General features: G+C 43.9%; 103 protein-coding genes, 1 tRNA gene and 1 pseudogene (2 of these 105 cut by a window edge). 65 read left to right on the plus strand and 40 right to left on the minus strand.

What is annotated here, in order from left to right; genetic code table 11:
• Together NFR61_RS00235 and NFR61_RS00240 are read left to right on the plus strand one after the other, a co-directional pair.
• Positions 1-2,099, plus strand: partial view of an SLBB domain-containing protein gene (locus tag NFR61_RS00235; protein ID WP_251619733.1) — the 3' portion only. It extends 469 nt beyond the left edge of the window; 2,099 of the gene's 2,568 nt are visible here — the last part of the coding sequence; its start codon lies off the left edge, out of view; it ends in the stop codon at positions 2,097-2,099.
• 18 nt (positions 2,100-2,117) lie between these two features.
• Complete coding sequence (locus NFR61_RS00240) at positions 2,118-3,263, plus strand: Wzz/FepE/Etk N-terminal domain-containing protein (RefSeq protein WP_251619734.1); 1,146 nt, start codon at positions 2,118-2,120, stop codon at positions 3,261-3,263.
• Here the strand turns inward: NFR61_RS00240 and NFR61_RS00245 are convergent, their stop codons facing one another.
• From NFR61_RS00245 to NFR61_RS00280, 8 genes are all read right to left on the minus strand, one after another.
• Positions 3,264-4,340, minus strand: a complete 1,077-nt coding sequence (locus NFR61_RS00245) for a GDP-L-fucose synthase family protein (RefSeq protein ID WP_251619735.1) — start codon at positions 4,338-4,340, stop codon at positions 3,264-3,266.
• Positions 4,341-4,363: 23 nt separating this feature from the next.
• On the minus strand, positions 4,364-5,437 hold the full coding sequence (gene gmd / locus NFR61_RS00250) for a GDP-mannose 4,6-dehydratase (RefSeq protein ID WP_251619736.1): 1,074 nt from the start codon (positions 5,435-5,437) through the stop codon (positions 4,364-4,366).
• Positions 5,438-5,602: 165 nt separating this feature from the next.
• Positions 5,603-5,797, minus strand: coding sequence for a hypothetical protein (locus NFR61_RS00255; protein WP_251619737.1), 195 nt, complete (start codon positions 5,795-5,797; stop codon positions 5,603-5,605).
• The gene (locus NFR61_RS00260) at positions 5,794-6,426 is read right to left on the minus strand and encodes a DUF6266 family protein (RefSeq protein ID WP_251619738.1); all 633 of its coding nucleotides are present in this window, start codon (positions 6,424-6,426) and stop codon (positions 5,794-5,796) included. Before NFR61_RS00260 ends, NFR61_RS00255 begins: the two co-directional genes overlap by 4 nt.
• A gap of 112 nt (positions 6,427-6,538) precedes the next feature.
• A complete protein-coding gene (locus NFR61_RS00265) occupies positions 6,539-7,183 on the minus strand; it encodes a hypothetical protein (RefSeq protein WP_251619739.1) in 645 nt (214 codons plus the stop codon).
• Between the two features lie 154 nt (positions 7,184-7,337).
• Entirely contained in the window at positions 7,338-7,964 is a 627-nt protein-coding gene (locus NFR61_RS00270) for an N-acetylmuramoyl-L-alanine amidase (protein WP_251619740.1), read from the minus strand.
• Positions 7,965-8,000: 36 nt separating this feature from the next.
• On the minus strand, positions 8,001-8,363 hold the full coding sequence (locus NFR61_RS00275) for a 3TM-type holin (protein ID WP_251619741.1): 363 nt from the start codon (positions 8,361-8,363) through the stop codon (positions 8,001-8,003).
• 195 nt (positions 8,364-8,558) lie between these two features.
• Positions 8,559-9,239: a hypothetical protein gene (locus NFR61_RS00280; protein WP_251619742.1), complete on the minus strand. Its 681-nt coding sequence runs from the start codon at positions 9,237-9,239 to the stop codon at positions 8,559-8,561.
• A gap of 176 nt (positions 9,240-9,415) precedes the next feature.
• On the opposite strand from NFR61_RS00280, the gene NFR61_RS00285 reads away from it, so the two are divergent.
• The 26 genes from NFR61_RS00285 to NFR61_RS00410 all read left to right on the plus strand — a co-directional run bounded on the left by NFR61_RS00285 (position 9,416) and on the right by NFR61_RS00410 (position 37,833).
• Positions 9,416-9,646 (plus strand): hypothetical protein, encoded by a 231-nt coding sequence (locus NFR61_RS00285; protein WP_251619743.1) that lies wholly within the window; start codon positions 9,416-9,418, stop codon positions 9,644-9,646.
• Positions 9,640-9,969 (plus strand): type II toxin-antitoxin system RelE/ParE family toxin, encoded by a 330-nt coding sequence (locus tag NFR61_RS00290; RefSeq protein WP_251619744.1) that lies wholly within the window; start codon positions 9,640-9,642, stop codon positions 9,967-9,969. Before NFR61_RS00285 ends, NFR61_RS00290 begins: the two co-directional genes overlap by 7 nt.
• Positions 9,970-10,370: 401 nt before the next feature.
• Positions 10,371-11,900: a lipopolysaccharide biosynthesis protein gene (locus NFR61_RS00295; protein WP_251619745.1), complete on the plus strand. Its 1,530-nt coding sequence runs from the start codon at positions 10,371-10,373 to the stop codon at positions 11,898-11,900.
• A complete protein-coding gene (locus NFR61_RS00300; protein WP_251619746.1) occupies positions 11,893-12,774 on the plus strand; it encodes a hypothetical protein in 882 nt (293 codons plus the stop codon). The genes NFR61_RS00295 and NFR61_RS00300 overlap by 8 nt, the downstream gene beginning before the upstream one ends.
• A gap of 8 nt (positions 12,775-12,782) precedes the next feature.
• Positions 12,783-13,895, plus strand: coding sequence for a radical SAM family protein (locus tag NFR61_RS00305; protein WP_251619747.1), 1,113 nt, complete (start codon positions 12,783-12,785; stop codon positions 13,893-13,895).
• Positions 13,892-14,854 carry a polysaccharide pyruvyl transferase family protein gene (locus NFR61_RS00310; RefSeq protein WP_251619748.1) on the plus strand — a complete coding sequence of 321 codons (963 nt, stop codon included), beginning with the start codon at positions 13,892-13,894 and terminating at the stop codon, positions 14,852-14,854. Before NFR61_RS00305 ends, NFR61_RS00310 begins: the two co-directional genes overlap by 4 nt.
• On the plus strand, positions 14,847-15,848 hold the full coding sequence (locus tag NFR61_RS00315; protein WP_251619749.1) for a glycosyltransferase family 2 protein: 1,002 nt from the start codon (positions 14,847-14,849) through the stop codon (positions 15,846-15,848). Before NFR61_RS00310 ends, NFR61_RS00315 begins: the two co-directional genes overlap by 8 nt.
• Positions 15,849-15,887: 39 nt before the next feature.
• A complete protein-coding gene (locus tag NFR61_RS00320; protein WP_251619750.1) occupies positions 15,888-16,910 on the plus strand; it encodes a glycosyltransferase family 2 protein in 1,023 nt (340 codons plus the stop codon).
• Between the two features lie 112 nt (positions 16,911-17,022).
• Entirely contained in the window at positions 17,023-18,312 is a 1,290-nt protein-coding gene (locus NFR61_RS00325) for a hypothetical protein (protein ID WP_251619751.1), read from the plus strand.
• A 48-nt stretch (positions 18,313-18,360) separates the two neighbouring features.
• Positions 18,361-19,455, plus strand: coding sequence for a glycosyltransferase family 4 protein (locus NFR61_RS00330; protein ID WP_251619752.1), 1,095 nt, complete (start codon positions 18,361-18,363; stop codon positions 19,453-19,455).
• Between the two features lie 6 nt (positions 19,456-19,461).
• Positions 19,462-20,838 carry a bifunctional cytidylyltransferase/SDR family oxidoreductase gene (locus NFR61_RS00335; RefSeq protein ID WP_251619753.1) on the plus strand — a complete coding sequence of 459 codons (1,377 nt, stop codon included), beginning with the start codon at positions 19,462-19,464 and terminating at the stop codon, positions 20,836-20,838.
• A complete protein-coding gene (locus NFR61_RS00340) occupies positions 20,838-22,097 on the plus strand; it encodes a CDP-glycerol glycerophosphotransferase family protein (RefSeq protein WP_251619754.1) in 1,260 nt (419 codons plus the stop codon). The genes NFR61_RS00335 and NFR61_RS00340 overlap by 1 nt, the downstream gene beginning before the upstream one ends.
• Before the next feature lie 3 nt (positions 22,098-22,100).
• Positions 22,101-23,087, plus strand: a complete 987-nt coding sequence (locus NFR61_RS00345) for a glycosyltransferase family 2 protein (RefSeq protein ID WP_251619755.1) — start codon at positions 22,101-22,103, stop codon at positions 23,085-23,087.
• Positions 23,088-23,298: 211 nt separating this feature from the next.
• Complete coding sequence (locus NFR61_RS00350; protein ID WP_251619756.1) at positions 23,299-23,508, plus strand: hypothetical protein; 210 nt, start codon at positions 23,299-23,301, stop codon at positions 23,506-23,508.
• 189 nt (positions 23,509-23,697) lie between these two features.
• The gene (locus tag NFR61_RS00355; RefSeq protein WP_251619757.1) at positions 23,698-24,897 is read left to right on the plus strand and encodes a DegT/DnrJ/EryC1/StrS family aminotransferase; all 1,200 of its coding nucleotides are present in this window, start codon (positions 23,698-23,700) and stop codon (positions 24,895-24,897) included.
• 7 nt (positions 24,898-24,904) lie between these two features.
• On the plus strand, positions 24,905-25,495 hold the full coding sequence (locus tag NFR61_RS00360) for a sugar transferase (protein WP_251619758.1): 591 nt from the start codon (positions 24,905-24,907) through the stop codon (positions 25,493-25,495).
• A 224-nt stretch (positions 25,496-25,719) separates the two neighbouring features.
• Positions 25,720-26,613 carry a glucose-1-phosphate thymidylyltransferase RfbA gene (gene rfbA, locus NFR61_RS00365; RefSeq protein ID WP_251619759.1) on the plus strand — a complete coding sequence of 298 codons (894 nt, stop codon included), beginning with the start codon at positions 25,720-25,722 and terminating at the stop codon, positions 26,611-26,613.
• Positions 26,614-26,619: 6 nt separating this feature from the next.
• The gene (gene rfbC, locus NFR61_RS00370; RefSeq protein ID WP_251619760.1) at positions 26,620-27,177 is read left to right on the plus strand and encodes a dTDP-4-dehydrorhamnose 3,5-epimerase; all 558 of its coding nucleotides are present in this window, start codon (positions 26,620-26,622) and stop codon (positions 27,175-27,177) included.
• A gap of 10 nt (positions 27,178-27,187) precedes the next feature.
• Positions 27,188-28,048 (plus strand): dTDP-4-dehydrorhamnose reductase, encoded by an 861-nt coding sequence (gene rfbD, locus NFR61_RS00375; RefSeq protein ID WP_251619761.1) that lies wholly within the window; start codon positions 27,188-27,190, stop codon positions 28,046-28,048.
• A gap of 17 nt (positions 28,049-28,065) precedes the next feature.
• Positions 28,066-29,124, plus strand: coding sequence for a dTDP-glucose 4,6-dehydratase (rfbB, locus tag NFR61_RS00380; protein ID WP_251619762.1), 1,059 nt, complete (start codon positions 28,066-28,068; stop codon positions 29,122-29,124).
• A gap of 158 nt (positions 29,125-29,282) precedes the next feature.
• Complete coding sequence (locus NFR61_RS00385) at positions 29,283-30,896, plus strand: ABC-F family ATP-binding cassette domain-containing protein (RefSeq protein WP_251619763.1); 1,614 nt, start codon at positions 29,283-29,285, stop codon at positions 30,894-30,896.
• Positions 30,897-30,944: 48 nt separating this feature from the next.
• Entirely contained in the window at positions 30,945-34,640 is a 3,696-nt protein-coding gene (gene purL, locus NFR61_RS00390) for a phosphoribosylformylglycinamidine synthase (RefSeq protein ID WP_251619764.1), read from the plus strand.
• Positions 34,641-34,689: 49 nt separating this feature from the next.
• A complete protein-coding gene (locus NFR61_RS00395) occupies positions 34,690-35,712 on the plus strand; it encodes a YeiH family protein (RefSeq protein WP_251619977.1) in 1,023 nt (340 codons plus the stop codon).
• A gap of 34 nt (positions 35,713-35,746) precedes the next feature.
• Positions 35,747-36,442 carry an SIMPL domain-containing protein gene (locus NFR61_RS00400; RefSeq protein WP_251619765.1) on the plus strand — a complete coding sequence of 232 codons (696 nt, stop codon included), beginning with the start codon at positions 35,747-35,749 and terminating at the stop codon, positions 36,440-36,442.
• Positions 36,443-36,605: 163 nt separating this feature from the next.
• Complete coding sequence (locus tag NFR61_RS00405) at positions 36,606-37,520, plus strand: DnaJ C-terminal domain-containing protein (protein WP_251619766.1); 915 nt, start codon at positions 36,606-36,608, stop codon at positions 37,518-37,520.
• A 13-nt stretch (positions 37,521-37,533) separates the two neighbouring features.
• On the plus strand, positions 37,534-37,833 hold the full coding sequence (locus tag NFR61_RS00410; RefSeq protein WP_251619767.1) for a chaperone modulator CbpM: 300 nt from the start codon (positions 37,534-37,536) through the stop codon (positions 37,831-37,833).
• Between the two features lie 43 nt (positions 37,834-37,876).
• Here NFR61_RS00410 and NFR61_RS00415 read toward each other — a convergent pair whose 3' ends face one another.
• The 6 genes from NFR61_RS00415 to NFR61_RS00440 form a co-directional block, all read right to left on the minus strand.
• Positions 37,877-39,343: a hypothetical protein gene (locus NFR61_RS00415; protein ID WP_251619768.1), complete on the minus strand. Its 1,467-nt coding sequence runs from the start codon at positions 39,341-39,343 to the stop codon at positions 37,877-37,879.
• A 6-nt stretch (positions 39,344-39,349) separates the two neighbouring features.
• Positions 39,350-39,982, minus strand: coding sequence for a hypothetical protein (locus NFR61_RS00420; RefSeq protein ID WP_251619769.1), 633 nt, complete (start codon positions 39,980-39,982; stop codon positions 39,350-39,352).
• Between the two features lie 40 nt (positions 39,983-40,022).
• The gene (locus NFR61_RS00425) at positions 40,023-40,889 is read right to left on the minus strand and encodes a DUF4384 domain-containing protein (protein ID WP_251619770.1); all 867 of its coding nucleotides are present in this window, start codon (positions 40,887-40,889) and stop codon (positions 40,023-40,025) included.
• Between the two features lie 21 nt (positions 40,890-40,910).
• Positions 40,911-43,505, minus strand: a complete 2,595-nt coding sequence (locus tag NFR61_RS00430; protein ID WP_251619771.1) for a caspase family protein — start codon at positions 43,503-43,505, stop codon at positions 40,911-40,913.
• Between the two features lie 11 nt (positions 43,506-43,516).
• On the minus strand, positions 43,517-45,598 hold the full coding sequence (locus NFR61_RS00435) for a WD40 repeat domain-containing protein (RefSeq protein WP_251619772.1): 2,082 nt from the start codon (positions 45,596-45,598) through the stop codon (positions 43,517-43,519).
• A gap of 248 nt (positions 45,599-45,846) precedes the next feature.
• The gene (locus NFR61_RS00440; RefSeq protein WP_251619773.1) at positions 45,847-46,518 is read right to left on the minus strand and encodes a hypothetical protein; all 672 of its coding nucleotides are present in this window, start codon (positions 46,516-46,518) and stop codon (positions 45,847-45,849) included.
• 326 nt (positions 46,519-46,844) lie between these two features.
• On the opposite strand from NFR61_RS00440, the gene NFR61_RS00445 reads away from it, so the two are divergent.
• The 3 genes from NFR61_RS00445 to NFR61_RS00455 all read left to right on the plus strand — a co-directional run bounded on the left by NFR61_RS00445 (position 46,845) and on the right by NFR61_RS00455 (position 51,148).
• Positions 46,845-48,488 (plus strand): pseudouridine synthase, encoded by a 1,644-nt coding sequence (locus tag NFR61_RS00445; RefSeq protein ID WP_251619774.1) that lies wholly within the window; start codon positions 46,845-46,847, stop codon positions 48,486-48,488.
• 338 nt (positions 48,489-48,826) lie between these two features.
• Positions 48,827-49,459 carry a DUF6266 family protein gene (locus NFR61_RS00450; protein ID WP_251619775.1) on the plus strand — a complete coding sequence of 211 codons (633 nt, stop codon included), beginning with the start codon at positions 48,827-48,829 and terminating at the stop codon, positions 49,457-49,459.
• Positions 49,460-49,561: 102 nt separating this feature from the next.
• Positions 49,562-51,148, plus strand: a complete 1,587-nt coding sequence (locus NFR61_RS00455) for an alkaline phosphatase family protein (RefSeq protein WP_251619776.1) — start codon at positions 49,562-49,564, stop codon at positions 51,146-51,148.
• On the opposite strand, the gene gldD is transcribed toward NFR61_RS00455, so the two are convergent.
• The 3 genes from gldD to NFR61_RS00470 are packed head-to-tail and all read right to left on the minus strand — an operon-like array spanning position 51,145 to position 53,466.
• Positions 51,145-51,720 (minus strand): gliding motility lipoprotein GldD, encoded by a 576-nt coding sequence (gene gldD, locus NFR61_RS00460; protein WP_251619777.1) that lies wholly within the window; start codon positions 51,718-51,720, stop codon positions 51,145-51,147. The two genes, NFR61_RS00455 and gldD, sit on opposite strands and share 4 nt — an antisense overlap.
• 3 nt (positions 51,721-51,723) lie before the next feature.
• Positions 51,724-52,992 (minus strand): gliding motility-associated protein GldE, encoded by a 1,269-nt coding sequence (gldE, locus tag NFR61_RS00465; RefSeq protein WP_251619778.1) that lies wholly within the window; start codon positions 52,990-52,992, stop codon positions 51,724-51,726.
• A gap of 39 nt (positions 52,993-53,031) precedes the next feature.
• Positions 53,032-53,466, minus strand: coding sequence for a single-stranded DNA-binding protein (locus NFR61_RS00470; RefSeq protein WP_251619779.1), 435 nt, complete (start codon positions 53,464-53,466; stop codon positions 53,032-53,034).
• A gap of 264 nt (positions 53,467-53,730) precedes the next feature.
• On the opposite strand from NFR61_RS00470, the gene NFR61_RS00475 reads away from it, so the two are divergent.
• The 5 genes from NFR61_RS00475 (at position 53,731) to ychF (ending at position 59,644) form a co-directional block, all read left to right on the plus strand.
• The gene (locus NFR61_RS00475) at positions 53,731-54,018 is read left to right on the plus strand and encodes an HU family DNA-binding protein (protein ID WP_251619780.1); all 288 of its coding nucleotides are present in this window, start codon (positions 53,731-53,733) and stop codon (positions 54,016-54,018) included.
• A gap of 186 nt (positions 54,019-54,204) precedes the next feature.
• Positions 54,205-55,749, plus strand: coding sequence for an Rne/Rng family ribonuclease (locus NFR61_RS00480; RefSeq protein ID WP_251619781.1), 1,545 nt, complete (start codon positions 54,205-54,207; stop codon positions 55,747-55,749).
• Positions 55,750-55,852: 103 nt separating this feature from the next.
• On the plus strand, positions 55,853-57,868 hold the full coding sequence (locus NFR61_RS00485) for a protein-disulfide reductase DsbD family protein (RefSeq protein ID WP_251619782.1): 2,016 nt from the start codon (positions 55,853-55,855) through the stop codon (positions 57,866-57,868).
• A 20-nt stretch (positions 57,869-57,888) separates the two neighbouring features.
• On the plus strand, positions 57,889-58,509 hold the full coding sequence (locus tag NFR61_RS00490; protein ID WP_251619783.1) for a DUF5715 family protein: 621 nt from the start codon (positions 57,889-57,891) through the stop codon (positions 58,507-58,509).
• Positions 58,510-58,543: 34 nt separating this feature from the next.
• A complete protein-coding gene (gene ychF, locus NFR61_RS00495; protein WP_251619784.1) occupies positions 58,544-59,644 on the plus strand; it encodes a redox-regulated ATPase YchF in 1,101 nt (366 codons plus the stop codon).
• Between the two features lie 27 nt (positions 59,645-59,671).
• Here the strand turns inward: ychF and ndk are convergent, their stop codons facing one another.
• Both ndk and NFR61_RS00505 read right to left on the minus strand, forming a co-directional pair.
• Positions 59,672-60,136 (minus strand): nucleoside-diphosphate kinase, encoded by a 465-nt coding sequence (ndk, locus tag NFR61_RS00500; RefSeq protein WP_251619785.1) that lies wholly within the window; start codon positions 60,134-60,136, stop codon positions 59,672-59,674.
• 133 nt (positions 60,137-60,269) lie between these two features.
• Complete coding sequence (locus NFR61_RS00505) at positions 60,270-61,547, minus strand: bifunctional folylpolyglutamate synthase/dihydrofolate synthase (RefSeq protein WP_251619786.1); 1,278 nt, start codon at positions 61,545-61,547, stop codon at positions 60,270-60,272.
• Between the two features lie 120 nt (positions 61,548-61,667).
• On the opposite strand from NFR61_RS00505, the gene NFR61_RS00510 reads away from it, so the two are divergent.
• The 8 genes and pseudogenes from NFR61_RS00510 (at position 61,668) to NFR61_RS00545 (ending at position 68,619) form a co-directional block, all read left to right on the plus strand.
• Complete coding sequence (locus NFR61_RS00510) at positions 61,668-62,300, plus strand: redox-sensing transcriptional repressor Rex (RefSeq protein ID WP_251619787.1); 633 nt, start codon at positions 61,668-61,670, stop codon at positions 62,298-62,300.
• An 85-nt stretch (positions 62,301-62,385) separates the two neighbouring features.
• A complete protein-coding gene (gene thrS / locus NFR61_RS00515; RefSeq protein WP_251619788.1) occupies positions 62,386-64,338 on the plus strand; it encodes a threonine--tRNA ligase in 1,953 nt (650 codons plus the stop codon).
• Between the two features lie 42 nt (positions 64,339-64,380).
• A pseudogene (infC, locus tag NFR61_RS00520) lies at positions 64,381-64,917 on the plus strand (translation initiation factor IF-3); the annotation flags it as partial.
• 62 nt (positions 64,918-64,979) lie between these two features.
• Positions 64,980-65,174 (plus strand): 50S ribosomal protein L35, encoded by a 195-nt coding sequence (rpmI, locus tag NFR61_RS00525; RefSeq protein WP_251619790.1) that lies wholly within the window; start codon positions 64,980-64,982, stop codon positions 65,172-65,174.
• Positions 65,175-65,252: 78 nt separating this feature from the next.
• The gene (gene rplT / locus NFR61_RS00530; protein ID WP_251619791.1) at positions 65,253-65,609 is read left to right on the plus strand and encodes a 50S ribosomal protein L20; all 357 of its coding nucleotides are present in this window, start codon (positions 65,253-65,255) and stop codon (positions 65,607-65,609) included.
• A 116-nt stretch (positions 65,610-65,725) separates the two neighbouring features.
• The gene (dapB, locus tag NFR61_RS00535; RefSeq protein WP_251619792.1) at positions 65,726-66,448 is read left to right on the plus strand and encodes a 4-hydroxy-tetrahydrodipicolinate reductase; all 723 of its coding nucleotides are present in this window, start codon (positions 65,726-65,728) and stop codon (positions 66,446-66,448) included.
• A gap of 28 nt (positions 66,449-66,476) precedes the next feature.
• The gene (locus NFR61_RS00540; protein WP_251619793.1) at positions 66,477-67,868 is read left to right on the plus strand and encodes a S26 family signal peptidase; all 1,392 of its coding nucleotides are present in this window, start codon (positions 66,477-66,479) and stop codon (positions 67,866-67,868) included.
• Between the two features lie 22 nt (positions 67,869-67,890).
• On the plus strand, positions 67,891-68,619 hold the full coding sequence (locus NFR61_RS00545) for a hypothetical protein (protein WP_251619794.1): 729 nt from the start codon (positions 67,891-67,893) through the stop codon (positions 68,617-68,619).
• Positions 68,620-68,623: 4 nt separating this feature from the next.
• Here NFR61_RS00545 and glsB read toward each other — a convergent pair whose 3' ends face one another.
• Both glsB and glsA read right to left on the minus strand, forming a co-directional pair.
• Positions 68,624-69,586, minus strand: coding sequence for a glycine N(alpha)-acyltransferase GlsB (glsB, locus tag NFR61_RS00550; RefSeq protein WP_251619795.1), 963 nt, complete (start codon positions 69,584-69,586; stop codon positions 68,624-68,626).
• A 75-nt stretch (positions 69,587-69,661) separates the two neighbouring features.
• On the minus strand, positions 69,662-70,489 hold the full coding sequence (glsA, locus tag NFR61_RS00555) for a lyso-glycine lipid O-acyltransferase GlsA (protein WP_251619796.1): 828 nt from the start codon (positions 70,487-70,489) through the stop codon (positions 69,662-69,664).
• Positions 70,490-70,612: 123 nt separating this feature from the next.
• On the opposite strand from glsA, the gene NFR61_RS00560 reads away from it, so the two are divergent.
• Entirely contained in the window at positions 70,613-72,283 is a 1,671-nt protein-coding gene (locus NFR61_RS00560; protein WP_251619797.1) for a tetratricopeptide repeat protein, read from the plus strand.
• A 244-nt stretch (positions 72,284-72,527) separates the two neighbouring features.
• Here the strand turns inward: NFR61_RS00560 and ruvC are convergent, their stop codons facing one another.
• From ruvC to rplU, 6 genes are all read right to left on the minus strand, one after another.
• Complete coding sequence (gene ruvC, locus NFR61_RS00565) at positions 72,528-73,082, minus strand: crossover junction endodeoxyribonuclease RuvC (RefSeq protein ID WP_251619798.1); 555 nt, start codon at positions 73,080-73,082, stop codon at positions 72,528-72,530.
• Between the two features lie 10 nt (positions 73,083-73,092).
• On the minus strand, positions 73,093-73,395 hold the full coding sequence (locus NFR61_RS00570; RefSeq protein ID WP_251619799.1) for a DUF4286 family protein: 303 nt from the start codon (positions 73,393-73,395) through the stop codon (positions 73,093-73,095).
• 6 nt (positions 73,396-73,401) lie between these two features.
• On the minus strand, positions 73,402-75,213 hold the full coding sequence (locus NFR61_RS00575; protein ID WP_251619800.1) for a tetratricopeptide repeat protein: 1,812 nt from the start codon (positions 75,211-75,213) through the stop codon (positions 73,402-73,404).
• A 12-nt stretch (positions 75,214-75,225) separates the two neighbouring features.
• Complete coding sequence (serS, locus tag NFR61_RS00580; protein ID WP_251619801.1) at positions 75,226-76,500, minus strand: serine--tRNA ligase; 1,275 nt, start codon at positions 76,498-76,500, stop codon at positions 75,226-75,228.
• Between the two features lie 87 nt (positions 76,501-76,587).
• Positions 76,588-76,866, minus strand: coding sequence for a 50S ribosomal protein L27 (gene rpmA, locus NFR61_RS00585; RefSeq protein ID WP_251619802.1), 279 nt, complete (start codon positions 76,864-76,866; stop codon positions 76,588-76,590).
• A 30-nt stretch (positions 76,867-76,896) separates the two neighbouring features.
• Positions 76,897-77,208 (minus strand): 50S ribosomal protein L21, encoded by a 312-nt coding sequence (gene rplU / locus NFR61_RS00590; protein ID WP_251619803.1) that lies wholly within the window; start codon positions 77,206-77,208, stop codon positions 76,897-76,899.
• A gap of 152 nt (positions 77,209-77,360) precedes the next feature.
• On the opposite strand from rplU, the gene NFR61_RS00595 reads away from it, so the two are divergent.
• Genes NFR61_RS00595 through NFR61_RS00605 form a run of 3 tightly spaced genes read left to right on the plus strand, consistent with a single transcriptional unit; the run spans position 77,361 to position 81,360 of the window.
• A complete protein-coding gene (locus tag NFR61_RS00595; RefSeq protein WP_251619804.1) occupies positions 77,361-79,955 on the plus strand; it encodes a DUF5686 and carboxypeptidase regulatory-like domain-containing protein in 2,595 nt (864 codons plus the stop codon).
• A gap of 34 nt (positions 79,956-79,989) precedes the next feature.
• Positions 79,990-80,538: a 1-acyl-sn-glycerol-3-phosphate acyltransferase gene (locus tag NFR61_RS00600; RefSeq protein ID WP_251619805.1), complete on the plus strand. Its 549-nt coding sequence runs from the start codon at positions 79,990-79,992 to the stop codon at positions 80,536-80,538.
• A gap of 9 nt (positions 80,539-80,547) precedes the next feature.
• On the plus strand, positions 80,548-81,360 hold the full coding sequence (locus NFR61_RS00605) for an amidohydrolase (RefSeq protein WP_251619806.1): 813 nt from the start codon (positions 80,548-80,550) through the stop codon (positions 81,358-81,360).
• A 3-nt stretch (positions 81,361-81,363) separates the two neighbouring features.
• Here the strand turns inward: NFR61_RS00605 and NFR61_RS00610 are convergent, their stop codons facing one another.
• Entirely contained in the window at positions 81,364-81,777 is a 414-nt protein-coding gene (locus tag NFR61_RS00610; protein ID WP_251619807.1) for a hypothetical protein, read from the minus strand.
• Positions 81,778-82,172: 395 nt separating this feature from the next.
• On the opposite strand from NFR61_RS00610, the gene NFR61_RS00615 reads away from it, so the two are divergent.
• The 5 genes from NFR61_RS00615 (at position 82,173) to NFR61_RS00635 (ending at position 87,775) form a co-directional block, all read left to right on the plus strand.
• Positions 82,173-82,700: a nitroreductase gene (locus tag NFR61_RS00615; protein ID WP_251619978.1), complete on the plus strand. Its 528-nt coding sequence runs from the start codon at positions 82,173-82,175 to the stop codon at positions 82,698-82,700.
• A 16-nt stretch (positions 82,701-82,716) separates the two neighbouring features.
• The gene (locus NFR61_RS00620; protein ID WP_251619808.1) at positions 82,717-84,834 is read left to right on the plus strand and encodes a S9 family peptidase; all 2,118 of its coding nucleotides are present in this window, start codon (positions 82,717-82,719) and stop codon (positions 84,832-84,834) included.
• Positions 84,835-84,844: 10 nt separating this feature from the next.
• Positions 84,845-85,519, plus strand: coding sequence for a tRNA (guanosine(37)-N1)-methyltransferase TrmD (gene trmD / locus NFR61_RS00625; RefSeq protein WP_251619809.1), 675 nt, complete (start codon positions 84,845-84,847; stop codon positions 85,517-85,519).
• 176 nt (positions 85,520-85,695) lie between these two features.
• Complete coding sequence (locus tag NFR61_RS00630; protein ID WP_251619810.1) at positions 85,696-86,949, plus strand: ATP-binding protein; 1,254 nt, start codon at positions 85,696-85,698, stop codon at positions 86,947-86,949.
• A 277-nt stretch (positions 86,950-87,226) separates the two neighbouring features.
• A complete protein-coding gene (locus NFR61_RS00635) occupies positions 87,227-87,775 on the plus strand; it encodes a DJ-1 family glyoxalase III (protein WP_251619811.1) in 549 nt (182 codons plus the stop codon).
• Positions 87,776-87,822: 47 nt separating this feature from the next.
• On the opposite strand, the gene NFR61_RS00640 is transcribed toward NFR61_RS00635, so the two are convergent.
• Entirely contained in the window at positions 87,823-88,524 is a 702-nt protein-coding gene (locus NFR61_RS00640; protein WP_251619812.1) for a peroxiredoxin, read from the minus strand.
• A 144-nt stretch (positions 88,525-88,668) separates the two neighbouring features.
• Here NFR61_RS00640 and upp point away from each other — a divergent pair, with 144 nt between their 5' ends.
• The 4 genes from upp to NFR61_RS00660 all read left to right on the plus strand — a co-directional run bounded on the left by upp (position 88,669) and on the right by NFR61_RS00660 (position 96,544).
• Entirely contained in the window at positions 88,669-89,325 is a 657-nt protein-coding gene (gene upp / locus NFR61_RS00645; RefSeq protein WP_251619813.1) for a uracil phosphoribosyltransferase, read from the plus strand.
• A gap of 146 nt (positions 89,326-89,471) precedes the next feature.
• A complete protein-coding gene (secA, locus tag NFR61_RS00650) occupies positions 89,472-92,759 on the plus strand; it encodes a preprotein translocase subunit SecA (RefSeq protein WP_251619814.1) in 3,288 nt (1,095 codons plus the stop codon).
• A 14-nt stretch (positions 92,760-92,773) separates the two neighbouring features.
• Entirely contained in the window at positions 92,774-93,610 is an 837-nt protein-coding gene (gene lgt / locus NFR61_RS00655) for a prolipoprotein diacylglyceryl transferase (protein WP_251619815.1), read from the plus strand.
• Positions 93,611-93,637: 27 nt separating this feature from the next.
• Positions 93,638-96,544 carry a M16 family metallopeptidase gene (locus tag NFR61_RS00660; protein ID WP_251619816.1) on the plus strand — a complete coding sequence of 969 codons (2,907 nt, stop codon included), beginning with the start codon at positions 93,638-93,640 and terminating at the stop codon, positions 96,542-96,544.
• A gap of 78 nt (positions 96,545-96,622) precedes the next feature.
• Here the strand turns inward: NFR61_RS00660 and NFR61_RS00665 are convergent, their stop codons facing one another.
• From NFR61_RS00665 to rsfS, 6 genes are all read right to left on the minus strand, one after another.
• On the minus strand, positions 96,623-97,315 hold the full coding sequence (locus NFR61_RS00665; protein ID WP_251619979.1) for an RluA family pseudouridine synthase: 693 nt from the start codon (positions 97,313-97,315) through the stop codon (positions 96,623-96,625).
• A gap of 10 nt (positions 97,316-97,325) precedes the next feature.
• Positions 97,326-98,141, minus strand: coding sequence for a 3-methyl-2-oxobutanoate hydroxymethyltransferase (gene panB, locus NFR61_RS00670; protein WP_251619817.1), 816 nt, complete (start codon positions 98,139-98,141; stop codon positions 97,326-97,328).
• A gap of 39 nt (positions 98,142-98,180) precedes the next feature.
• Complete coding sequence (locus tag NFR61_RS00675; protein WP_251619818.1) at positions 98,181-98,837, minus strand: phosphatidylserine decarboxylase family protein; 657 nt, start codon at positions 98,835-98,837, stop codon at positions 98,181-98,183.
• Positions 98,838-98,909: 72 nt separating this feature from the next.
• A complete protein-coding gene (locus NFR61_RS00680; RefSeq protein ID WP_251619819.1) occupies positions 98,910-99,719 on the minus strand; it encodes a phosphatidate cytidylyltransferase in 810 nt (269 codons plus the stop codon).
• A complete protein-coding gene (gene ftsH / locus NFR61_RS00685) occupies positions 99,716-101,716 on the minus strand; it encodes an ATP-dependent zinc metalloprotease FtsH (RefSeq protein WP_251619820.1) in 2,001 nt (666 codons plus the stop codon). The genes NFR61_RS00680 and ftsH overlap by 4 nt, the downstream gene beginning before the upstream one ends.
• Before the next feature lie 4 nt (positions 101,717-101,720).
• A complete protein-coding gene (rsfS, locus tag NFR61_RS00690) occupies positions 101,721-102,071 on the minus strand; it encodes a ribosome silencing factor (RefSeq protein ID WP_251619821.1) in 351 nt (116 codons plus the stop codon).
• 105 nt (positions 102,072-102,176) lie between these two features.
• Here rsfS and NFR61_RS00695 point away from each other — a divergent pair, with 105 nt between their 5' ends.
• Genes NFR61_RS00695 through miaA form a run of 5 tightly spaced genes read left to right on the plus strand, consistent with a single transcriptional unit; the run spans position 102,177 to position 105,460 of the window.
• Complete coding sequence (locus tag NFR61_RS00695; RefSeq protein WP_251619822.1) at positions 102,177-103,262, plus strand: pyridoxal-phosphate-dependent aminotransferase family protein; 1,086 nt, start codon at positions 102,177-102,179, stop codon at positions 103,260-103,262.
• A 39-nt stretch (positions 103,263-103,301) separates the two neighbouring features.
• The gene (locus tag NFR61_RS00700; protein WP_251619980.1) at positions 103,302-103,580 is read left to right on the plus strand and encodes a DUF2752 domain-containing protein; all 279 of its coding nucleotides are present in this window, start codon (positions 103,302-103,304) and stop codon (positions 103,578-103,580) included.
• A gap of 27 nt (positions 103,581-103,607) precedes the next feature.
• The gene (locus NFR61_RS00705) at positions 103,608-103,919 is read left to right on the plus strand and encodes a CCC motif membrane protein (RefSeq protein ID WP_251619823.1); all 312 of its coding nucleotides are present in this window, start codon (positions 103,608-103,610) and stop codon (positions 103,917-103,919) included.
• Between the two features lie 16 nt (positions 103,920-103,935).
• Entirely contained in the window at positions 103,936-104,532 is a 597-nt protein-coding gene (locus NFR61_RS00710) for an IS1096 element passenger TnpR family protein (protein ID WP_251619824.1), read from the plus strand.
• Between the two features lie 25 nt (positions 104,533-104,557).
• Complete coding sequence (gene miaA, locus NFR61_RS00715) at positions 104,558-105,460, plus strand: tRNA (adenosine(37)-N6)-dimethylallyltransferase MiaA (protein ID WP_251619825.1); 903 nt, start codon at positions 104,558-104,560, stop codon at positions 105,458-105,460.
• Between the two features lie 51 nt (positions 105,461-105,511).
• Here miaA and NFR61_RS00720 read toward each other — a convergent pair whose 3' ends face one another.
• Positions 105,512-107,122 carry a fumarate hydratase gene (locus NFR61_RS00720; RefSeq protein WP_251619826.1) on the minus strand — a complete coding sequence of 537 codons (1,611 nt, stop codon included), beginning with the start codon at positions 107,120-107,122 and terminating at the stop codon, positions 105,512-105,514.
• Positions 107,123-107,313: 191 nt separating this feature from the next.
• Entirely contained in the window at positions 107,314-108,510 is a 1,197-nt protein-coding gene (locus NFR61_RS00725; RefSeq protein WP_251619827.1) for an OmpA family protein, read from the minus strand.
• A 251-nt stretch (positions 108,511-108,761) separates the two neighbouring features.
• Between NFR61_RS00725 and NFR61_RS00730 the strand changes: the two genes are divergently transcribed.
• Positions 108,762-110,948, plus strand: coding sequence for a patatin-like phospholipase family protein (locus NFR61_RS00730; protein WP_251619828.1), 2,187 nt, complete (start codon positions 108,762-108,764; stop codon positions 110,946-110,948).
• A 162-nt stretch (positions 110,949-111,110) separates the two neighbouring features.
• Here the strand turns inward: NFR61_RS00730 and NFR61_RS00735 are convergent, their stop codons facing one another.
• Positions 111,111-112,040, minus strand: coding sequence for a helix-turn-helix transcriptional regulator (locus NFR61_RS00735; protein WP_251619829.1), 930 nt, complete (start codon positions 112,038-112,040; stop codon positions 111,111-111,113).
• A gap of 106 nt (positions 112,041-112,146) precedes the next feature.
• On the opposite strand from NFR61_RS00735, the gene NFR61_RS00740 reads away from it, so the two are divergent.
• On the plus strand, positions 112,147-112,812 hold the full coding sequence (locus tag NFR61_RS00740; protein WP_251619830.1) for a DUF6266 family protein: 666 nt from the start codon (positions 112,147-112,149) through the stop codon (positions 112,810-112,812).
• Positions 112,799-113,431 (plus strand): DUF6266 family protein, encoded by a 633-nt coding sequence (locus tag NFR61_RS00745; protein ID WP_251619831.1) that lies wholly within the window; start codon positions 112,799-112,801, stop codon positions 113,429-113,431. The genes NFR61_RS00740 and NFR61_RS00745 overlap by 14 nt, the downstream gene beginning before the upstream one ends.
• Before the next feature lie 52 nt (positions 113,432-113,483).
• Here the strand turns inward: NFR61_RS00745 and NFR61_RS00750 are convergent.
• Positions 113,484-113,557 (minus strand) — tRNA-Asp (locus tag NFR61_RS00750).
• Between the two features lie 91 nt (positions 113,558-113,648).
• Positions 113,649-115,343: the 3' portion of a dipeptidyl-peptidase Dpp5 gene (gene dpp5 / locus NFR61_RS00755; RefSeq protein ID WP_251619832.1), read on the minus strand. Its footprint extends 384 nt past the window's final position; only the last 1,695 of its 2,079 coding nucleotides appear in the window; the start codon falls outside the window, past its right edge — the gene reads right to left on this strand; the stop codon is at positions 113,649-113,651.

Genomic DNA, 115,343 nt, shown 5'->3' on the forward strand with positions numbered 1-115,343 from the left:
AAGTAAATGAACGTTTGTTGAAACTGTTGAAACAACGGGAAAACCAAATCTTCGGCCGGGATGTATTCAATAATAATTTATTGACCTTTGAACCGCAACTGAATATTGCAACTCCCGACAACTATGTATTGGGACCGGGAGACGAAGTTATCATTGATGTATGGGGAGCCTCTCAAAATAACATACGTCAGGTCATTTCACCGGACGGAAACATCATCATAGAGGAATACGGTCCCCTTCATCTGGCAGGATTGACAGCTAAAGCAGCCAATGCACGCGTAAAAAACGAACTGAGCAAAATATACTCCGGAATATCTTCCGGAAACACGGAGATAGCATTGACCTTGGGAAATATCAGAAGCATACAGGTAAACGTCATGGGAGAGGTATTAATGCCCGGAACCTATACCTTGCCTTCTTTGGCATCGGCATTTCATGCCTTGTATAGTGCAGGAGGAGTAAACCCGATAGGATCGCTCCGCAGCATGAAAATATACCGGAATGGACAGGAAGTGGCGGACGGAGATATATACAGCTACTTATTGAAAGGCCGGACAGAGGTAAACATGATGTTGCAGGATGGGGATGTAATCGTCGTAGAACCTTACCAAAACCAAGTGAAAATAGAAGGGAAAGTAAAACGTCCGATGATTTATGAATTGAAAGATGACGAAAAGATAAGTGACTTATTGAATTATTCCGGAGGATTTACCGGAGATGCTTATAAAAGAAACATCCGGATTATTCGTAAAAGCGGACGGGAAAGACAAGTATATAATGTGGACGCAAAAAAATACGATACCTTTATCTTAACCGACGGAGACTTGGTAACAGTAGATTCTGTATTGGAGCGTTTTGAAAACAAAGTGGAAGTGAGGGGGTCTGTATACCGGGAAGGACTTTATGCACTGGATGAGGAACTCTCCACAGTTGCGGACTTGATAGACAAAGCGGATGGTTTACGGGGCGACGCATTCCCGAATAGAGCGGTAATCTATCGGGAAAAACCGGACTTTTCCATGGAAGTAATTCCCGTAGATATGGCGGGAATTATGGCAGGAACCACAAATGTTGAATTGAAAAAGAATGACGTTGTTTATATCCCTTCCATCTTTGAATTACAGGAAGAATATACAATCTCGGTAAAAGGGGAAGTAGGATATCCCGGCGTATATAAATACGTAGACAACATGACTCTGGAAGATTTGGTCATACAGAGCGGGGGATTATTGGAATCAGCTTCAACCGTAAGAGTGGATGTCGCCCGAAGGATAAAAGACCCGAAAAGTTTGCAAATGGGAGACCAGCGGGCGGAAACTTATACCTTCACACTAAAAGACGGTTTAATCGTCGGAGGCCCCTCCGATTTTACCTTGAAACCATTCGACGAAGTATATATCCGGCGTTCTCCGGGCTACCAGGAACAACAGAATATATCTGTAGAAGGGGAAATCATGTTTGCCGGAGAATATGCGTTGGCTAAAAAAGGGGAACGTCTGTCGGATATGATAAAAAGGGCGGGAGGACTTACACCGGAGGCCTACCCCGAAGGAGCCCGCCTGATGCGTAAAATGACGGACGAAGAAAAAAATCTGATACAGCAGACATTGAAAAAACTGGCGCAGCAACAGGCAGGAAATGATACCATTAACGTATCGATGATGGAATTGGATGAATTCTATTCCGTAGGTATAGAATTGGATAACGCCTTGAAAAAGCCCGGTTCGGATTATGATATTATCCTGAAAGAGGGAGACCGTCTGATAGTACCGGAATACAACGGAACAGTACGGATAAGCGGTGGCGTCATGTACCCGAATACGGTCGTATATAAACCTAAAGTTAAAAGTTCATATTACATTTCCCAGGCAGGTGGATATGCGCAACGTGCACGAAAAAGCAGGGCCTTTATCATATATATGAACGGCACCGTTGCTGTCGCCCGGAGAGGGAAACTGGACGTAAAACCCGGGAGCGAAATAATCGTGCCCATGAAACAACAGCGTAGAGGTTTCGGATTAGCGGAAATATTAAGTTTGGCAACCTCTACAACCTCAATGGCGGCAATGGTAACCTCCATAATAAATTCGTCTAAATAAAGCTAAAGACCGGGAACAATGAGTATGGAACAAAATCAGTACACCAATACACCTCAGGATAGTCAGGAAACGGAAATCGATTTGATAGAAGTTATCCGTAAATTATGGAAAAACCGTAAACTTATATTGCGGGTAACATTGGTATTTATATTTCTTGGTCTATTAGTTGCCATATTTAGTGCGAAAGAATATACGGCAGGCTGCACTATGGTACCCCAATCCTCGGAAAAGAAAATGAGTGGAGGATTGAGCGGATTGGCAGCCATGGCAGGTATTAATCTGGGAGACCTCGGAGGAGGAGAAATCATGTCTCCTAAAATGTATCCCAAAATATTGGAAAGCATACCGTTTCAGAAAGAATTAATGAAAACGGTACTTAAATTTGAAGAATACGACCAACCGGTTCAGCTATACGACTACTATACCGATGAGAAATATCGTAAACACAGTATAGGAGGAGTCATATTGAAATACACCATCGGATTGCCGGGAGTTATCCTGAAAGCCATACGGGGAGAACAGCCCGATACGGTCATGGGGGATGCACTTGCCGGGGGATTGCAGACACTCACGGAAAAAGAAAAAAGGTGCATGGATGCACTGAAAAAAAATGTAAATCTGAATATAAATGAAAAAGACGGGTATGTGCAATTGACCGTTAATATGCCCGAACCATTGGCTGCGGCACAACTGGCGGAAAAAGTACAAATCATGCTGCAGCGCTATATTACAGAATTTAAGATAGAAAAAGTCCAATCCAATTTAGACTTTGTACAGGAACGCTACGACGAAGCCAAACGCAGTTTTGAGCAAATACAGCAGGAAAGAGCCATCTTTTTGGATGCCAACAAAAACATCAAATCCGCACGGGCACAGACAGAAAGTGAAATGCTGGAGACACGCTACAACTTGGCGTTAAGCGTCTATTCCGAACTGGCAAAACAATTGGAACAGGCAAAAATACAAGTCAAAGAAACCACCCCGATACTAACAATCATAGACCCGGTCACAATACCCTGGGAACGCTCCAAACCGAAAAGGGGATTAATACTTGTCTTATTTACCTTTTTAGGCGGATTTGCAGGAATCGGACTCGTATTGGCACTGCCCTTTATTGCCGATATATTCGACAACGAGAAACTTCGGAAAATGGTAATAGAATAATCAGCGGTTTGTCGCCTTATACCAGTCAACAATTTTTCTCACACCCTCTTCAATCTCAATATGGTGATGCCAGCCTAATTGATGTATCTTGGTGACATCTGTTAATTTGCGCATCGTACCATCGGGCTTCGTCGGATTAAAACGGATATTACCTTGATAACCGATCTCTTTGGCTATTAAATCAGCTAAGTGGGCAATACTTAACTCTTTGCCTGTACCGATATTGATATGACAATTTCGGACCTCATTCTCATTGCTTCTTAAATCTGTAAAATTTATTCGCTCCATAATATATACGCAAGCATCTGCCATTTCCTCACTCCATAAAAATTCTCGCAATGGTTTGCCACTTCCCCACAACTCCACACCTTCCTGCGTAATGCCATATTGGGCTAATACCTCTAAAATCTTTTCTTGCGAAGCTTTGCCGTCAACACTTTCTACTGGCCGCTTATCCAAATCTCGTCTCACTTCATTCCATGCCTTTTCCTGCAAACATTTGCTTATATAAATTTTACGTAGCATAGCCGGTAAAACATGGCTGCGTTCCAAATCAAAATTATCATTGGGACCATAGAGGTTAGTCGGCATAACAGCAATATAATTTGTACCGTATTGCAAATTAAAACTCTCACACATTTTTAATCCGGCAATCTTGGCAATGGCATAAGGTTCATTTGTATATTCCAAAGGAGAGGTAAGGAGGGCATCCTCCTTCATTGGTTGTTCGGCATCTCTGGGATAAATGCAAGTACTGCCGAGAAACAATAACTTCTTGATATGGTGTCGGAAACTTTCCCCTATAATATTTTGTTGTATTTGTAAATTATTGAAAATAAAATCTGCTCGGTAAATACTGTTGGCCATAATTCCACCGACAAAAGCGGCGGCTAAAAACACATATTCAGGTTGCTCCTTATCGAAAAAATTCCGGACGGCGATACCATCCAGTAAATCCAATTCCTGATGACTCTTTCCGATTAAATGGGTATACCCCTTTGCTTGTAAATTTTTCCAGATGGCGGACCCAACCAACCCCCGGTGTCCAGCCACGTATATTTTGCTGTCTTTCTCCATAATACCGTTTCTTCGGTGTCTTATTATTCATTTCTGTGGTACAACTTTTTTACGAAACGCATGTCATGCTCTACCATAATCTTAACCAACTGCTCAAAAGACGTCTTGGTAGGATTCCAGCCCAACAAAGTCTTAGCCTTAGTAGGGTCACCCAGTAATTGTTCCACTTCTGTCGGACGGAAATATTTGGCGTCTACTTCAACCAACACTTTTCCGCTATTCCTGTCAATACCTTTTTCCGTAATTCCCTTTCCTTGCCATGCTAACTCAATGCCTACTTCACGGAAAGCCAATGTGCAAAACTCCCGTACGGTGTGCATTTGTCCGGTGGCAATGACAAAATCCTCCGGCGTCTCATGTTGCAGCATAAGCCACATACATTCCACATAATCCTTCGCGTATCCCCAGTCGCGTAAAGCATCTAGATTACCCATATAAAGTTTATCCTGAAAACCTTGGACAATACGGCTTACCGCTAAAGTAATTTTTCTGGTAACGAAATTTTCTCCCCTTCGCTCACTTTCATGATTAAATAAAATGCCGTTCACGGCAAACATATCGTAAGCCTCTCGGTAATTTTTAGTAATCCAGAATCCGTACTGTTTAGCCACACCGTATGGACTGCGAGGATAGAAAGGGGTCGTTTCTCTTTGCGGCACTTCCTGTACTAATCCAAACAATTCGGACGTCGAAGCCTGATAAATGCGAGTCTTTTTCTCTAGTCCTAAAATCCGTACCGCCTCCAGCAACCGTAACGTACCTACGGCATCCGTTTCTGCGGTATATTCCGGAACATCAAAGCTGACTTTTACGTGGCTTTGGGCAGCCAGATTATATATCTCATCGGGATGTACCTGCTGAATAATCCGCATCAGCGAACTTGAATCTGTCATGTCACCGTAATGCAAATTAATCAACCGTTGTTGTTTCATATCTCGCACCCATTCATCTAGATAGAGATGCTCAATTCGTCCCGTATTGAACGAAGATGAACGTCTCATAATACCGTGAATCTCGTAGCCTTTTTCAATTAAAAATTCTGCCAGAAACGAGCCGTCCTGTCCTGTAATACCTGTAATCAGTGCAGTCTTCTTCATATATAATGTAGACTTTTATTTAGTACTTTCAAATAATTGAATCTGTAGACAAAAGTAACGATTAAACATCTAACCTACAAATGCCTGTTTATTAAAACATACACTCCTTTTTCATATAAAAAATCCCCCGCTATTTTCTTAGCGGGGGAAAAGAAACCGGATTATTTAAACTCCGGCAGAAGGTGGTAATCGGTTATCCCAACGGCGTTTGAGACGGGCAATGACAATCGTACTAAGAATACCGCCTGCAAGGCTTAACAATTGCCGTATCAGAATATTGCCGAGGTCCGAAGGAAACAGAGAATGACTGAAAATAAAAGTCATCAGCGTTCCTGTTGAAAAATCGAACAATCGGTTCATGACAACTCTATGCAATAGGAGGATGAAGCATTCCGTTTCGATTTACTGACAGCGAAAGCATAAATACAAAGATTTTCTTTGCTCCAGCGTTTCGGTAACTTGACTTGCTTCGTCATATCATTCTTCCGTTCGCCCAATTCGGCCAAAATAGATTCGCGCCGTTCTTTTTCAAACAAACCGACATATACATTATCATCTTTGGCGGATAATCCGGTTACCTCTTCTGCTGCATGGGTAAGCACCACTTCTTCGGCTTCGCTATCCCATGTTACCGACACCTCCGGTTCTCTCAAAACCCCTTGTGAACACAACATCTGTTCCGGAGCCAATGTAGCGTTAAAATCCTCGTCTACAGCCACAAGAGAGTCATTCGTCTGTACAAAGGCATTGTATACGGATTGTTTGGTCGCCAAGGGCTTGAAACCGACCTTAATCACAGGCGCCATCCTGCGGGACAAATCCGATAGCAGACTCATCTTGGCACGTTGAGCTAATTGTTCCGGCGTCTTGGGATTACGTATCTTCCCGGGATTGGAACGCATGATACCTTGCGAATTGAGCCGGTACATCACCGTATTTGCCAGTTTTTGTCTAACATTGTCAAAAATAGTCGATCTGAAAATTGCCATAAAATTTAATTTTAAGTAAAACATAAGATAATTGATAAATGGGTATTCCTGCAAAGGAAACCGGTTGATACAACGGTGGTTATTTCTGTCGTTGTCTCTGTAAAATAGGGATTTATTCTATTGCCGGCAGATAAAAATACCTGTTCGGAGAAAACTGATTCTCTTCCTTATTGGAGAAATAAACGTATAGATGCACCTCCTTGCTCCCGGCTTCAGGCAGAGGCAATACAGCCTCCTCGTCCCTGCGCTGAACCTCGGGAAAAGAGAGTACATGCAGGGAAAAATTCCCCTTACCGTCAAGCCAGACGGCATGCAGGCGGTCAGACATGTGTAATGAAGTGGGAGGGAGAATATTTTTCCATTTCAAGTAAACTTTTCCATAGCCATAGTTTTCCAATCGTAAGGATTGTGGAAACTCCAGCCGTCCCCGGCTTATCTGTAATTGACTGTAGTCATTGATTCGGAAACTTGTGTCAAAAACGGACATGTTACAGCGCAGAAAAAGATTGTAACCGCTCATAATCTTATCTCGGGCAGCAGCTCTCCAAATGTGTGGAAGAGTACTTTCATTATTTGCTCTGTAAAAAGCAACGGCTGTTCGCAAGCGGGCTTGTTGCAGTTGTTGTGCAGGGGTTTGAGGAATTGTATTAGACATACTGTTAGCTCGCATTCGGACCTGCCCTCTGGCTTCGTATAAAATCAAATTGCCGATTTTACCTTTCAGTTTGTTGAAAAAGGATGAAAAAACAATAGCCATAGTAAGAATTTATTTGTGTTTAAAATCTGTTTCGTACAATCTTTTTACAAAGGTGAAAACTCTCTAGAACGAATCTTTTCCCGTTCTGCGCTGTTCTGGAACGGAGGTGAAACGGAGATGATTCGGACTTGAAACGGCAAAATACCCTGGAATTTCATCCTCCGAACGGAGTTTGATGCGGCGTATGATGCAGCAAAAGCTGGTGCCGGAATTTCTCCATCGGGAAGGCGGGACCCGGATCAATTTTCCGGCTACTGATATCCGAATGTCCCACGATGTGTTGTATCGGATAGTTAAGTAGCAGCAGCTTGCATACGGCAAAGACGGATTGGATTTGCGCCAGTGTGTAATTGTGCCAGTATGTAGCCTGTCCGTTTTCACAGTGGGTATAGACTTCATCGGGCATATATTCACGCTTAAACCATGAATAAAAGCGGTCACCCCGGCGGTGCAGTTGGCCGGCATTGTCCATTTCGATGCCGATGGAATAGCGGTTGAGGTTGGTGCGCCCCTCATATTCGCTTTTACCCGCATGCCAGGCTATCGTGTTGAAGGGCAAAAGTTGAATAATGCCACCGTCGCGTGCAATGACTATATGGGCGGAAGCATCCGTATCGGGGCGGGCAAGATGGTGGGCGGATGAAATGGCATCCGCTCCGCCTGTGTAGTGGAGAACAATGGTATCGGGACGTAAAAGACGTCCGCAGTGTTTGTCGCAATGCAGGTGATGGGCGGTTCGTCCGCTGTATTTTCCTGCGAGAAGGTGATTTTTCAGATACATGATAGAGTTTAATAAATGGTTAGATAATGGAAATACTTAAATCTTCCGGATTTTTCCGGTTACTTTTTCAATGCTGCGTCCGATGACATAACCGCCGAGACCGATTTCCAGCAGATTCCAGAATTCAGAGGTATTCTCGAGTAGAGGAATCGGAATGAAAGCGCCGAGGAGGACAATAAGGGTAAACGCTAACATAACAATGGGGCGCCACGATTTTTGCAGCCAGTTTCCCTGTGCTTCGGTACGGATAATTGTCGCTTGCTCTTTTTCCAGTTCCGAAGCATAATGATAAAGGGTATCGACGATGGTCGAACGGATTTGTTTTTTCTCGCTTGCCGAGAGGGAAAGGTTGTCGATGATTCCACCGACTTCACTTACCAGATTGGTTATTTTTTTCATAAGCCTGTTGGATTAAATTGCAAGGCAAAACTAATCTGAGGGCAAAAGGGGGATTGGCTACTAACCTGTTTTTTAGATAATTATTTTTTATAAATTATCAAAAAAGTGTGGGAATCAATATGTTATAAAATGAAATAAAATTACGGGTGTAAAAAAACAGGCTATATGTGTTTGTAAAACCTGTATAAATTGTTGTTAGTGAGAGGATAATATGTCAAGATAACACTTCTTCAGTTTGGAAAGAAAACGCACGGGATTTTCTCGGTTATTCAATTTATATAAAGTTTGTTCGATATGATTCGGTTCCGATAAATGTAAAAAGCGGAATAGGCTGTTATACCAATGTTGCTTATTAATATACTTGTTCATGGGAGCGACTTCCCGGCAAATCCAAAGGGCATTGCCTAATTCCATCAGGTCTGTCATTTTTCCTGTCCAAAGGCAAGGAGAATTGATAATCAGAGGGGATTGCGGATTATGTAATATATTGCTGGCACGTAGAATACTCTCATATTGACAGAGAATAAAATCCGAGAAAATATTTTCTGCTTCCGATTGATTGGGAAAAGGAATCAGCTCGCCTACGGAATTTCTGGCATGAAAATTCCGATGGGTTATTTTCCCGTTTTCTTCAACGGTAAAACACTGCTTGGCCTGCTCGGAATAGGATGAATAGATATTCTCCGAAATACGGTCATTATTGGAAGCAAAATATGCTCTATATTCCAGAATACAGTTAAGCTCTTTATTCAATAAAGAATCCTTCCAATGATAATAGTCTGTGGAATTATTGTAATGGCATGGACTTCCTGCAAAATCATTGTATATAACTTCAGCTTTCTGAATCTCTTCTAAATAGCATTTAAAGTGCTTCAAATAATTATAAATTAATAATTTTTCAATATTAACAAATATTTTCAATTTATGCAAAATTAATTGTGCATTTACAATATAAATTATAGAGTTGTCATAAAACTGTATAGGTGGATGTCACAAATTGAGATATTGAAGATTGTAAGAAAAATTGTATCTTTGTAAAAAGTCATAATACAATGAGTGAAGAGGAAAAAATTTATTTTCAGTTGGATCAGAATTCTCAAGAATTAGAAGAAGCTGCGATGATGTATGAAACGTCTTGTCATAATCCGGAACATCTTATTGCGGAGATTCCTTCAGAATTGTTTCAGCATATGTCACAAGCTGCTCTTAGGGACTATGCAAAAGGACGGAGTATGACACCAGAGCAATTGGACTCATGGGTTAAAGAACGAATGGCATGGTGATTGTTTGGTCAGATTTAGCACGTTTTCAACTTATTTCTATTATTGAATATATTGAAAATCTTTATGGAAAGACGACAGCACAGCATGTTTATATAAAAATTGTGGAACATGTAAATTTATTAGAAATATTTCCAAGAATGGGAGTGCGGGATTTTCGAATTGCTATTGATGAATTTGAGATACGTTATCTTATAAATACTCCTAATATTATTCATTATCTTATTCAGGAAAATAAAATTCATATTATTTCCATACTTGATTCAAGGCAAGCGCCGGAGGTAGCGTGTAGAGTTATCTCAAATTTTTTGCAGCAACATAAATAATTTTTATTTATGTTTTCATGTTGTTCTTCTTCTTTTTTGTATGTATTTCTTCTTTTTAAAGAGTCTGTTATTTCCTCGAAAAAATAAAAATATATTTGCTGTTTCCTGTTTTATTGAGTAGATTTGTGGCATAGTTGTTGGTAAAAACAATTAAGCATATTTAATTCGATTTTCTATTCTGTCCCATATATAAACATGTGACTTACCGGGCGGAGCTGTAAATGTTGTAAGTGTTTGATTCGTAATTTAATATAATAGATTTACATTCGTTTGTAAGAAAGTAAATTTGAATCTCTATTAGTTTTGAACAAAAAGAGCCTCTTTTTAAAAACGTTTTTTGCTGTTTTTCATAATAGCCTAAAAGGTTAGGTGGTATTTTCGAGTTTTTTATTCTGTCTTTTATGTTATCAGAGAATACGCGCCGGATAGCGAAGAATACGGGGATGTTGTATATCCGCATGCTTTTGATTATGGGGGTGACGTTGTATACGTCGCGGGTGGTGCTGGAGGTATTGGGTGTGGAGGATTACGGTATTTACAATGTGGTGGGGGGAATTGTGGTGATGTTTTCGTTTTTGAACGGGGCGATGTCCCAATCGACGCAGCGTTTCCTGGCTTATGAGATAGGGAAGAACGATTTTCAGCAGTTGAGAAAGGTTTTCAGTCTTTCGTTGATGATTCATGCGGGGATTGCTTTGCTTGTATTGATGATTGCGGAGACTGTGGGATTATGGTTTCTGAATACCCAGATGACGATTCCGGAGGGACGCATGGAGGCGGCACGGTGGGTGTATCAGTTTTCGATATTCTCATTTATGGTATCGGTGCTGCAGGTGCCTTATAATGCGGCAATCATTGCACGAGAGCGTATGCATGTGTATGCCTATGTCAGTATTGCGGAGGTTGTATTGAAACTGGCAGTCGTTTTTCTATTGCAGTGGGTGGCGTTTGATAAATTGAAGTTATACGGAGGGTTGGTGTTTGTTGTAACGGTCGCTGTTGCCCTATTTTACCGTTTATATTGTAAACGAAGTTTTCAGGAGTGCCGCTTTTGTTTTGTTTGGGACAGACGATTGTATCGGACGCTTACAGGCTTCGCCGGTTGGAGTATGTTTGGGACGGTGGCCTGGATGTGTAAGTCGCAGGGTTTGAATCTGATTTTGAATGTTTTTTGGGGTCCCTTGCTTAATGCTGCGTATGGAATCGGACATCAGGTGAATACGGCTATCAATAGTTTTGTTCAGAATTTTACGACAGCATTGAATCCTCAGATTGTGAAGTCGTATGCAATCGGAGAGAGGCATTATATGGAGGGATTGATTTTTCGGGGGACGAAGTTTTCTTATTGCCTGCTGTTGGTTTTTGCGCTTCCTCTTTTGATGGAGACGGAATTTGTCTTGAGTGTCTGGCTAAAGGAGGTCCCGGAATATGCGGTGGTTTTTACGCGTTTGATGATTGTAAATTCATTGCTGGAGTCGTTTACGTACGTCATGGGGACTTCCATTCAGGCAACGGGAAAGATTAGATGGTATCAGATTATCGTGGGTTGTACGATATTGTTGAATTTGCCTTTGGCGTGGTTGCTGCTTAAGCTGGGTTTGGAGCCTTTTTTTATTTTGTTTGTGTGTGTAGGGCTTTCGTGTGTGACCTTGTTGGAACGTTTGGTGATTATGCGCTGTTTGTTGGGGATTTCGCTGTGGCAATTCGTAAGGCAGGTTTTTGGAAAGGCAGCAGAAGTAACGTTGTTGGCAAGTGTCGTGCCTGTCGTATTGCATATGTGCCTGCCGGACGGTTGGATTAAATTTTCCGGTGTGATTTTTTGTAGTGTAGTAAGCGTGTTAGCCACCGTTTGGGGGATTGGTTTGACATTGGGGGAACGGGATTATTGTCGTCAGTTGGTCAGAAATTATTTGAAGCGGGGGAATGAATAAAGTCAGAATTGCTTTGTTGGCAGTGGGGGTATTTGTTTGTTGGACATGGTTAGCGGAATATCAGAATGTACCTCCTTTGTCGAATTCAGCCCATAAAGTTGTGCATGTGAGCTTTGATGATGTGGTGTCGGTTTTCAAAGATTTGAAGAAGGATTCGCTTTCTTATGGCAGTGTGTTTGAGCACGCTTTTCTGAAAGAATTGAAGGAATTGCATGACAAATACGGGGCTTGTTTTAGTTTGTACGTTTTTGAAAGGGACGGTGATTTTCATATTTCAGAAGTTCCGATACGATTTCGGGAGGAATTTAAAGGGAATGCGGATTGGTTGAAGTTCGGTTTTCATTGGACTGGACCCGTTTTTGAATCTGATATAAGATTGAAAGATTTTGCAGATTCTTATCGAAGTGTAAATGAGTCTATTATGAGATGGGGAGATACCTCTTGCCTGTGTCCGGTTATTCGTCTCCATTATTTCTATGGGACGGATTCTCTTGTGGGAGTTATTAATGAATCGGGAAGAGTAAACGGCCTTCTGTGTGCGGATGATGAACGGGATAGTTATGATTTGTCGTTTGCTGAGAATGAAATCTTACGCCAGAATAGGTTTTATGAGAAGGGAGGAATGAAGTATTTCAAGACGGATTTGAGGTATGAGAATTGTGGTTTTATTTATCCGGCTCTTGCACGACTTCAAAATAGGGACACGTTGGTTGTGTTTACACATGAATGGGCGTGGAGACCTCAAAGTTTGAGGCAGTGGGGAAGTGGGTTGTTGCGAGGACGCTTGGCGATGAATTGGTGGAATAGGTATAAGTTGAGAGCGAGTGTGAAATGGTTTCATGAACACGGTTATAAGTTTGGATTTTTAGAATGAGGAATGGTATGGATAAGATAAAACGGTTTATTGATTGCTATGTACCAATTACGACTTGTACATTAAGATGTCATTATTGTTATATTACTCAACATGGATTGTTTGCACAGAAAATTCCTAAGTTGAAATATTCAGTTGAAACTGTGAGAAAGGCTTTGTCGAAAGAACGGTTAGGAGGAACGTGTTTGATTAATTTTTGTGCGGCAGGGGAAACACTTCTTTTGAAAGAGTTGTTGGATTATGTTCGAGCCCTTTTAGAGGAAGGACATTATGTTATGATTGTAACTAATGCAACAGTTTCGAGCCGTTTTGATGAAGTGGTAAAGTTTCCGCCAACTCTCTTACGAAGATTGTTTTTCAAGTTTTCTTACCATTATTTGGAATTGAAACAGAAAAATCTATTGGAGAAGTTTTTTAAGAATATTCAAAAAGTGCGGGATGCTGGTTGTTCTTTTACTTTGGAAGTGACACCTTCTGATGAGTTGATTCCTTTTATTGATGAGATGAATCAAAAAGCAGTAGAAGAATTAGGAGCCATTCCCCATGTGACAGTTGCGAGGGATGAAAGAGATCCTGAAAAATTACCGATTCTGACCGAGATGTCAAAGGAAGAGTATAAGGAGGTATGGGGAAAATTCCATTCTGCGCTTTTTGATTATAAAATGGAGCTGTTTGAGGTAAGAAGAACCGAATTCTGTTACGCAGGAGAATGGTCTTTTTATTTGAATTTGGGGACAGGTATGATGTCTCAATGTTATAAGTCATTGAAAGAACAAAATATTTTTGAGCATCCGGAACAGCCGATTGTATTTTGTCCGATTGGAAATAATTGCTTGGAACATCATTGTTATAATGGGCATGTTTGGATTGCATTGGGTGATATACCTGAATTACTTGCTCCCACTTATGCAGAGTTGCGAAATAGGGTATGTGAAGATGGTTCAGAGTGGATAAATCCTGAAATGAAAAGTTTTATGGGCTCGAAGTTATTTGAGTCTAATAAATCCTATACATCAGAAGAAAAGGCAGTTGTGAATAAAAAATTGCATAGATTAATTGTAAGACGGCATTTAAAACATCGCGTAGCCAATTTATTAAAAGTAGTAAGGAGGGAAAAATGATTTATCGGGAAAAGACAGATGTATTGAAGAATGAAATCATAAACTCTTTAAAAGTATTTACCGGAAGAAAATGTGTGTTGTGGGATGTTCCTTATTATTCTAATATCGGAGATACGTTGATTTGGGAAGGTGAATTAAACTTCTTAAAGAATTGCGGATGCAAATGTTTGGAAATGGCCTCTAAAGAAACTTGCTGTTTCCCTTCTTTATCTAAAGATACAATCATTTTCCTTCAGGGTGGAGGAAATTTTGGTGATTTATGGCGTGAACATCAAGAATTTCGTTTGGAAGTCATTAGAAGATACCCAAAGCATCGTATCGTTATGTTTCCTCAATCGGTATATTATGAAAGTGCAGAACAGATGCGTCGTGATGCAGAGGAAATGGCTATGCACCCGAATTTAATTCTTTGTGCCCGTGATAATGTTTCTTACGCATTATTAAAAAAAGAATTCAAGAACCAGGTTCTGTTGGTTCCGGATATGGCTTTTTGTATTTCGTTAGATTATTTAGAGAAACTCCGAAGTAAAGAAAAAGATAGGATTTTATTTGTAAAGCGGACAGACAAAGAGTTAGCCGACATAACGTTTAAGAGAGAAAATGCTGATGTTCGGGATTGGCCCTCTATGGAAAACAGGATATGGTGTCTGTATCTATTGGAAAAGGGAGTAGGATTTTCACAGAAATTAAAGAAATGCGGTTGGAAAAATTTTGCAGGAAGAATTAATAAGATATTAAATCTGTATGGCAAATACATAGTAAGACCCTGCCTTACGAAAATAGGAGTGAAATTCGTAAGTAGCTATAAATATGTTTATACGACCCGGTTGCATGTAATGATTTTGTCTGTATTATTAGGAAAGAGTTGTGAATTTTTCGATAACTCATACGGAAAAAATTCTGCATTCTATGAAACGTGGCTAAAGGATTTAGCGGAAATAAAAAAGGCAAATGGCTGATAGTTTCAAGGTTAAGGTTTCGATTATAATACCTGTTTATAAAGTAGAACGGTATATTGAGCGCTGTTTGCGTTCTGTTATTTCACAGACGTATCAAGGGGAGCTGGAATGTATTTTGGTTGATGACGCGACTCCAGACCAAAGTATGGAGATTGTTGGAAATATTCTTTTAACGTATTGCGGGAATATATCCTTTAAGATTATTCGACACGAACAAAATAAGGGATTGTCGGCCGCCAGAAATACGGGCATAAAAAATGCTTCAGGGGAGTATTTATATTTTCTGGATAGTGATGATGAGATTACGCCGGATGCGATAGAAAAGTTAGGAGCATTGGCTGAAAAATATGCAGGCGTGGATATGGTTTGCGGGAATTTGTATGTTTCCGAGTTAATGACATGGCTTTTTATACCTCGTTCTTTTTCGGAATATCTAACCAATGCGCGGCAAATAAGAAAAGCTATGCTAAAACGGCAATTGCCTATAACAGTATGGAACAAACTTATTAGACGAGATTTTTTGATTGGGTATAACTTATGGTTTGTCGAAGGTATTGTGCATGAAGATGAAGTATGGAATTTTTTTGTTGCGAAAAATATAAATTCTTTGGCGATATGTCGTGCTGCTACTTATATTTATTATCAAAGTGACAGTTCAATTACGACAACGGTTTCTTTTCATCGGATAAAAAGTTTTATAGAAATAACGGATATTTTTATTCATAATATTGATGCTGTTTTATCTCGTTTGCAGCGTAAGAGTATTTTCTTTAGTGGTTATGCAGCTTTATTGCTGATGGCAGAAATCAGTGATAAAGATGCTGTAATGAATATAGCAAATACATTGAAAGCGACTATTAAGCCGTTATTGAAACAAACTGTTCGTCATTTTAGGATTATAGAATTATTACTTCTGCTGCCTTTTTATTTATCGCCTGTTTTTTTTAAAGCAATTAATCGCCATTTTTATAGATGCCTTCGTCATTTGATGTAAAGGCTAACTGTTCTCAATGATTCTATTTGTTTTTGTGTTATGAGACGACCTAAAATATCTGTTATTATTCCTGTTTATAGAGCAGAGAAGTTTCTATACCGTTGTTTGAACAGTATTTTGACACAGACTTTTACTGATTTTGAGGTGTTGTTGATTGATGATGGAAGTCCGGATCGGAGCGGTGAAATTTGTGAGGAGTATGCCAAGAAAGATGCTCGCATTAGAGTATTTCATAAAGAAAATGGCGGAGTAAGTTCCGCAAGAAATGTGGGGCTTCGTGAAGTAAAAGGAGATTGGATAATGTTTGTTGATAGCGATGACACTGTTGATGCTGATTATATAGAACATTACTATTTATCTGTAAAAGATGATGTTCAATTGGTGTTAGGTCGTATTGATATACCCCAAAAAGAAATTATACATCAAGAGGAGTCTGTAATTAGCAATTCAGAATTGGTGCATTTTGTAATAGAGCATAAAGTCTTGAATTTCTCCGCTCCTTTTTGTAAAATATTCAATAGGCAGATTATTGTTGATAATGATATATTGTTTCCTATTGGGGTGCATATGGGGGAAGATGGTATATTTTTTACGAGGTATTTAAATAATATAAATATATTAAAGGTCATTGATTATTGTGGCTATAATTACAATCGACATACAGATTCTTTATCTCAGAGGTATTATGCATTCAAAGAAGAATGGGAATGTTATGTATTATGGAGGGCTGAGGTAGAACGGTTTGTTCATGATTATTTGGATGATAATCCAAGTATAAATAAAATGAAATGTGTATGGAGTTTACGTATAGGTGAAACTTTTCATAGATGTTTACAAGCAATATATAGATATACAGAAGACAATCTGTCAATAAGAGAACAGGTGCAATTATTGAAATCTATTCCTGATAAGGATGCCAAAGAGTATGGTTTATATTTTAAGCCTTTAAATTGTTATAACTCTATGTATAAGTGGCTGTTTATGCATAAGTTTTTTATTCCTTATGTTATTATGGGTAGAATAGATAAGATTGTAAGAAAGTTTTATAAAAAAGAAGTATAAGGGCATAGATGAGAGATTTAGTGAATAGGTTGGGGAGCTTAAATATGTATAATTATTTTGAACTCTTTTTTTTCAAATATAAAGATGACATATCCATTGTAATGTTACTTTAATGCAAAAGTTCCTAATAATAGTGCTGACTTTTATATGTTTGTATAGTGTACATATAAAAGGGCTTCCATTTGCTTTAAATGTACTTGTGGGTGTAGTGGGAGGAGGAAAGTTATTTTATGATCGAGTTATTACTTGTTCTCGAGATTCTATATTTAAAATACCCAGATCACTTGTTTGTATACTGTTGGCATCGTTTTTAATTATAATTGTAAGTGGTGTCTCTATTCTTTTTAATTATACGCAAGATGCTTATTTCATAAAGTTGGTAATAATTAATTTCTCAAAATTGTTTGCAATATATCTTTTAGCAAAATTAATAGAGTCTGTGTATGGTTGTGTTACGTTTTCATTGGTGGTAAAATATGTTGTGATAGCGGCTGTAATTCAAATGGTTCTTTCTGTTATGATGTATTTAAATCCGACTTTTTATGAATTGACAACAAATTTATTACAATATACCGAATTAGCTAGTGATAAAATGAATGAGTTGGTTGGTACTCGTATATTGGGATTTAGCACAATGTTTTTTGAATCAGGTATTATTCATGGATTTGTTTTGATATTAATAGTTGCTGCATTGCAATTTGGTGAATATTCGGGGAAACAATATTTGGCATATATTTTTTCGTTTATACTGATTTTCGTGGGAGGGATGATGTTGGCAAGAACGACCTTAATAGGTTTTGGTTTGGCATTGTTATTAGTGCTGTACAATAATCGGATTTTCAGATTAAGAATAACTTCAAAAATGTGTAAGAGCATAGGAGCGTTAGTTTGTATTGTTTTATGTTCAGCTATTTTAATATATTCATTGTCGGAAGAGGTTAGAGTAAAAATGGGATTGATGGTGGATTTTGCGTTTGAAATGTTTAAGAATTATTTTAATTCTGGGAGTATCGAGACAAAATCTACAAATAAGATGTTGACAATGTATGTTTTTCCACATTCTTTTAAAACTTGGCTGATTGGAGATGGTTTATGGAGTGTTTCTGATGGGTATGGATATTACATGTCTACGGATATTGGATATTGTAGAATGCTATTCTATTTCGGTTTATTGGGGACGTTTATGTTTTTTCTATATCAGTATGTAATAATTTGGGCAGTTTCTAAAAAGAATATGAACGTGGGCAGAATTGTGTTTGTATTGCTTTATCTCTATTGTCTTATATTGAATTTGAAAGGGGCTGCTGATTTATTTGGTATTGTGACCTTGTTTTATTTTTCTAAAAATAGTAATGATGTAAAAATAGGGGCTCAAAAGAGAAAAGGTTTGTCAATATCTTGATTCATGATTTAGTAATTAAGCATCTACGTATTTTAAATGAATATACTATTGATTACACATGCATTTTTGCCAGATATAGATGGTGGAGTGATAGTTGCTTATGATTATGCCAATTTATTGGTTAAGCAAGGACATAAGGTTACGGTTTTATCAAAAAAATATCGGAATCCGCTTACAAATACGTTATTTAAATATGTGCAAGTACCTAATCGATATGGAAGTTATTTTTGGAAATATAATTTTGGATGTTTCTTGCATAAAATGAATATAGAGGAGTATGATTTTATTATATTGAATCAATCGCCAACTCCCATTATTGCAGGAGCCTATTTCCCTGAAAAGGTATTAAAGAAGACAATACCTATCATCCAAGGGCTTGAAGTAGAATATATATACCGTAATAGAAAATTCTTAAGTAACTTGTTTCATATTTTTCTGCGTTTTAAACCTCTTCATAAAAAGTGTTTATTAGCTTGCAAAAAGGTGATCTCTGTAAGCGAATTCCATAAACAGAAAGTGATTGAGGCTGCAAAGTTAGAATCAATATCAAGTAAATTCCAAGTAGTTTATACGGGAATTGATAAAGATATATTCAAACCGATATTGTCTGATTTCAGAGATAAATTTGGTGTATATCATAAAGAAATATTGATTACGGTTGCTCGCATTGAAAAGATGAAAGGATTTTCTGAGATGCTGGGAATTTTTCAACGTTTGACGGCAATTAGTAAAGATTATCTGTGGGTGATTATAGGTGATGGATCTTATATGCTTGAGTTGAAAGAAGAGATTCGCCAAAATAATCTTGATAATTCTGTTATGCTATTGGGAAGAAAAAAACGAGAGGAGTTGGGGTATTATTATTCGGCTGCGAATTGTTTTTGGTTATTGTCGAATTATGATGAGTGTTTGCCACTTGTTTATTTAGAGGCTCAATCCTGCGGAATTCCGGCAGTAGGAAGGAACAAGGGAGGTACAAAGGAAACTATTTTGCATAATAAAACAGGTTTTTTGATAGATAGTGAAGAAGAATGTTTGGATATTTTATTGAACCAGAGGTATAAACAGATAAAATCGAGTGATTTGAAAATATTTTCTGATAGATTTGATAAGACAGAGGCAGTTAAACAATTGATTTCTTAGTTGATAATGAAAAATATTGCGATAATATTGGCTGGGGGAACCGGTCAACGTTTAGGGGATTCTATGCCCAAACAGTTTCTTAAAGTGGCGGGGAAAAAAGTGATAGAACATACATTGGATGTATTTCAAAATCATCCACAAATAGATGAAATTGCCATTGTTTCCAATCCTAACTTTATAAATGAGGTGGAGACTATTGCGATTAAGAATAGTTATACGAAATTGAAAAAGATATTGCAGGGGGGCAAGGAACGTTATCATTCCAGTCTCTCTGCAATTAATGCTTATGATGGTCAAGAGGAGGTGAATTTGATTTTTCATGATGCTGTGCGTCCTTTGGTAAATGATAGAATTATATCGGATTGTATTAAGGCGTTGGATAAATATAATGCAGTGGATGTTGCTATAAAAACAACTGACACAATTATTCAAATTAAACAAAATGATTATATATCAGGTATTCCTGATCGGGAATATTTGCGTAATGGTCAAACTCCACAAGCATTTAAATTATCAACAATAAAAAAGGCTTATGAACTGGCATTGCAAGATCCTGATTTTAAGACCACAGATGATTGTGGCGTAGTATATAAATATTTACCGGATGAATCCGTTTATGTGGTAAAGGGCGAGCAGTTTAATATGAAACTTACTTATAAAGAGGATTTATTTCTTTTAGATAAGCTTTTTCAATTGAAGTCTATTACACAACAAAATGAAACAGTAATTTCTGAAGCCAAGCGGCTTTTACCTTCTTCGGTTATTGTTGTTTTGGGTGGCAGTTACGGGATAGGATTAGATATTGTAAATATTTGCAGAAGTTATGGTGGGCATGTTTACTCTTTTAGCCGATCGGAGAATGGAGTGGATGTTTCTAATCACATCTTGGTCGCAAATGCTTTAAAAGAAGTTTATGAAAAAGAAGGACGTATTGATGCAGTGATAAATACTGCCGGTGTTCTTGATAAGATACCTTTAGTTAATATGTCATATGAAGAGATAAGCAAGAGTATAAATATTAATTATATCGGTGCGATTATTGTGGCTAAAGAATCTTATCCTTATTTGAAAGATAGTAAAGGTTCTTTGTTGTTATTTACTTCCAGTTCTTATACACGTGGTCGCTCTTTGTATAGTTTGTATTCTTCTTCTAAAGCAGCGATTGTAAATTTGGTACAGGCATTAAGTGAAGAGTGGTATGAACATGGTATCAGGATAAATTGTATTAATCCAGAGCGAACTAAAACACCAATGCGAATAAAAAACTTTGGCGTAGAACCAGAAGATAGTTTATTAAAGTCATATGTTGTTGCAACAGCTTCTATAAATTGTCTTTTTTCTTTGATGACCGGGGAAGTTGTTGATGTGAAAATAAAAAAATAATGGTAAGGCAAGGAAATGTTTTTGCATTTGTCTTTTCGATGATTAAAAGAAGAGGTATAAAAGAGGTGGTTCTAAAAAATGTTGAAATCCTTTTAGGATATCCGCTTTATTTCTTTTCTTTTTTATGTATTCGGAACAATAATAAGTGGGTTATCGGAAGTGAAAATGGTTTTGTCGGGAATTGCAAATTTTTCCTGTTGGATGATTCAATAAAAAATTCCGAAAAGTCTATTTATTGGATTTCGTTATCAAGAAAAGATGTTAAAAAGGTAAGGAATATATTCCCTCAAGCTTATTATAAATGGAGTTTAAAAGGCATATATCATTCATTGACTGCCAAAGTATATATTTATTCGCATTATACCATTGATATTAATTTTTGGACATCAGGAGGGGCAAAGAAAGTTAATTTATGGCATGGTGTTGGGATTAAGAATATTGAATTTAAAACGCATGTAGGTAATGCAGGTAAGATTTATCGTGAAAAAAATATATTAGCGAGAATCTATATGCCTCATTTATTTAAAAGACCCGATTTAATGTTGTCTACGTCTCCTATGATGACGAAACATTTTTCTGAATGTTTCAGAATTACGGAACAAATATGTGTGGAAGATATGTATCCACGGTGTAAACCTTTTTTTTGGAAACGGGAGAAATTAAAAGAATTTATTTATAAGAATGAATCTTTTGCTGTAAGAGAGCTGTACGAAAAAATGTTGAAGTATAATCAAATTTATCTGTATATGCCTACTTGGCGGGAAGATAGAAGTGATTTTATTAAAATATCCGGTATTGATTTTGAAGTTTTAAATTCGAGTTTACGGAAAAAACAGGCACTATTTTTATTAAAACTACATCCTGCAACTAATTTAAATGTAGATATTTCTAAATATTCTAATGTTTTAATGGTAGATAAAAATATTGATATCTATCCTTTATTACCAGTTACGGATATTCTTATTACAGATTATTCATCAATCTATTATGATTATATATTGATGAAAGAAAAACATATCTTGCTTTTCCCGTTTGATTATTCAGATTATATATCAAAAGATCGAGATTTAGCGTTTGATTTTGATAAATATACTCCGGGTGTTAGAGCTTATACATTTAGAGAATTATTAGATTATATTGAAAATCAGATTCCTATTATTAATGATGATAAGGAATGGATTATAAATCAATTTTGGGGAAATGTGCTGACTTTGGATAATAAGAATATTTTGCTTGAACGCATCAATTTACTTACATAAATCATGAAAGAATATAGTGTTGCTGTAATTATTCCGACATTGAATGAAGAACGTTTTATTAAGCAATGTTTGGAATCTGTAGTTGCTCAGACTTTTCCATTTTCAGAGATGGATGTGATGGTAATAGATGGTGGGAGCCAAGATAGAACGAGAGAGATTGTGTCAGAAATGCAAAGTCGATATTTTAATATTAGATTTATCCATAATTCTAAGAGGATACAATCGGCTGCTTTTAACATAGGAGTAAAAGAGTCAGATGCTCTATATATTATCCGTCTTGATGCGCATGCTATATACAATTCTCGATATATAGAATTGTGTGTGAAACATCTTTCAGAACATGATGATTATGGAAATGTTGGGGGAACTTGGAATATTCAATCTCAAAATTCAAGTATTCAAGCAGAGGCGAACGCTATTCTTAACAAATTGTCTTTTGGAATAGGAGGAGCATCATTTAGAGTCGGAACAAAGGCGGGATTTGTTGATACTGTCCCTTTTGGGGCTTTTCATAGAAGAATTATAGAAGAAATAGGAGAAATGCGTGAAGATCTTGCACGTGGTGAAGATAATGAGTATAATGCTCGAATTCGTAGGTATGGTTATAAGATTTATTTAGATCCTAATATTGTATGTACCTATTTTGCACGGGGAACAATAAAGGGAAGTATGCAGCAAATGTATGCAAATGGAGTGTCTATCGGGAAGTTACTACATATTAGTCCTCGTTCTATAGGTTTTCGACATTTAGTTCCATTGTGTTTTGTGGTATCGCTTGTTGGTATGAGTATATTGTCAATATTTTTTCCTATACTAAAGTGGATTGTTGTCGCAATACTTGTTTTTTATCTATTTGCTGCAATTGGAGCTACATTTTTTGCTTGTAGAAAGTATGGATATAAATATTTTCTGATACTTCCTATTTCATTTTTTTGTATTCATTGTTCTTATGGTTTGGGAACTATTAGTGGAATTATAAAGAATAAATAACTTCTTTTTATGAAAGATACCTTTTTCTTTACCTGGCATTGATGCAGAGGTGATTGCAGAAATGCAGGGAACTTAAGGCGAATGTCAGTTTGCAGGAGTATCTTTTTAGGTATAGACGAGGTAAGAATTTAAGGAGATTAAATTAATTCAAAGAAGCTAAAATAGAGAAGTTGGTTTATTGGAATTTTTTGTAGAAAACAAAGGAGTTGGCATGACACAGTTAATAGTAACTATAGAAAATTTGGAGTTGTTACCTGAATTGCAATGGGCGATTAAGATGCTGCGGGGTGTGAAAGATATTACTGTGTGCAGAACGACGGATATTCCTAATGAAACTACGAAGCAAGCTATAAAAGAATGGCAGGAGGGAAAGACTGTTAAATGCCGGGATTTTGAGGAATATCTGATGAAAGTAAGATGATGACTTATTCGATAGAATTTACTCATTAGTATTTAAAGGATTGTGACGTTGGTTCGTACCGGAACCCATTCGGATTTGTTTTAATGCTCTTATTTCGCTTTTTAATTGATATTATCTATTTATAGACTGAGAATGTTCTGTATTTCTCAGGTAATTTCAGTTTTATAGTATTACATTAATCAAGTATTTATGAGAAATGTTCCATTTTCTCCCCCCGATATAACGGAGGCGGAGATTGCGGAGGTATGCGATGCCTTGCGGTCCGGATGGATTACAACCGGTCCCCGGACTAAAGAGTTTGAGAGGTTGATTGCGATGTGTTGCCAGACACGTACTGCGGTGTGTCTAAATTCGGCGACAGCTTGTATGGAGCTTATTTTACGGGTGTTGGGGGTGGGACCCGGTGATGAAGTGATTACTTCTGCTTATACATATACTGCGACGGCGAGTGTTACTTGTCATGTGGGCGCTAAGGTGGTGTTGGTGGATACTGCACCCGGTTCGTTTGAGATGGATTACGATAAGTTGGCGGATGCTATTACAGAACGAACGAAAGTGATTATTCCTGTGGATTTGGGCGGTGTGGTTTGTAACTATGGCAAGGTGTTTGCTGCCGTGGAAAATAAGCGTTCCCTGTTTCGCCCGGCTAATGAGATACAGAAGGCTTTTGGGCGGGTGATTGTTCTGGCGGATGCGGCCCATGCGTTTGGAGCGCAGTGGCATGGAAAGATGTGTGGGGAGATTGCGGATTTTACTTCTTTTTCATTTCATGCGGTGAAGAACCTGACGACAGCAGAGGGGGGAGCTTTGACCTGGCTTCCTATTCCGGGGATAGAGGATGAATGGTTGTATAAGCAGTTTCAATTGTTGTCGCTTCATGGGCAGAATAAGGATGCATTGGCGAAAACGAAGCTCGGAGCGTGGGAGTATGATATTGTGGCGCCTAATTTTAAGTGTAATATGACTGATCTTATGGCAGGACTCGGTTTGGCGCAATTGAAACGCTATCCGGAGTTGTTGTGGCGTCGCAGGCAGATTATCGGGCGGTATAATGAGGCGCTGAAAGATTGCCATGTGCAGGTGCTTGACCATTACGGTGACGATCATTCTTCCAGCGGGCATTTGTATTTGGTGCGATTGCTGGGGAAAGATGTGCGGGAACGCAATGCTGTGATAGAAGAAATGGCGGCACGGGGTATTGCCTGCAATGTACATTACAAGCCTCTGCCGATGATGACGGCCTACAAGGCTCTCGGTTTCGATATTGCGGATTTCCCGAATGCTTATGATCAATACCGCAATGAGGTTACTCTTCCTTTGCATACCTGCCTGAGTGATGACGATGTGAATTATGTCATCTCTAATTTTGTAGATATTATCTCAAAGTAATTTTTTCTTGAAACGTGTTTTCGATGTATTGGCGAGCGGTCTGGGACTGCTTGCTCTCAGTCCTGTATTCCTGATATTGGGCATTTGGATTAAGTCGGATTCCAGAGGACCGGTGTTCTACCGTCAGGTACGGGTGGGACGTTATAACCGGGATTTCCGGTTGTTTAAATTCCGTTCGATGCGTGTGGGATCTGATAAAAAGGGACTTATTACGGTCGGAGGACGGGACCCGCGGGTGACACGTTCGGGGTATTTTATCCGGAAATACAAACTGGATGAGTTGCCTCAACTGATTAATGTGTTCCGGGGGGATATGAGTTTGGTGGGACCGCGTCCGGAAGTGCGGAAATATGTGGAGATGTATACTTCGGAACAGTTGCATGTATTGGACGTCCGTCCGGGGATAACGGATATGGCTTCAATACGTTATCGGAATGAGAATGAATTGCTGGCGGAGGCGGAAGATCCGGAGGCATTTTATGTGAATGTTGTTATGCCGGATAAGTTGAAGATTAATCTGGAGTATGTTGCCAAGCATTCGTTCGGGTTTGATATGAGGCTGATTTTTAAGACGATTATGGAAGTTATTTTGAAATGAGCGTGAGGAAAGTATTGCGGGCGATAGGGAAGGTGTTGCTGTTCCTGTTGGTGCCCCGGTGGTGTTTGTGGGAGTGAGCCGGCAAGGACTCGGTCGGTACAGGGGACGATGATTTTTTATAATCATCGTCCCCTTTTTGGGTTTTATCGGGAGAAAAATGGGGGCGGGTTGAAAAAGTAACGGAGAATGTGTACATTTGCAAGAATTTATAAGTGTTGCAGAAAATGAAAGGTATCGTTTTGGCCGGAGGTACGGGAACGCGCTTGTTTCCCATGACGAAGGGGGTTTCCAAGCAATTGCTGCCGGTGTATGACAAGCCGATGATTTATTATCCGGTTTCCGTCCTGATGTTGGCGGGAATCCGGGAGATACTGATAATTTCTACGCCGCAGGATTTGCCGGGGTTCCGGCGCTTGCTGGGGGACGGGGCGGATTACGGCGTGCGTTTCGAGTATGCGGAGCAGCCCCGGCCGGAAGGACTGGCACAGGCTTTTTTGATAGGGAAGTCGTTTATCGGAGAGGAGGATGTCTGTTTGGTGCTGGGGGATAATGTTTTTTACGGACAGTCGTTTACGTCGATGCTGGAAAAGGCAGTGAAGACGGTGGAGGAAGAGCGGAAGGCGTCTGTGTTCGGCTATTGGGTGCGCGATCCGGAGCGTTACGGCGTGGCGGAGTTTGATGAGGCGGGGAATGTGTTGAGTATCGAGGAGAAGCCGTTGCAGCCGAAGTCCAATTATGCGGTGGTGGGGCTTTATTTCTACCCGAATGCGGTGGTGAAAGCGGCGGAAGGGGTGCGGCCTTCGGAACGCGGCGAGCTGGAGATTACAAGCGTGAACCGCTATTTTCTGGAGAAGGGATGGCTGAAGGTGCAGGTGCTGGGGCGCGGTTTTGCGTGGTTGGATACGGGGACGCACGATTCGTTGTCGGAGGCTTCTACTTTTGTGGAGGTGATAGAGAAAAGACAGGGACTGAAGATCGCCTGTCTGGAGGAGATCGCTTTGCGGAAGGGCTGGATCGGTCCGGCGAAGATGCGGGAGCTGGCGCAGCCGATGCTGGGCAATCAGTACGGGCGTTATTTGGTGGACCTGGCGGCGGAATTTGAAAAGAAAAGGAATTGAGCGGATATGAGTACGGGTGTTTTGGAGACGGAAATAGCGGGGGTTTTTGTTGTGGAGCCCCGGGTTTTCGAGGACAGCAGAGGCTATTTTTTCGAGAGTTTTTCCCAGCGGCGTTTCGAGGAGACGGTCGGGAAAACGGTTTTCGTGCAGGATAACGAGTCCAGATCGTCTTACGGAGTCGTCCGCGGGCTGCATTATCAGTTGCCGCCGTATGCCCAGGCGAAGCTGGTCCGGGCTGTCAGGGGGCGGATATGGGATGTGGCGGTGGATTTACGCAGGGGGTCGGCTACTTTCGGCAGGTATGTCGGCGTGGAGCTGACGGAGGAGAATAAGCGGCAGTTCTTCATACCCCGGGGATTTGCCCACGGGTTCGCAGTGTTGAGCGGGGAGGCCATTGTGCAGTACAAGTGCGACGCTTATTATGAGCCGCAGGCGGAGGGGGGGATCCGTTTCGATGATCCGGAGCTGGCTATCGACTGGAGAATTCCGCGGGAGGAAATGGTTTTGTCGCCGAAGGATCTGAACCGTCCCGGTCTGCGGGATGCGTATGTATTCGATGTGTAATTTGTGAGTTATGAATATATTGGTTACCGGAGCCGGCGGACAGTTGGGAAGCGAGTTGAGGAAGATCGGGTTTTCCCCGTTGGACGAGGTGTTTTTTACGGATGTGGCGGAGCTGGATATTACGGACAGGAAGGCGGTGGAAAACTATGTAAGCCGGAATGAGATAGACACGATTGTGAATTGTGCCGCTTATACGGCGGTGGACAAGGCGGAGGAGGAACCGGAGAAGGCGGAGCTGGTCAATGTGAAGGCGGTGGAGAATCTGGCGGAGGTGGCGGAGAAGGAGGGGTGTCTGCTGGTGCATGTCTCGACGGATTATGTTTTTGACGGGACGGCTTCGGAGCCTTATACGGAGAAGAGTCCGGTGAATCCGCAGACGGTGTACGGACGTACGAAGCTGGCAGGGGAGCGGGCGATCAGGAAGTCGGGATGTCTGGCGATAATCGTGCGCACCGCCTGGCTGTATTCGGAATTCGGCGGTAATTTTATGAAAACGATGCTGCGTCTGGCGGGGGAGAAGGGAGAGCTGCATGTCGTGTGCGATCAGGTGGGGACTCCCACTTATGCAGCGGATTTGGCGGCAGCGATCGTGCATATGCTGGCGGATGAGAGCGTGGCGGACAAGACGGGGATTTATCATTTTTCCAATGAGGGAATTTGTTCGTGGTGCGATTTTGCCCGGGAGATCATGCGGTTGAGCGGGAATAAATGTACCGTGAACGGGATAACGACGGCGGAGTATCCGGCGAAGGCGCACCGCCCTGCTTATTCGGTGCTGGACAAGACGAAGATTAAGCAGACTTTCGGGGTGGCGGTGCCGGAATGGAGGGAGGCGCTGGAGAGGATGATGAGGACGAGGGATGAGGTGTAAATGCAATTTCAGGAGATATGAAGAATATATTGGTTACCGGAGGGGCGGGGTTTATCGGCTCCCATTTGGTCCGCCTGCTGGTGAATAAGTATCCGGAGTACCGGATTGTGAATCTGGACAAGCTGACGTATGCGGGGAACCTGGTGAATCTGCGGGATGTGGAAGGGTGTCCGAATTATGTGTTCGTGAAGGCGGATATCTGTGATTTTCCGGCGGTGCAGCGGATTTTTGAGGAGTATGAGGTGGACGGGGTGATACATCTGGCGGCGGAGACGCATGTGGATCGTTCTATCAGGGATCCGTTCGCTTTTGCCCGGACGAATGTGATGGGTACGCTGACGCTGTTGCAGGCGGCGAAGTCGATATGGGAGGGAAATTATGACGGTAAACTGTTTTACCATGTCTCTACAGACGAGGTGTATGGGTCGCTGTCTGTGGACGGGGGCTTTTTTACGGAGAGGAGCAAGTACGACCCCCATTCTCCCTATTCGGCTTCCAAGGCTTCGTCCGACCATTTCGTGCGGGCTTACCATGATACGTACGGTCTGCCTGTGAAAATCTCCAACTGTTCGAATAATTACGGGGCGTATCAGTTCCCGGAGAAGCTGATCCCGTTGTTTGTCAACAATATCCGTCATAACAGGCCGTTGCCGGTGTACGGGAAGGGCGAGAATGTGCGGGACTGGCTTTATGTGGAGGACCATGCCCGGGCGATCGATTTGATTTTCCATAAGGGAAAGGTCGGAGAGACGTATAATATCGGCGGTTTCAACGAGTGGAGAAACATCGATCTGGTCAAAGTCGTTGTTCGGGTTACCGACCGTTTACTGGGACGTCCGGAGGGGGCTTCATTGTCGCTGATTACGTATGTTACGGACCGGGCTGGTCACGATGTGCGCTATGCCATAGATTCCACGAAGCTGAAGGAGGAGCTGGGATGGGAACCTTCGTTGCAGTTCGAGGAGGGAATCGAGAAAACCGTGAAGTGGTATCTGGAGAATCAGGAGTGGCTGGACGGCGTGACGAGCGGGGAGTATGAGAAGTATTACGAGAATATGTATGGGGGGAGAAGTTGAAAAGGGTAAAAAAGTTGAAGGGTAAAAAAGTTGAAAGGGTTGAAAAGGTTGAAAAGGTTGAAGGGTTGAAAAGGGATTGACTTTTTTGGTTATCTTTGCAGGTGTTTGGGGGAGTGAAGGGAAAGTTATCGGTTATTAGTAAAAAAGAAGATATAAGAATGATTACAGTTTCGAATTTGGAGATTCAGTTTGGCAAGCGAGTTTTGTTTCAGGATGTGAATTTGAAGTTTACGCCGGGCAATTGTTATGGCGTGATTGGTGCGAACGGTGCCGGAAAGTCTACGTTGTTGCGGATATTGAGCGGAGAGTTGGAGCCGACGAGGGGGAGCGTGCAGTTCGGACCGGGCGAGCGTTTGTCGGTGTTGAAGCAGAATCACTATGCGTATGACGAGTGCACGGTGCTGGATACGGTGCTACAGGGGCATCTGGATTTGTGGAATGTGATGAAGGAGAAGGATGCGTTGTATGCCAAGCCGGATTTTTCGGATGCTGACGGCGTGAGGGCTGCGGAGCTGGAGGAGAAGTTCGCCGAGATGGACGGCTGGAATGCCGAGAGCGATGCGGCGGCTTTGCTGAGCGGACTGGGAATCCCGGAGGAGCTGCATTATTCTTTGATGAAGGATCTGAGCGGTAAGCAGAAGGTGCGGGTGCTGCTGGCGCAGGCCTTGTTCGGTAAACCGGACAACCTGTTGCTGGACGAGCCGACGAACGACCTGGATATCGAGACGGTGATGTGGCTGGAGAATTATTTGTCGAATTACGAGAATACGGTGTTGGTGGTATCGCACGACCGGCACTTCCTGGATGCGGTGAGTACGCACACGGTGGATATAGATTTCGGCAAGGTGCAGCTGTTCGCCGGTAATTACAGTTTCTGGTATGAGTCCAGTCAGCTGGCTTTGCGGCAGGCGCAGGCGAAGAACAAGAAGGCGGAGGAGAAGAAGAAGGAGCTGATGGAGTTTATCCGGCGTTTCAGTGCGAATGTGGCGAAGTCGAAGCAGACGACCAGTCGCAAGAAGATGCTGGAGAAGTTGAATGTGGAGGAGATTATGCCTTCTACGCGCAAGTATCCGGGGATTATTTTTACTCCGGAGCGGGAAGTGGGCGATAAGATTCTCGATGTGAAGAATCTGAGCAAGCAGATCGAAGGGAAGTGGCTGTTCCGGGATGTGGAGTTTACGGTGGAGAAGGGGGACAAGATCGTGTTCTGGTCGAAGGATCCGCGGGCCATGACGGTGTTGCTGGAGATTATCACCGACAATATGAAAGCGGATTCGGGTACGTACAATTGGGGCGTGACGGTGACGAGCGCTTACCTGCCGATGGACAATTCCGCTTATTTCGATACGGATATGAAGCTGATAGACTGGCTGGGGCAGTTTTCGACGGATACCAGCGAGACGTTTCTGCGGGGCTTTCTGGGTAAGATGCTGTTTTCCGGAGAGGATATATACAAGAATGTGAAGGTGTTGTCGGGAGGGGAGAAGATGCGTTGTATGATTGCCCGGATGATGCTGAAGAATGCCAATGTGCTGGTGCTGGATTCGCCTGCCAATCACCTGGATCTGGAGTCTATCCAGGCGTTCAACAATATGCTGATGTCGTTCAAGGGGATCGTGCTGATGAATTCGCACGACCATGAGTTTATACAGACGGTGTGCAACCGGATCATCGAGCTGACTCCGCAGGGGGTGATTGACAAGCGGATGGATTTCGACGATTATATCACCAGCGAGTCTATCCGCGAGCAGGCAGCGAAGATGTATGAGTAATCTTGTCTTTGTTACATTGATGAAGTGAAATAAAATTTAATATAAAATATGAGTATAGTTTTCTATCGGAAAGATACTGCGGTGTATGCCGTGCAGTATGCTGAGGCTGAAAATTCACTGGATGTCAGTAAGCTGGAATGGCTGTTCGGCGGAGCCAAAAGGTCGAAGGATGAGTCGCTGGCGGGTTATTTTGTGGGACCGCGCCGCGAGATGATTACTCCCTGGAGTACGAATGCCGTTGAAATCACACAGAATATGGGAATCAGCGGCATTCTGCGTATTGAGGAGTTTATCGGGACCGATAATGAGAGGGAGCCGTTCGATCCGATGCTGAAGGCGTTTTACAAGGGGCTGGACCAGCATGTCTTCACGATAGACAAGAAGCCGGATGCGGTGGTGTATATCGAGAATATCCGGGAATACAACCAGCAGGAGGGACTGGCTCTGAATGGGGAGGAGATTGCTTATCTTGAGGGGTTGGCGAAGAAGCTGGGGCGGCCGTTGACGGATTCGGAGGTGTTCGGATTCTCGCAGGTGAATTCGGAGCATTGCCGGCATAAGATATTTAACGGTACGTTCATTATCGACGGGGAGGAGAAGAGCAGCACCCTTTTCAAGCTGATCAAGAAGACTTCGCAGGAGAATCCGAACCGGATTGTATCGGCTTATAAAGATAACTGTGCCTTTATCGAAGGCCCGGAAGCGGTGCAGTTTGCTCCGCATTCGCAGGATAAACCGGATTTTTACGAGACGAAGGAAATAGATACGGTTATTTCCCTGAAGGCGGAGACGCATAATTTCCCGACTACGGTGGAGCCTTTTAACGGGGCTGCGACAGGTACGGGAGGGGAAATCCGCGACCGTATTGCCGGCGGGCAGGCGGCATTGCCGATTGCCGGGACGGCGGTTTATATGACGTCTTATCCCCGGCTGGATGCTTCCCGTTTGTGGGAGCAGAAGATCGATCCGCGGAAGTGGCTGTATCAGACTCCGGAGGATATTCTGATCAAGGCTTCGAACGGGGCATCCGATTTCGGCAATAAGTTCGGACAGCCGCTGATCTGCGGTTCTTTGCTTACTTTCGAGCATGAGGAGGATGGACAGACTTACGGCTATGACAAGGTGATCATGCAGGCCGGCGGCGTTGGATTCGGAAACCGGGAGCAGGCTATGAAGCATACGCCGGAGGTGGGGGATAAAGTGGTGCTGCTGGGAGGTGACAATTACCGTATCGGAATGGGCGGCGGCGCCGTGTCTTCGGTGGATACGGGCGTGTATGCCGGGGCGATAGAGCTGAATGCCGTGCAGCGTTCCAATCCGGAGATGCAGAAGCGTGTCTGCAATGCTATCCGTGCCATGGCGGAGAGCGAGGCGAATCCGATTGTTTCGATTCATGACCACGGAGCCGGAGGGCATCTGAACTGTTTGTCGGAACTGGTGGAGGAGACCGGAGGAAAGATTCACATGGAGAAGCTGCCTGTCGGTGATCCCACGCTGTCTGCCAAGGAGATTGTGGGGAATGAGTCGCAGGAGCGCATGGGACTGGTGATGAAGGAGAAGGATGTGGCTGTCCTGCAGAAGATTGCGGACCGTGAGCGGGCTCCGATGTATGTGATAGGAGAGACTACGGGGGATATGAGGTTTACGTTTGAGAATGCGAAGACGGGAGAGAAACCGATCGATCTGGAGTTGAAAGATATGTTCGGCAATCCCCCAAAAACGATAATGGAAGATAAGACTATCCCTGAAAAATATAGTGATCTGGAGTATTCCGCCGATAAGCTGGAGGAGTATCTGGAGCAGGTGCTGCAGATAGAGGCTGTGGCGTGCAAGGATTGGCTGACGAATAAGGTGGACCGTTCGGTGACGGGGCGTGTTGTCCGTCAGCAGTGCGTGGGACCGTTGCATCTGCCGTTGAGCGATGTGGCGGCGGTGGCTTTGGATTACAGCGGCCATCGGGGGATTGCCACTTCGATAGGACACGCTCCCGTATCGGCGATGGCGGATGCGGCAGCGGGTTCGCGTCTGGCGATTGCCGAGGCTCTGACGAATTTGGTGTGGGCGCCGATCGAGAAGGGGCTGAAGGGTGTGTCTCTGTCCGCCAACTGGATGTGGCCTTGCCGCAAACCGGGGGAGGATGCCCGTTTGTATCGGGCTGTGGAGGCTGCGAGCGAGTTTGCCATCGCTCTGGGTGTGAATATTCCGACGGGAAAGGATTCGCTTTCCATGACGCAGAAGTATGGTGACAAGAAGGTGTATGCTCCCGGAACGGTGATTATTTCCACGGTCGGAGAGGTGAATGATTTCCGGAAGATCGTGGTTCCCGTGTTGAAGAATGACCCGGCCACCGAATTGGTATATATCGATTTTTCATTCGACAGGCTGAAGCTGGGAGGTTCCAGTTTTGCACAGATATTGAACAGGGTGGGCAAGGAAGTGCCCGATGTGAAGGACAGCGACTATTTTGCGAGTGCTTTCGCCGCCGTTCAGGAGTTGGTGGACGGGGGACTGGTATTGGCAGGGCATGATATTTCGGCGGGAGGTATGGTGACGGCGTTGCTGGAGATGTGTTTCGCGGATAACCGGGCGGGGCTGGATGTGGATTTGTCCTGCCTGTCCGAGAAGGATGTCGTCCGGATTCTGTTTGCGGAGAATCCAGGTGTACTGGTGCAGATTGCGGATAAGGATGCCGGGATGGTGTCTGCCGTGCTGGACCGGGCGGGAGTCGTTTACGGATTTATCGGCAAGCCGGGTAAAGCCGGTTGCCTGAGTATCAGGAAGGATGCCGCTTCCTGGGCGCTGGATATCGCTTCTTTGCGTGATTTGTGGTTCAAGACTTCCTATCTGCTTGACCGCAAGCAGAGCGGCGAGGAAAAAGCCCTGGAAAGATATAAGAGTTATAAGCACAGCGAACTGAAATACAAGTTCCCGAAAGGATTTACCGGGAAGCTGGCGGATCTGGGCCTGGATTTGCACCGCAAGGCGAAATCGGGCGTTCGGGCTGCCGTAATCCGGGAGAAGGGATGCCAGTGTGAGCGCGAGACGGCCTGGGCTTTGCATCTGGCCGGCTTTGACGTGAAGGACGTCCACATGACCGATTTGATTAGCGGTCGGGAAACCTTGGAGGATGTGAATATGGTTGTTTTTGTCGGCGGTTTTTCCAATTCGGATGTGCTGGGTTCGGCGAAAGGCTGGGCGGGTGCGTTCAAGTATAATGAGAAAGCCCGTCAGGCACTGGAAAGTTTCTATAAGCGCACCGATACGCTGAGTCTGGGTATCTGCAACGGCTGTCAGCTGATGGTGGAATTGGGGCTGATTTATCCGGATCACAAGGAGATGCCGAAGATGTTGCACAACGATTCCCATAAATTTGAGTCCGGCTTTGTCAGTGTGACGATAGAACCGAACCATTCAGTGATGCTGGAATCCTTGGCGGGCAGCCGTTTGGGTATTTGGATCGCCCACGGTGAAGGGAAGTTCGGTTTGCCGTATGCGGAAAGCGAATATTGTATTCCGTTGAAGTACAGTTATGACGTTTATCCGGCTAATCCGAACGGTTCACCGTTTGCGACGGCGGCTATTTGCAGTAAGGACGGCAGGCATCTGGCGATGATGCCGCATCTGGAGCGTTCGATTGCTCCGTGGAACTGGGCTTATTATGCCGAGGGCCGTGAGGGGGATGAGGTTACGCCCTGGATCGAGGCATTCATCAATGCCCGCCGCTGGATAGAAGCGCATAAATAGTTTTGTCAGACAGTCAGAAAGTATGAAATTGAGTGAGAAAAGAAGCAATATGCTTCACGGCGTTTTGTTGATAGCCCTGTTTTCATGTGCAGCTTTTTATATCGGGGATACGGCTCTTATGCGGGAGCTTTCTTTCAGTCCTCTGATTATCGGGATTATACTGGGCATGCTGTATGCCAACAGTCTGCGTAACCGGCTGCCGGAGACATGGGTTCCCGGTATACTGTTCAGTTCGAAACAGCTGTTGCGTCTGGGAATTATCCTGTACGGGTTTCGGCTTACTTTCCAGAATATCGTGGATGTGGGATTGTCGGCGATTATTATCGATGCGGTGGTGGTCGTGGTTACGATTGCAGGGGGCGTGTTCATCGGTCGGTTGTTGAGGATGGACAAGGAGGTCGCGCTTCTGACTTCTGTCGGAAGCGGCATATGCGGGGCGGCAGCGGTGCTGGGTGCGGAGGCTACGATTAAGAGCAAGCCGTACAAAACGGCGGTGGCTGTCTCTACGGTGGTGATTTTCGGTACGATTTCGATGTTTGTGTATCCGGTGCTTTACCGGAACGGCGTGCTGGAGGTGTCTGCCAATCAGATGGGGGTGTATACGGGAGCGACTTTGCATGAGGTGGCTCATGTCGTGGGTGCTGGCAATGCGATGGGCAAGGAGATTTCCGATGTCGCCATTATCGTGAAGATGCTTCGGGTGATTATGCTGGTGCCCGTGTTGCTGGTTCTCGGCTATTGGGCGTCCTGGGCGAAGAGGAAGCTGCAGGCTGTTTCCGGGACGGATCACGAAGCGTCCGGTAAATTGACGATTCCGTGGTTCGCTCTTGGATTTCTTGCCGTTATCGGCTTTAATTCTTTCGGTCTGCTGCCGGCGGGGGTGATCGATTTTATCAATGCACTGGATACTTTCCTGTTGACGATGGCTATGACAGCGCTGGGTGCGGAAACGAATATCGAAAAATTCAAAAAAGCGGGGGCGAAGCCTTTCGTTTTGGCATTGATATTGTATGGATGGTTGATGATAGGGGGCTATGTGCTGGTGAAGTATGCCGCTCCGTATCTGATGTGAAACAGGAACGATTAATTCTAAAAACGGAAAAATTATGAAACTGACGACACTTTTTTTATGCTTCTTTTTAAGTTGCGGAACCGGCTGGGCGCAGTCCGGTGAAAAGAATTTTATAGACCAGAATTATATAGAGGTGACCGGTACGGCGGAAATGGAGGTCGTGCCCGATGAGATTTATCTCAAGATCGTGCTGAGCGAGAAGGATAAAGGCAAGAAATCGCTGGAGGCTATGGAGAAGGAGATGGTGGCGGTTTTGAAGCAGTTGGGGATAGATGTGCGGAAAGACCTGCTTATCAAAGATTTGTCCAGTGATTTTAAATCGTATTTCCTGAGGCGGACAGCCATACAGACGGAGAAGGAGTATCAGCTTTGCCTGCACGGGGCGGATAAAGTGGGGACTTTGCTCGTGGAATTGGAGAAAGCGGGTATTTCCAATATTTCCGTAGACCGGGTGGATCATTCCCGTTTGGAAAGTTTCCGCCGGGAGGTCAAGATCAATGCCGTCAAGGCGGCGAAGGAAAAAGCGGAGGCTTTCGCAGAGGCTTTGGGCCAGCAGGCGGGCAGGGCATTGTATATCAGTGAAAGCGGCAGCGGTTATTATCCCCGTGCGAATGGTATCGCCAATGTGTCGTTCAAAGCTGCTTCGATGATGGATGAAGCGGCTCCCGTCTTGGATTTTGAGAAGATATTCTTAAAACATTCCGTGTTGGTGCGTTTCGAGTTGAAATAACCGGGGAACCGGTTATCAGGCCGGTTTGCCGGATAAGGTATTTGATATTCAGAAGCTCTTGGAAACAGGGGCTTCTGAATTTTTATGCGCCTATTGAAAATCTTTTTGGAGTTTTGGCCGTAGAATTGAGGTGTGACAGAGGAAGTTTTTTAGACGCAAGGCTATGGCATATATCGATTATTACAAGGTACTCGGAGTTGAGAGGAACGCTTCTCAGGAGGATATACGCAAGGCTTTCAAGAAGCTGGCGAGGAAACATCATCCCGATCTGAATCCGAATGATCCGGATTCCAAACGGCGGTTTCAGGAGATCAATGAGGCGAATGAAGTGCTGGGCGATCCGGAGAAGCGGAAGAAGTACGACCAGTACGGCGAGCATTGGCAGCATGCGGACCAATTCGAGGCTCAGCAGCAGCAATACCGCCGGCAATATGGCGGAACGGGTGGAAGTGACGGTGCTTATTGGTCGGCGGGAGGCGGTTTTTCAGGCGATGACGGGGAGTTTTCCGATTTTTTCGAATCGCTGTTCGGTTCGCGTGGCGGGCATCGCGGCGGACGTTCTGCCGGATTCCGGGGGCAGGATTATAATGCGGAGTTGCAGCTTTCGTTGCAGGAGGCCGCCCGGACGCACAAGCGGGTGCTGACTGTCAATGGGAAAAAAATCCGGATAACGATTCCTGCCGGCGTCGAGAATGGTCAGACAATCAAGTTGGGAGGCCAGGGGGCTTCCGGAATGAACGGCGGTCCTGCTGGCGATCTGTATATTACGTTCGTTATTCCGGATGGCCCTGTTTTTAAGCGTTTGGGGAACGATCTGTATGTGGATGTGCCGCTGAATCTTTATACGGCGGTATTGGGGGGAGAACAGCTGATAGATACGCTGGATGGGAAGGTGAGGCTGAACGTGAAACCGGAGACACAGAACGGCACCAAAGTGCGTTTGAAGGGGAAAGGTTTTCCCGTTTATAAGCAGGAAGGGGTGTACGGGGATTTGATTGTAACGTGGCGGGTGGAGATTCCGACCCGGCTAACGGAGAGGCAAAAGGAACTGTTCCGGGAATTGCAGCGAATCGGTTAAAAAGGAGGATGGTATGGAAACGGATTTGATTATTGTCAGCGAGTATTGCCGGAAGAGTCATGTGGATCCCTCTTTTATTGCTCTTCTGGAAACCGAGGGATTGATCGAGGTTCGGATGATAGAGGGCATACGCTATCTGCCTCTTGCGCAGTTGTGCGATGTGGAGCGCTATATCCGGATGTATTACGATCTTTCTATCAATATCGAGGGAATCGACGCGATACGGCATTTGCTGAGGCGGATGGAAGATTTGCAGAATGAACTGAATTCCTTGCGGAACCGCCTTCGGCTTTACGAAGATTCATTATTATAAAAACCTCCGTATTGTAGCAATACGGAGGCTGATAAATAATTTATTAAGGGGCATATATGTAGTCAATTTCCGGTGCTATTGTTTTGTATTGCGGCATGCACATACCTGATGAAGCACCAATATATGTCGGATCGGAAATATAAAATCTTTTCCCTTCATACTCGTAGGAGTCGCCTTTGATAAAGTCGTCAAGGTTTACAGAAACGCTCTCATGACCGGGAAAACTGAGTAATTGATTTTCTACGCCCAACACATTCCATAGTAGATAAGTGTAAAATATAGAGCGGTCTTCACAATCGCAGGTAGGATAGTATAGCGTCTCCTCAAAGAAATAGGGTTTTTCAAAACCATGGGAAACACTGTCGGTAGCATATTCAAAAGCTTCCTGTACAAAATGCAAAAGCGTATTCACGGCTTCAAGTTGCGGTTGATCTTCAAGTTGTTTCTTGAGTTGCTCCACAATTTCCTTGCGGGTTTGATTGAGAATATTGGAACGTGCATATTCGCCCATCGGCATTTGTGGATAACGATAAAGGAGCTTGAGAATATTGCCGTTTAGTTCACCGGTGACTTCCAGACCTGCACCTGAAAGTTTATAAGGCTGCGGGGTATATGGAAGTGTCAGGCTATCAATCCGCAGGTTAAATCTACTACCGGGATTGGTATTTGCCGGAAGTTCGCAAGTAGACAGCTTCATGGATGCCGGCTTGTTTGTAGATGCCTGTTTGTTCTGGAATGTGAAATAGTTTTGTCCGTTAATTTGGAGATAAGTCCGTCCGTATACCATATCTTGTTCAAACGGTAAGAGCAACACAGCTTCACCGTATTCATTGACACCGATTCTCGCATCATAATTCATATTGGCAAGTATATAGTGCAACAGCGACATGGAAGCATTTCCATGAAGTTCTGCCACATTTTCTATATAAGAGGAAGCAAGTTCATACTTGAGGTAATCGTTTAGAGAAAACTCTTTGGCTTTGGCTTCCAATGCGGGAATCAGTACTGATTTTACATCCGATTCGTCCATAGAGCGCCATGCGGCGGCATAATCAGCAGGTTCCTTGAAAGAATCTGGCATAGCGACAGACATTTCGGGCAGGGAAACAGTCATTCCGTAAAAATCGAACTCTGTAGGAGTGTAGAAGATTGATTGAGGTTTCACAGGTTTGAATACAGGTGCTTGAGAACTCTCTGGTCGTTGTTTTTGGAGTTCTGGAATAGGAGAGGGTAGGGCAACCGGCAGGGGTTGCTGTGTTGACAAACTAGGCACCACAGGAGGAACGGCAGGTTTGGGAACACTATCAGGTTCAAGAGCTTTAAACTGGTCATACTCTTTCCACACGCCTTCGAGAAACTTAGCGTAATTTTCAAGAACATCGGAGCGAAAATCTGAATAGCGTTTTTTTAGCTCTTCTCTGAACTTCTTAAAATCCTGTACTTGAGATTGAGCACTGGCAGAAACAATAACTGCCAGTGCTGCAATACATAATATAAATCGTTTACTCATGTATAATTAGTTTTCAAAACCGGCACGTACAAACGATGCAATTTTTTCAGCATGTTTTTGGGCAACTTCGCTTTCTTTCATTGCATTCTCAAGAGCCCGGATACGTGCTTTGGATGCGGCGCTTTCGCTTACGATGAAATAGCTTTGAACTTCAAAACTACCGTCTCCGTTATCACGGATGATGGAATAACTTTCTGTCATTTCACCTTTTATTTCTTTTTCAACCAGACGCTCGTAAGCACCGTAGAAATGGTCAAATTCTGCCTCGGTTGTGGTACCGTCACCTGCCATATCGCTGACAACACGACCTTTCAGAGAGCTACCTGCCTGTTGAGAATAAGTTATACAAGCATTGTTAATAGCCATTTGGTGACCTACGTTCTTTGATTTACATTTAGGAGCAATACCTACGATTTCCTTACCGTCTTCTCCGAGAGCTTCAAGTTTATCATAGTGAGAAAGAAGGGCAACTTCAAGAGAACGGGAGCTTCCGAGAAGTTTCCAGTTTTCTCTTTCATATTCTTTCATTTTCTCTTTCTTCTCTTTCTTCATGGCTTTCAATAAAGCCTTGTTTTGAGCAAAAGTTTCGGGAGCCGCTATAAAACAGAATACAGCGAGAACCATTAAAATTTTCTTCATAATTAAATAGAAATTAAAGTGTTAAACGATTTATTATTTATTACTGATTTATTTCGATATGCATCACTTTTACCCCCATTTTGCTGTCACGGCGGCGAGAATCGGTTAGCCACCGTGAAAATTCATCGCCCGAAAGCTGCGGAGGCAATTGGGCATCCTGGCGGCTATCGGCCCGGATAGAAAACTTGACAGGGGAAAATACCACATAAACACGGTTACGTTCTACTGGTTGAGAAGCTGTAAAACTAAATTCATCAACGGCAATAGAAGGAAAATAGTTCTGTGAAGCGTCAAAAAATACGTACTCCTTTCCGTGACGCACTTTCACTTCCCCTTGGGCATCTTCGCTGTATGGGAGCAAGCGGTAAGCCATACGGTCTTCTCCGATTAGGTATACCGCAAGATAACCGTCTATCGGACTTTTGAAATAGAGATACATATCATCGCCGTCGCGGAAACGCGTATCTGCAAAACGTACCTCCTTCCCGTTTCGTAATATCCGGGAATCAAAATCAGCCGCTTCATTAGAAATAGCACGGGCTTTGCCCTTTACTGTACATTTTACGATAATATGCCCATCGTCGTCCATAGAAGTTTCGTATACGGGTTCTCCGTCGTCGCCCAGCCATTCACCTTTCACCTCGGTAGCGTTGAGGGAGGAGAAATAAAGCGACTCTCCGTTTTGTGTAACGGTTTCCTGCTGGTAAATATCTTGTGTTACTACGGTTCCGAACTCTTTCGCCAGAGCTTGAAGACGTGCGCCTTCAAGAGCCAGACGCCGGCATTCTGCGGGGGAATGAGAGCCGTCTCCGTAAAACGTATATTCGCCGGAAACAGTCTTGACATTCGTAGGTAATGCTGCCAGGGAGATAAAAGTTATTAATGTGATAAGTGTAACAAGTCGCATATTCCAAATAAGATTATAACATTAGTTGCGTAACTTTTTCTTCTGCCACATTTCGGACATATTGCCCGAAGTAGACACCTGCGGTGTTTGAGGCTTATTGTTGATAAGCGTTGATTGGCGCCGTACATTACGGGTCACATCCTCGCTAAGCTCCTTTAGCGTTACATCTCCTTTGCTTTCCTGTAATTTTTTCAGCAAATAATAGGTAAAGAGACCGTGATTTTTATCCCGATACGGTAACGCTGTTTCCTGACCGGAAGTAGCGCTTAGCACGAACATATTGCCGTGCGGGTTACTCTCCTTCGGTTTCATTACCACCCCGCGGGCTTCCGAAAGCATGCCGCCGTCACGTTTTGCACCACTGAAACAAGCATCAAGAAACACCATGACCGATCCATTGCTGACAGCCCCTAAATCATCGTAAAAACGATTCAGGGAAAAACAACTCTCCGATGTAAGCGGGTCTCCGTCCACCGGCAGCAGGTAAGCATCTTTTGTTTTTTCGTCCGGCATACCGTGGCCGGCGTAATATACAATCAGGTCACATTCGCCGTCGAATGCTTTGGCTGTATTCTTAACTTGTGTTATAGCACTGAGCATAGAGCCGAGAGTGGCATCATTAAAATGGCGGATATTCTCTTTGGGAATACCGAGAGCTTGATGGCAATATTTTGCGAAAGTCTCTCCGTCGTGTAAAGCCGATTCTACTTTTGATACATTTGAATAATTCTCATTGGCTATAATGAGAGCTATTGTACGTTTCGATGCTTTTGTGGCAACCGGTATATTTTCATCCACATCGGAGAGGCGGGTAATCTTCACCTCATTGCGTGAAGCAGAGGGAGCATTATCAGCATAATCACTGTTAGCCGCGTGAAGTATGGCTTCAAAATCCACATTCACCTGTTGGAGCTCATAAGCCAGTTTATCGGTCGTATTATAAACATAAGTCTTTCCGTATGGAGCGACAAAAGTAATCGAAGCAACACGTACTTCATCATTTGCGATGTAATACTGAGGAGATTTAAAGTGAATACCCGCCCAATTTGCCTTAAAAAGCTCGGCTTCATTATCCTTCAAAGGAACTTTAAGATATATCGGACCATAAGATGATTCGATAAGATACACCTCATTTCCTGCATCATAAGGTTTTAGCGTCAAATCATTAAGTCGTAGCTTGGAAGCATACTGCTTCAGATATTCCTCCTGAGCCTCCCGGCAGGCCTTATTGTATTCCGAGCGAATCGTCATATCATTGACACGTGCCGTATAATCATCCAGTTTCTCAAACTCACCTTTGCGGGTCCACTCTGCCAACTTCTTCTCCACATACTCTTTGGCATATACCGAATAGGAGGGAGCCTCATTACCCGCAGCACTTTGTACGGCATTTCCCGAACGTTGATAATTGACCGTGTTCGATTCATTATATGACATAAGGGGAGGCATATTGAATGATGAAACCGGTTCTTTTCCCAAAGCGGAAATCCGGGCATTGAGTTCCTCGAATTTCTCTTGCTCATCCAGACAGCCGTAAGAAACAGCGAGAGCCTTGAGATATTTTTCCGACATCGGGTCATTGGCAACAACTTCCTCCAATTTTTCCGTTGCGGACGAAAAATAATCGTTTGATTGCCGCTTAAGTCTCTTGGCTGCTTTTGTATCAGCCTCCATAATGGCACTATTGAAATAACTTACGCCGAGATTGTAATAGCACAAAGCGGTATGTTGAGCAACACTCAACGTATTGGGTTTCATCTCGTCCAGTTTGCGGTATATCTCCAACGCCTTTAGATACTCCTGTTCATCCTCATAAAGTTTGGCCTGGATATGGAGCAACTGCTCATCCTCTGGTTTCATGGCAAGTGCCAGGTCGAGAAACTCCTGCAAATGCTCGGCATGGCCTCCGTCAATACAGGCCTTAATACCGAAAGATATTAAATGATAATTATCCGGATACTGCTTTATAGCATTAAACATCGTATTGATAGCCAAAGCGTAATTATCCGTTTTCAGACAAGCCTGCCCCATATACATATACACCTTTTCGCGCAGATTCTCGTCTCCACCTACAGTAAAAAACAGCTTGAAATACTCAATGGCCCGACTGAAATCCTGCACATTATAAGCTCCCGAAGCAGCTATATAAACCAACGAGGGAAATGAATTGGGGGTGCGGGGAAGAGATTCGCCTTTAAACTCGGGCATCAAATGAGTATCGATATAGGCTCTTGCAAACTTAATCAATCCTTCCGAACTATTTTGAGCGGAATAATAAAAGGCACCTGCTTCCAGATAACGGTTAATATCGCGTAACACACTCTTGCATTTCTGATATTCGGGAGTACCCTCTTCTGTTATGGCCAAAGCGGCTACATTGTCTTTATAACATTGGTATACCAGAGGATATAAACTGGCTTCCGGAACATTTTCGGCTTTTAATAACTGTAACTGCCGATAACTTTCATTAGCATTTGCCAATATGAGCGAATCACGAGATGTTTCAAAAGCATCGGCATTCATGTCTGGAGTATCAATCGGTCGTAGTGGCGCCGAGCCTCTCGACGTCACCGTAACCGATATCACAACAAGCGTAGTTATGAAAAATCTTATCATAGTAAACTATATTAAAAAGCATCCACGAATGTAAATTCGGCGATAATCCGGCGGAATTCACTTCCCTTGCCTTCGGCAACGGCAATACTGTAAGTATAATTTCTGTTCATGGTATTCAAACCCTCCACATTCCGTTCCAGATAATCCTTCACACCGTAAGCCCGCAAAAACGCCAATTGCTCATTTCTCTGAATACCGTCTTTTTGATTAATGCTAATGGCTGCAAGTTGGCCGTTCTGATAAACCGGCTCATTGTCAAAATTGCCGTAAACACCGTTATAGGCAATCCTATTGCGAATAGGAGTAGCGTCTGCCATACCCGAAATACTTACGGAAAGTTTCTTGCCAGCCTCAATATATTGCTTAAAGTCTCCTTCAAAAGCTTGTTTCACAAGTGCAAGCATTGATTTGGCAGCTCCCGATTCATCAACCTGGTATTTGCCGGGACCGAAGTCTTCCTGAACAGAGAATCCGGACTCTACTTCGTATGAAATTTTCACCTTGTAATTAAGAATCTTCTTACCGTTGGCATCATACGCATTTTCAATGCGGGAATCAACGGTAATATTAGTATGGTCGGAAATCACATTTCTTGATTTGGCTTCTTCCACCACTTTTTGCTTAAGTTCCTGGAGCTTCAACTCCTCCATCTGCTGTTGTTGGAGAATATCGAGTGACACCATATTGTCATCGCTCTGCTCGAAATTCAAAGGAACACGGTCAAGATTATTATAGATATAAGTCTCATTATTCGTCTTATTGTGGAACTTGGCATAAATAAGCTCGAAATTATCATTGGGCAACACTCCGTATTGGGCATCCTCGATTGAAATATCCTCGGGATTCTTGAAAGCGCCTACAGCCTCTTCGGGTATGGGAAGAAAGATAGAAGGCATATTGTCAAACTCCAGTGAAAGCATTTGATTGGAACGGTCATATTTTCCCAGCGAAATCTTCGACATTGAAGCCAAATCACCTGCCAAATCGGTTGCAATCTTATCCTCGAACAAACGGCGTTGTTTAGCGCGCGACTCGTCATTCACACGGGCGCGGTATTCTTCCATCGTTTCACCCGGCATCATCTTGAGCCATTCGTGCATCAACTCGTCGGCACCGTCGGCAACCAGCTTATTATAATTGGGTGCCAATGAAGTCAAACGCTTCACATTAATACTTTTAGTCGCATTGTATGCAAGCATTTGTGACTGTTGGCTGTCAATGAGAAACTCCACCGCAGACATTCCGCCTGCCGGAACCTCTATATGTTCACGGTCGGTATCATTAAGCAGATTGACAAGCACAATCAGATTGGGGGCAGTAGCCACGGCAACATACTTGCCGTCGTGATTATAGGTAAAGGACAAGCCTTGTCCCAACCCCTCAATATTCTTCTTTATAAGGAAAGAACGTGCGTCATATATAGACAGTACACCGTCATCCGTAAGAATAGCCAACTCGCTGTTATCATTAGAAAAACCGACCTTCGTCACCTTTTCGTCAAACTTCCACTTCTTGCGCAATTTTTTCTCTTCAAAATTATATACGGCCACTTGGTGTTCATTTCTAAGAAGGAGATAGTAATTATTATCGCTTACATTTATATCTGTCACGGCGAAAGGGGCAGGTATCGTATCGATAGGCTGGAAATTTATTGCACTCATCACCAGAATCCCGCGGTCAGTCGCCAACAACAGCTTACGGGCATCGGAAGTGTATGTGGCAGCTTGCGGTACGCCAGTCTTTTTAGTATTAAACTTATAAAGCTCTCCGTTATATACATTGGAATAAAACACTTTCGCTTCAGAAGTCTTTTTATTTGAATTTACGACAATATACGAGGCGCCTGTCGGGTTAAATTTAACATTGAGAATTTTCCCGTTGAAAGTAGACAGCTCATTGGCGCGGGGAGCATATACGCTTCTGTCATTGTAACCGAAGACAACCACCTTGCCGCATGGTATTAAACTTACGGGTGTCTGTTTTTGGGGAAAAGTGTAATCGTTTTGTTTATTTTGTGCCGATAAAGACACATTGAAAAATACTACTAAACTTGTAAGAAACAATAGTTTGTAAAAATGAAGTAATGTTGTCATTAAATTCTTTATTTATGAATGTTTATTAATATTATAAAATTTATTATCTTACAGAAGCGCACAAATACTCTTTTGAATTTACAAATTAAAAGACAATAATCTTAATTTTTTTTTTTTTGTATTAAAAAGTGTTAATACAATTATTGGATAGGAAAAGAGAAAAGAATAAACACGAAAAGCCCCCGATGGAGAAGAAATCGGGGGAAAAAAGTTTACGAAACCTGTAAATACCTTGTTTACTCGTCTACCTATTTATATACATCGGTCGATAGACTTACAGATCCAGCATACCAGCTGTCAGAGAATGCATGGCCGTCTTTGCGTCTGAAAAAACAGTATACATGGGCTTTATCGCCGAGTTTCGGGTCCAACGTGAATTTACCGGACAATTTGCCCCGTTCTCCGCTTACCTCCGGAGCCAACCGTGCTCCGAGAGGCAGGGACTCATACAACAGCCCCACGCACAATTGGTCATCCGGTGAAGCTGTATCCCACATCCTCTCTTCCTCCCAGCTCACCTGAAATACCTTATCAGCAGCCTCCACCCGAATCTTTCGCGGTAACAGCAGTTCTCCGTAAGCAAAATGGAACTTTTCAAAATCAACCAACTCGCCCTCACCGTTAAAGCATCCGCAATTCATCGCATAGAAAAGGTTATGCGCCATCTTTCCCTCCCTTCGGGCAGCCATCGTCCAAATATCTGGCGACACCGTCCTTCGGTAAGAAGAATAAAACGCCTGTACAATGGAAAACCGTCCCGTCACCGCCTTCTGTTTGGGAGTTCGTCCACTTACTTCCCACTTCCTCTTCTTGCCGGGTATGGCTGCTCGCCTGACATATTGTTTCCCTCCTCTTACATAATAAATAAGATTCCCGATTTTTCCGCTCAAAAGAGGCGTTGTTACATCCTTTACTTGCATAACTTGTTTGTTTGTGTTTCACATGCTGGTCAAATGTAAGTAATAAACTATTAGAAAACAAGAAAATAATTGATTATCTATTAGTAAACTAATATATAACTAATAGATGACTAATAAGTAACTAATAATTGATAACAATAAAACAGCTATTAGACAACGAATTACATATATTTATAATTTTATCGCTTACGGGTGTAATGTTTGATTTATTTGAAAATTGGCGATTTATTTTAGTCTGCAATTATAATTTTGTCATTCAGAGAAAAATTTATGGCTATATTTGGGAAAGGAAATAATCCAAATATCGCTAATGTTTGTACAAAAAAATGGATTGTAAAAAATTATTATCGAAATTTCATTGGTTTGTGGAAGGTACGGCGGGAATAGGGGTGCCGGAGAAATTTACATATCCGTTTTGTTACGAACCGCATCCGCTTTGCGTGAGGGCGGCAGAGGAGGTGAAGGGGTATTTGGCGGAGAGGAAGGAGTGGCAGGAGGAATTGCAGGAGGGGAAAATGTTTGGGGTGTTGGTGGTGGAGGATAAGCGGGGAGAAATAGGTTTTTTGGCAGCCTTTTCGGGATTGTTGGCGGGGAGGAATGTGCATGATTATTTCGTGCCGCCGATTTATGATTTGCAGGAGCCGGATGGTTTTTTTCGGGCGGAAGAGGAGGAGATTTCCGGTATAAATGAACGTATTGGTCAGTTGGAGGGTGATGGGAGGTTGCGAAAATGTAGGGCGGAGGCGGAACGGGTGAGGTGTGAGGCGGAGCGGGTATTGACGGAAGTAAAGAGAAGGAATGCGGAAGCTCGGGAGGTGCGACGACAGCGGCGGGCGGAATCGCCGACGGAGGAGGAGATGGCGCAGATGGTGCGGGAGAGCCAGTACGAGAAGGCTGAATTGCGGAGGTTGAAGCAGCGTTGGGAAGAGGAGGTAGCCGGGTGTTTGGTGGAGGTAGAGCGGTTTACAGTGCAAATTCAGGCATTGAAAGAGGAGCGGAAGCGGCGTTCGGCGGCTTTACAGCGGTGGTTGTTCGAGCGGTTTGATTTGCTTAATGCCCGCGGGGGACGGAAGAATCTGTATAAACTTTTTCAGGAGACGGAGGGGCGGATGCCGCCGGCGGGGGCAGGGGAGTGTGCGGCACCGAGGTTACTGCAATATGCTTACCTGTATGGTTTGCGGCCGGTGGCGATGGCGGAGTTTTGGTGGGGAAATTCACCATCTAGGGAAATTCGCCGACACGGGAATTATTATCCGGCTTGTCAGGGGAAATGTGGCCCCATTTTACGATATATGCTGCAAGGATTGAACGTGGAGGCAAATCCATTGGAGGAGGAAGATGGGAAAAGTGAACAGGTGGAAATCCTATACGAGGATGAATGCCTGTGGGTTGTAAACAAACCGGCGGGTATGCTGACTGTACCGGGAAAGTCAAAGCGGGTTTCTCTTTGGGAACTGTTGCGGAGACGTTTGCCGGAAGAAGAAGAGCCCTTAGTCGTGCATCGGCTGGATATGGCAACTTCAGGAGTGTTGGTAATGGCGAAGACGAAAGAAGCGCATAAGGATTTGCAGGCGCAGTTTAAGACGCACGAGGTAAAGAAACGTTATGTGGCTTTGTTGGAGGGAGTGGTAACTCAGGATGAGGGAGTGATTGACTTGCCGTTGTGTTTGGACCCGGAAAACCGTCCTTATCAAATAGTGAATGAAACATACGGGAAAAAAGCCATTACCCGCTATCAGGTGACGGAGCGCAGAGGTAACCGTACGCGCATATCTTTTTATCCATTGACGGGGCGCACGCATCAGTTGCGGGTTCATGCTGCCCATCCCCGCGGACTGAATGCGCCGATTGTTGGTGACATGCTTTACGGCTGTCCTGCCGGGCGCTTATATTTGCATGCTGCCGAGATAGAGTTCCGTCATCCTCTTACAGACAAAAAAATTATCATTATAAAAGATGCTGATTTTTAGTAGCTTATTGTAAGTTTATAAAAATTTTTTAAAAATAATTGCAAAAAAATTTGGATTTCCATTATTTTCGATTATATATTTGTACCACGTTAGTATGGGTGATACGGACGTAACTTATTTATTATAGACGATGACTTAAATAACCACCATCGTATCAACTATATCCTGCAAGGGATATCATTAAAAAAGGTACTTTAAATAGTACCACCCCCGCAGAAGCGGATTTTTATCGTTAATTTCTTGGCAAATATTATATTGTCATTGCGTATGGAATGTACGGTAATTTTACGTGTCTGCAAACAAGCTAAATTTATTATTTAATTTTTTAATTATTTGTTATGGGAAAAATATATCCTGACTTAGCAGGTGCTTTTGCACGTAGTGTTGGTAATGTAGTTTATTATTTGAAAGCAGGTGAGAATTTGGTGCGTTCAAAGAGTAAGAAACCGTATAAATCGAATACGCCGGCTCAACAAGAACAGAAAGGAAAATTCGGTGATTTAAACCGTCTCGGCTCGATTGTGGTAGATGTTGTCAATGTCGGATTTCCGCAACGTCCTCTGAAATTATCTGCGGTAAATATGTTCTTTAAGGTGAATAAAGATTGTTTTAAGCATACAGAGGGCGAGCAGGCAGTAATTGATTATGAGCGTTTAGTATATTCAAATGGTTCGCTGTTTCCGCCGCAGGTAAAAGCGACGTTGGATGCAACCGATAGGGTAATCGAATTATCGGGTACGGCTATGCCGGAGCTTTCCCGGTGCAGACCGGATGATATCGTTTACGGGGTATTGATGGATACGACGAATGGTTTTTGCCAATTGGTCGAGATTTGTAAACGGGAAGATGGCGGAACGATGTCGGTGAAATTCCCCGAGTTTTGGGATACAGACTCGACTGTTGTTCATGCTTTTGCCGTTAGTTGTGACGGGAAGAAGGCATCAAAGAGCGTGCATGTGGCAGTGAGCTGATTTTAAAAACGCCGGAGGCAATTAAGCCTCCGGTATTTTTTTATTCTGTAAAGAGGTGTTCTTATTTTTTATTTCTATTTTTGGTCTATAAAACAGATGTTTATGAAGAGGTGTTTATATATTTTGCTGGGATTGGTGATTGGAGGAAGTGTGTTGGCGGAGAATAAAACGAAGTTGATTGTAGGGATAACAATTAATCAGTTTTATCCGGAGTGGCTTTCTATTTATAGGGAGGATTTGAGTGACGGCGGATTTAAGCGTCTTTTAAAGGCAGGAAAGGAAGTGACGGCGGATTATAACTATTTGTATTCTCAAACGGGAGTTGATCAAACGACGATTTATACCGGTCTGTTGCCTTCTTCTCATGGAATTGTTGCGCATGACTGGCTGGAGCGTTTATCGGGTAAACGGGAGAATAATACAGAGTCAAAGGAGCATTGGGAGATAGGAACGGAAGATTCTTTGAGAGGCCATGCGCCGGAACATTTACAAGCCTTGTCACTGGGATGTATGATGAAGATGAATAACGCTTTTTCTAAGGTATACAGTGTAGGGATGAATCCGGAGGAGGTGGTTTTAAGTGGGGGAAATTGTGCGGATTTAGCTTTGTGGTTTAATGAAAAAAGCGGGAAATGGGTATCTTCTCAATATTATGCAGATTCTTTGCCAGCATGGGTGAGAGAGTATAATGATAGATTGGTGAGTGATTTTTTTGTAAAGAGAGGATGGATGCCATTGGCGGAAGAGCAGGATAATTCATTGCTATTGAAATTAAAGAACAAAATAGGTTTGGGTAGTAGCTTTTATTATGATATTGCCCAGGCTAAGCGTAAGTTTAATACTTATCGTGTGTTGAAAGCGACTCCGTATGCCAATTCGATGGTGACGGATTTGGCTATGGCGGTGATTGAGGAGACGGGATTGGGGAAAGATAATGGGGTGGATTTATTGGCATTGAATTATTTGAGCCTTGATTATATGAATCGCGATTTTGGGTTAGATGCCAAAGAGTTTCAGGATATGGTGATGAGGCTTGATAAGGATATGGCTAATTTGTTGGAGTTTTTGGATACAAAAGTGGGACGGGAGAATTATACCATTGTATTGACTTTTTGTGAAGCCCGGGAGTTATTGCCGGAAGATTTGGAGCATATGAAGATACAAGGCGGGTATTTTAGTGTGTTTAAGGCTGTGGCGTTATTGAAGTCTTATTTGAATTTGATTTACGGAGAAGGGGATTGGGTCATGGATTATGATGCGGGACAGATATATTTGAATCGGGAGTTGATAGAAAAGAATAAGTTGGAGTTGAGAGAAGTTCAGGATCGGGTGGCTGAATTTATGGCTGAATTTGAAGGGGTAGGAAATGTATATACGGCTTATGCGTTAGCTCGAAATTCCTTAGCCGAAGGAAAAGGGTTGTTAGTACAAAATTCTTTTTCTCAAAAAAAGAGCGGGGACGTATTGTTTACGTTACTGCCTGCCTGGGTAACCGAATTAAAGGATGCAGAGGATAATTATTTCAGATATTCCAAGAGAAATAAAGTGCCTGTTTATTTATATGGTGCAGGTATAAAAGGTGAGTTACGCAAAGAATGCCGGATGACGGATATATTACCAACTTTTTGTTTCTTGATGGGGATGCCGGCGCTTTATACTTTGACTGGTAATTCGCTGTTTGCTGATTAGTTCGGAAATTCAGTTGTTTCAATGAGGTGTACGATATCTTCTCTTAAATAGTCGATGACCGGAGCTAAAGAGTCTTTATTGGGGCGTGTGGCAATGTATAGAGAACCTCTTAAAAAGTGTCTGGTAGAGTCTGTGATGAAAAATTGTACCGGAGAGGCGGCATTTCCTTCTATGATGTAGAGTAGTCCGAAACCTTTTTTATCGTTTTGCTGGTAGTAATGTTCATCTATGGATTCCGCTTTCAGTGTATGGGCATATGCTAAACGATGACAGTCTTGTTCCAAACGAAGCAATGTTGTATCACTTGTGATAGATTTGTAAGACAGATTTATTTTAGCTTGATAAGCGGGGTATACAATGTTTATCCAATAGTCTTCGGCTCCAGGTGTTCGGTCTGGTTCGATGAAAGCTTCGCTTGCCATTTGGAAGCGATAGGGAAGGGTTGAGTCATTACTATTCCGATAACTTTTTTCGGGAAATGTAATTCGATAATAGCCGTATGGTTTGGGAATTTCTTTTGATGTGCAGCAGCACAAAAGACTAATAATAAGGGAATAAAGGAAATACTTCATTTTTCACTCCTTTTGCTTTTCCAGATGATTGTTTTTTTCGTATTTAATCTTTTTGATTCTTCGCTTGTCTACGTCTAAAATAGTGAATTTGTGCTCCCGATAGGTGATTATTTCATTTTTAAGAGGCAATTCTCCTTTTATTTCAAGGATAAGTCCTGCTAATGTATCGGCTTCTCCTTCAATTTCTCTAAAACAGTTTTCGTCAGTATCAATGATTTTCTCAAAGTCATTTAGTAAAGTGTGACCTTCGAATATGTATGCGTTGTTTTTAATCTTAATATAAGTACGTTCTTCTTCATCTGTTTCATCATTGATATCTCCGATGATTTCTTCCAGAATATCTTCCATTGTGACAATACCGGAAGTTCCGCCATATTCATCAACAACAATGGCTAAGTGGACTTTTTTGGATTGGAATTCATCCAGTAAATCATTGATTTTTTTGGTCTCCGGAACAAAATATGCCGGGCGGATTAGTTCTTGCCATTTGAAGTCTTTGGGCTCTTTCAGATGTGCCAATAAATCCTTTATATATAAGATACCGACAATATTGTCTAAGTTTTCGTGATAGACCGGTAGTCGGGAATATCCATGTTCGATGATAAGTTGGTGAAGATGTTCAAAGTTATCTTCCAGACTGATTGAAATTATATTAATACGGGGTTGGATAATGTCAATAACGGAGATATTACTAAATCGTACAATACCTTCTAAGATGTCTTTTTCCTCTGTCAGTTCCGCATCGTCTGTCAATTCTAAAGCTTTGGATAATTGATCCATAGAGAGGCTGTCTTTTTTGGCAATTTTTTTACTGATTAAAGAGGTTGAGCGAATCAGTAGAGAAGAAATCGGCCGAAATAGGTGTCCCAAGAATGATAATGGGGATGCCATGAATGTTGCCACTCTGATTTGCGAACGGTTGGCGTAAAGTTTAGGAATGATTTCTCCAAAAAGTAAGATAATGAATGTAACAACTATTACTTGAATGATAAAGCCTAGTATAGGGGTAGAGGAAAAATCGAAAAACGAATCCACTAGGTAGGCTGAAAGTATAACAATGCCTACATTTACGAAATTATTGGAAATGAGTATTGTTGCTAATAACCGATCCGGTTTTTTATGGAGATTAAGTACCTTATTGTATCCTTTTTGCGAAAGCTCCTCTAATTGTCCGGGACTTAAAGAGAAATAGGCTACTTCTGAGGCTGAAATAAGAGCGGATGATAGTAGTAATAAGAGTAATATGATAATAAAAATCAGATTGGTAACCAAAATAGTATGAATTAGTTAAACATCATGTTATTCTCCTTATTAGAAAGGTAGGTCATCGCTGTCGTCCGGTTCCGAAATAGCTGGTTGCGGAGGGATGCTGGCATTTGTTGATGGTGCATTATTGCGGGGAGTATAGTCTCCGTTATCTTGTTTGGGCGAGAGCATCTGCATGGTATCGCCTTGAATCTCTGTTGTATATTTTTTTATTCCATTCTGATCTTCCCATGATCTGTTGCGGATACGGCCTTCTATGTATAATCTCATGCCTTTTTTTACATATTTTTCAGCAATTTCAGCCAAATTCCTCCACAATACGATGTTGTGCCATTCGGTTTGATCAACTCTTTCTCCGTTTTTATTTTTGTAACTTTCTGTCGTGGCCAAACTGAAGCGAGCAACAGCTACCCCTCCGTCCAAATATCTGATTTCGGGATCTGCGCCGACATTTCCAATTAAAATAGCTTTATTTACCATAAGGACTAACATTAAAATTTATGCACAAGTTACAAAAATAATGAATAACTTTCTCTATTTTGAATGTAAAATTTGCATGCGAATATATGTGAAAAAGGAAGAAGTTAAAAGTAATTATGGATTTTTTTAGAAATGAGGGGAAATTCCAGAAAAAAATAACAAAAAGTGCGTGTTTTTTTTCATTGTTCGGGGAAAAGCTTTATATTTGCAAACCTAAAATGAATAATAATCAAATAAGTTATTGAAAATTAAATATTTACAAAAATGACAAAAGCGGATATTGTTAACGAAATTGCAAGAACAACTGGAATTGAAAAAGTGGCAGTACAGGCTACGGTAGAGGCTTTCATGGAGTCTATAAAGAATTCCGTTGTTGGTGGTAAAAATGTTTATTTGAGAGGATTCGGTAGTTTTGTAGTGAAAAAAAGAGCCGAGAAAACTGCGCGTAATATTTCAAAGAATGTTACAATTAAAATACCTGAACACTTCATTCCTTCATTTAAACCGTCTAAAAGTTTCGTGACTGAAGTTAAAGGGAAAGTAAAAAAATAAGAAAGGAGGAAGTTATGCCAAGCGGTAAAAAAAGAAAAAGACATAAGATGGCTACTCATAAACGTAAAAAAAGACTGAGAAAAAATCGTCATAAGAAGAAGTAATCAGCGTTTATGAGTTGAAGATATAAACCTAAAGGATAGTTTGTCCTTTAGGTTTATTTAATTAATATAAAATGTAATAGGAATGAACAGTGAGTTAGTGATTGATGTCAGAGCGGAGGAAATTATTATTGCCTTATTGAGGGAGAAGAAATTGGTTGAATTGACAAAGGAGAAAACGAGTGTTCAGTTTGCGGTGGGGGATATTTATCTCGGGAAAGTTAAGAAAATTATGCCGGGATTGAATGCGGCATTTGTTAATGTCGGTTATGAGAAGGATGCTTTTTTACATTATTTGGATTTAAGTCCTCAATTCCATTCTTTAGATAGTTACATTAAGCAATGTATTGCTCGTAAGGGATTGCCGGTTGCGAAATTGAAATTGGAGCCTGAAATTAGTAAGACCGGGAAAATTTCTGATGTTTTGACGGTAGGGCAATGGGTGGCGGTACAGGTGGCAAAAGAACCGATATCAACTAAAGGACCTCGTCTTACTTCAGAATTGAGTATTGCCGGACGGAATTTGGTGTTAATGCCCTTCTCTGAGAAGGTTTCTGTTTCTCAGAAAATAAAATCGGCAGAGGAACGAAAGAGGTTGAGAAGATTAATTGAAAGTATTCGCCCGAAGAATTATGGAGTAATTGTTCGGACGATGGCAGAGGGAAAGAAAGTTGCTCAGTTCGATAGTGAATTGAAAGAATTAGTAAACCGTTTTGAGACAGCATTTAAGCATATTCGGGATATTGAACCACCGAAGTTAATATTGGGAGAGATAGACCGGACAAGTGCGTTTTTGCGCGATATATTAAATCCTTCTTTTGAAAATATCTATGTTAATGATATTACTTTAACTAAAGAGATAAAGCATTTTTTGAGTTCTATAGCTCCTGAAAAGGAAGATATAGTAAAATTTGTATCACCTGAAATACCGATTTTGGATCACTTTGGAGTGGATCGTCAAATAAAATCCTCTCTGGGTAAGCATGTTTCTTTTAAGAATGGTGCCTATTTGATTATCGAGCATACGGAAGCTTTCCATGTTATAGATGTGAATAGCGGTAATCGGGCAAAATTGGGAGATGATCAGGAATCAAATGCTCTGGAAGTGAATTTGGCTGCAGCTGAAGAGGTGGCCCGGCAATTGCAATTAAGGGATATGGGAGGGATTATTGTTATTGATTTTATAGATATGCAGTTGGGAGAAAACAGACAGAGTTTGTATGAGAAGATGAAGCTCTGTATGGAGATTGATAGGGCAAAACATACAATTTTACCTTTAAGCAAATTTGGGTTAATGCAGATTACCCGTCAGCGGGTACGTCCGGAGATGACTGTGGATACAATGGAAGTATGTCCTGTGTGTCATGGTTCCGGAAAGGCAGAAGCTGCTATTTTAGTTATAGACAGAATAGAGGATCAATTGGAATATATAACCAAAGAAAAGAAATGTCATAGAGTTGTGCTAAAAGTTCATCCTTTCGTAGGTGCTTTTTTGAAAAAAGGTTTGATTTCTTTGCGGCGTAAATGGGCATTTCGTTATAAAGTAGCTTTGCGGATAGTGGATGTCCCTTCCTATTATATTTATGAATATCATTTTTATAATCAATATAATAGAGAAATTGTCGATTGAATTTGAGGGCTATTAAGTTCATAATAAAATGTTAAACTTATCTTGTTGTTTTTATTGGGGAGGAAATAAGCTTTAATATTGCAAAAATTAATATAAGAAAAATATGAAGAAAAGGGTATTTGTATTGTTTTGCTTTTTAATCGGCTGTTTTTTTTCGCTAAAGTCTCAGGTGACAAATCCGGCCCAATGGACGTTTTCCCAGAAAGATCTGGGGAACGGGGAATATGAACTGGTGCTGAAGGCGGAGCTGGAACCGGGATGGACGGTGTATTCCATGTACACGCCCGAAGGGGGGCCGATGGCTACCACGGTTGCGTTGGAACAGGCAGGCAAGGGGATAGAATTGCTGGGAAAGGCGGAGGAAAATGAACCGCACAAAAAATACGACGACATATTCGGTGTCGATGTATGGTATTTCTCCGGAGAAGTCGTTATCCGTCAGCGAGTGAAAGTAACCGATGACGCCCTGACTTCAGTGAAGGGCACCGTGGAATACCAGGGATGCCAGGAGGGAATATGCGTGATGTTCGACCAAGAGTTCGATATACCTTTGGACAAAGGACAGGTAAAGGAGGCGAAGAATTCCGCAGCCCCGGAGAACCCGAAAGACGAATCGCTCTGGCTCTTTTTCTGGATTGCTTTTGCGGGAGGGCTGGCGGCAGTGGTCATGCCTTGCGTGTTCCCGATGATTCCCATGACGGTTTCCTTTTTCATGCACGGAGATGCCAATAAAGCGAAAGCGAAGGCCAAAGCTTTGTTCTTTGCCTTCTCGATTATCGCCATTTATACCGTGCTGGGACTGGTGATTTCCGTTGCGCTGGGGCCGGATTTCGTCAATTGGCTCAGCACCAATTGGCTGCCGAACCTGTTTTTCTTCGTCATATTCATGATTTTTGCGGCTTCGTTCTTCGGAGCCTTCGAGATTGTGCTGCCGTCCTGGCTGGTGAATAAATCCGACAGACAGGCAGACAAAGGGGGATACCTCGGAGCCTTCTTCATGGCGTTTACCTTGGTGCTGGTATCGTTCTCCTGTACGGCGCCTATCGTAGGGACGGTGTTGGTGGAAGCTGCTCGGGGTTCCGTGCTGCGCCCGGTTGTCGGGATGCTGGGATTCTCCCTGGCCGTGGCACTGCCTTTCGGATTCTTTGCATTCTTCCCCTCCAGACTGGGAAATCTGCCCAAATCCGGCGGCTGGCTAAACTCCGTGAAAGTCGTACTGGGATTTATCGAAATCGCCCTGGGATTCAAATTCCTGATGGTCGCCGACCAGACATACCACTGGGGATTGCTTGACCGGGAAGTGTATATCGCTATCTGGGGCGCCGTGTTCACCTTGCAGGGACTTTATCTGATGGGCAAACTCAAATTTAAAAACGACAGCGATTTGCAGTACATCAGCGTACCGCGTTTGGCGTTTATTATTGCGACCTTTGCCTTCGTCATCTATCTGATACCGGGAATGTTCGGAGCTCCTCTGAAAGCCTTGGCGGGGTATCTGCCTCCGCAGGAGACCATCGATTTCGATATCAACCGGATCGTGAGGGATCAGGCGAAAGAAATCATCAAGAGGGGCGTGACCGCGGGAAATACGGGAACGGCTGCGGTAGTTCAGGCGGATTGCGAACCGGCAAAATATGCGGACTTCCTGCATCTGCCCCATGGCATCGAGGGTTACTTCGATTACTGGCAGGCACTGAAATGTGCGAAAGCGCAGAACAAACCCCTGTTCATCGACTTTACGGGACACGGGTGTGTCAATTGCCGCGAAATGGAACAGTCCGTATGGTCCGACCCCCGCATCCTAGACATGCTGAAAAACGATTACGTGGTGCTGGCTTTGTACGTGGATGACAAGAAGACGTTGCCGGAGGAGGAGTGGTATGTTTCCGATTACGACGGCAAGCAGAAAAAGACGCTGGGCAAGAAAAATGCCGATTTCCAGATCAAGCATTTTCACTCCAATGCACAGCCCAATTACATATTGCTGGACAGCGGGGCAGGAGAGACCGGTCTGGAAAAATTCGTACTGATGCCGGCCCGGGGGCACGACCTGAACCGGGATGCCTTCTACGAATTTCTGAAAAAAGGCCTGGAGGAGTTTAAAAAACGCAATTCCTGATCTCCTCAGAAGAAGGTGTTATGCGTTATGTAAAGATTCTTTCAATCTTCCTCGCCGTACTTGCCATGGGGTGTAAAGAACCCCGAAAGACGGAGAATTTCCGGTATTTCCGGAATTACTCGCGCACTTTCCATGATTTGAACGACAAGCATCTGCAGGCGGCGCGGCATTGGGGGATACAACCGGTGGCATCGGCAGCGGAGTTGAAAAAGCTGAAAGGAAAACTGGAACACCTGAAATCCTGCCGTTGGTACGAGCTGGATAAACTGACCCATTCGCAGCCTTATCTCGTACCGAAAGCCCACGAACTCCTGAAAGAGATTGGCCGGAATTTTAAGGATTCTCTGGCCGCGAAGGGATTGCCCTCCTACAAACCGATTGTGACCAGTGTGCTGCGTACGGACGAGTCGGTGGCAAAACTTCGGAAAAAGAATCTCAATGCCAGTGCCAATTCCGCCCACATGTTCGGGACGACTTTCGACATAGCCTATGCCCGTTTCAGGAAAGAGCGTTCGGACGAAACGTCTGTGGAGAAACTCAAATCCGTATTGGCGGACGTGCTGCACGATTTGCAGCAGCGAAAATGCTGCTACGTGCGCTATGAATTTAAACAGGGATGTTTTCATATCACGGTGAGATAAATTATCTTTGTACTTCGTAAAATAGATTACTATTATGGGTTTACAGTGTGGCATAGTTGGTTTGCCGAATGTAGGAAAATCAACATTATTCAATTGTTTGAGCAATGCGAAAGCGCAATCGGCGAATTTTCCTTTTTGTACGATAGAACCGAATGTGGGCGTGATTACCGTCCCGGACGAACGTCTGAACAGACTGGTCGAAATCGACAAACCGGCGAGCGTGGTTCCGGCAGTGGTGGAAATCGTGGATATTGCCGGACTGGTGAAAGGCGCCAGCAAAGGGGAGGGACTGGGAAACAAGTTCCTGTCCAATATCCGGGAAACGGATGCCATTATTCACGTACTGCGCTGTTTCAAGGATGACAATATCGTACATGTGGACGGGAGCGTCGATCCGGTGAGAGACAAGGAAATCATAGATACGGAATTGCAGCTGAAAGACCTGGAAACGGTGGAGAGCCGTCTACAGAAAGAGGAAAAAAGAGCTATGACCGGCGGCGATGCCAATGCCAAGCGGCTGGTGGAAGTGCTTTACCTTTACAAGGAGGCTCTGGAGAAAGGGTTGTCCGCTCGTACGGTCGTGCTTACCGATTTGCAGCAGGAAGCTGCTCGGGACCTGCAGTTGCTGACCAACAAACCGGTTCTGTATGTCTGCAATGTGGATGAAGCTTCGGTGGTCGAAGGCAATAAATATGTGGAGGCGGTGAAAGAAGCCGTCAAGAACGAGCAGGCGGAGGTGCTGGTGATTGGTGCCGCAATAGAGGCCGACATCGCCGAATTGGAAACCTATGAAGAAAAACAGATGTTCCTGGAAGACTTGGGACTGAAAGAGGCCGGGGTCAATAAACTGATTCGCACCGCTTACCATCTGCTGAACCTGCAGACATTCTTCACGGCGGGAGCCAAGGAAGTGCGGGCGTGGACATTCAGAAAAGGAATGAAAGCCCCCCAGACGGCGGGAATTATCCATACCGATTTTGAAAAAGGATTTATCCGGGCGGAAGTCATCAAATACGATGATTACGTTACGCTGGGGTCGGAAGCCAAATGCAAGGAAGCCGGGAAGATGGCGGTGGAAGGGAAAGACTACATTGTGCAGGACGGCGACATCATGCACTTCCGTTTTAACGTATAAAAAGAAAGGGGCCGGAAGCCCCTTTTTTTAATCTTTGTCTATTTCTTCGGGTGAGACCGGAAGCTGGTACGTTGTTTCCAGGATTTCCTTATCCGTAAAGAAGAAAGAAGCTTCCCAAGCGGCATTCTCGTTACTGTCGGAAGCGTGGATGGCGTTGCGGGTCTTGCTTTCTGCGAAGCGTTTGCGGATCGTGCCTTCTGCCGCTTTGGCAGGGTCGGTAGCCCCGATCAATGTCCGGAAATCGGCCACGGCATTCTCTTTTTCCAGTACAGCTACGACAATTGGGCCTGCCGTCATAAACAGATTCAGCGTTCTGAAAAACGGACGTTCCTTGTGAACGTGATAGAATTTTTCTGTATCCGAACGGCTTAGGCATACCATTTTAAGAGCCAGAATACGGAAACCCGCTTTTTCGATGATCTCCAGTATTTCTCCGGTGTGTCCCAGACCGACGGCATTGGGTTTGATAATTGTAAAGGTCCTGTTTGTCATTTTTGAGGAATTGTTTTGATTTAATTTTGTGTTAAAGGTAAGAAATATAATAATAGAAGTAAATTTTTTAAAGATAAATTTCAAACGTTTTCATTGAAATTGTATTGTTATCCCCAAAGGTAAGGGACAAATTTTAAATAATTTCGGCTACGATATACGTACTTCCCCCAATATAAATCATGTCTTCTGGAAGGGCGTTTTTTTGAGCAGCTGCATAAGCTTCTGCTACGGTAGGATAACAATCTCCTTTTAAACCGAACGAATGGGCGCATTTGGCTAAAGTTTCTTCATTCATAGCTCTGGGAATGGACGCTTTGCAGAAGTAATAGGTTGCTTCACGGGGGAGTATTTGAAGAATTCCGGAGAGGTCTTTATCACTGACTACACCTAACACAAAATGGAGATGACGATAACGGCAAGTACGAATTTGAGCGGTGACTTCTGTAAGACCATCAATATTGTGTCCTGTATCGCATATTGTTAAGGGAGAATCCGCAATTTTCTCCCAACGACCATGAAGTCCTGTGTTGTGAATAACATTAGCAATACCGTTCCGGATGGCTTTTTCGTCAATGTTTAAGTTATTATTTTTTTGTAATGAAAGAATAGTTTCTAAAACAGTAGGAATATTTTTTCTTTGATATCCTCCTTTTAGTTCACAGATTAAATGTGAAAATATATGTTCGTTTTTGCGATTTAAGTCATAATAGCCATTGCTATTTTGTTGGACATACCATTCTTGGGATGCGAATGTAAGTGGTGTATTATAGGATTGGGCTTTTTTTTCAAATACGAAGTCGTAATTATTGTCTTTTGTGCCTATAATGGCAGGAATGTTGGGTTTTATTATTCCGGCTTTCTCCATGGCAATCTTTTCAAGAGTGTTTCCCAATAAAGCCATATGGTCGAAAGAAATGTTGGTTATGACGGAAGCTAAAGGTGTAATTATGTTGGTTGAGTCAAGTCGTCCGCCCAAGCCTACTTCGATGACAGCTATGTCTACTTGACAGTCGGCAAAATATTTGAATGCCATTGCCACTGTTATTTCAAAAAAGGAAGGGTGTAGGGTGGCAAAAAATTGTTGGTTTTGTTCAACAAATTCAACGACATATTCTTCGGAAACCATTTCGCCGTTGATTTTGATTCTTTCTCGGAAATCTTTTAGATGAGGAGAAGTGTATAAACCGGTTTTGTATCCTGCTTCCTGTAATATAGAGGCTAACATGTGTGAAACGGAACCTTTTCCGTTTGTACCGGCCACATGTATTGTTTTGAATTGTCGGTGGGGATGGTGAAAATATTCGTCGAGTTGAATCGTGTTATTGAGATTAGCTTTATATGCTGCTTGGCCTTCCCGTTGAAACATAGGTAATTGGGTGAATAACCATTGACACGTCTGTTGATAATTCATAATGAAGCTTATTATATATACAAAAGTAAGAATAATTGAGGATTGAAGATTGAAAATGCAGAATTTTTCACAAGGAGAGCGAAAAAAGTTTTATATTTGGGGTTCTAAAAATAGAAACGAATGAAACCTGATAGTAATGTGCCGTTGCCGGTATTAAGGCGGATGCCTTCTTATCTGTCTTTTGTAAAGACATTACAAAAGCAGGGAGAGAAATATGTATCGTCGACGCGGATTGCCGAGTATATGGATATTGATTCCACGCAAGTGACGAAAGATTTGTCACATACAGGGCTTACCGGTAAAACTAGGGTTGGATATGAGGTGGATAGTTTTGTAAAAATCCTGGAGGATTTTTTGGGATTTAGTAAAATAGACGGTGCTTTCTTGGTTGGTGCTGGTTCTTTGGGGTCTGCTTTATTGCAGGACAAGGGGTTAGCTGTTTTTGGTTTGAGTATAGAGGCGGCTTTTGATGTGGATAAGGCCAAAGTGGGGACGAAAGTGAATGATATAGAGATTTTTCATATAGATCAATTTCGTGCAATGGCGGCAGAGCGTAATGTCGTGATAGGTATTATTACGGTGCCAGCGGAACATGCGCAGAATGTAGCGGATTTAATGGTGGCTTGGGGAATTAAAGCTATTTGGAATTTTACGCCGGCCCGGATCAAGGTCCCTGCTCATATTGTAGTGCAGAATACGACCATTTATATGAATTTGGCTATTTTATTTAATAAATTATATAATCAAAAGTAGGAGAGATAGAATACTTTTTGTCTTGATATTATTTTTCCTACCTTTGCATATTCCAAAAGTAAAATTACTAACTTTAAAAAATATCATGGTAAAGATTACCTTTCCGGATGGAAGTATCAAGGAATTTGAATCGGGAGTGACGGGGTTGGATATAGCCCAGTCTATTAGTCCGAAATTGGCTAAAGAGGTGTTGGCTATTGCTGTGAATGGTGAAGTGTGGGATTTGTCTCGTGGCATTCCTCATGATGCGGAAATCAAATTGTTTACATGGGAAGATGAAGAAGGCAGACATGCTTTTTGGCACTCTTCCGCACATTTGATGGCAGAAGCTTTGCAACAATTATATCCGAACACGAAATTCGGTATCGGTCCGGCGATAGAAAACGGTTTTTACTACGATGTGGAACCGGGAGACGGTGTAGTTTTGACTGATAAGGATTTGGAGATTGTAGAGAAAAAGATGTTGGAACTGGCACGGGAAAAGCAAGTGTTTTCTCGAATTGACGTAAGTAAAAAAGAAGCGTTGGAGCATTTTAATTCCTTACATGAGAATTACAAAGTGGAATTAATTAATGATTTGGAAGACGGTAAGATTACTTACTATAAACAAGGAACATTTACGGATTTGTGCCGTGGACCCCATCTTCCGGACACCTCCTATATCAAGGCTATCAAGCTGACCAGTCTGGCAGGAGCCTATTGGCGCGGGGATGAGCACAACAAGATGCTTACCCGTATTTATGGTATTACTTTCCCGAAACAGAAGATGTTGGAGGAATGGTTAGTGATGATGGAAGAGGCTAAACAACGGGATCATCGTAAAGTGGGGAAAGAAATGGAATTATTTGCTTTCTCTCAGGAGGTAGGAGCAGGTTTGCCTTTGTGGTTACCTAAAGGAGCGATGTTAAGAGACCGTTTGGAAGCATTCTTGAGGAAAGTTCAGAAAAAACATGGCTATCAACAGGTAATTACTCCGCACATCGGAAATGTAAATTTGTATAAGACTTCCGGACACTATCAAAAATACGGAAAAGATAGTTTTCAGGTAATTACGACACCTCAGGAAGGAGAGGAATTCATGTTAAAACCGATGAATTGTCCGCACCATTGTGAGATATATAAATTTAAACCTCGTTCTTATAAAGATTTGCCTCTGCGTTTTGCAGAATTCGGTACGGTATATCGTTATGAGCAGAGCGGTGAATTGCACGGATTGACAAGGGTGCGTGGATTTACGCAGGATGACGCCCACCTGTTCTGTACGCCGGATCAGTTGAAAGAGGAATTTATGAAAGTAATTGATATTATTTTCATCATATTCAAGGCTTTGAATTTTAAGGATTTTACTGCTCAGGTTTCCTTGCGTGATCCCAATGATAGAGAAAAATATATTGGTAGCGATGAGAACTGGGAGAAAGCGGAACGTGCTATCATTGAAGCAGCGGAAGAGAAAGGATTGAAAACCACAGTGGAATTGGGTGAAGCGGCATTCTATGGCCCGAAACTGGATTTCATGGTAAAAGATGCTATTGGTCGTAAATGGCAGTTGGGAACGATACAGGTAGACTACAACCTGCCGGAGCGCTTCCAATTGGAATATACGGGAGCTGATAATCAGAAACATCGTCCGGTGATGATTCACCGTGCACCGTTCGGCAGTATGGAACGTTTTGTGGCTGTATTGATTGAACATACGGGAGGAAAATTCCCTTTGTGGCTAACTCCTGATCAGGTCGTTGTAATGACAGTAAGCGAAAAATCAAATGAATATGCCCAAAATGTTTTGAATTTGTTGAATAATTCCGATATTCGCACCGTTTTAGATGATCGTAACGAAAAAATAGGACGTAAAATTCGTGATAATGAATTGAAAAAGATACCGTATCTATTGGTTGTAGGGGAAAATGAAGCGAAAGAAAATCGTGTATCTGTACGTCGTCAGGGACAGGGTGATATGGGATCGATGACAGTAGATGAGTTCATCGGAATGATACATAAGGAGGTAGACGAACAGTTGGCATCTATTTATAGTGAATAATAAATTAATCATTTTAAGGAGGATTTTAATATAGCAACGAGAATGGAATTCAGAGGCTCTCGCAATCCGGTCAGAAAAGAACCGCAGCATAGAATTAATGAGCTAATTAGAGCAAATACCGTAAGAGTTGTCGGTGAAGATATTGAGACCGGAGTTTATCCTTTACGAGAAGCATTGGCTATGGCTGAAGCTGCCGGTGCTGATTTGGTGGAGATTTCTCCCAATGCGGAACCGCCCGTGTGTAGAATCATTGATTACAGTAAATTCCTGTACCAGTTAAAGAAAAAACAGAAAGAAATAAAGGCTAAAAGCGTTAAAGTCGTCATAAAAGAAATTCGTTTCGGGCCTCAGACTGATGAACATGATTTTAATTTTAAATTGAAGCATGCGAAGGGATTTCTTGAAGAGGGTGCCAAAGTAAGGGCATATGTGTTTTTTAAAGGAAGGTCGATATTGTTCAAAGAGCAGGGAACCGATATATTAAATCGTTTTATTTCTGAATTAGAGGATTACGGAAAAGTAGAATCCGCACCTAAATTGGAAGGAAAGAAAATGATTGTTGTATTGGCACCGAAAAAATAAAATTTTGTCAGCGATATAATAATTACATATTTTCTGAAACTCAATTAAATTACAAGAAAATGCCAAAAATGAAATCAGTAAGTAGTGCGAAGAAAAGATTTACTTTGACGGCTACTGGAAAGATTAAAAGAAAACATGCTTTCAAAAGTCATATTTTGACAAAGAAAACAACAAAACAAAAGAGAAATCTTACGCATGTAACAACAGTTGATCACGCTAACTTAAAAGCAGTGAGAAAAATGTTGGTTATGTAATAAAAGTTTATTAACCTGAATGTCATGCTTGCAAGTTTTCGTAAAACGGAACGCTGACATTTAAAAAAAAGAAAAATTATGCCAAGAGCTAAAAATGCAGTTGCTTCAAGAGCACGTAGAAAAAAGGTTTTAAAACAAACCAAAGGTAACTTTGGTGCCAGGAAAAATGTTTGGACGGTTGCTAAAAACACATACGAAAAAGGTTTGACGTATGCGTTCCGTGACAGACGGAAAAAGAAATCCGAATTTCGGGCTTTGTGGATTCAGAGAATTAATGCCGCTGTTCGCTTGGAAGGATTGTCATATTCTAAATTTATGGGGTTAGTTCATAAAGCTGAAATTGACATCAATCGTAAGGTATTGGCCGATTTGGCGATGAATCATGCCGACGCTTTCAAAGCTGTAGTGGCTAAAGTGAAAGAGCTTGCAAAGTAATTATAAATAAATATCGCTGGAAAGGCTGTCTTCGGACAGCCTTTTTTATTTTAATCGGATGTGAAACTTGAAAATTAGTATTAATTTTGTTCTGTCATGATTAGAAAAAATAGCGTATGAAGATTGCACTATTGGGATACGGACGGATGGGAAAAGCCATAGAGAGGATTGCGGAAAACCGGGGGCATCTTGTAACTTTGAAAATAGATGAAACAAATAGGACGAATTGTACGGATACGCAATTAAAAGAAGCGGATATTGCAATAGACTTTTCGGCCCCGTCCATTGCCGTGGCTAACTACAAATGGTGTTTTGACAATCGGGTGCCTGTTGTTTCAGGTACGACGGGATGGTTGGAGCAGTGGGAAGAAGTAATCGCTTATTGCAAAGACAAAGACGGGGGATTCTTTTATGCCTCCAATTTTAGTATTGGGGTAAATTTGTTTTTTCAATTAAATACTTATTTGGCCCAATTAATGAGTGGATGCGAAGAGTATAAAATTTACATAGAAGAAACCCACCACATTCATAAACTGGATGCACCGAGCGGAACAGCTATCACAATAGCGCAAGGTATCTTGGAACATCATCCTGCGTATAAATCATGGAAATTAGCCCATGAAATACCCTTACCGGCTGATATAATTCCTGTAACGGCAAAGCGGGAGGGAGAAGTGCCGGGAATACACACGGTACTTTATAAATCGGAAGTAGACCAGATTGAAATTTCCCATTCTGCTTTTTCTCGTGAAGGATTTGCTTATGGGGCCGTATTGGCGGCGGAGTTTATGCAAGGGAAAAAAGGCGTATTTGGAATGAAAGATATGTTGAAAATATAGGTGGAATATACCTGTCAAATTAATAGTTATGAGAGAACTGCTAAAAAATAAATGGTTAAGATTTTCTGTTGTACTGATTATTGCATTATTGTGGATTATATGGGTAGGAAACTGGTGGTTCTTACTGCTTGTGCCCGTCATTTATGATATCTATATTTCTAAAAAAGTACATTGGGCGTTTTGGAAAAAGAAAGGTGTTGAAAAGCAGACGAAAGTTGTGGAATGGATAGACGCCTTAATATTTGCGGTCGTTGCTGCCACATTAATTCGGATGTTCTTCTTTGAGGCCTATACAATACCGACTTCTTCCATGGAAAAATCAATGTTAGTGGGGGACTATCTTTTTGTAAGCAAAGTGGCATACGGGCCGAAACTCCCTAATACGCCGTTGGCAGTACCTTTTACCCATCACACGCTTCCTTTTACGCGGAGTACAAAAGCCTACTCCGAAGCGATTAAATGGCCTTACAAAAGAATTGCCGGCCTTACCGATATCAAGAGAAACGATATAATTGTATTCAACTTTCCGGCGGGAGACACCGTAATTGTGGGGAGCGAAAATCCCGACTTCTATACTCAGGTACGTTCCAACGCCCGGAACTATCGTCAGGCAGACTTAAGCAGAGGGGGGGGGATAACTCTTCCGGAAGCGGAACAAAAAGTCAAAGAGTTGATGAAACAACGCATGGAAATAATCTCTCGTCCCGTAGACAAAAGAGAAAACTACATCAAACGCGGGGTCGGGATGCCGGGAGACACAATAGAACTGCGTAGCGGATTGCTATATGTAAACGGGCTGCCGGCAGAAAACATCGAAAACCTTCAATACGATTACATCGTCCGCACAAATGGGACACCCTTTAACAAAAAGAAATTAAAGAAAGATATAGGGATTTCTTACGATGATATGGGAATGCTTTCATCTACAGACTATATCTTTCCGTTGACGGAAGAAATGGTAAATAAGTTAAAAAACTATCCCAATGTAAAAGAAATTATCCGAAACATAGATACAGGTGTTAATCCGGACATCTTTCCGTTTGATCCGGAGAACTATCCGTGGAGTGTAGACAACTTTGGACCATTGTATATTCCGAAAAAAGGAGACCGTGTAGAACTGTCGTTGAAAACATTGCCCTTGTACAAGAGAATCATTACCGCTTATGAAGGACATACCCTCTCTGTGAAAGATTCTGTTATTTATATTGATGAACAACCGGCAACCGATTACACCTTTCAAATGGATTACTATTGGGCGATGGGAGACAATCGGCATCGTTCCGCGGACTCCCGTTTTTGGGGATTCGTACCGGAAGATCATTTAGTAGGGAAAGCATTCTTCATTTGGTTATCTTTGGATAAAGACGAATCATTCTTGAACAAAATTCGCTGGAATCGGATGTTTAGGTTTGTACATTAAAAAGGCCGGATACTGAATCTATATGCTTAGAAAAATCCTGCGTAAACATATCACTTGCGGAATAGTGCTGTTTTTTCTTTTGGGGGGAGAAATACGATTGTACGCCGATGACTATGTGAAATACGTCCGGCAAATGTATCCAGTCAAGCCGCAGACAAACTGCCTGGTAGACTTGAAATTTGCTCAAGTAATACTAAAACAGTGGGAGCGGGACAGTATTTTGCTTGAAGCATCTTTTAGGATAAAAGAAGTTGAGGAATGGGAGAAAGAAACCTTGGCGGAACAATTGAACTTCTGCCTCCGCTCATGGGCGGATATCTGGAAACTTCATTTGGAACTCGCGCCGGAATTTAACAGAGGGGGAGACTTGGTTGCCGAAATAAAAATATGGGTACCCCGCGATATAACTTTGGACATAATCAACCGTTACGGGACAATCAACCTGCCGGACTACGACGCCCGGCTGCCATTGAGCCTCACAACAGTATACGGAAATATAAACGTGGATACGGTGCGTTCCTTACCCCAGACAGAAATCCGTCTAAACGTTTCATATGGTAAATTGGAAATCAAAAACTGTGAAAAAGCAACCATCCGGTCGGCATATTCCTCTGTCGGTGTAAAAACAGCCCGTTATCTGCAAATAAAAGCGGAGAAATCAACCCTCCGTTTGCAAAATACAGACACAATCATTAGTCAGGGAGAATACAACCACTATGATATAGACTCTCCAAACCCTCCAACTTTTTAGTCCCTTACCCTTTCAACTTTTTCACCTTGCCTAAAAGACGGGGTATATAAGTTGCAATATGGCGTAACTTCTTTGCTTCATACACATCGGCAATCTTAATCAGGATAGCAGTCTCCTCCACACCGCCGAATCCCGGATTAAGAGACGTCCCGAAAGTACGCATAGAAGGGGACAGACTCATATAGGCATTCACCAGGGGCGGAATATTCTCACCCAACTCTCTCACATAATGTGAAAGAATCCGGTAATCTTCATTGTAATTGCTGCCGACAAAAATCTTTTGCATCTTCTCCTCGTCAATATCCAGTTCCAACGGATGAATCGGATAAACCAGCCGTTCGGAATCCCGAAAATACTTTTGCATAAAATAAATAATCATATTTCGGGCTTGGATATTGAAACTCGTATACATCGTCACTTTTCCGAAAAAATACTCAATTTCGGGATTATCCACAGTCAAAGCCCCCAGGCCGTCCCACAGATTATCCAGGGCAAACAAAGACTTGCGGCCCATGCGTGTAGACTGATAAAGCGGGTGTACAAACGAGCGTCCCAATTCAATCATCTTAGGTAAATAGCGCTCCTTGAAATCCGGAGAAAACCGGAATAACTCCGTCGTTGCCAGATTAGGTTCCCCCTCTGCATTCAGGGAAAGATCATCGCATAAAATATACCGGTAGCCGCCGAGAATCTCCTTTTCCTTCGGGTCCCAGACAATCAATTGTTGGTACGGATGTTTCTCATCCACATCAAACTCATCAATATCTATATCCTTTCCCGTACCGCCGCCTGCACTGCGGAACGTGAGTTCCCGGATACGTCCCACCTCCTTCATCAGGTTAGGGGCATTGAAAGCATTAAACGTATAAATCTCGTTACCGGCCTTATTCGTTTTCCGTAAAAACTTCTCCTCTGTCAGTTCGCCGATTAATTTCTCTTTTTCGACGGGATAAATAACAGGTTGCATCCGCTTAGAATAAATTAATGAATTGCTTGCAAATATATAGAATAAAACCTTACGGTATTATAGCCCCACTTAAATTCATTCTCCGTAAGAATAAAGAATCCCTTTCACCTCCGCCGCCCACTCTTGTGGCTTCTTGCTCTTATCGAACGTCTGCCAGGCAATCGGCTTTCCTACGTGCATCGTCAGCGTTGTACCCTTCTTCCGGTAAGCCTCCTTCGGTAGCCATAGCATTTCAATATTCGCCTTCAGGCCAATCTTTTTCCGGAAATTGGAAAGATTATAAAAGAAACTGGAATTTTCCCCGCCGATATAAATAGGAACCACATCCCGATGATGCTTTACCGCCTCCGTAATAAAATTCTTCTTCCACTCCAAATCCTTTACAACTCCTTTCTGTTTACGGCTGCACAAACCGGCAGGAAACATAATCATTTGGCAATCCGAAGCGTAAGCCTCTTCAATCGCTTTTACCGCCTCTTTCGATTGTTTGCCGTGCTTATTGACCGGCAGGAAAATAGTATTCAGATTTCTTAAATTCAAAAGAATATCGTTTACCGGAAACTTCAATTGAGGATAAACGGCTCCCAATAATGAAATCAAAGCAATTCCGTCCGGGCCGCCGAAAGGGTGATTGGAAACAAACAAATAGCGTCCTCCGGCCGGAGGCAAATTCTCCGCATTTCGCACATCTAGTTTCAGTTCAAGATATTCCATAATTGCATTGGCAAAATCCAACCCCTTGCGGTCACCGTATTTCACAATGAAATCATTAATATCATCCAGGCATATAATTCCCTTCAGCCACTTGAAAACAAATCCCGGAATCCAGCGGGCTAACCGGGGATTCTTACTTTCAAACACTTGCTCCAGATAAATCGGTTGCAAACATTCCTTCTTTTCCATACAAACGCATAATTTACAGGCAAAGATAGAATTTTTAATAGACAAAAGCGAACAGAACCTGCCGAAGAGTCGTTAAATAACTCAACAAATCAAACGAATAGAAAAAAGATAAAACAAGAAACTATGAAACGTACAATTCTAATGAGCATTATCGCAGCAGGGACGCTGGCACTCCTTGCCGGATGCAACTCTATGAAAAAACTCCAGCGTGACGTCATTGAAACCGCTGTTGTCGGGCAGGTAACGCCGGCGCAACTGGAGGCTGTCAATGGGAAAATAGACTTTACCTACGTTGTGAAATTCCCTCCCAAACAATTCGACAAAAAAATGGTCTTGAAAATCACCCCCAGAATGCAATACGGGAACAAAGTGGAAAAACTGCCGCCCCTCTATTTGCAGGGTGAAAACGTCAAGAACTCTTCTTATCAGGTCGTAGCCTACAAATCGGCAACAACCGTCACCCAAAAAATGAGCATGAACTTCAAAGAAGGAATGCAGCAAGGGGTATTGTGGGCGGATATCGAAGCCATGCAGGGAGACAAAGCCTTCATGTTAAGCCCTGTCATCCTCAACAAAAACGGAGTTAAAGTATGGCAGAGCTATACAATAAAAATTGACGGAATCAACTACATGCCCGTCATGGCAGAAACCATTTTGGAAGATATACCTGCGGCGCAACTCGGTGTTATCGGCGGGTACATACTTTTCCCGCTGGCACAGGCAAAAATTACTGATGCGCAACAACACTCCGCAGTCATGAACCGGGCGGAAGAGGCCATGAAAAAAGTATTGGGAAATCCCAAAGCAACCATCACCAACATGCTTCTTTACACCTCCAGTTCCCCCGAAGGTGTGGAACGCATGAATAAAAATCTGACCGCGAACCGCTATAAAGCAGCCAAAGCATTCTTTGAAAAAGATTTGGGGATAGCCGGACTGCCTGTCGTGCAAAACGCCCAATTCGTCATACCGCAGATGGTTACGGAGAACTGGGAGGGACTTTACCTGTTGCTCAACGACTCCGATATACCCAATAAAGCACAAATCATCTCCGAAATAAAAAGTGCTGCCAATAACAACAAACGGGAAGCCATTTTGGAATCCTATGTCAAAAAAATTCCGGCATTGAAAAACGAAATACTTCCTCTCTTGAGGCGTGCCGACTTCTTCGTATTTTATACCGTGCCGGACACGATTCAACAGGAAACGCAAATCGTATATTACATGCCGCAGGTAGAAGAAAAAACGCCGACTGTCGGTACGCAATGGAACTGGCAACTTCTGAACGACCTGGCTGTCGTAGCCATACAAAACAAGGAATATGCCAAAGCACAGAAACTTCTCGAAGCAGCTATCGTCCTCAAACAAGACCCTGCCATCATGAATAACCTTGGAATCGCTTACGCCAAACAGGGCAATACCTCCAAAGCAAAAGACATGCTGGACAAAGCACAGGTAAAGAAAGAAGCTAAATACAACATGGGCTTAATTCTCATGCAACAGGGAGATTACGCAAAAGCAGTCAGCTATCTCAAAGGCATGCCCAGTATATACCTTGCTTACTCGCAATTGCGGGCAGGGGACAATCGTGCTGCCTTGGATACCTTCAAACAATTGAAACCAACGAATGCTACGGAATACTATCTCATGGCGGTTGCAGCCGCGCGGGTGAAAGATACGCCGGTCATGACAACAGCCTTGCAAAAAGCATTTCAGATAAATCCCGAACTGAAAAAGCAGGCATCGACCGACATAGAATTCCGCAATTACATCAATAATCCGGTATTCGGATAAAGTAAAGAAACCCGCCGTAAGGCGGGTTCCTTGTATAAAGAAGATGATATAAAATTTAAGATGCTAAAGTTGTCAGAACGGAGCTTTTTCCGTTCTGCGCCGTTTTGGAACGGAGGTGATTCGGACTTGAAACGGACTTGAAACGGCAAAAAGCCCTCGAATTTCATTCTCCGAACGGAGCTTAATGTGAAGTTTGTATATCTCGCCGTGCGGGTATAGGACCTCTTAAAATAAGCGATAGCCGTTATTTCACTTTATCCGGATTCTGTTTGATGTAGTCGTTCCAGTCTTTGCAGCGGGGACTTCCTGTCGTAGGGAGTCCGCCTTGGAGGTGGTGACAGTAGGCGATAGCGATGGCGTCAGTTTCGTCGAGTGCGTCAGAGGTCGTGTGTATTTCCATGAATTTTCCGAGAAGCAGGGCTATTTGTTCTTTGGAGGCGGTTCCGCTTCCGGTAACGCTCATTTTTATTTTCTTGGGGGCGTATTCAAAGATGGGAATGTCGCGTTGGAGGGCGGCAGCGATAGCTACGCCTTGCGCTCTTCCCAGTTTCAGCATAGACTGGACGTTTTTTCCGAAGAATTGTGCTTCGATGGCAAGTTCATCGGGGTGATAGGAGTCTATGACTTGTAGGGTGCGTTTAAAAATACGTTGGAGCTTGATATAGGGATCGGTGACTTTATTTATGTCCAATATTCCGGAAACGACGAGTTCCGGCTTCCGGCTTTTTCCGAAGGTGCGGATGATAGCGTAGCCCATGAAATTGGTTCCGGGGTCGATTCCCATGATAAGTTTTTCCATGTATTTTGTGTCAGATTTCGGTTAATATACTGCTGAAGCAGAGATAACGGTTTTTAAAACGGGCGTTGAGCCGGTCGGTTATTTTTTGCCAATGGTGTTGTTCAAAATGTTCGCGTGCTTCTTCCGAAGAGAATATCAGTTGCAGGGAATAGGTCTTCCCCTCTGGTTGGTCGATGGAAACTTTGGTGAAAAGCCGGTCTTCCGTCACGTGAAGAGTCTCGATGGTACGGATATAATCTTGACGCATGAAGTCCACCCACTCCCGTTCTGCTTCTTCCTCTATGATAAAAGTCGTATTGAGTATGTGGCGCATGGACGGTCAGTCTTTGATGTTTTTTTCCAGTTCCCGGTATATTTTTCCCGCTTCGATACTGTAAATACTGCCGGAGTAGTCAGATACCAATTTTTTGTATAGAGCGAGAGCCTGGCGGTATTCGCGGGCATCTTTTTTTAGTTGGGCAAGTTTAAAGAGAGCTTCCGCCTGTATATAGGTCTGTTCGGAATTTTCACTAAGGTTTTCCAAAAGTTGCCGGGCTTGTTCCGGTTGGTTTTGCCGCAGGAGTATATCGGTTTTCAGCAAAGCTGCATAGTCGGCGATACCGCTTTGTGCTTGGTTGATAAGACTGTCTAATATGGGCAGGCTTTGCATATATTGTTGCCGATAGATAAGGTATTCGGTTTGTGCTATGCGGGAGAGGTCTTGATTTTCATCGTCTTCTTCGTAGTTTGTATTGATGAAATGACTCATTTTAATGGCGTCGTTGGATATGAGTTTGCTGGTAGAACCTTTTAGGACGTCAAATTGGGCTTTTGCCCACAGAAGATCGCCTTCGTAGTAAGCCATCCGGGCTTTATTGAGTTTGGCTTCATAGCCGATATCATTGTTTGGATTGGCTTTTTCTATTTGTGTGTAAAGGATGGTTGCTTCCCATGGATTTTCCATAAAAGCAAGTACGTTTGCCCGTTTGGATTTAAGAGTGTAGATGTTGTTGGGGGCCAATCGTTTGATACTTTCCCCTTTTTGCAGGATAGTGTTTGCCGTATCCGGCAGATTGAGTTTGTAGGCATATACGTCTGCCATAAGAAGTATGATATCTACATTTGTATTGATGTATCCTGTCTCTTGCAGATAGTTTTGGCAGTCGGTGGCTAACGTTTTATATTGTAGTTCCGGTATGTCAGTTGTAGTTTCGTATTGTGCATACTGGCATTGCAGAATTTCTTTGCGTGCAGTGTTATAGAAATTGTTATTTTCTTTGCCGGCATTGAGGATTTCGTTATATGCCTGGAGTGCTGTGGAGTATTGTTTGCTACGGGAAGCTTCGCGGGCGATGTTAAGGTAGACATCGAGTTTTCCCGGCATTTTTTGGTTGAGTTTTTTTCCGTGGTCGAAAGCCTGCGGGTAGTTTCCCATTTGCAGGGCAAACCAAATGGCGAGTTCATCGAATACCGGCGGATATTGTGGGTTTTTGAACAAGAGCGGAAGTTGTTCTTTGATGATGGTGTCTACATTGTTATTGACATCATACATGCGTGCAAAGTTGAGCTTGGACGTGATTGCGTTCAGGTTCCCCGGATTCATTTCGAGCGCGGAGACGAATTGTTGGAACATAGCTTCGTAGTTGCGCTCATACATGTGGTTCTCTCCGATTTCGAGAATGTATGCTTTGGGATTGTTTAAAAGGGTTTGCCCTTTTTGATAGGTCTTGGTTGCCCACTCGTATTCCCGGATTTCCCGGAATTTGCGGGCAAGATTTTGAATGTCGTTGTTATTGGGTTGTAGTTTTTTTAAAGCTTTATTGAAGTATTCTTCGGATTTTTGGATTTTTCCCTGTTGTTCGTATATGTACCCTAAGTTGATGAGAAAGTCTTTGTTATTGTCATCCGTTTTCAGGTATTTTTTTAGCGTAGTCTCGGCTTCATTGTATTTTTTCCCGTTGATAAGGCAAATGACGTGGAAGTTTAAATAAGAAGAAGATTTGGTACGCTGGTATAATTGTAAAAATATTTCGGCGGCTTTATCATATTCTTTATTTGCATAGTAAGTATAAGCCAATTGCGAATCGCTTTGTTTCTGGGCGAGGAGTATGCTTGACAAGCAGACAAAGAATACGATAAAGACGGACTTCATAGGTATTTGTTTTTATTTTATCAGGTCGGTACCCATGTAGGAATGTAGTACTTCGGGCAGACGGATACCTTCTTCACATTGGTTGTTTTCCAACAAAGCGGCGACGATTCTGGGCAATGCCAGAGAACTGCCGTTGAGGGTATGTACCATGCGGTTTTTCTTTTCGCCTTTTTCCCGGAAACGTAATTTCAAACGGTTTGCCTGGAATTCTTCAAAGTTGGAGACAGAGCTGACTTCCAGCCATTTTTCCTGTGCTTTGGAGAATACTTCAAAGTCGTATGTGAGGGCGGAGGTAAAGCTGATATCACCACCGCAGAGGCGTACGATGCGATAGGGCAGTCCTAATTTGATTAAAAGTCCTTCTACATGTTTAACCATGCCGTCAAGGGCTTCGTAGGAGACTTCGGGTTTGGTAATTTGTACGATTTCCACTTTGTCGAATTGGTGCAGGCGGTTCAAGCCGCGTACATCTTTTCCGTAAGAACCTGCTTCCCGGCGGAAACAAGCGGTGTAAGCCGTGTTTTTTATGGGGAGAGCTTCGGCATCTACAATCATATCCCGGTAGATATTGGTTACCGGTACTTCGGCGGTCGGGATAAGATAGAGGTTGTCTTCATTGACGTAATACATTTGTCCGTCTTTATCGGGCAATTGTCCCGTACCGTAGCCGGAAGCGGCGTTTACCATCAAGGGAGGCATCATTTCCTGATAACCGGCTTTGATGTTTTCATCCAGAAAGAAGTTGATTAATGCTCGTTGTAGTCGTGCTCCTAATCCTTTGTAAAGCGGAAAGCCTGCTCCGGTGATTTTTACGCCTGTTTCAAAGTCTATCAGGTCGTATTTTTGTGCCAGTTCCCAGTGGGGAAGGTCGGTTTCATGTTTGTGTGGAACGTTGTCTACGATTTTGACGATTTCATTGTCCGCATCGGATTTCCCGCGGGGAACGGAGCTGTGTGGCATGTTGGGTAAACGGAGCAATACTTCTTCCAGCTGAGAGGTTAATGCGTTCAGTTGGGGAACAAGTGATGCGATGGTTTCTTTTAGTTCTGTCGTTTCTTGGCGTGCTTTTTCAGCTTCTTCTTTTTTCCCGTTTTTCATCAGGTTGCCGATTTCTTTGGCAATGCGATTCATTTCGGCTTGCTTGGCTTCGGATTCCTGTTGTATCTTGCGGCGTTGTTCGTCAAGATGCAGTATTTTTTCTACTAATTCGGTGGCGTCGAAGTTTTTAACCGCCAGACGTTCGATGACGGTCTCTTTATTTTCCTGGATAAATTTTAAACTTAACATGGCTATTTTCGTTTTGGGAATGTAAAGATATAAAAAAACTCCTGTATTGTAGCGCAATACAGGAGTTTTATATTTAAGTATGTTTTTTTATTCTGCAACAGCCTGTGTTACGGCAACCGGTTCAACGGAAACGTACGACCGATTGTTTTTCTTTTTAGTGAAGATAACTTTTCCCGCAACGAGGGCGAATAAGGTATGGTCTTTGCCTATTCCGACGTTTTCACCCGGATTGTGTACGGTACCTCTTTGGCGTACCAATATGTTACCTGCTTTGGCAAATTGTCCGCCACAGATTTTTACTCCTAATCGTTTACTTTCGGATTCACGACCGTTCTTAGAACTTCCGACTCCTTTCTTGTGTGCCATATCTATAAATTTTAGAAGTTACAAAATTAGTTAAGCATTGATTGCTTCGATTTGAATTTGTGTCATGCATTGACGATGACCTCTCTTGCGTTCATAAGTTTTTCTTCTTCTTTTCTTGAAGATGATAACTTTGTCTGCTTTTACGTGTGCCAATACTTTGGCGGTTACTTTGGCACCTTCAACTTTCGGCGTGCCGATTTTTACGTTCCCGTCGTTGTCTACTAAAAGCACATTTTCAAATTCAACTTGAGCACCTTCTTCTGCATCCAGACGGTGAACGTAGACCTTACGGTCTTTTTCTACTTTAAATTGCTGTCCTGCAATTTCAACAATAGCATACATGTTTTATTGTTTTTATCGTTAGTACCACGGGGTGGGATTTTTGTCCGCTTATTGTACCCCTAAGGAAAATTCGTGGCAAAAGTAAAACTTATTTTGGAAAAACAAATGAAAAAAGACTTAAATTTGACACGTTCTATAAATAATGGATTTATATGAAGCAGGTGCTTTGTTTTTTGATTGTATTGTTGGGAATGGTGCATGGAGTGAAGGCACAGACTTTACAGGGAAGGATTATGGATAAGAGTGGCGAAGGAATACCTGGAGCGACCTTGTATGTGCGGGAGATTGCAGCCGGAGCGGTAGCGGATGAGAATGGGGCGTTTCAGATGGAATTGCCGGCTGGAGTATACACCTGTGAAATCAGTTCGATGGGCTATGAGCGACAGGTGCGGCAGGTATCGGTGAAAGCGGCTGAGGTATTGCGACTGTCTATTCAGTTGGAGGAGATGAAGTATATGTTGAAGGAGGTGAAAGTGACCCGTCGTAAAGAAGATCCTGCTTATTATTTCATGCGTCATGCGATAGCCAAGGCTCCTTTTCATTTGAATCAGGTAAAGAGCTATGAGGCGGAGGTTTATACGAAAGGCTCTATGAAGTTGGAGAAGATGCCGAAGGTGTTGATGTGGTCAAAGGAAATCCGGGAGGAGGTGACACCTTATATCGGAAAGCTATTTGTGCAGGAGGCGGTGACGGATTTGATGTTTGAGGCTCCGGATAAGTACGAACAGAAGATATTGGCTTATTCCAGTACGATTCCGGAGGATATGGAGGCTGAGGATGCGTTGGAGATTATTTCGGCTTCGATATATGATCCGAAAGTGATAGGAATGATATCGCCTTTGTCGCCGGGGGCTTTGTCTTATTACCGTTTTCATCTGGAAGAGTATTATGAGGAGGGGGGGCGCAATATTGCCAGGATAAAGGTGATTCCCCGGAAAGATAACCGTTTGCTGATGAGCGGTTGGATGTGTATTGTCGAAGATGATTGGAGTGTTTCCGGTTTTGATTTGGTTGTACAACAGATAGGAGTGACTGCCGGAATTAAATGTATGTTTCATGAGGTGAGGTCATCTGTTTTTTTACCGACATCCTATGATATTGATTTGAAGGTATCTTTGCTGGGTGTGCGTGCAGGAGGTAAGTATTATGCCTCGTTGAAGTACAAGGAGGTAAAATTGCGGGAGTCGAAGGAACAAATGCCGGCGGATGTGGAGTTGCCCGTAGTAGCTGAGAAACAGACGAAGAAACAGATGCTGTTGGAAAAGTTGCTTGAGAAGGATAATCTTTCTACGCGGGATGCTTATCGGGTTGCCCGTCTTACGCAACAGGTATATGAGCCGAAGCGTCCCGATACCGTTGCTCCTTTGGAGATAAGAGAATTAGGTGTACAGGTGAAGACGGTGCTCGATTCAAATGCGATGAAACGGGATTCGTTATATTGGTCCCAGATGCGGACGATTCCTTTAAAGGGAGACGAAGTGGTCAGTTATTGGCGAAAAGATAGTGTGGTGAGGGAAATTGGGAAATCAGAGGAGAAAGTTGATACGCTTCGAAAATCTTCCGGTAATCGTTCGGGGAGTTTGGTTTTGTTGGGTGGGAATGTGAAATTAGGAAACCGGGTAAATTTGAAAGTGGACGGGGTGTTGAAAGCGGTACCGGAGTATAATTTTGTTGATGGTTTTTGGATAGGACAGGCGGCAGCATTGTCGATACGGATGAAAGAGGAACGTCGTTTGATATTTGTGCCGTCGTTGTATTATGCGACAGCACGCAAGGCGTGGCTTTGGGAGATGAGGGGAAATTATACATACGCTCCGGTGAGGCGTGGCGTATTGAATGTGGGAATAGGGTATGTGTCTGCGGATTACAAAGGGAGTGCAGGAACGGATCGTTTAGAGAATGCCTTGACGTCGTTGGTATGTGCTGACAATTATATGAAGTTTTATAATAAACGTTATGTGCATTTCCGGAATGCAGTGGATTTGTCAAATGGATTGAGATTGGAGTTGGCGGGGAATTATGAAAAACGGCAGGTATTGAGGAATCATATTACGTATAATTTCTTTAAGCGGCAGGCGGATTTGAATTTGCCTTCGGAAGAGGGAGGTGTGAATATGCCGGATAATACGTCGTTGGTGTTTGAGGCAGCATTGGAATATACGCCTTTTTATTATTACCGGATGCAGGACGGGAAGAAAGTGTATTCGTATTCCAAGTGGCCTACGTTTTCGGTGAGATATGGGCGCGGTATTTCTTTGAATGACGGGTATGATTCTTCTTTTGAGAGAATAGCGTTGGGGGTACGGCAGGATATTCGGTTCGGGTATTTTGACCGTGTTTCTTATTATGGGCAGGTGGGAAAATTTTTTGCCGTGAAAGAGATGTATTTTCCTGATTATAAACATTTCAATACGACTGGATGGGTGTTGAATACGAATAGTTTTTCCGAGGGCTTTTTTGTTGCCGATTATTATGAATTGTATGCGAATGATAAGTGGGTATATGGCGGAATGAATTATATCTCGTCGTACTTATTGTTGAAACGGTTGCCGTTTATGCAGCGTTTTTTGTTTGATGAGGGAGTGCATGTGAGGTATTTATGGACACCACTATTGCGTAATTATGTTGAAGCGGGCTATTCGTTAGGCTTTTCCGATGTTGCGCGGGGAGGTGTGTTTGTTGGTTTTGACAGGAGCGGTTATAAAGGGGTGGGTGTGAGATTCACCTTGTCTTTGGATAAATTGTGATTGTTTTGGAGTATTTATTTTAATGTATACGTTTATGAAATATGTAGCGAGATTTATTATGTGGTTGGCAGGTTGGCGCTACCGGGGAGAGGTGCCGAAGGATAAGAAAGCGGTTATTATATCGGTACCGCATACGTCGGGTTGGGATTTTGTGTGGGGAGAGCTGGCGTTTTTAAGTCAGGGGATTCCGGCTTATATTTTGATGAAAAAAGAGTATTTTTTTTTCCCGTTAGGGGCGATTTTGAGGGCGTTGCGGGTGATTCCCGTGGATAGGGGGAATAAGGATAGCCAGTTGGTGGAGCAATTGGTGGAGGAATTTAAGCGGAGGGATACGATGTATTTGTGCCTTACGCCGGAGGGAAGCCGGAAGAAGCGGAAGAAGTGGAAACGGGGCTTTTTGGTGATTGCACAGGCTGCCGGTGTACCCGTTTACCTGGGGCGTGTTGATTACAAGGAGAAGTTTTGTGAAGTGGGGCCGGTGTTTCAGCCAACGGGAGATACGGAGGCGGATATGTCGTATATAATGAGTACGTATAAGAATGCGAATCCGAAATATCCGGAGCAGTTTTCATGTGGAGAATAAATAAATGGTATGATGAAAATAGCGCTTGTTCAGTCGTCTTTGGTGTGGGGAGATGTCGATAAAAATTTGACGCATTTTGACCGACTCTTGAAAAGTGGAGAAAAAGCGGATGTGATTTTGTTGCCGGAGATGTTTGTGTCGGGAGCTATGATGATGCGGAAGGAATGGGAGGTTTCTGTGCGGGAAAAAGAAGAGGTTGCGGCGCGTTATGAGGAAGTGAAAGAGCGTATGTCGGAATGGGCGATGTATCGGGATGCTTTGGTGATAGGGTCTACGGTTTGCAGGGAGATGGGAAATTTTTATAATCGTTTGGTAGTTGCTTTCCCGGACGGGCGTTTCTTGCATTATGACAAACGACATTGTTTCAGGATAGGAGGGGAACATGAGCATTTCTCTGTTGGTACCGAACAGTTGGTATTTGAATTCCGGGGGGTACGGATAGCAGCCTTTATCTGTTATGATTTACGTTTTCCGGTATGGTGTCGAAATACCCGGGAATATGATTTGGCGGTTTTCGTAGCGAATTGGCCGGAATCGCGGCGGGAGGTGTGGCAGACGTTACTGAAAGCGCGGGCAATAGAGAATCAGGCGTATGTGGCGGGGGTTAATTGTGTGGGGACAGATCGGGACGGGTTAAAGTATAGTGGTGACTCTGCTTTGATAGATCCTTATGGGCGGGTTATAGGAGAAGCAGCACCCTTTACCGAGTCGGTATTGACGCTTGAATTGGATAAAGAGAGGGTGGTTGGTTTTCGGAAAAAATTTCCGGTATTGGACGACAGGGATGATTTTAAAATAACAGGAAACACGGTTTCCTGCTAAATATTATGATTTTTCTTTTTCTTGTGCTGCTTCTTTCTCCATAAATTTTGATAGTTCATGTATTTGTTGGTGATAGTATTTGGCCATGTTGTCAATTAATCGTCCTGCGTGGTCAAGGTAGGAGAGTGTTGTAATTAATTCTGTTGAGAGCTGGGCTACTTTCATCTTGGCACTAGCTCCTTCAATCCGTTGTGTATAGAGTAGTGTACCACAATGAATGATTGGGATGTATTGATCCCAGGGACGTTCTAATGTTGTGAGTAATTTTTTCATGTTTTGTAATAGGCTTAATAGGTATTCCGCCGGGGGAGTGGTTTCTTTTTTGGGATTGGTTTGCAAAAGTCGTTCTGCCTGTTCTTGAAAAAACATTTCGAGACCGGAGTCCCCCAGGAGGACTTTGTTTTCTTTTTCATTCATAATAATATAGTTTTTACAGGCGGGAAATAAAAACGGTTCCGCCTGACCCGCTGCTATATACTTCAAGGGAAGCTGGGGGCACATTAATGCTCCCCACGGGGGTACAGAACCGCCTATCGGTGAAAGGCAGGCATAAAAATACCTGCCACGAATGAAGCAGGTCTACTGCTTCCCTTAATTAAAGTATATAGCATTGCAAATATATGATAAATTTTTGATTCGCAGAGGGGAATGATGATATAGTTTCATCTTATTTGCAAGGCAACGGAGAAGGATGTATATTTGTGGGCAAAGTGAAATTTATAATGTAATAGAGTATGAAAACAAGGTGCAGTATTTTATTGGTGTTGGCGGCATGTATGATGGCTTGTTCAAACACAAAGACAGGGGATGATATGAAAGAAAGTGTAACGTTGGAAATGTTGAAAACACGGCGGGCAATCCGCTCTTATGAGGATAGGGTTCCGGAGAAGAGTTTGCTTGAAAAGGTATTGGAGGCAGGCACGTATGCTCCTACCGGAATGGGACGTCAGTCTCCTGTTATCGTGGCCGTGACGAATAAGGAGGTGCGCGACCGTTTGGCTAAATTGAATGCCGGCGTGATGGGACGGGATGCCGACCCGTTTTATGGTGCGCCGGTAGTCTTGGTTGTGTTGGCTGACAGGCAATGCCCGACGTATTTGTATGATGGTTCTTTGGTAATGGGGAATCTTTTGAATGCGGCACATGCTGTGGGGTTGGGTAGTTGTTGGATTCATCGTGCAAAGGAGGTTTTTGATTCTCCGGAAGGTAAGGAGTTGTTAAAGGAGTGGGGGATTGAGGGGGATTATGAAGGTATCGGGAATTGTATTCTTGGTTATAGTGCACAGGAAGCACCGAAACCGAAGCCGCGTAAGGCGGATTATATAGTGCATGTGGATTAAATAATTGGAGAGTGTTATGAAACATGTATTGATTCTTTTTATAGGAGTGGTGATGTCATGGGGGGTGAACGCTCAGCATAAGATGTTGAGTATGGAAGAAGCCGTATTGGGCTATGAATTGCGTCCTCAATCGCGTTATATCCAGTGGCAGGGAGACCGGAATAGGCTTACGTACATTGAAGACAAGAATCTCGTGGCAGAAACGCCCGATGGAGGAGAGAAGACCGTGCTGATGACGCTGGATGAATTGAACGGTGTGTTGGGAAGCAAGCTGAAAGGCTGGCCGCAGTACAGCTGGCAGGATGGAAAAACGCTGGTAATCTTCCGTAAAGGCAGACGGACGGAAATCGATGTGGAGGGGAAACGGGTGTCGCGGGAGATGCCCGTGCCGGAAAAAGTGGCGGACCTGACCTACAACGGTAAGGATGCCTATGCCTTTACACGCGGAAACAATCTTTACTATTCGGATGAACGCGGCAATGAATATGCCGTTACCGCGGACAAGGACGACAATATCGTGAACGGTCAGGCGGTCAGTCGGAATGAAATGGGTATTCACAATGGGATTTTCTGGTCGCCCGACGGGAAAAAACTGGCGTTTTACCGTAAGGATGAGAGTCGGGTAAGCACGTTCCCTTTGTTGGATATTACTACCCGTACCGGTTCGCTGAAAGAGATCAAATACCCCATGACGGGCATGCCGTCCGAACAGGTCAGTGTGGGAGTATATGATTTGGCGTCCCAGCGGACGGTATTTTTGGATGTGACGGACTTCGGCCGGGAGCAGTATCTGACCAATGTCACGTGGGACCCTGCTTCGGAGATGATTTATGTGCAGGTGGTGGACCGGGCGCAGAAACAGGTGCATCTGAACAAATACAGTGCCCGCACCGGCGAATTTGTCAAAACGTTGCTGGAAGAGAAAAACGATCGGTGGGTGGAGCCGAGCGATCCGTTGGTATTTCTTAAAAACGATCCGTCTCATTTCCTTTACCGTACGGATAACCGGGACGGTTACCGGAATCTTTATCTCTGCGATACGGAAGGGAAAAGCGTGCGGCGTCTCACGGATGTGGATGCCGATGTGGCCTATGCCGGACAGGACGACCGCTATGTTTATTATACCTCTGCCGAAGTGTCTCCGGTGGACAACCATTTGTTCCGGGTGGAAGTGAAGACAGGTAAGAAAACCCGTCTGACCGATGCGGAAGGTTGGCACGGGGTGGTGTTGAGCAAGGATGGAAAATATTTTGTGGACAGTTACAGCAGCCTGAATGTGCCGCGTGTCATCGAACTGCGACAGACGAACGGCAAGGCTGTGCGTGAGTTGCTGCGGGCTAAAAATCCGACGGAAGACTACAACTATGGCGAGATTACGTTGGGAAGCCTGAAAAGCGCCGACGGGAAGTACGATAACTACTACCGTCTTATCAAACCGATGAATTTAGACCCTGCGAAAAAATATCCCGTGATTCTTTATGTGTACGGCGGGCCGCATTCGCAGATGGTGAAAAATACCTGGCAGGCGGAATTGCGCCGCTGGGAAATGTATATGGCACAGCATGGGTATGTCGTGTTTGTCATGGACAACCGGGGTACGTCCAACCGGGGGGCGGAATATGAAAAAGCGATTCACCGCTATTGCGGACAGGCGGAGATGGCCGACCAGATGAAAGGTATCGAATTCCTGAAATCGCAGCCGTGGGTCGATGCCGACAGGATTGGAGTGCACGGTTGGAGTTACGGCGGTTTTATGACCATATCGTTGATTACCAACTATCCGGACGTATTCAAGGTTGCCGTAGCGGGAGGGCCGGTAATCGACTGGAAGTGGTATGAAGTCATGTACGGCGAACGCTATATGGAAACTCCCCAAAGTAATCCCGAAGGATATGACAAAGTGAGTTTGATAAATAAGGCGAAAGACCTGAAGGGAAAACTGCTGATTTGTCAGGGGGCGATTGACAATACTGTGGTGTGGGAACACAGTCTGAGTTTCATTCGTGAGTGTATCAAAAATCAGGTACAGGTGGACTATTTCCCCTATCCGTGCGCCGAGCACAATGTATTCGGGCGCGACCGTATCCATTTGATGCAGAAAGTGACGGACTACTTTGAAGATTATCTGAAATAAAGGAAAACCGATGCGTATAGACATATTGAGTGTCGTTCCCGAGTTGCTGGAAAGTCCGTTGAATCATTCCATTGTGAAACGGGCGCGGGATAAGGGAGTGGTGGAGATTCACATCCACAATATCCGCGCCTGGTCGAAAGACAAGTTCCGGAAAGTGGACGATTATCCTTTCGGCGGGGAAGCCGGGATGGTGATGATGATCCAGCCGGTGTTCGACTGCATCAATGAACTGACGTCCCAGCGGAAATACGACGAGATAATCTACACTTCGCCCGATGCTCCGGTATTCAATCAGAAAACGGCGAATGAGCTGTCGCTGAAAGAGAACATCATGATTCTTTGCGGTCATTACAAAGGCATCGATCAGCGCATCCGGGAGCATCTCGTTACCCGTGAGATTTCCGTGGGTGATTTCGTATTGACGGGAGGCGAGTTGCCGGCGTGCATCATGACGGATGCCATCGTCCGGCTGATACCCGGAGCAATGAGTGACGAGAGTTCGGCGTTGAGCGACTCCTTCCAAGACAACCTGCTGGCGGCTCCAGTCTATACCCGTCCGGCGGAATTCAACGGCTGGCGGGTTCCCGACATCCTGCTTTCCGGCAATCATGCTAAAATCAGTGAATGGCAGGAAAAACAGGCGTACGAGCGTACTCGTCTGCTGCGCCCGGACTTGCTGGAATAGGGAGAGGGAAATTCTAATGTATCTTTATTGCTTTAGCAATCCTTTTCTTTTGCTTACGAAATGGTATTCTGAGCAATTTCCTGTGGAATCCAAATGAAAATTTTGGTTGGATCAAAAAATAACGGTAATTTTGAACTCCGAGAAAGTGTCACAAATGACACAAATTCGGAATTCAAATGAAAATAGAGAGAAAGATATATCTTGATAAGGTGATAGAGAGCCGTCATAACGGCATGATTAAGATAATTACCGGTGTACGTCGCAGCGGTAAGTCTTATCTCCTGTTCAATCTATTTGCTGATTGGTTGGAAATGACAGGTGTTTCGATTGGCCATATTATTAAAATAGATTTGGAAAACCGTAGAAACAAGTCACTCCGTAACCCTGATACTCTTTTGGAATATATAGATTCCAAAATGGTGGATAAGGATATGTACTACATACTTATAGACGAGATTCAGTTGGTTGATGAATTTGAAGATGTCCTCAATAGTTATCTGAAGGTTGAGAATGCGGATGTATATGTTACTGGAAGTAATGCCCGCTTCTTGTCGAAAGATGTTATTACTACATTTCGTGGACGTGGAGAGGAAATAAAGGTATTTCCTTTAAATTTCAGGGAATTTATCTCTACGACAGATAAAACTGTAGAATTGGCATTTGAGGAATTTATGACTTACGGTGGGTTGCCGCAGGTATTGGAGTATAAGTCCGAGGAACGTAAAATCGAATATTTGAAAGCATTGTTTGCTGAAACATATATCACTGATATAAAGGAGCGTTACTGTGTTAAGCATGATGAAGAATTGGAAATACTCCTCGATATTATTTCATCAAGTATTGGCGGCCTGATTAATCCAACAAAGCTCGCTAACACATTCCAAAGTGAAAAGAAAGTAAAGCTTTCTGATAAAACAATCAAGGCATATCTTGACTATATCTGTGATTCATTTCTCGTTGAAAAATCCCAACGATATGATATCAAGGGGAAGAAGTATATAGACACTCCTTACAAATATTACTTTGTTGATCTTGGGCTACGCAATGCAAGACTGAACTTTCGGCAGCTTGAAAAAACACACATGATGGAGAATATTATCTACAATGAACTTCGGGTGCGAGGATTTAATGTTGATGTCGGAATCGTGCCTGTTGTTATCCGTGATAAGGACGGTAATCAGAAGCGCGCCAGCTATGAGGTTGATTTTGTTGCCAACAAAGGTAATCAACGTTACTACATACAGTCAGCTTACCGGCTTGATTCGGATGAGAAGATGGTTCAGGAGCAAAATTCCTTACGAAACGTTGATGATTCATTTAAGAAGATAATTATTGTTGGAAATCCTATTTTAGTGGAGCGAGATAACAGCGGACTAACAACAATGAGTGTATATGACTTTTTATTAAAAGAAAACTCGCTTGAGCTATAGTGATAAATTTTGGGGGAGAAAGGGGAGTGTAAACTTGACACACTTTAGTTTACACGCCCTGGGAAATACGGAGTCATCACTCTTGACGGGGAAATCGTCATCTACGATTAAAATACGAGGGCGAGGCTTTTTACATAGACCGTACCGGCAAGAGGGTGTTGCTTTAGAGGTGGTAACAGAATAAATACTTAATATAACGAAAATTGTAGTTAGATAGAAGTAAATTATTTATCTTTGTTAGGAGATTGTATCATTTAAAACTTTAAACAATACGGTTATGAAAAAATCTTTTCTTTTTCTGGCGGATGGTTTCGAGGAAACGGAAGCCGTCGGCACGTTGGATGTATTGAGACGCGGAGGCGTGGAGGTGCGGACCGTTTCCGTTATGGGGAAACAGGAGGTGAAAGGCGCCCACGGTCTTGTGGTGAAGGCGGATGTCCTGCTGCAGGATATGCTGGGGGAAGAGGGGGAATTTCTTATTTTCCCCGGAGGAATGCCGGGTGCGCAGAATCTGTCCGACAGCCAGGAATTGACGGACTATTTGCAGAAGCATTTTGCACGGCAGGGGAAAGTGGCGGCGATATGTGCCGCTCCGGCATTGGTCTTCGGAAAACTGCCATTGAAGAAAGATATCCGGATGACCTGTTATCCGGGCTTTGAGAAATATCTGCCGGGAATTGCCGTGCTTGCAGAGGGAGTGGTCATTGACGGGAATGTGATTACCGGCCGTGGACCCGGTTATAGCTTTGAATTCGGTCTGGCTATTGTGGAGCATTTGTATGGCAAGGAGAGAGCGGAGGAGGTTGCGGCTGGCATGTTGCTGTAAGCGGACAAACGGAATAAATGATCCCCGGCGTTGTGCCGGGGATTTTTTTATTTTTTCAGTGCTTTTGCGATTTTCTCCTGTGAAAGAGGTTTGGTGCAGAGGAACCATTCGTAGCAGGTGACGGCCTCTTCCGGGTCTTTTTTCTTCTTGTCCATTTCTTCCATGGACTTGGGAGCGGGGACGATTACATCATCGCCGGGATGCCAGTCTGCCGGGAGTGCTACTCCGAACTTGTCGATGGTCTGCAAGCCGATAAGCACTCTTTTGATTTCGTCGAAATTGCGGCCCAGTGCCATCGGGTAGTAAATGATGGCCCGGATGATGTTGTGTGGGTCGATGAAAAAGACGGTGCGCACTGCCTGTGTGGTGCTTTCTCCCGGATGCAGCATACCGTATGTTTGGGCGATTTTCATGGAAAGGTCCGCGATGAGCGGGAAATGAAACTTGGTGTCGCTCATTCCCTTGTAGTTCATCTTTTCCATGGTGTGCAGCCAGGCCATGTGGCTGGGGATACTGTCGATGGACAATCCGATTAGCTGGCAGTTCAGCGACTCGAATTCGCATGTCAGATGCCCGAATGTCAGTAATTCGGAAGTACAGACCGATGTGAAATCGGACGGGTGGCTGAAAAGCACGACCCATTTCCCTTCGAAGTCTTCCGGAAAATTGATTTCTCCTGTTGTGGTGACTGCTTTGAAAGCAGGGGCTTCGTCTCCGATGCGGAGCATGTTGTTTACTTCTTTTTCCATTTGTGTAAAATATTAAATGATTGAATATACAGGATGTACGAGGGTAGCTATGGTTTTGTTGGAGAAAAGAGGATAACTCTTTCAATAATCCGCAGGATTCACTAATTTTGTTGCCATCCGTTTTCATCCGAAAATTAACGAAACATGAAAGTGCATATTATTAACGAAGAAAACTCCTTGTGTAATCGGTTCCTGGCCGAGCTCAGGGATGTGGAGAAACACACCGACCGCCTGCGTTTCAGACGGAATCTGGAGCGGGTGGGGGAAGTTATGGCTTATGAAGTCAGCAAGACGTTTCAATACCATCCTGTGACGGTACAAACGCCCATCAATCCGGCAACCGTGATGCTGCCGGAGCAGGAAGTGGTGGTGGCGTCCGTTCTGCGTGCGGGGTTGCCTTTTCACCAGGGGTTTCTGAATTATTTCGACGAGGCGGGCAATGCCTTTATTTCCGCCCGTCGGGTGTATGATGAAACGCACGGTTTCAGGATACGTTATGATTCGGTGTATACGCCCCGTCTGGACGGGAAACAGCTGCTGCTCGTGGATCCTATGCTCGCTACGGGGGCTTCTTTGAAAATTGCCTATGACGAATTATTGCAACAGGGCGGTCGTCCGGCACATACGCATATTGCCTGTGTGATAGCCAGTCCGCAGGGGCTGAATTATTTGCAGGAGGCTTTGGGCGGGGAAAATGTGACACTCTGGCTGGGTGCCCTGGACGAGGGACTGACGGAAAAGTCCTACATAGACCCGGGATTGGGGGATGCTGGCGACCTGGCTTTCGGTGACAAGATATAACGATGGAAAAGCTCTTTCCCCGTGGGGGAAAGTTTTTGGGGATTCGTTTTTTTGTTTTTACTTTTTAGCGTACCTTTGTAAACTATGGAAATGAGAAGCCGTTTATACAGCGGCATACGGTATGTTATAATTTATAATTTGATTATATGGGTTTTAATGATGTTTTGAAGAAACTGTTCGGAAACAAATCCGATCGGGATATGAAAGAATTGCTTCCCATTGTCGGACAGGTAAATGCCGAATGGGAAAAGATAAAAGGCTTGAGTCACGATGAACTGCGAGAGGTTGCGAATGGACTGAAAGCAAAAATCAGAGCTCACATCCGCGGGGAGGAAGAGGAAATTGCGGCATTGAAAAAGCGAGTGGAGGAAGAGAAACCCTCTATTGAGGAAAGAGAGGAAATTTATAACCGTGTCGACAAGCTGGAAGAGGAGATTGACAAAAAGGTTGAGGAAATTCTCACGGAGCTGTTGCCGGTGGCGTTTGCCGTGATGAAGGATACGGCGCGCCGCTTCAAGGAAAATGAAGAGATTGAGGTGACGGCGACGCAGTTCGACCGGGACCTGGCGGTGAATCATGATTTTGTCGAGATAGAAGGAGACAAGGCAATCTGGTTCAATTCGTGGATTGCCGGAGGAAATGAAGTGACTTGGGACATGGTGCATTACGACGTGCAGTTGATCGGCGGTGCCGTGCTTCATCAGGGAAAGATCGCCGAAATGGCGACCGGTGAAGGAAAAACGCTGGTGGCGACTTTGCCGGTATTCCTGAATGCTCTGACGGGACGCGGCGTTCACATGGTGACGGTGAACGATTACCTGGCCAAGCGCGACTCGGAATGGATGGGCCCGTTGTATATGTTCCACGGGCTGTCGGTGGATTGCATCGACAAGCATCAGCCCAATTCTCCCGACAGACGCAAGGCCTATATGGCGGACATTACTTTCGGAACCAACAACGAATTCGGTTTCGATTACCTGCGCGATAATATGGCGATCAATCCGGAGGATTTGGTACAGCGGAAACATAATTACGCCATTGTCGATGAGGTCGATTCCGTGTTGATTGACGATGCCCGTACGCCGTTGATTATTTCCGGTCCGGTCCCCAAGGGGGATGACCAGATGTTCGACGAATACAAACCCCGTGTGGACAGGCTGGTGCGGATGCAGCGGGAGCTGGTGGCGAAGATATTCAACGATGCCAAGGTTTTGCTGGAAAGCGATGACCCGAAGAAGAGAAAAGAGGGAAGTATTTTGCTGCTGCGTGCCCACAAGGGATTGCCGAAATACAAGCCGTTGATTAAGTTTTTGAGCGAACAGGGCAACAAAGCGATTCTGATCAAGACGGAGAATGAATATATGCAGGAGAATAACCGCCGTATGCCGGAGATTACCGACCCGCTGTATTTTGTCATCGACGAGAAGCAGAATTCGATTGATCTGACGGACAAGGGGCACGATACCATCACGGCTGCCGGGGAAGATCCGAAATTCTTCATCCTGCCCAATATCGGAGAGGAAGTGGCGGAAATTGAGAAGACGGTGAAGGATGAGAAAGAGAAGTTGCGGCAGAAGGACGAGATGATTCAGAATTATGCCGTGAAATCGGAGCGGGTGCATACGGTCAATCAGCTGCTGAAAGCGTACACGCTGTTTGAGAAGGATGTGGAATATGTGGTGATAGACAACAAGGTGAAAATCGTGGACGAGCAGACGGGACGTATTATGGAGGGACGCCGCTATTCGGACGGTCTGCACCAGGCGATAGAGGCGAAAGAAGGTGTGAAGGTGGAAGCCGCCACCCAGACGTTTGCCACCATTACGCTGCAGAATTATTTTCGTATGTACCACAAGTTGGCGGGTATGACCGGTACCGCCGAGACGGAAGCCGGCGAGCTCTGGGATATTTATAAGTTGGATGTGGTGGTGATACCGACCAACAAACCGGTGATCCGCAAGGATGCCAATGATTTGGTCTATAAGACGAAACGTGAGAAATACAATGCCGTCATCGACGAGATTGTCCGTCTGGTGGAGGCTGGACGGCCGGTACTGGTGGGTACGACTTCCGTCGAGGTGTCCGAGTTGCTTAGCCGTATGCTGAAACTGCGGAACATCCCCCACAATGTATTGAATGCCAAATTACATCATAAAGAAGCTGACATCGTGGCCGAGGCCGGTAAGTCGAGGACGGTGACCATTGCCACCAACATGGCGGGCCGTGGTACGGATATTAAACTGAGTCCCGAAGTGCGGGCTGCCGGAGGTCTGGCCATTATCGGTACGGAACGCCATGATTCGCGACGGGTGGACCGCCAGCTGCGCGGACGTGCCGGACGTCAGGGAGACCCGGGTTCTTCCCAGTTCTTCGTGTCGCTGGAGGACGATTTGATGCGTCTGTTCAGTTCCGAGCGAATCATCCGGGTGATGGACCGTTTGGGACACAAGGAGGGAGACGTGATACAGCACTCCATGATTACCCGCTCTATCGAGCGCGCCCAGAAGAAGGTGGAAGAGAACAACTTCGGTATCCGTAAGCGTTTGCTGGAATACGACGACGTGATGAACTCACAGCGTACGATTATTTACAGGCAGAGACGCAATGCCTTGCTTGGCGAGCGTATCGGTGTGGCGGTTGCAAACAATATGTACGATGTTTGCGAGTCGGTGGTGAGCGAATACCAGCCGGACAACGACAGGGAGGGCTTCAAACTGGAAGTGCTGCGTTTGCTGTCTATCGACTTTGAAATAAGTCCGGAAGAGTTCCAGCAGCTGAAACCGGAGGAGCTGACGGAGAAACTGTATGCCGCTGTCCGGGAGGTATATACCCGTAAAGTGGAACATATAGCGCAGCAGGCGTATCCGGTGATCAAGAATGTGTTTGAGAACCGGGGGGATGTGTTTAAGAATATCGTGGTGCCTTTTACCGACGGACAGAAAATGTACAGTGTGGTGACGAATCTTGAGAAGGCGTACCGTACACAGGGAGAGGACTTGATGCGTTCGTACGAGAAAGCGATTATCCTGGCCCAGATCGATGATGCGTGGAAAGAACAGCTGCGCGAAATGGATGATCTGAAACAGTCCGTGCAGAATGCGGCTTACGAACAGAAAGACCCGTTGTTGATTTATAAGTTCGAGTCGTACAACCTGTTTAAGACGATGGTGGAGAAAATCAACAGGGGAACGGTTTCCGCGCTGATGAAAGGACAGATTCCGATGCAGGAACCCGAACGGGTGAAGGAGGCGGAGGAGAGACGTACCGATTTGAGTAAGATGAAGACGGGACGTACGGAAGCGTCTGCACCCATGGGCAACCGGCAGCCGCCGAAGCACGAACCGGTGCATGTGGGACCCAAAGTGGGAAGAAATGATCCCTGTCCCTGCGGCAGCGGACTGAAATACAAAAATTGCCACGGCAAGAATGAATAATCGGGGTGTATCTTATGTTTTTATCGTTTTTTATTAACTGGGATGTCAAGCCGGAGATTTTTAATCTGGGCGGATTTTCCCTGCGGTATTACGGACTGCTGTTTGTGCTGGCGTTTATCTTCGGATACAAGATAGAGGAAAGAATATTCAAGGCCGAAGGGCTGAGCATGGAATGGCTGGAAAAGCTGTGGATATACGTGGCGGTGGCGACTGTTGTCGGTGCCCGTCTGGGACACTGTATTTTTTATGACTGGGCTTATTTCAGCCAGCATCCGCTGGAAATGATTCTGCCTTTCCGCTTTGCTCCGGAATTTAGATTTACGGGTTTTCAGGGGCTGGCGAGTCACGGATCCGCAATCGGTATCATTACGGGGTTGTGGTATTATTCTAAAAAGGTCAGCAAAAAATCTATTTTCTGGATATTGGATCGGGCGGTGATTCCGATTGCGCTGGCGGGTGTGTTTATACGTCTGGGCAATCTGATGAATTCGGAGATTGTGGGGGAGGTGACGACCTGTCCGTGGGGCTTCCGTTTTGTGAATGCCTACGGTATCGAGGATCCTTTGGCTCCTCGACATCCGGCGCAGTTGTATGAGGCTTTTTGTTACCTGATAAGTTTCGGCGTGCTGATGTACCTCTACTGGCGGACAAACGTGAAAAACAGGCAGGGATTCATTTTCGGCATGTTTCTGATACTGATTTTTACCGCCCGTTTTCTGATCGAATTTGTGAAAGAGAATCAGGTGGAGTTTGAGGAAACGATGACGTTGAACATGGGGCAGTGGCTGAGCCTGCCTTTCGTGGCGGTGGGATGCTTTATGCTGTGGTACAGCGGCAGACGGAGAAAATAAGATATTTTTCTATTAATATTAGCGACGATGAAAAAGATGTTTAAATTTTTGATGCTTCCCCTTTTGCTGGCATTAGGGGCTGCATGCGGCACAGGTTACAAATACGAGACGGTGCCCAACGATCCTTTGAATGCACGCATCTATACGTTGGATAACGGTTTGAAGGTTTATTTGACGGTGAATCCCGAGAAACCCCGGATCCAGACTTATATAGCCGTGCGGGTGGGAGGAAAGAACGACCCGGCGGAGACGACGGGGTTGGCTCATTATTTCGAGCATCTGATGTTTAAGGGAACGGAGGATTTCGGTACCCAGAATTATGAGCAGGAAAAGCCTTTACTGGATCAGATAGAGGCGCTGTTCGAAGTTTACCGCAAAACGACGGATGAAACAGAACGCCTTGCTTTGTATAAGAAAATCGACAGTGTTTCTTACGAGGCTTCCAAGCTGGCTATTCCGAACGAATATGACAAATTGATGGCCGCCATCGGGGCGAACGGTACGAATGCCTATACCGGTTACGATATGACGGTGTATGTGGAGGATATTCCCTCCAACGAGGTGGAGAACTGGGCCAAAATACAGGCGGATCGCTTCCAGCATAACGTAATCCGCGGTTTTCATACCGAACTGGAGACGGTATACGAAGAAAAGAATATGTCTTTGACGAGGGATAACCGCAAAGTATATGAGCAGATTATGACCTCCCTTTTCCCGAATCATCCGTATGGAACCCAGACGGTGCTGGGAACGCAGGAGCATCTGAAAAATCCTTCGATTACCAATATCAAGAATTACTACAAAGAGTGGTATGTGCCCAATAATATGGCTATCTGTATGTCGGGAGACTTTAATCCGGACGAGGTGATAGCTACGATTGACCGCTATTTCGGGGGCATGAAACCGAATGAGAATTTGCCGAAGCTGAATTTCAAACCGGAACCTCCGCTGGAGCAGCCTATCGTGAAAGAGGTGCTCGGTCTGGAGGCTGCCAATGTATCTTTGGCGTGGCGTTTTCCGGGTGCTGCTTCTCCCGAGGCTGAGTTGCTCGAACTGGTGGGACAGGTGTTGTATAACGGCAAGGCCGGTCTGATCGATCTGGATGTGAACCAGCAGCAGAAAGTATTGTCCGCATATGCTTATCCTTCGACTATGGCCGATTACGGTATGTTTGTGATGGGTGCCCGTCCGAAACAGGGGCAGAGCTTGGAGGAAGCGAAAGACATTTTACTGGCGGAAATCGGGAAACTGAAAAACGGAGAATTTGACGAGAGTCTGATTCAGGCTACCGTTAATAACTACAAGCGTTATTTGCAGTCTCAGTTGGAAAGCAACAGCGCACGGGCAGATCTTTTCGTCGATGCGTTTATCAATGGGGTAGAGTGGAAAGACCAGGTGGCTTCTCTGGAGAAGATGAGCAAGATTACCAAGCAGCAGATTGTGGATTTTGCAAAGGCCAATTTCAAGGATAACTATGCTTTGGTGTACAAGCGCGAAGGAAAGGATCCGAATGAAAAGAAAATATCCAAGCCCGCCATTACTCCGATATTTATGAACCGGGATACGGCCAGTGCGTTCTTGCGCGAGATTCAGGCTTCCAAGGTAAAGCCGATAGAACCGGTGTTCCTGGATTATTCCAGGGATATGGACAAAGCGGTGGCGAAGTCGGATATTCCGGTGCTTTACAAGCAGAATACGACGAACGATCTGTTTACCATGATGTATGTGTTCGATATGGGCACCAATGAGGACAAGGCGCTGGGTACGGCCGTGCAGTATCTGGATTATCTGGGAACGAGCAAAATGACTCCGGAGCAGATCAAGCAGGAGTTCTATAATCTGGCTTGCGATTATTTCGTTTCTCCGGGCAGCGAGAGAGTTTATGTCGGATTGTCGGGGTTGAGCGAGAATATGGGCAAAGCGATGGAGCTGTTCGAGGCTTTGCTTGCCGATGCCCAGCCGAATCCGGTGGTGCTGGAGAATATGAAAGCGGATATTCAGAAGTCGCGTGCCAATGCGAAACTGAACCAGTCTTCCAATTTCAGCAAATTGCTACAATATGCTTATTACGGACCGAAATCACCTGCCCGCAATATTCTGTCCGCCAAAGAGCTGAAAGCACTGAAACCGGAAGATTTGATCGCCCGTCTGAAACGTCTGAACGAGTATGAACATACCGTTTTGTATTACGGACCTCTGAGTCTTGAAAACGTGGTGGCTGAAATCAATGAAAAGCACTGCGTTCCCGAAAAGCTAACGTCGGTTCCTGACAATAAGGAGTTTGTTTATCAGCAGACACCGATCAACAGGGTGTTGATTGCTCCTTACGATGCGAAACAGGTGTATATGTCTTCGGTTTCCAACCGGGGAGAGAAATTCGATGCGGCTTTGTCGCCTGTCGTGAGTATGTATAATGAGTATTTCGGGGGAGGCATGAATGCCATCGTATTTCAGGAAATGCGTGAGGCCAGAGGACTGGCTTATTCTGCCGGTGCAGGACTGAACGAACCGGATAAACTGGACAGACCTTATATTTTCAGCACGTTCATTGCCTGTCAGAATGACAAGATGCCGGATGCCATGAAGGCTTTCGATGAAATCATCAACAATATGCCTGAATCGGAGAATGCTTTCCGTTTGGCCAAAGAGTCTTTGCTGACCCGTTTGCGGACACAGCGTATCACCAAGTCTTCCGTATTGTGGAATTATTTGAATGCGCAGGATTTGGGATTGACGGAAGACAGCAGACGCGAGTTGTTCAACCAGGTTCAGAACATGACGCTGGATGATGTCAAGAAATTCCAGGAAAAATGGATTAAGGGACGTACTTACACTTATTGTATTCTGGGGGATGAGAAGGAGCTGGATATGAAGAGCCTGAAACAGTACGGTCCTGTGACACGTCTAACGAGAGAAGAAATATTCGGTTATTAAAAGCGGGCGACTGTTTCGGCAGTTGCAATAAAAAAGAGCGGGTCCGGCAGGATCCGCTCTTTGTATTTGGACTGATGCTTATTCTTTCAGGTTGTTGTAGAATTCTTTCCAGAGTGTGTCGTGGAGGGGAGGAGTGGCTGTTATGGTTATCATCTCTTGGCTGACGGGATGCCGGAATGCGATTTCCCGCGCATGCAGACTGATGCCGCCTCCTTCGTTGGAGCGGGCGAACCCGTATTTCAGGTCGCCTTTGATAGGGCAGCCTATTTTGGCCAGCTGACAGCGGATCTGATGGTGACGTCCGGTCAGCAGTTTTATTTCCAGCAGGTAATAGCGCTGGGAGTGGCCGATTAATTTGTATTCGAGTATAGCCTTTTTGCTGCCTTTCTTTTCTTTGTCGTAGGCGTATGACTTGTTTTTCTCGCCGTCCCGCAGCATAAAGTGTTCCAGACGTCCGTTGTCTTCCGGGGGAAGAGTGCCTACAATCGCCCAGTATGTTTTTTGTATTTCCTCGTCATGTTCCTGAAACATCTTGTTGAGCCGCGTCAGCGCCTTGCTGGTGCGGGCGAACAGTACCACACCGCTTACAGGACGGTCGATGCGGTGGGGAACGCCCAGAAACACATCGCCCGGTTTGTTGTATTTCTTTTTAATATAGGCCTTTACCTCTTCTTCAAGCGAAGGATCTCCTGTTTTATCCTGTTGGACAATGTCCGAAATCTTTTTATTGACGGCGATGATGTGGTTGTCTTCGTATAGTATTTCAAGCATAGTCGGCTGATTAGTATTGCTCTTTTTCATTCGGGAAATTCCGGTTTTTCACATCGTCGATGTAGTGTCCGACGGCTTCCGTCATCGTAGAGTACAGATCTGCGTAACGGCGCAGGAAACGGGGAGAGAACTCCTGGTTGATGCCCAGCATGTCGTGTATGACCAGCACCTGTCCGTCGGTGCCTCCTCCCGCACCGATGCCGATGGTGGGAATGACCAGTTCTTTCGATACTTTTTCTGCCAGTGCGGCAGGTATTTTTTCCAAAACTGTGGCAAAGCAACCCGCTTCTTCCAGAATGTGGGCGTCTTCTATCAGTTTCTGGGCCTCTGCTTCTTCTTTGGCTCGTACGGTATAGGTGCCGAATTTATGTATGCTTTGCGGTGTCAGTCCGAGGTGTCCCATGACCGGAATTCCTGCGGAAAGGATTCGCTTGACGGATTCCAGCACTTCGATTCCTCCTTCGAGTTTTACGGCATCGGCTGCCGTTTCTTTCATGATGCGGATAGCGGATGACAATGCTTCCTTGCTGTTACCCTGATAGCTTCCGAACGGCAGGTCTACGACTACGAGAGCCCGTTTTACTCCTCTGACAACGGAGGCTCCGTGATAAATCATCTGGTCCAGGGTAATGGGAAGGGTCGTTTCGTGCCCTGCCATGACATTGGAGGCGGAATCCCCGACTAATATGACATCTACTCCGGCGGCATCCACAATGCGGGCCATGGAATAGTCGTAGGCTGTAAGCATACTGATTTTTTCACCTCTCCGTTTCATTTCAGCCAAAACGTGAGTGGTAACCACTTTAACTGTTGATTGTGTTGACATGGTTTTAGGTTTGATTCGTATAAAAGTTGATACGGAAAATTAGCTAAATGTTCCGATAACGGTTTGCGAGCCTTTTGTTTTTTGCCCCAGTTTCACCTCAATGTTCGTTCCGAGGGGAAGAAGCAAGTCTACGCGCGAACCGAATTTGATGAATCCTGCGTGTTTGTCCTGTCGGGCTTCACCGCCTTCGGGGGTATAGGAAACGATGCGTCTGGCCATGGCTCCGGCGATTTGGCGCATGAGAATCGTCTGACCGTTAGGGCATTCGACAACAATGGTAGTCCGTTCGTTTTCGGTTGAAGATTTCGGCAGAAAAGCCGCCGAGAATTTACCCTTGTGGTATTTGAAATACCGGATAATTCCATTGACCGGGAACCAGTTGATATGTACGTTGAAAATACTCATGAAAATAGATACCTGAATCCGGCGCTCCTTGAAATATTCCGTTTCTTCCGTTTCTTCAATAACCACGATTTTCCCGTCGGCAGGAGCCAGTATCGTATTATCGCTCACGGTAATCTGCCGGTTGGGAAACCGGAAAAAGTTGAGTACGAAAAGATACAGGACGACGGATGCGGCCAGGATAGTATAGACAGTTGCCGGAGCGGATATGAAATAGAATGCGAGGCAATTCAATATGACAATAGCTGCCAGCAATTTGATTAACAGGGAATATCCTGCTTTATGTAATGTCATGTCAATGATTTTAAATATTTATCAACGGACAAAGGTACGATAAAAAGTTTAAACTCAAAGACCGGAGGATATTTAGTAGACAAATTCCAGGTAGACAAAGATGGCCGGAATGACGAACAGGATGGCATCGAAGCGGTCGAGGATACCCCCGTGACCGGGCATGATGTTGCCGGAGTCCTTGATTTCGATGCTCCTTTTGAACATGGATTCCAGAAGGTCGCCGAAGATGCCGAAAATGACAACAATACAAGAAATGATAATGTTGTTGATGATAGTCAATCCCTCTATGTAAGGAGCTATAAGCAATGCCGCTGCAATGGTTACGATACCTCCTCCGATAGCACCTTCCCATGATTTCTTAGGGGATATGCGGGGAAAAAGTTTGTGGCGTCCGAATTGCGAGCCGCACAGATAGGCGAATGTGTCGTTCAGCCATACCAGCAGAAAAGGGAAGAAGATGATTTCCGGCCTCCACTCTCCGGTGGTCATATAAGGCAGATAGATTAGCAGGGTAAACGGCAGGCTCAGGTAGAGCAGACCGTAGTAGGCGAATGTAATGTTTTGGAATGCATTTCCTTTTTTCCGGTAGAGTTCCCAAATACCGAGCATGAAAGAGGCGATGAAGCACCAGAGATAACCGTCTCGATAATCACAATAGGCATGTAGGAATCCGGCCGTGAACAGCATGCTGCCGCAAATCAGGTAAACAGGCGTATTGATGTATACATGCATTCTTTTTGCCATGTGTGAGAATTCGAGCAATCCGAGGATGTTTATGGCAAAAAAGAGAATGAAAAATGCCAGGGGATGTATAAAAATGCATCCGGTCAAAATGACAACGAACATAAGCCCGCTGACGGAGCGTTTGATGAAATTATTCACAATGAATCGATTTTATGTGTTTCCGGTTCGGAGACTTTCTCTTCTTCCTCGTCGTCTTTCCACGGACGTTTTCCTAAAATCCGTTCGAGGTCGTCGCTGAATATGACTTCTCTTTCCAGTAGAAGTTCCGCAACCTGCCTGTGTTGTTCCTGATGCTCTTTTAAGAGTTCTTTGGCTTGGGCGTAGGCATTTTCCACCAGAGCCTTTACTTCACTGTCTATCAATTCCGCTGTTTTCTCGGAGTAAGGTTTGGTAAAGCTGAAATCGCTCTGTCCGGTAGAGTCGTAATAGCTTAGATTGCCGATTTTTTCGCTCATACCGAAAATGGTGACCATGGCGTATGCCTGCTTGGTCGCTTTTTCCAAATCGTTTTGGGCTCCCGTGGAGATTTGTCCGAATGTCAATTCTTCCGCAGCGCGTCCTCCCAATACGGAACACATCTGGTCGAGCAACTGTTCTTTCGTGGTGATTTGTCGCTCCTGCGGCAGATACCAGGCGGCTCCCAGGGCTTTTCCCCGGGGAACGATAGTTACTTTCAGCAAAGGATGGGCGTGTTCCAGTAACCACGAAACCGTTGCGTGTCCCGCTTCGTGATAGGCAATGGCTTTCTTTTCGTTCACCTTGATGACTTTGCTTCGGTTTTCCAGACCGCCGACAATCCGGTCGATGGCATCCAGGAAATCCTGCTTCTCTACGGCATTTTTATCTTTACGGGCAGCAATCAGTGCGGCTTCGTTGGCAACATTGGCAATGTCCGCACCGGAAAATCCGGGGGTCTGTTTGGCCAGGAATGAAATATCTACGTCTTCTGCCAGTTTCAACGGTTTTACGTGTACTTTGAAAATCTCTTCCCGGTCTTTCAATTCAGGAAGGTCCACATATATCTGCCGGTCGAAACGGCCAGCCCGCAATAACGCGCTGTCGAGTATGTCCGCCCGGTTGGTAGCGGCGATAATGATGACACCTGAATTGGTTTCAAAGCCGTCCATTTCCGTCAGCAGTTGGTTGAGCGTATTTTCCCGTTCATCGTTGGATCCCATATTGGGATTCTTGCCTCTGGCGCGCCCGATGGCGTCTATTTCATCAATAAAGATGATGCAGGGGGCTTTTTCTTTGGCTTGTTTGAACAGGTCGCGTACGCGGGAAGCACCCACGCCGACAAACATTTCGACGAAGTCTGACCCCGACATGGAAAAGAAGGGAACATTGGCTTCTCCCGCCATAGCTTTGGCCATAAGGGTTTTTCCCGTTCCCGGAGGGCCTACCAGTAAGGCACCTTTGGGAATTTTACCTCCTAATTTTGTGTATTTGTCCGGACTTTTCAGGAAAGAAACAATTTCCTCCACTTCCTGCTTGGCTTCGGCAAGCCCCGCTACGTCCTTGAATGTTATCTTAATATTGGATTCTTTGTCGAACAGCTTGGCCTGTGATTTCCCTACACTGAAAATGCCGCCTCCGCTTCCGGTGCCCCTGCTCATTCTCCGGAAAAAGAAAATCCAGATAAAAAGAATGAGTGCAATGGGGAAGAGGAAGTTTATCAGATTCCCCCAGCCGTCATATTCCTTCTCATATTCGAGCGTAACTCCGGCGGCTCCCGGAATGTTTTGCTGCGCCTCAGTAACGTTTTTCTCAAAACCTTCGAGCGAACCGATGGCAAAGGTGAACTGGGGCCCCCGGTCGTAATTCTTGAATCCTTTTGCCATCAACTGGGAATAATCCTGTATCTTGTCGGGCTTGATAAAGACATTGACCTGTCCCGTATTGGTAATGACAATAAATTTTTCGACATTCCCCTTTTCCAGCATCTTGGTCTTGACTTCCTGCCAGTTGGTTTTTACCGGTTCCGTTTTCATACTGAAAAAGTTGAAACCGATAATAAGGGCTACGAAAACTAAGTAAAACCAATAACCGCCTAATTTGGGGCTCTTTAGGTTTTTCTTGCCTCCGATGGGAGGGAAATTGAAATTATCTTTTTTGTTTTCTTTGTTCTCTGACATAATACTAACTTTCAAATTCTTTTTTTATCCCGTCACCCCAGAAATCTTCCAATTGATAATAATCTCTCTGTTCTTTTTGAAATATGTGGACAACAATGTTACCGTAGTCAATGATAATCCACTGTGCGGATTCCTTTCCTTCAATATGCAGGGGTTTTTCATTGATTTCTTCTAATTTCTCCTCGACGGAATCGGCGAGACTTGCAACATGTGTACTGGAAGTGCCATGGCATATTACGAAGAAATCGCAGAAACGGTTTGTAATTTTTCTTAGATCAATGGAGATGATTTGGTGACCTTTATTGTCTTGTAATGCTTCTGTTATTTTTTCAACTGCTTGAATAATGTCCGCCATTCTTCTTTAACCTTCTTTTACGGCTACAAATATACATTTTTATATGGATATTTATTGTAGTTTTGTGGCGCAAAAAAGTAGTGGTCTGTTTTAAAAGACGGTTTTATGGAAAAATATAGAATATCTATGGTGCCGGGGCCGGTATCCGTTCCGCAGGAAATATTGGATGTGGCAGCATTCAATTACGGCTCCGCCGATTTGGAGGAAGAATATGCGGATTTGTATGTGAAGACGGGTGAAGCACTGCAAAAACTGATGGGTACCCGGAATCAGATAGTCCTCCAGACGGGAGAAGGAATGATTGCTTTATGGAGCGCCTTGAAAAGCACACTTGTGCCGGGCGACCGGGTATTGGCATTGTCTACCGGATTATTCGGCCATGGCATAGGAGAGATGGCGGAGGCATTGGAATGTGAAGTCCGGATAATAGGATTCGGATTTGACGAGTCAGTCAGTGATTTTGAACTGATAGAAAAAGCCATTCGGGAATTTGCCCCTAAGATGATTACACTTGTGCAGAATGAGACGCCCAGCGGGACGATGAACCCGGTGGATAAAATAGGCGAACTGAAAGAAAAATACGGCGTGCCCCTTTTGTATGTGGATGCCGTTTCCGGAATAGGCGGAAGTGTCGTGAACGTGGATGAATGGCACGTTGATTTATGCTTGGGAGGTTCCCAGAAATGTTTGTCAGCACCGGCTAATATGGCATTCTTATCGGTAAGTCCCAAGGCGTGGGAGATTATAGAAGAGGTCGGCTATGTCGGTTACGATGCCTTGTTGCCATTCCGTTTTGCCGTGGAAAAACGTTACTTTCCCTACACACCCTATTGGCAAGGGACGGCACAATTGTATAAAGCGTGTGAGTTGATTTTGCAGGAAGGGCTGCAACAGACAATAGAAAGGCATGTGGAAGCAGCGGAATTTTGCAGGAAACGGTGTGTGGAAATGGGACTGAAACTGTATCCTCGTCCGGACGCCTTGTACTCTTCCACGGTAACAGCTTTGTACGTACCTGCGAAGTATACTTGGCAGGAATTGGATAAAAATTTAAGGGGGCAGGGATTGGTCGTAGGGGGAAATTACGGTTGTCTGGCGGGAGAGGTTTTCCGGATAGGACACATGGGTTCCCAGGCAAACCTGAACCTGATGGAAGAGGCATTGGACATACTTGAAAAAGTAACTCGTTGATATTGAAAATACGTGCCGGCAATGTTGGAATGGTTGGAAATGCATCAGCTCCCTTGTTTGATAAAACGTTATTTGGGAATAGAATGCCCGGGGTGTGGCTTACAGACGGCAATTCTTTTACTTTTAAAAGGAGAGTGGAAAGCGGCTTTTGTCACTTATCCCGCCTTGTTCGGATTAATTCTGTTTTTTATACTGGGAGGATTGAGGTTATGCGGGGTGAAAAAAATTACGTCAGAATACTTAAAAATTATAGGTTTTGCTTGTTTGGCAACAATTTTAATATCATATTTGCTCAAATTAACAAATAACATTATTTAAGTTTATTTATTTTTTAAAATTAAGAAAATGGAACAAAATAGAATGGAGCTACCTAATTCTACCGTCGTATTGGTATTAGGTATATTATCTTTGATATTTTGCTGGTGTTATGGCTTTATCGGGTTAATACTCGGAATTATAGCAGTAGCTCTTTCCGGTACGCCCAGACGTATGTATCGGACAAACCCTGAAAATTACTTTGAATCATCTTATAAAAATTTGAATGCCGGACGTGTTTGCGGTATTATTGCAATTTGCATATCGGCATTGGTAATAGTGTTTGTAATTATGATTTTCATGGGTATTATTGCAGCAGGGTTGGGGATGTTGCCTTATTAGTTTGTAAAATATTGATATGAACTACAGATTTGAAATTAACTTTCCGGACACGGAATTCCGGTGTGAGATTGCAATAGCAGGAGAACAGACATTCCAGCAGTTCCACGATAAAATTATAGAAGTATTGGAGTATGACGGCTCGCAAATGGCTTCATTTTATACATTGGATAAAATGGGAGTGAGGGGAAAGGAAATAGCATTAACGGATATGGTGGGGGATGAGGACACCATGATGATGAATACCACGAAAATAGAGGATGTCGTTAATGCAGACTGCATAGAGTTGGAATACGTTTATGACTTCTTCAACAACAAATATTTTAAAGTCGAGTATGCGGGAGAATACAAGGGAAAATCCGATGCTTTGCCTGCATGCCTATACTGTGAGGGAGAAATTCCGGAACAAATGAGCTTTGACCCGGACGAAGAATGGGATTTCAATAAATCGGACGACGACGAGTACGACGATAGCTTTATGGAGGAATTCAATGATTACAGTGATGAAGGCGGCTTTGAAGACGATGAGGATAACTTTGGAGATGAGGATGATTTTGGCGGTGGCGGCTATGGTTCCTCGTATGACAGCATAGACGATTATATTGATAAACTTTGATAGGGTTTGGAACCGGAAAGAGTTTATGAATAAAACGCTTATTGTACTCCTGGGACCCACGGGAGTCGGAAAAACGGATTTAAGCATTGATATCGCTTCATTTTTTGATACCTCTATTATTTCCTGCGATTCCCGCCAGATTTATAAAGAGATGAAAATAGGCACGGCCGTGCCTTCTGAGGAACAACTGAAAAGGGTTCCTCATTTTTTTGTCGGCACCTTATCCGTAAAAGAATATTACAACTCATGGCAGTTCGAGCAACAGGCATTGGAGAGAATTCGCCTCTTACATAAAGAGCGGGACATCGTGGTCATGGCAGGTGGCTCCATGATGTACATCGACGCCGTGTGCAAAGGCATAGATGACATACCGACGATAGCTCCGGAATTACGGCAAAATTTAATGAAGCGCTACGAAGAAGAAGGCTTGGAAGCAATATGCAGGCAGTTGAAACAACTGGATCCGGTTTTTTACGGGCAGGTAGATTTGAACAATGCGAAGCGGGTATTGCATGCCGTAGAAGTATGTTTAATGGCCGGCGTACCTTATTCCTCATTACGTACGAACGCACCCAAAGACAGAGGCTTCCGCATCTTGAAGATAGGTTTGATGCGGGACAAAGAAGAATTATACGAGCGTATAAACAGACGGGTAGATGTAATGCTTGAAGAAGGATTGATGGACGAGGCGCATCGGTTATATAAACACAAAGGATTAAACGCCTTGAATACGGTAGGGTATAAAGAATGCTTTGATTTTTTTGACGGAAAAATAGACCGGGAAGAAGCCGTACGTTTAATAAAACGCAATAGCCGCCGCTATGCGAAAAAGCAACTCTCCTGGTTTCGGCGGGATAATGAAATTCAGTGGTTCCATCCGGAAGAGAAAGAAAAGATACTGACTTATATTCAGACCCAAATACAATAAAAAAGGTAGAATTTTACTTCTACCTTTTTCTATTTCCAATTTAAAAATGGATTAATGGGCCCATTCTGCGAAGAAATCATTGCCCTTATCATCCACAATGATAAAAGCAGGGAAATTCTCTATCCGGATTTTACGGATAGCTTCCATGCCAAGTTCTTCAAAAGCCACGACTTCAACAGACTTAATGCTGTTTTTAGCTAAAATGGCAGCAGGCCCTCCAATAGAACCGAGATAAAAACCGCCGTGTTTTTTACAAGCATCAGTCACAGCCTGCGAGCGGTTTCCTTTGGCAACCATAATCATACTGCCGCCATGTTGCTGGAATAAATCAACGTATGGGTCCATACGGCCGGCAGTAGTCGGTCCGAAACTTCCGGACGCCATCCCTTGAGGAGTCTTTGCCGGACCGGCGTAATAAATAGGATGATTTTTAAAATAATCGGGCATAGGCTTGCCTTCATCCAGCATCTGTTTAATGCGGGCGTGAGCAATATCCCTGGCGACAATCAAAGTACCCGATAAATTCAAACGGGTCTTTATCGGATGTTTGGTCAGCTCTTTTAAAACTTGTTCCATAGGCTGGTCTAAATCAATATTGACAGCCGGAGCAAGAGCCGGGGTTTCTGCCGGCAGAAAACGGGCAGGATTTTTTTCCAGCTGCTCAAGGAAAATACCCTTTTCCGTAATTTTCGCTTTGATATTCCGGTCTGCACTACAGCTTACTCCTATCCCCACCGGACAAGAAGCTGCATGGCGCGGCAACCGTATAACACGTACATCATGTACCCAATACTTCCCTCCGAATTGGGCACCGATACCTTTATCCCGGCATATTTTCAAAATCTTTTCTTCCCATTCCAAATCCCGGAAAGCTCGTCCGCCTTCATTGCCGGAAGTAGGCAAGTGGTCATAATAACCGGCAGACGCCTTCTTTACCGTCGTGAGATTAGCCTCTGCCGAAGTACCTCCGATGACAACGGCCAAATGATAGGGAGGACAAGCGGACGTACCTAAATCCAATACCTTCTCTGAAATAAATTTAGTCAAAGTCTCTTCATTAAGAAGAGCTTTTGTCTGCTGGTAAAGAAAAGTCTTATTGGCGGAACCTCCTCCCTTGGTAATAAAAAGGAACTCATATTTATTGCCTTGCGTAGCATAAAGATCAATCTGGGCAGGCAAGTTCGTACCGGTATTTTTTTCTTCCGTCATGGAAAACGGCACCACCTGTGAATAACGTAAATTCCGGTCACGGTAAGTTTCAAACACCCCCTTGCTGATAGCCTCCGCATCATTACAGCCCGTCCATACATTTTCGCCTTTTTTACCGATACAGATAGCCGTTCCGGTATCCTGACAAGTAGGAAGCTCCCCTTCGGCAGCAACCACTTGATTAATCAGCATCGTATGGGCAACAAATTTATCATTGTCACTCGCTTCCGGATCCTTCAGAATGTCAGCTAATTTTTGCAGATGAGAAGCGCGCAGATAAAACGACACATCGGCATAAGCCTCACGTGCCAGCAATTCAAGCCCTTCTTTTTCAATTTTTAAAACTTTTCTCCCGTCACACTCTATTGTTTTTACATATTCCTTCGTCAATAACCGGTATTCGGTCGTATCTTTCTCAATAGGAAATGGGTCCTGGTATTTAAATTCTGCCATAATAATATTGATTAATAAAGTAAAAAGTATCCTGTACTCTTGAGCCAACGAAAATAAGATTAATAACTGAGAAATTTAAATTTTAAAGAAAATATTCTTTAATAATCTTTTCGTCTATATAAAAAGAGCCCGATTCATATCGAGCTCTTTCACCGAAAAATCAGAATCTGAAACTATTCGGTTGTATATAATTATTCGATAATGGCTACACGGTTGAGGGAATTGCCGTCAAACAAATCCTTGACACCGCCTTTATATTCCACCTTCAATTGATTGGGATTAACCCCGAAATCCTTGGTAAGAACATTATATACATTTTCAGCTCGTTTCTGGCTTAATTGGAGATTGAACTCCGCAGAACCGGTGGCCTTGTCGGCATAGCCTACGATAGTATAAGATTTATTGGGATTTTGTTTAATCTGTTCTGCTAAATACTCCAGATTCACTTTATCTTTTGCTGTAATATTGGCTTTATTGATGTCAAAGAAAATAGCTCTTGGACCAACGACAACTTCTTTCTCTATTTTAACGGCTTGTTTTTCCGCTTTTACGCGTTCCAGTTCGCAATTCAATTGGTTATTATAGGCAATCTGCTCGGCTAATTGAGCCTGTGTCGTTTCCAACTGTTTGGCGGTAGCGGCCCACGCAATCTCTTCCGCCATGACAACAGGGGCAACGGGAATATTGCGTTTAAATTCACGGTTCTTGAACTTATAGCTGAAACCGGCGGTAACGGTCAGAATACCGTTAGCCCTTTTACCACCCGGTTCTCCGGCAAACTTCTTTTCAAATACAGACCCCCGAATCTCGATATTTAAATCGAAAGCATCCGACAAACGCATTTTATTAATCAAACCGGCATTGGCTGTAAACACATTATTCGAGGCGGAAGTACATGCGTGCATAATACCGAAGCCCAAATAAGGTACAGCCTCATAAAAACGGTCGTAACGGTAACCGCCGATCCAGTTGGAAAGATTAAGCAAAACATCACCGTGGACATTGAATTGGTTCCACTTTTGTTTATATAAGCCGTCATTGTCCGGGCTGCCTGTTGCATACATATTTGCGGCATCATAAGTAAAACCCTGTAACTTGAAACCGCTTACCTGGGCACGAAGACCGAGGGTAGGAACAAACCATTTACCAACAGAAAAATCGAATGCGGGAGCAATACGCTTGCCGAATTTGCCTTGGGCATCGCTTTGACCGAAATAAACTTGACCTCCAGCACCGATGGATATAAACCAATTATCCCAAAATCTATTGGTTACATAACCGCTCCATGAAGTGTTTTTCTCTTGTACGATTAATTGCGTACTTTCTTGAGCGAACGACATAAAAGGCGTCGCAGCTATCAACAACAGCATTAATACTCTTTTCTTCATTTTTCTTTAATTTAGTTTTGGTTATAGTATTATTTAAAAGTTAGTTCAGAAACAGGAGGTAATACGGGGAAAATAGTAGGGTGTATACATAATATTTGTGAAAAAATGATTATATTCCATGTAATAATGACTGATAATTAAGTTTTTAACTTTAATATGATTTGTTTATGTAAAAATGTTTTGAAGTTTTTAATTCAAAGTCCTATTTTGGCATTATTGTTGCAAAAGATGTAATAAAACTTAAAAATCTTATGTGGAAATACTGCTTGTGTATACTACTTTGTCTGGGGATATTGACAGAAGTAGAGGCAGAACGGAAAAAAGTGGGATTGGTATTAAGCGGTGGAGGTGCAAAAGGAATTGCGCACGTAGGGGTAATAGAAGTATTGGAAAAAGCCGGCATACCGGTTGATATCGTTGTTGGAACCAGTATGGGGGCAATCGTGGGAGGACTGTATGCAATCGGATATGACGGAAAGACGCTGGACAGCTTAGTACGTAAACAGGATTGGCCTTACTTGTTAAGCGACAAACTCTACCGGGACAAACTGTCTTTTGCAGAAAAAGAAGCGACAGAAAAATATCTCTTGTCTTTTCCTTTCCGGAAAGATAAAACAAGACGGATGCCGGCGGGATTCGTAAGCGGGCAGAACATATACAACTTATTTACCGACTTGACTTTAGGCTATCATGATACGCTTGACTTTAAAACATTGCCCATCCCTTTTGCATGTGTGGCTGCGGACATGGTAAGCGGCAAAGAAGTCGTATTGAGTGAAGGATTATTGGCACAGGCCATGCGTTCCAGTATGGCCATCCCCGGGGCATTTACCCCTGTCAGGACAGACAGTATGATATTGGTGGATGGCGGCATCGTCAATAACTTTCCTGTAGACGTGGCAAAAGCAATGGGGGCGGACATTATAATAGGGGTGGATGTACAATCGGACTTAAGAACGGCGGAGGACTTGAATTCCTTACCGAGCGTCATGGGGCAATTGATAAACTTAATGTGTCTGAACAAATTTGAAGCTAACAAAGCCATGACGGATTTGTATATCCGGCCGGACGTCAGCGGATTCTCCGCCGCCAGTTTCACTAAAGAGGCCGTAGACACACTGCTGCTCCGGGGAGAAAAAGCCGCCGAGGCAAATTGGGAAGAACTGATAAAGTTGAAAACGATTTTGCAAGGTGACTCGATGGATAACGGGAAGCGCTCCACGCTCGAAATAAACCGCGACACCTTTTTTATTAGGGATATTTATCTGAAAGGTATTTCCGAAAAAGACGGGGCTTGGTTGAAAAAAATCATGCGCTTGAAAGGTCATAAAGAAATGACGCGGGAGGAACTTCATAAAATTATAAGTGAACTTTACGGAACAAAAATATTCACCGGGGTCACCTATCGGCTGTTGAACGGACCGGAATATGATTTGGAAATAAACTTGCAAAAACGGGAAATGAGTGCGTTAAATCTGGGCTTTCGTTTTGATTCCGAAGAAATGGCGGCAATCTTGCTGAACACCCGTTTGCGGTTTAAAGCACTGCGGGGTTCGCGTTTTGAATTGACGGCACGTTTGAGTAAAAGTCCCTTTGTCCGTGTAGACTACTCTTTTGAGAGGCCTTTTCTCAGCAAATTGAATTTATCCTATATGTTCAAATATAACGACTTTGATTTATACGACCGGGGGGATAAAGTAAACGGAATAGCCTATCGGTATCATAGCGGTAAATTAAGCCTGACAAACCTTTACGTGCGGAATTTTAAATTTGAGACGGGATTGCGTTATGAATATTTTGATTCCGATGACATTTTATTCAAAGTCGAGGGACAAAATTTTGATTTGAAATCGGAAGGCTTCATCTCTTATTACGGTTTAGCGCATTTGGAAACATACGACAAACGTTATTATCCGACAAAAGGCGTTTCCTTTAAAGCCTCTTATTCTCTTTATACGGATAATTTTATTCAATACAACCAAAGCGCTCCTTTTTCTGCATTGAGCGCGGACTTTACGGGTGTCGTTTCATTGACCAACCGCCTGAAACTGCTTCCGTCCGTTTATGGCAGGGTACTGATAGGGAATGAAATCGCATCCCCTTACCTGAATTATATGGGAGGGGATATATTCGGGCGTAATATGGCCCAACAGCTGCCTTTTTGGGGGATAAACCACATAGAGTTGTTTGACAACGCATTGTTAGTGGCTAAATTGCATCTTCGTCAAAGAATGGGGGCACGGCATTATCTGTCCTTTGTCGGGAATTACGCTCTGCAAGACGATAACTTTTTTGACATATTGGGAGGGAAGGGTATCTGGGGAGGAGGTATCGGTTATTCTTATGATTTGCCCGTAGGACCGGTGGATTTCGTGGTAAGCATATCCGACTGGACTAAAAAAATGGGATTGTATTTTAATTTAGGCTTTAACTTTTAGTTTTCCGTAGGTTGTCTTCGGGTAATCCGGCATACATCCCTATCCCTGGCCTATCCCATTCTCTATCCCAAGCCTATTCGGAGATAGGGATGATATATGTTACGGGATAGGCAAGGAGCGTATTGTTAGCCGGGCTATTGCCCGGTTATTTTCAGCTAATCCTTAGAAAAGCAGAGGCTTGCCGAATTCGTTCGCCTTCATGCCGTTCTGATAGATTTTGTAGATAGCCTCCCGCAGGGATTCGGGTTTGTGTACTTGCAGGGAAAAACCGCGTGCCAGGATTTCCAGTTGGAATTCACCGGTAATCTTGACTTTTAGCTTGAAAAATAACCTGTCCTTATCTTTTTCGTTGGGTAGAACCTCTTGCGAGTGGTGGATGGGTTGGCTTTTCACGTATTCTCCGTCCCACGTATTATATGAAATAATGACTTCTTCCGCTTGGATTTCCTCGTCATTATAGATACCGCAACAATCATGGAACATGGCATTTATATCTATCTCTTTCTTGGGGGGAGCTTTTGAGAGTTCCTGTATGTCCAGAATCCTGTCAAGCCCGAAAGTGGTCAATGGGTCTTTGCCTTTGATTATTCCCAACAGATACCAGCGGCTGCGCCATTCTTTCAAGGCATAAGGGTATATTTCCCGCTCTGTAATATCGTCTTCTTCGTATTTTTTGTAACGGATACGTATGGAAGCGTTTTTCTTAATCATTTTCAATAAGGTATGCAGGTGTTCTCTGCCCCGGTAGGGACGCCTTGACGGAAAGACGAAGTGGTTCATCCCCGTGTCACCTCCTAAAGCATTGAGGAGGTCGAAAGCCTCGAGTACGGCTTCGACGTTTTCCGGGTCCTGTTCTTCATCTTCCGGGAAATGGTAACCTTTTAAGCGGGAGTAGGAAATGTGAATCCCCAGTTTTCTCAAACCTTGAATATCCCGTTGTAAAGTCCTGTCGGAGATGGCTATGTTGGTGTAACCATGGAAAGTTAGTTCTTCCTTTATTTTTTCTTGCAGTTCTTTCAGGGTGATTCCTTTGTATGCACGAACCTTACGGATGATAATCAGTGCACGTTGTATTTCTTTGAGTCCGAACATGATATTTTTTTTACAAATTTAACAATATTTTTCTACTTCACGACATATTTTGGCGGTACTGCTGTTTTTATTTGTACCGAAATTAATAGTATTAAATTCTTTGGGTATGATTATAACTGAAGAAATACCGTTTTTAGGTTGTTGTTTGGGTACGATAGATAATTTGATTGTCTATAGGTATCGCAATCGGCGTTGTATTCGGAGAAAGCCTTCAAAGGTGAAGCCGCCTTCGGCACCCGGGCAAGTGGCTCAACAGGAGCGGATGGCATCTATTGCCATTTTCTACCAGGCATTGAAGGAGGTCGGTATTTACACTTATTGGCAGCGGGCGGCGGAAGGGATGTTGCTGAATGGGTATAATCTGTTGGTGAAAGGCAATTTGCCGGCTTTTAGCGGTGACGGCAGGATTTGCGATTTTTCAAAACTTCGCCTGACAACGGGGGCGCTGGCGCTGCCGGACGGGTTGCGGGTGAGTAGGGTGGAGGAGGGCATGTGGACGGTGGCCTGGGAAAATACGCCCAATCAGGTCAATGCCTCGCCGGATGACCGCCTGCAACTCTATGTGATGAGGGACAGTGAGACATTTGCCGTCAAGCTGTTGGCATGTGGAGAGGTGCGCCGTTGCGACGGGAGAGTGTCGTTCCGCCTGCCCGAAGAATTGAGGGAATACTCTCATTTGTATGTTGCATTTTGCTCGCATACGGAAAAAAGATGTAGCGAGAGCAAATATTTTAGTTTAATTTTAAAAAGTATTGATTATGGCTCTTTATGAGACGAGTTTGATTTTCCGGAGGCTTAAGAAGTCGGCCGGAAAAGCTACTTTTAGTAAATGGCGGGGAATGGATGTGATGAAAGAGAAAATTGTTGAAAATGAATCGAGTACGCCTGCCCAACAGCGCCAACGCCGTATTTTTACGGAATTGATGGATTGGTGCGGTATATTCGGCGAAGCGGCTGCGCTGGGGTTTCCCACGCGTGCGCGAGTGCAGACTCCGGAGAATGCCTTTGCACAGGCAAATGCCGGGGTTGTGACAATGGACGAAGAGGGAGAGGTGGTAGTGGACTATTCCCGTATTGTTTGTTCTAAAGGTACGCTGGTTGCACCCGAGGTAACGATGACCGTTGGTGATGAAAAGGAAAGTTTGACGTTCCTTCATGTTGCAGATGAGAATGGTTACCACAAGTATGCTACCGACTGCCTTTATGCCGTTATTCTGGAAAAGGAACGGAAAGAGGTGCAGGTGCATGAGTTGAATGAGCGCAAGGATGCTACTCCTGTGACGGTGATGCTGAAAGAGGGTTGGGATACGGAGAATCTTTGTGTCTACGTCTTTTATCTCCGCCAGGACGGTAAGCGTGCTTCCGCAACCAGGTATGTAAAGATTGCTTGAGTGTAAGTAAAAATAGCTGCTTTTTAAAAGCAGCTATTTTCTTGATTTTCAGCGGTGTGGACGGGACTCGAACCCGCGACCCCAGGCGTGACAGGCCTGTATTCTAACCAGCTGAACTACCACACCGGATTTTGAAGAACGATTGTTATTCAGTAGCGGTGCAAATGTAGAATCTTTTTTTTGAATTATTACATTTTCTCGGGATAAAAGTAAAAAATTACTTCAGCCATTTGTCCAGCCAGGCTTTGAATGTGCGTTGCCAGAGTATGCCGTCCTGACATCCGGTGACCCAATGGCATTCTTCCGGGAAATAGAGGTATTGTGCCGGAATGCCCCGCATGCGTGCGGCGTTAAAGGCCGACATGCCTTGGGAGACATCGATGCGGTAGTCTTTCTGGCCGTGTATAACCAGAATAGGCGTGTCCCAGTTGCCGACGAATTTGTGGGGAGAATTGGCGAACGTCCGTTGGGCGGTTTTATTGTTCTTGTCCCAGGGGGCGCCGCCCATATCCCAGTTGGCAAACCACATTTCTTCCGTTTCGCAGTATTGCGACTCTAGGTCGAAGATACCGCAGTGGGCGATAAATGCCTTGAAACGTTTATTGTGGTGTCCCGCTAAATAGTATACGGAATAGCCGCCATAGGAAGCCCCTACGCAGCCTAAGCGGTTTTCATCGATGTAGGGCTCTTTCTTCGCATCGTCAATAGCTGAAAGATAATCCTTGATATTTTGTCCGGAATAGTCTCCGCTGATTTGTTCCAGCCATTCTTGTCCGAAACCGGGAAGGCCGCGTCTGTTCGGGGCCACGATGATGTAGCCGTTGGCAGCCATTTGCTGGAAATTCCACCGGTAGCTCCAGAACTGGCTGACGGTACTCTGCGGTCCGCCTTCGCAATAGAGGATTGCCGGATATTTCTTCGCCGGATCGAAGTGGGGGGGATATATCATCCATACCAGCATGTTTTTGTTATCCGTGGTTTTCACCCATCTCTTTTCCACTTTCCCCATCGTCAGCTGATCCAGCAACGGCTTGTTCACAAACGAAATCTCTTCGTCCCTGCCGTCCTGCAAGCTGACTTTGTAAATTTCCTCCGGTTTGCTCATGGACACCTTGGTGGCAATCAAGGCGTTGTCCGTCGGGAAAACGGCGGTATAGTTATGAATGCCTTCCGTCAGTTTCCGGATTTTCCCGTCATTCAGCGTCAGGGCATAAATTTCGTCCGTCGCGTGTCGGTCCGAGATGAACCACAGCGTATTGTTGTCGTTGCCCCAGGCCAGCTGTCCGACGCTCTGATCGAAATTTTTGGTATACTCTTTCTTTTCGCCTGTTTCCAGGTTCATAACGAAAAGCCTGTTTTTGTCGGCTTCATAGCCGTCCCGTTCCATGCTTTCCCAGGCCATCCGTTTCCCGTCGGGAGAAATGACCGGATTGTTGTCATAGCCCATCATCCCTTCCGTCAGGTTGCGGGTTTCCCCGTTTTCCGTATCATAGGAGTATAGATCGGTATTGGTGGAAAGGGCATACTCTATGCCGTATTTCTTGCGGCACGTATAGATTAGCTTTTTCCCGTCCTTCGTCCATGCCAGCTGTTCGGTGCCGCCCCAGGGCCGTACGGGAGATTCCCATTTCTCGCCTTCCATAATATCCTTGCCTCCTGTGATGGTCTTGCCGGGAGTATAGTCTGCAATGAAAAGGTGGGTATAGGCTTCAACCCAGTCGTTCCAGTGGCGGTAAAATTGGTCGTTGATAATCCGGGCCTTCGCTTTCGGGAGGTCAGGATGCAGGTCTTCGACGGTAGGTTCGAGGCGGACATCTTTACAGAACACGATTTTACTCATGTCGGGTGCATAGACATATCCGTTGATACCGTTTTCTATATCGGTGATTTGCCGCGGGGAAGTTCCGTCCGG

The sequence above is a fragment of the Odoribacter lunatus genome, from assembly GCF_943193135.1.
GTDB lineage: Bacteria > Bacteroidota > Bacteroidia > Bacteroidales > Marinifilaceae > Culturomica > Culturomica lunata.

Bases quoted from the DNA above. Each gene is read 5' to 3' on its own strand.
- rfbA (WP_251619759.1), top strand. From the start codon at position 25,720: ATGAAAGGTATCGTTTTGGCCGGAGGTACGGGAACGCGCTTGTTTCCC.
- NFR61_RS00255 (WP_251619737.1), bottom strand. From the start codon at position 5,797: ATGAACCGATTGTTCGATTTTTCAACAGGAACGCTGATGACTTTTATT.
- NFR61_RS00285 (WP_251619743.1), top strand. From the start codon at position 9,416: ATGAGTGAAGAGGAAAAAATTTATTTTCAGTTGGATCAGAATTCTCAA.
- NFR61_RS00260 (WP_251619738.1), bottom strand. From the start codon at position 6,426: ATGGCAATTTTCAGATCGACTATTTTTGACAATGTTAGACAAAAACTG.
- NFR61_RS00700 (WP_251619980.1), top strand. From the start codon at position 103,302: ATGCATCAGCTCCCTTGTTTGATAAAACGTTATTTGGGAATAGAATGC.
- NFR61_RS00265 (WP_251619739.1), bottom strand. From the start codon at position 7,183: ATGGCTATTGTTTTTTCATCCTTTTTCAACAAACTGAAAGGTAAAATC.
- secA (WP_251619814.1), top strand. From the start codon at position 89,472: ATGGGTTTTAATGATGTTTTGAAGAAACTGTTCGGAAACAAATCCGAT.
- miaA (WP_251619825.1), top strand. From the start codon at position 104,558: ATGAATAAAACGCTTATTGTACTCCTGGGACCCACGGGAGTCGGAAAA.
- panB (WP_251619817.1), bottom strand. From the start codon at position 98,141: ATGTCAACACAATCAACAGTTAAAGTGGTTACCACTCACGTTTTGGCT.
- ychF (WP_251619784.1), top strand. From the start codon at position 58,544: ATGGGTTTACAGTGTGGCATAGTTGGTTTGCCGAATGTAGGAAAATCA.
- NFR61_RS00450 (WP_251619775.1), top strand. From the start codon at position 48,827: ATGGGAAAAATATATCCTGACTTAGCAGGTGCTTTTGCACGTAGTGTT.
- NFR61_RS00735 (WP_251619829.1), bottom strand. From the start codon at position 112,040: ATGTTCGGACTCAAAGAAATACAACGTGCACTGATTATCATCCGTAAG.
- glsB (WP_251619795.1), bottom strand. From the start codon at position 69,586: ATGCAACCTGTTATTTATCCCGTCGAAAAAGAGAAATTAATCGGCGAA.
- NFR61_RS00410 (WP_251619767.1), top strand. From the start codon at position 37,534: ATGGAAACGGATTTGATTATTGTCAGCGAGTATTGCCGGAAGAGTCAT.
- NFR61_RS00485 (WP_251619782.1), top strand. From the start codon at position 55,853: ATGAAGAAAAGGGTATTTGTATTGTTTTGCTTTTTAATCGGCTGTTTT.
- NFR61_RS00605 (WP_251619806.1), top strand. From the start codon at position 80,548: ATGATGAAAATAGCGCTTGTTCAGTCGTCTTTGGTGTGGGGAGATGTC.
- NFR61_RS00455 (WP_251619776.1), top strand. From the start codon at position 49,562: ATGAAGAGGTGTTTATATATTTTGCTGGGATTGGTGATTGGAGGAAGT.
- rfbC (WP_251619760.1), top strand. From the start codon at position 26,620: ATGAGTACGGGTGTTTTGGAGACGGAAATAGCGGGGGTTTTTGTTGTG.
- NFR61_RS00305 (WP_251619747.1), top strand. From the start codon at position 12,783: ATGGATAAGATAAAACGGTTTATTGATTGCTATGTACCAATTACGACT.
- NFR61_RS00295 (WP_251619745.1), top strand. From the start codon at position 10,371: ATGTTATCAGAGAATACGCGCCGGATAGCGAAGAATACGGGGATGTTG.
- serS (WP_251619801.1), bottom strand. From the start codon at position 76,500: ATGTTAAGTTTAAAATTTATCCAGGAAAATAAAGAGACCGTCATCGAA.
- rpmI (WP_251619790.1), top strand. From the start codon at position 64,980: ATGCCAAAAATGAAATCAGTAAGTAGTGCGAAGAAAAGATTTACTTTG.
- NFR61_RS00560 (WP_251619797.1), top strand. From the start codon at position 70,613: ATGAAACGTACAATTCTAATGAGCATTATCGCAGCAGGGACGCTGGCA.
- NFR61_RS00340 (WP_251619754.1), top strand. From the start codon at position 20,838: ATGGTAAGGCAAGGAAATGTTTTTGCATTTGTCTTTTCGATGATTAAA.
- NFR61_RS00470 (WP_251619779.1), bottom strand. From the start codon at position 53,466: ATGGTAAATAAAGCTATTTTAATTGGAAATGTCGGCGCAGATCCCGAA.
- NFR61_RS00575 (WP_251619800.1), bottom strand. From the start codon at position 75,213: ATGAAGTCCGTCTTTATCGTATTCTTTGTCTGCTTGTCAAGCATACTC.
- NFR61_RS00610 (WP_251619807.1), bottom strand. From the start codon at position 81,777: ATGAATGAAAAAGAAAACAAAGTCCTCCTGGGGGACTCCGGTCTCGAA.
- rplU (WP_251619803.1), bottom strand. From the start codon at position 77,208: ATGTATGCTATTGTTGAAATTGCAGGACAGCAATTTAAAGTAGAAAAA.
- NFR61_RS00440 (WP_251619773.1), bottom strand. From the start codon at position 46,518: ATGCAAGTAAAGGATGTAACAACGCCTCTTTTGAGCGGAAAAATCGGG.
- NFR61_RS00315 (WP_251619749.1), top strand. From the start codon at position 14,847: ATGGCTGATAGTTTCAAGGTTAAGGTTTCGATTATAATACCTGTTTAT.
- NFR61_RS00505 (WP_251619786.1), bottom strand. From the start codon at position 61,547: ATGAATTATCAACAGACGTGTCAATGGTTATTCACCCAATTACCTATG.
- NFR61_RS00270 (WP_251619740.1), bottom strand. From the start codon at position 7,964: ATGTATCTGAAAAATCACCTTCTCGCAGGAAAATACAGCGGACGAACC.
- NFR61_RS00600 (WP_251619805.1), top strand. From the start codon at position 79,990: ATGAAATATGTAGCGAGATTTATTATGTGGTTGGCAGGTTGGCGCTAC.
- lgt (WP_251619815.1), top strand. From the start codon at position 92,774: ATGTTTTTATCGTTTTTTATTAACTGGGATGTCAAGCCGGAGATTTTT.
- NFR61_RS00630 (WP_251619810.1), top strand. From the start codon at position 85,696: ATGAAAATAGAGAGAAAGATATATCTTGATAAGGTGATAGAGAGCCGT.
- gldD (WP_251619777.1), bottom strand. From the start codon at position 51,720: ATGAAGTATTTCCTTTATTCCCTTATTATTAGTCTTTTGTGCTGCTGC.
- NFR61_RS00275 (WP_251619741.1), bottom strand. From the start codon at position 8,363: ATGAAAAAAATAACCAATCTGGTAAGTGAAGTCGGTGGAATCATCGAC.
- NFR61_RS00705 (WP_251619823.1), top strand. From the start codon at position 103,608: ATGGAACAAAATAGAATGGAGCTACCTAATTCTACCGTCGTATTGGTA.
- NFR61_RS00615 (WP_251619978.1), top strand. From the start codon at position 82,173: ATGAAAGAAAGTGTAACGTTGGAAATGTTGAAAACACGGCGGGCAATC.
- rfbB (WP_251619762.1), top strand. From the start codon at position 28,066: ATGAAGAATATATTGGTTACCGGAGGGGCGGGGTTTATCGGCTCCCAT.
- NFR61_RS00480 (WP_251619781.1), top strand. From the start codon at position 54,205: ATGAACAGTGAGTTAGTGATTGATGTCAGAGCGGAGGAAATTATTATT.
- dapB (WP_251619792.1), top strand. From the start codon at position 65,726: ATGAAGATTGCACTATTGGGATACGGACGGATGGGAAAAGCCATAGAG.
- NFR61_RS00540 (WP_251619793.1), top strand. From the start codon at position 66,477: ATGAGAGAACTGCTAAAAAATAAATGGTTAAGATTTTCTGTTGTACTG.
- NFR61_RS00665 (WP_251619979.1), bottom strand. From the start codon at position 97,315: ATGCTTGAAATACTATACGAAGACAACCACATCATCGCCGTCAATAAA.
- NFR61_RS00695 (WP_251619822.1), top strand. From the start codon at position 102,177: ATGGAAAAATATAGAATATCTATGGTGCCGGGGCCGGTATCCGTTCCG.
- glsA (WP_251619796.1), bottom strand. From the start codon at position 70,489: ATGGAAAAGAAGGAATGTTTGCAACCGATTTATCTGGAGCAAGTGTTT.
- ndk (WP_251619785.1), bottom strand. From the start codon at position 60,136: ATGACAAACAGGACCTTTACAATTATCAAACCCAATGCCGTCGGTCTG.
- NFR61_RS00420 (WP_251619769.1), bottom strand. From the start codon at position 39,982: ATGAAGAAAATTTTAATGGTTCTCGCTGTATTCTGTTTTATAGCGGCT.
- rfbD (WP_251619761.1), top strand. From the start codon at position 27,188: ATGAATATATTGGTTACCGGAGCCGGCGGACAGTTGGGAAGCGAGTTG.
- NFR61_RS00595 (WP_251619804.1), top strand. From the start codon at position 77,361: ATGAAGCAGGTGCTTTGTTTTTTGATTGTATTGTTGGGAATGGTGCAT.
- NFR61_RS00395 (WP_251619977.1), top strand. From the start codon at position 34,690: ATGCTTCACGGCGTTTTGTTGATAGCCCTGTTTTCATGTGCAGCTTTT.
- NFR61_RS00425 (WP_251619770.1), bottom strand. From the start codon at position 40,889: ATGCGACTTGTTACACTTATCACATTAATAACTTTTATCTCCCTGGCA.
- NFR61_RS00740 (WP_251619830.1), top strand. From the start codon at position 112,147: ATGATTATAACTGAAGAAATACCGTTTTTAGGTTGTTGTTTGGGTACG.
- NFR61_RS00290 (WP_251619744.1), top strand. From the start codon at position 9,640: ATGGTGATTGTTTGGTCAGATTTAGCACGTTTTCAACTTATTTCTATT.
- NFR61_RS00570 (WP_251619799.1), bottom strand. From the start codon at position 73,395: ATGCGCCACATACTCAATACGACTTTTATCATAGAGGAAGAAGCAGAA.
- NFR61_RS00405 (WP_251619766.1), top strand. From the start codon at position 36,606: ATGGCATATATCGATTATTACAAGGTACTCGGAGTTGAGAGGAACGCT.
- NFR61_RS00310 (WP_251619748.1), top strand. From the start codon at position 13,892: ATGATTTATCGGGAAAAGACAGATGTATTGAAGAATGAAATCATAAAC.
- NFR61_RS00400 (WP_251619765.1), top strand. From the start codon at position 35,747: ATGAAACTGACGACACTTTTTTTATGCTTCTTTTTAAGTTGCGGAACC.
- NFR61_RS00435 (WP_251619772.1), bottom strand. From the start codon at position 45,598: ATGACAACATTACTTCATTTTTACAAACTATTGTTTCTTACAAGTTTA.
- rpmA (WP_251619802.1), bottom strand. From the start codon at position 76,866: ATGGCACACAAGAAAGGAGTCGGAAGTTCTAAGAACGGTCGTGAATCC.
- NFR61_RS00545 (WP_251619794.1), top strand. From the start codon at position 67,891: ATGCTTAGAAAAATCCTGCGTAAACATATCACTTGCGGAATAGTGCTG.
- trmD (WP_251619809.1), top strand. From the start codon at position 84,845: ATGCGTATAGACATATTGAGTGTCGTTCCCGAGTTGCTGGAAAGTCCG.
- NFR61_RS00320 (WP_251619750.1), top strand. From the start codon at position 15,888: ATGAGACGACCTAAAATATCTGTTATTATTCCTGTTTATAGAGCAGAG.
- NFR61_RS00325 (WP_251619751.1), top strand. From the start codon at position 17,023: ATGCAAAAGTTCCTAATAATAGTGCTGACTTTTATATGTTTGTATAGT.
- NFR61_RS00430 (WP_251619771.1), bottom strand. From the start codon at position 43,505: ATGATAAGATTTTTCATAACTACGCTTGTTGTGATATCGGTTACGGTG.
- NFR61_RS00725 (WP_251619827.1), bottom strand. From the start codon at position 108,510: ATGAAGAAAAGAGTATTAATGCTGTTGTTGATAGCTGCGACGCCTTTT.
- NFR61_RS00245 (WP_251619735.1), bottom strand. From the start codon at position 4,340: ATGGAGAAAGACAGCAAAATATACGTGGCTGGACACCGGGGGTTGGTT.
- NFR61_RS00730 (WP_251619828.1), top strand. From the start codon at position 108,762: ATGTGGAAATACTGCTTGTGTATACTACTTTGTCTGGGGATATTGACA.
- NFR61_RS00490 (WP_251619783.1), top strand. From the start codon at position 57,889: ATGCGTTATGTAAAGATTCTTTCAATCTTCCTCGCCGTACTTGCCATG.
- NFR61_RS00300 (WP_251619746.1), top strand. From the start codon at position 11,893: ATGAATAAAGTCAGAATTGCTTTGTTGGCAGTGGGGGTATTTGTTTGT.
- NFR61_RS00710 (WP_251619824.1), top strand. From the start codon at position 103,936: ATGAACTACAGATTTGAAATTAACTTTCCGGACACGGAATTCCGGTGT.
- NFR61_RS00660 (WP_251619816.1), top strand. From the start codon at position 93,638: ATGAAAAAGATGTTTAAATTTTTGATGCTTCCCCTTTTGCTGGCATTA.
- NFR61_RS00350 (WP_251619756.1), top strand. From the start codon at position 23,299: ATGACACAGTTAATAGTAACTATAGAAAATTTGGAGTTGTTACCTGAA.
- NFR61_RS00385 (WP_251619763.1), top strand. From the start codon at position 29,283: ATGATTACAGTTTCGAATTTGGAGATTCAGTTTGGCAAGCGAGTTTTG.
- gmd (WP_251619736.1), bottom strand. From the start codon at position 5,437: ATGAAGAAGACTGCACTGATTACAGGTATTACAGGACAGGACGGCTCG.
- NFR61_RS00445 (WP_251619774.1), top strand. From the start codon at position 46,845: ATGGATTGTAAAAAATTATTATCGAAATTTCATTGGTTTGTGGAAGGT.
- NFR61_RS00335 (WP_251619753.1), top strand. From the start codon at position 19,462: ATGAAAAATATTGCGATAATATTGGCTGGGGGAACCGGTCAACGTTTA.
- NFR61_RS00620 (WP_251619808.1), top strand. From the start codon at position 82,717: ATGAAACATGTATTGATTCTTTTTATAGGAGTGGTGATGTCATGGGGG.
- NFR61_RS00510 (WP_251619787.1), top strand. From the start codon at position 61,668: ATGAAACCTGATAGTAATGTGCCGTTGCCGGTATTAAGGCGGATGCCT.
- NFR61_RS00640 (WP_251619812.1), bottom strand. From the start codon at position 88,524: ATGGAAAAAGAAGTAAACAACATGCTCCGCATCGGAGACGAAGCCCCT.
- NFR61_RS00635 (WP_251619811.1), top strand. From the start codon at position 87,227: ATGAAAAAATCTTTTCTTTTTCTGGCGGATGGTTTCGAGGAAACGGAA.
- ruvC (WP_251619798.1), bottom strand. From the start codon at position 73,082: ATGGAAAAACTTATCATGGGAATCGACCCCGGAACCAATTTCATGGGC.
- NFR61_RS00415 (WP_251619768.1), bottom strand. From the start codon at position 39,343: ATGAGTAAACGATTTATATTATGTATTGCAGCACTGGCAGTTATTGTT.
- NFR61_RS00745 (WP_251619831.1), top strand. From the start codon at position 112,799: ATGGCTCTTTATGAGACGAGTTTGATTTTCCGGAGGCTTAAGAAGTCG.
- NFR61_RS00355 (WP_251619757.1), top strand. From the start codon at position 23,698: ATGAGAAATGTTCCATTTTCTCCCCCCGATATAACGGAGGCGGAGATT.
- rplT (WP_251619791.1), top strand. From the start codon at position 65,253: ATGCCAAGAGCTAAAAATGCAGTTGCTTCAAGAGCACGTAGAAAAAAG.
- rsfS (WP_251619821.1), bottom strand. From the start codon at position 102,071: ATGGCGGACATTATTCAAGCAGTTGAAAAAATAACAGAAGCATTACAA.
- purL (WP_251619764.1), top strand. From the start codon at position 30,945: ATGAGTATAGTTTTCTATCGGAAAGATACTGCGGTGTATGCCGTGCAG.
- NFR61_RS00240 (WP_251619734.1), top strand. From the start codon at position 2,118: ATGAGTATGGAACAAAATCAGTACACCAATACACCTCAGGATAGTCAG.
- ftsH (WP_251619820.1), bottom strand. From the start codon at position 101,716: ATGTCAGAGAACAAAGAAAACAAAAAAGATAATTTCAATTTCCCTCCC.
- NFR61_RS00345 (WP_251619755.1), top strand. From the start codon at position 22,101: ATGAAAGAATATAGTGTTGCTGTAATTATTCCGACATTGAATGAAGAA.
- NFR61_RS00720 (WP_251619826.1), bottom strand. From the start codon at position 107,122: ATGGCAGAATTTAAATACCAGGACCCATTTCCTATTGAGAAAGATACG.
- NFR61_RS00675 (WP_251619818.1), bottom strand. From the start codon at position 98,837: ATGACATTACATAAAGCAGGATATTCCCTGTTAATCAAATTGCTGGCA.
- NFR61_RS00475 (WP_251619780.1), top strand. From the start codon at position 53,731: ATGACAAAAGCGGATATTGTTAACGAAATTGCAAGAACAACTGGAATT.
- upp (WP_251619813.1), top strand. From the start codon at position 88,669: ATGAAAGTGCATATTATTAACGAAGAAAACTCCTTGTGTAATCGGTTC.
- thrS (WP_251619788.1), top strand. From the start codon at position 62,386: ATGGTAAAGATTACCTTTCCGGATGGAAGTATCAAGGAATTTGAATCG.